This is a genomic window from Apibacter muscae, assembly GCF_007845595.1.
GTDB classification, from domain to species: domain Bacteria; phylum Bacteroidota; class Bacteroidia; order Flavobacteriales; family Weeksellaceae; genus Apibacter; species Apibacter muscae.
In genome coordinates, this window is the sequence record NZ_SELI01000015.1 from 1 (window position 1) to 115,343 (window position 115,343).

The window sequence follows — 115,343 nt, forward strand, 5'->3', positions numbered from 1 at the left end:
AATCTTAACAATGATTTTTCAAATGAAAACAAAAACCTAAACCCTAAAGACTTCTTAAAGTCTCTGGAAAACTTTCCATTTATAGAAAGCTACCAAGAGCTGGGTTTTACCCTTAAATCGCTCTGTAAAGTAACCCAAACGGCGCTTATCATGGATAACTCCTACCCCAACCTATCCGTGCATAATGCTTGGGATATTTATAACATTCTTAACCTTATCCATTCTCTTATCTCTGATAGCGAATGGGAAATGCTGGATGGGCTTAATAAAGAATAGTAAAAAGGCTACCCGATGAGTAGCCTTTTCTTTTCATATTAAAATATTCCTAAGTTTAAGTCTTGATATTATTAATACTGCACTCTAAACGATTATAAAACAATGAATTATATTTAAAATACATACAAAATTCTAGATATTTTTGAAAATTATTTAGTAGTTATTTTACTATACTATTGATTATCATTAGTATATAAAAATTAAATAAAGGTTTCCGCCATACCCCTTGCTTTTTCTACCTCCCCTACTTTTTTATTAATTCTTTTAAAATTTATAGAAATAGCTAATAGAAAAAGACTACTCTAATAAGTAGCCTTTTTCTATTAACTGATATTAAAAATTTAAATTAATAATCATTTAATATGAATCTCCTATAATAAAAATAATCAAAAGATAAAATATTAAAGTATTAAAAAAATAAACTAGATAAATAATTTTTTTATATACTAAAAGAAGTATTAATGAAATTAATGAAATTAATATAGACAATATAAATAATCCCATATAAATATATCCTTGTATAACATCAGGTATTAAAGGTATTTTATAGGCATCAAAATATAAACAAAATAATAAAATAAAATTAAGTAAAAGATATATTACTTGAATATAAAAAAACACTTTAAAAAAAAGATTGCTATTTTCTAATACTTTCATTTATATTATTTATAACATTATTCAAATACGCTTCATCTATATTACTGTGATTAATATTTTCTGCATTTCCTCCATTTTCATAAACTTTTTGCGATACATTATAGTTATGTATTATTGTATTATTTGAAGAACTACTTTTAGATGCAGGTCCTCCATGTGAAAAAGGTGGACGTTTACCATTTGTTTGATAATAATTAAAAACTTCAGCAACATTACCTGGGATAGTTCTATCTATTGAACTCGATCTAGGTCCATCTGCTGCATCAAGTAATATTAAAGCTTTCACAGGAATATTATATTTATCTAATTCTCTAGCTATTTTCATAACTTCAACCCCTCCCCTACTATAACCAGCTAATACAATATCTTTTGCCCCATAATCATACTCTAATTTTATACTATAGGCATAATATTCCGTTTTAAAATCATAAACATTCTCAGCTGCATAATTAAAATTATTTGAACTTATTGATGTTTTAGGGTTATTTTCGATTACACTATTAACTAATTTAACAGAAGTATCAGATAGTCCTGCTGACCCTGATGATAAATCAGCGCCCCCAACATAAAAAAACTGTGATGTATAACCCTTTGATGCATAACTTACTACTTGTTTCCCATTAGGATCAACATATTTAATCGGATTTTGATACGTATAACCATAAGTATTTAAATTCCCTGAGTTATAAACTCCTCCATTATGCTGTCCATCAATATAATGTTCTTTTTCAAATATCGGGTTATATCCAGATAGTGGATCGGTGGAGATCCACACAGACTCCCTAGGATTATAGTACCTAGCTCCGTAATAGTATAACCCCGTCTCTTCATCCAACTCTTTCCCGTTGAATAGGTATGGACTATTCCATTGGTTGTTTCGCTCTTCAAGGAACACTTCTCCAAACGGTACATATTCTATGTGTTGCACCACAGCACCGTCAAGATTGGTAATGTAGCTAGAACTTCCTAAATGGTCGGCATGGTAAAAGTATTGCATTCTTTCGTAATCTACATTTCCATTTCCTATACCGGCTTCTAAAGGACTAATTCCTACAGCACCGTTATCTGAACAGCAAAAACCTTGCCCATTTACATAATCGTCGTTGTCTTTTCCGTGGTAAGGGACTTCAAAATACGCATAGCTGTCTTTGATGTCCTGTATGGTTTGTTGGTATTTGCCTTTCCAGTCGATGGATATCCCGTCTAGGTTAGCTCCTGCATAAAGTATTCTCCTAGGATCGGCCCCGTAGCTTTGTAAATCTCCCAGTTTACTTACTACCCTTTGGCTTCCTATGTAATAGTGTTTGGTATATTTACCGGCTTGGTTTACGACTAGGTAAGGGTTTACGTAAGCGGAAAAGCTTCCAGTTTGGGTTCTTCCTCCTGCAAAAAGGGAGTTTACGTATACGTGTTCACTTTCCCCGGAGGTTTTTACTACGCGTTCTCCGGAAGCATCGTACCAATAGTTGCTGATGTATCCGTTATCGTCTAGGGCTACCAGTCGGTTTTCTTCGTCCCAACGAAGTTTACGTTCGTTGGTGTGAGTCGTTTCTCTACCGTCTTTCTTGGCTAAAGCGGTATTGATGTAAACCAAGTTACCGTTGGCGTCGTAGCTATACGCTTTTCTTTCGTTTCTTTTTTCTTCCGGTTTGTTTTCTTCTGTTCTATAGTTGATATCTTCAATTTCAGAAATCTGGTTTCTTTTGGTTTTGTCGTACGTATACGCCAAATCGTATCCTGCTTTTAAGCCACCGTTAAACATAATGTTTTTTTGGCTTAGGTGTTGTTTTTTAGTAACTATGTTGTGCAGGTTGTCGTAGCCCATTTCCAAGGTGTAGGAAGCTGTTTTTTGGTCGGCTCCTGTGTAGGTTCCTTGGGCTTGTACTAAACGATACAAACCGTCGTACGAGTATTCGTGTTTCATGGGTCCTCCGGCTAAGGATTGTCCGTTGGCTGGCAAAGGAGTGGCGTTGGTTACACTTAGTACATTGCTTACGGCATCGTACGTGTATTGGTTGTTCATGATTTGACGCTTTCCTCCTGAGGCTTGGGGTGATTTTGGATTGGACCAAACTTGTAAATTCGTCAATCTTCGTCTTTGCGGATCGTAGGTATAACTGGTTTCAGATCCGTTGCAATATTTCAGGTAATTGCGTTGCTCAAATTTATCGTAGCCTATTTTTTCTACGTAGTTGTAGCTATAAGCCTTGCTTCCTTTGAGTTGTACAAGTTGCCCGGCGGTATTGTATTTGTATTCTACCTTTTCTTGGTCCGGGTAAATAATATGTTCTATACGGTTCCAGCTGTCGTACTTGGTTTGGGTTACGTAGGTAGCTATGGCTTGGTTAGGAATGACTAGGGTTCTTCTAACCTCAGTAATTTCTCCTAGGCTTCCGTATTTAAATTCTTGCGCTCCGGTTGCATCTTCTTGCAATACTACCCTTCCTACTCGGTTTTCTTTCGCATTTTTATTGCCGTAGTGGTAGGTGACGTTGTTTTGTGGGTTTTGTGGGTAGTTGATATTTGTTAAGCGGGTATAAAAATATTTGTATTCTATTTTTTGCCCTGCTTCTGCCAGGTTAGAAGTTTGGCGAGTGGTTACATTGCCCAAGGCATCGTAGGTAAGGCTTACCGTTCCTGCGCTTGGATGGGTTACTTGCGTTCTTCTTCCGGCTAAATCGTATACCGAGGTAGTTTTTTGTCCATCGGTATCGGTTACTTCTAACAACTGGTTGATCCGGTCGTACCCAAATTGGGTAGAAATGGTTCCTGAAGGACCGGAAAGTTGATCGGTTTTTAGGGTTAAACCAGAACCGTTGGTGTAAGTGGTTTGTTTTCCGCCCATGGCATCGGTAACCGTGGTTACCAAGGTACGCGTAGAGGCATCTATACCGTAAGCGACGGAACTGCTGCTCTCGTCAGGTAAAAGGGTTTGCACCGCTCTATCCATGACATCGTAACGGGTACGGGTAGGGGTAACCTTGTCAAAATTTCGGTTGAAAATCAATTTTTGGGAAAGATCTTCGGTTACCGGGTAGTAACTGGCGGATACTCTTCCGTAAGGATCTAAAGAGTTTCTACCGCTTACAATCCAAACTTCTTTTTCTTTGGGGTTGCTACCGCTGGCATCCGTTTCGGTAATTACTCCTTCTTTTTTTACTTGTAAGGCACGCCCTACTCCGTCAACAAAACTAACCGTTTCTATGTCGTTGCCTTTGTGTTGCGGATCGTAGTGTTTGGTAATGGCGTATGCCGGGTTTTTAATTTCTCCGTTGGAATCTATCTCTGCGACCGGGTGATACTCAAACTTAATGGTGTACGGCAAGCCTAGTTCCATTTCGTTGGGCCCTGTAATGGTTTGCACTCTCCCTAAATTGTCTAGGGTGGTAGCCATATAGTAACCGTTGTAATCTTTGGTGCTTAGTGGCATTCCATAACGGTAGTCGTAATTTTCTAACTCACTGGTATAGCCGTAGGCATCGTCTATTCTTTCTAGGTACATGTGGTAATCTCTGTCGTAACGGTATTTGTACCACATACGTTCGCCGTTGGCGTTGGCCGGTAGAGTTTTCTGGGTGATATTCCCATATTTGTCGTAAACAATATCGGTAGTGGCTACCTCTCCTTCGTCGTTCAATTTTTGGCTGACTTGTGTAAGGTGGTTGGCGTAGTTAGTATCATAGGTTGCCTTTACCTCTCGGTACTGTTTGCCGTCGCTTCCTATCACTTGTACTTGTACAGGCAATCCGTAAATATTTTTAGCGGGGTTGGAGGTATAGGAAATTTTGGTTTGGTAGTTGTAACCACCGGTTCCGTTTTCTCCTAGGTTTCCTTGGTCGCTGTATTTATAGGCTAGGATTTCTCCGTATTGTTGAGTAATATCGTATTGATAGAAGGATTCACTGGTTACTATCCCTAGGTCTTGTCCTTCGTAAGCCATACTTTTGGTGTATTTTAACGGGGTATATGCCGATTGATTGTCTGAACATAGTTCGGTAGTGATAATCGCATAGGCATTGGCTCCGTTTTGTTTTACTTCGTAAGCGTAGTATACGTTAAGGGTTTCTGCGTATTTCTTCCCTTGGGCATCTTCTACCCAGCTTCTTAGGGTATTGCCAGCGGTGTAATAGTTGTTTACATCGTACTCTTGGATGCTTTTTCTATAAAGTGCATTGGAATTTTCGGTATCAACACTTAGGGTTTCCACTCTTCCAAATCCTAAGAACTCCCGTTCGTGTCGGTCTTGTTTTCCTTGGCTGTAACGGTATTCTACCCGGGTATTTGCCCCGTCATCGTTGATTCCGTCGTTAGTTTCCACCGCGGAAAGCACCCATTTACCTGCCGGATGGTCATAAGTAGCCTCGGAACGGTTATAATCTAAGGTGAAACTTCCTCCGATAGGGTTATATGCGGTTTTTAACTTGTTGGTCTTTCCTATGGTAGAGCGTTGTACGTGCAAACGGTCTTCCCGATCGGAGGTTACCACGTCTAAAAATCCATCTCCGTCAATGTCTTGTAAATCCTCTAAAGTACGACTCATACTTTGCCCTATATTAACTGAAGGATTCAAAGTTAATTTTAATGGAGGTAAGGTTGGCAAAGTCATTTTAAATGTTAATGCGCTGTTTATAGATTCGGATACAGAGGATGAATTATTGATTTCTGAAAGTCCTTCCCACAATATTTCATCTGCAAAGGAATTTCCTTTATTTAAAGAAACATGGATTTTAGAACCTTCTAATCGTACTTTATCTACTAGACCGTCTCCATTAATATCCATCAAGGAAAAATTGGTATGGGTTTTATTATTACTTAGTCCTATTCCTCCGGACCAACTTCCTTCATCAGTAGCAAAACCTAAACTCAAACTATTATTGCTTCCTTTCCCTGACCTTATTTCACTAATATCCCAATCCAAGGGTTCAGTAAATCCATAGCCTAAATTTAAACGAATTTGTTTATTTCTTAAAATTTTATCCGGCAACCCATCTCCATTTACATCCGTGAAACTATCAATTGCCTCATCTTCATTAAAATTCTTATCCCCTCCCGGTATTAAATAAGGGGTATTCTTAGCATTATTTAAAGATATTTCAGCATCATCAGCTTCTTTTACAGCTTTAACTAATGATGCAATTTTATCAAAGAGTGTTTTTCCTTTGAATGAACCTTTTATATTAGCAGTAGCTGATTCTAATCTAGCTGCTTTAGAAGCTATAGAACTTGCATGCGTAGGATTACCTCCTAAACCTACTGACGCAGATTTAGATTCACTATTATGAAAACCAGCATATCCATTCTTGGAAGTAACTATTTCTCCATCAAAACCTCCTTGGGTGTTGGTTAACTGTACTTGTCTTTTGGAAATAATATCCGGATATCCATCCCCATTCAAATCTTGAAAAGCCAATAAGGTTTGGTCGGCTCCCTCTGCTTTACTTAAAGTACCTTTTAACGAACCACCAGCTTCAATCATAACCGATTTACTTTCACTCTTCGATTCCTGCCTTACTCCTATTCCTCCACTACCGGTAATACAAGATCCTTCTAAATTTCCGGAACTTCCTAATCCAGACAATGGATTGTCCAGAATCACGTCTTTTTGTCCTAAACGGGAAGCCGTCATTATTTTTTGATGAATGCTTACTTCTGCATCATTCCCTTGCCAATAGGCTTTATTCATCGCATCTAAATGCATAGGGATAAAGACCATTTTTCTAGGATCTACATTCGGATCATTTTCTGATTGAGGTAGCACCAATAAATTTTCTTTGATGGGCTGGTTGGCTCTGCCTTCCATGGAATTGTAAGAAAAATGTCCCCATTGACGATGCAACGGTCCAAATCCTTGCAAATCCCAGTTTCTATACACGGAGGCTAAAGCATTGGTTTGTGCATTTAGGCTATCGGTAAGTATTACTTTTACCGTGGCTAAATTTTGCAAGCCTTCTCGGTTGGCATCGGCAGAATACAATTCTACCCAAACCGGACCTTGCGGTAAATCCAATTCTTGTTCAGCTCCTTCTCCTAAGCTTCCATTAGCCATTTGTAAGTTACCGGTGTAGAAAACACCCTTTTCATTTTTGGCTTTGACTTGAAAACTTCCGTTGATTTTATTTTTTATTTCAGGGGTAATTCCAACCTTGGGAGTAATTTCTATTTTTAGTTTTCCCTTCCCTTTAGTGGCTACGATTTGTACTGTACCGGGATGTACCAAACTTTCATACGTAGCATTTACTTTTACGGAAGCGGGCTGGGTTTGCTCTATGGTTTGGGATGTTCCTTCTGGGGTTTCTATAGTACGTGTAAAATAAACCACCGGTTGAAAGCTTATTGTTTCCCAAGCTAGGTAGGAAGGAGATTCCATCTCTATTTGCATTACATCCTTCAAACTTGGGTTGGAAATAGGTATGATCCATTCTCCTTGATGAGTTTCTGTGGCTTGAAAAGTTTTTTCATAAGCCAATGCCTTCTCCTCTCCCATAAACACTTTAAGGGTTACCACATCGGAAGTTACCGGTTTGGTAAAATCCCCCTTAATAGTTAGAGAGTCTACTCCGGGAACTACCGTATATCCATCATAGTAGTTCAAAGTTTCGGTAGCTGCCGTATAGATGGTTGGGTAGGCATTGGCATCTGTTCCTCCATTAATATTGTTATATTTTATAGTAGGGTTCCATTCCACGCGGTCAAAATCTCCGTTGGAATTTTCTTGTATTCCCGATTGTACCCTAAAATAGATTCGATCTCCGGCTTTTACGGAAAGATTGGCAGTAGCCATATCTTTCGGTGAGTGATCGTCTTTAGTGATTACGTAAGATTTTAGCTCACTCTGATTTTTTTGCATGGCTACACGAACCCCGTCTGCTTTAGCAAAAGATTCTGGATCATACCCTGCTTCCGGAGCTAATAGAGTGGCTGTACCGCTCACTGTTATATTACCGTCGTACGGAGCAAGCCATATGCGGACAGCGTCTTGCAAAGGATTGTTCGCTATTAGTTCGGCTTGTTCTTCGGGATCTACCTGTGTATCGGAATCATCAATCACTCCCCCACCTTTGATTGGGCTTGGGGTATCGGCACTGCTAAGGGTGAAGGTAGGAACCAAATTGCCCTGTGCATCTTTTTCTATATGGTTAAAATAGACTTTGCTTCCGACAACTAAATCTACCAACCCATCCCCATTGACATCGGTAAAATAACGACTTGTTTTAGATTTTGATTGTTGAAAATCTGTTCCGATAGTAGCTGTTTTTTCTTTGGGTTCACCTTCTGCCTGTCCTTTACCCACGATAGCCTTAGCACCAAAAGAAGTAGCATTGGAATATGAAGTTGAAAACTGACTGGCTCCTTGTATTCGAATTGGCTCCCCAAAGGTTCCATCTCGATGTCCGGGACGATAATGCATTCCTCCTACTAAATCATCCACAAATACCTTATCCGGAATTCCGTCTCCATTAATATCTATTAAAGTAGATACTCCTTTACTTTCGGAATAAGAATAATTTAAGCTAGCTCCTATTGTTCTAATTTTAGATGGCTTTCCATCTTCTAAACCTATTCCTACATATATTGAACCTGACTTATTTTTTGTTTTAGACCCCCCTAAAGCGGTTGGCTTATCAGAAAAATCTCCGGTGGTTTGTAATGCTGATAAAGGGTTAACAAAGCCCGCAGATAATCCGTCGTTTTGTGTATTCCAAGTTTCGCTGGGCTGATAATAACCGCCTTGTTCTTCTACAGTATTGTAATAATCGAATGTATTATAGGTAAATTGTGCTCCTTGGTCGTCTTTATGTACTACTTTGTTAAGTAAGTCGGTAAAGAAAGCACCTTCTTTATATTCAAAGCTATATTCTCTTAGTTTACGTCCTTCAAAATCTATTTCTACATTGGTTAGCAATTGATTTTGAGAGGTTAAATATCCGTAACGAGCATTGTTGGTTTGCTTTTGTTTGGTTTTTCCACGGGTTAATTTTACCACCGTATGGGCTTTTTCTCCTTTATTCCCGGCTTGTACTTCTCTTAAATACAAGGATTTAGAGGTTAAGCCGCCGCGTACGGGTTCTTCCACTTGGTCGTAGTAATATTCTATCCAATCTCCGTGTAGTTCTTCTACCCGAGACAATTTCCATTCAGAAATTACTTCTTGTTTTTCCCCCTTAATATTGGTAAATGTACCTTTTAAAACTCCGTTGTTTCCACCATAGATATATTTGGTCCCTTTTCTATCGGTAACCTCCCAAGTATAATTGGAGGGAGAATTTCCTTTTCTTTGAATTTTAGCAAAGCTACCTTCTTTTCTTGGAAAGAAAAAACGATCGGCTTGTCTGGCAATTTTTTCTCCTCGGTGTGCAACACTACTTTTTCCGTCTGGCCCTTGGGTAACTAGCTGACTTCCATCCATTACATAGGTTTCTGTCTCTAAATTTGCGTCGTACCTAGGAACCCCCCAACGGGTTTCTATAGATATAGAAGGGGTATTTAAATCCCATCCTTCACCTAACAGTCCGGATCCGCCGTCACTGTTGTATTGGATTCCTAAGGAAGGGCTCATTCCATTTCGTGCCGGTGGCATTTCAAAGCTATAGCCCATGCCCGCACTCCCTCGGTTGTTGGCTTGTGGGGGAGCTACTTGATTTACTTTTGCTAACGGATCTGCAACTTTAATATCGCTTAAGGTAGTAGGTGTAAAACCACTGGTTTCCGGGGATTCTGGTGCTTGAATCACTCCGTTGATCATATCTGTAAAATGCGTAGTTTTAGATATAATGACTTGGTTTTGTATATCTACGCTATCTCTTTCTAATGCAACCCAATGTTTGGTGTTTAGATCAAAATAATAGGTTTTTATGTCTTGTTCAGTATATCCGTTGGGAATCTTGGTTCGGTCGTACGGAAGTTTAACTACTGCTGGTTGAGAAAAATGTTCTCCGTGTGGCAAAAAACGAAAGGCTTCAGATTTAGCCGTTACATTTTGCATTCCCATATCTAGTGCTGGAATATCCGTATAACGTAGATTTTGTATACGAATTAATTGATTAGACCAAAGATCTTTTCCTGCAATGGTTAACGAGGCTCCTAAAAAGTTTATTTCATTGCTTTCTTTTTGTTTACTAAACCATTTTTGGGTTTGATTGGGCACAAAGGTTTCCTTATAAACAAATTTGGGCTTGCCTTTCAGTAAATTTGAAGTTTGGGTTTGTCTTTTCCCTTCTATAGATAATTCTACTTGAGGAAAATGCCCAGATAATACTGTTTCAAATTCTCCTTGAAAACTTTTTACCGACTGACCTTGGATTTGAATTTCTCGGTCTTTCCCATCTAAAAAGTATCCTTTTACATAGGTATCTCCATTTTCGTAAGCATAGCTATTCCAATGTAACTCTTCTAAGTAAGAAGTGGTATTTTCAACTTCTATTTTCAGGTTTTTAATTTTATAGCCGTAAGTAGCATTGTTGGGTACACTAAAGAAAATATGATTTACTCCCTCACGTAACCAATCGCTATTGATTTCTTCTTTTTGTTTAGTCCATTCGGTATTGGTTTTAACTAAATAGCCTCCGGTCGACAATCGATCATTGATGCTTTTAGTGACTGAATTTTTATCTTCAACTCCATACAATTCATAAACGATGTAGGCTTTTTGTCCTTTTTCTGGTTTATGATCTACGTATAAGGTGAATACATTGTCTTGAGGGTTGTCAAAATAATGATTAAAAAGAAAACCTATTTCTCCTTCGTTTAGATCGGAGCTATATAGCGTACTCCCTGCTTCTAGAGATTTGGATGGTTTAAAAAATGAATGTTCGTTTTTTAAATCCTCGGTCTCTTCTTTTACTTTTGCTTTACTAGTTTTTCCTTCTGACGAAAAGGTATTTTTTTCATCTGAATTTTCTTTTTTCTCTTTCACTACATGTGGCACATAAGGCGTAAAGCTTTGTATAGCCATAATGAAGAGTAAGAAATAAGATATGTATCGGGCTTTTTTTGCGCTCAATCTCATCATCACAGTAATTTTTATTATTCGTTAGTTTATCGTTATTTTTTTGCTAAATTCTCCTTGCTGAGAGAAAACTTTTAATATATACACTCCCTTATTTAACCCATTTATATCCACCGTGTGTTCCTTTTTACTTTCTGTAATGTCTTGACTATAAATCATATTTGCAGAAAAATCAAATATAGATAAAGTTATAGGGGATGGTTGATCAAGTTTAATATAAGCGGTAATTTCAGATTGATTTCTAAAGTCTTTATAATAGGTAGTTAAGTTTTCGTTTGAAGCTAATGCTATAGGTAAAACTTGAGATTCCTCTTCTTTTTTGTTACAATCTGCCATTAAACTAATCGAATGCTCAATAGAGGTTTCTGATAGTAATTTTGTTGCTGGTTGGGGTTGTATTCCTGAATAATTCCAGTTCAATGGAGTTGCTACATACCCCGGTTTACCATTTTTAACATTGTAAAACCCTCCTATTCTATCATTCAATTGAATCATAAAAAAGCAAAAAGATAAACTAACGGGTTGGGAATAAAAACTAATACCATTTATTCGATAGTATATCGTATATGGGTAACTATAAGTATTTTGTCTATATAGTTGTATTTTATCTCCTTCTTTTATTTTAATCCCAGGCATAGGAGTAACACTTTTAACTCTATTATTTATAAGATAAACCAAACCATCTTTTACTTCAAATCCATATTGTATATAAGTGGTTGGCATAATTCCTGAAATAGGGTTCATTCCCACTTGAAAACTTGGATTAAGATCTCTTACTGTAAATTCAAATAATCCCCCATCATTAGCACCTCTACTTATAATTTGATGTGCGTAAGCCTTGGGTTCTGCTTCTGTAGAATCGGATATAAAATTAAATCCACCTAGTTCTTTAAGTTTTAAAATATAATTGCCTTGGGAAAGAGAATCTATAGCAAATTTATTTTCATAAAAAACTCCTTCTTTTACTACTTGTTTATTTTCACTATTTACAAGTTGATATTCAAAACCAGGATCTCCTTGTTCTATTTGAATCTCAATTTTTCCATCTTGAGAAGAAATTTCTAAATTTGGATTACAACTAGGATTAGTTTTATTAATCTTTGCTATTATATTTGAAGGTCTGTAACCAAAAGTAAAAACATCTTCTTGATTTTTATCCGTATCAAAAAATATATTATTAAAAATTATTTTATTCCTAGTTAAATCATATTCATCTGATGGAAATAGTTCAATATCTTCCCTTTTAAAATTGCCTGTACCAGATCTATCAATAATTAGATAAGATTGTCCATTTGTAGCATAGTTTGCAAAATCTGAAGCTCTTGTATCTCTATAAGCTAATTCAATTCGGTTACCCATTTCCATAAAACCACCTACACGAAAATTCTTTATACTTGCATCTATATTATTTGCATCTAACCTTAAGGTGACATAAAAGTCTTTATCAATATCATTTTTAGCAATAAAAATTTGAGGCAAAGGTTGACCACTTTGCTGCTTAGGATTACCATCTAAGGAAATAATAATATATTCCTTAGTTTTATCAATCCTTATAATGGAATTAGGATATGCTTTTAAGCTCCAACGATTCGCCCATCTTGTTGAGCCTTCTATAATAGGATAAATATCTCCATTACCATTTATATATATTCCATAATCATGGGTTCCCGCTTGTTCAAAATTATTTTTAGTTCCGAATTTAACAATTGTTCCAGATGAGGGAGAATTTAATGTAAAAGTAACATGTCCTTCATAGCTAGGCAGTGGATTCTCACTAGATATATTTGCTTGTTCATAAGTATTTCTTTTTTTTATAAAAGAAATCTTATAATCATCCAGGACCATTTCTGTATTTGGAGATGCTTCCCATTTCATCCCCATAGGATCAGCATTTAAATTCCCCATATTAGTACTCACCTTCCATTTACGACTCATCGTATTAAATCCTAACAACTCCTCTATCTGCTCTGAAGCTTGCAAACTTTTATTATTATCACCCCAAATAAGATATTCTTTATCATTTAAATGACTAGCGGGAAATTTTTCAATTACTAATAATTTATTTCTATTAGATAAGTTATAGGTGTTTGCATTATCGTACGAATCGCCTTCGGGTAAATAACTAAAATATGGAGCCTCTTCATAAGAGGTTGAAGATATTCTTTGATTTAATCCGCTTTGATCATCTCTAAACAAACCAGCAACTCTGTGGTTATAATTTTTTTGTGAAATAACATCCCATAACAAATGTCCATCACTTCCTAAAAAGGAATTTTCAAGCATAAATCCATATTTAATAGCTAAATAACTTTCTGCTTTAACTCTTTCTAAAGGTGTAAGTATTCTATTATATATAAATAATTCAGGTATATAACCTGTAAATATATCATTAGGATTAAAAGTATTTAAATCAAATGTTGAATTGTTATATTTATTAAATGAATAAAATTTTTCACCAAAGGAAACTATAGCATTATTTTTCTCACCCCAAACGCTTGTTATAGGGCGACTGGTTCTATAATAGGTGAGAGATCTTAAGGTCCTCTCTTTATATTTAACTATATTTGACTCTGGACTTTTCCCTGGATGGAACATCAAATCATAACCATACTCATCTCCATAATCTAGTAATCCTCTCTTACTTTCTGTACTATTAACAATTTTATCTTTATCAATAATAAATCCTTTATCTTCAACTCCATTCATTGCTAAAATGAAACTTGGTTTTTGAAATGAATATTCATTTGCAAATTCATATTCTGCAAAAGTTCCAATAAGTGTAGAAGTAGATAAGTTTGAATTTACGATTTCAAATTCCTTACTTAACTGAGAATTTATAAATCTTAATGCAGGATTGAAGTTAAAAAATCTTGCAAACCAAGTTCTTGAAACTATATATTCTGAATCTTCATTATAATACTTTACTTTTGAGAAGTCTCCAGAAAAATCTTTCCATTGATAACCTGCATGAAGATCTGCATTCTGATCCCAAGGCACGGTTTTCATCCAAAGTACAGTTCCCTGCACTCCACCCGGAGCTATTGAATCTAATTTTTGTGAATTTAAATTTAAAAAAATAAACGAAATTATAGAGAATAAGTAAAATTTATTCATAGTCTACCTTTATAGTTAGTTTTTCACCTGCAATTTAAATCAAATATTGAAAACAAACAAGTTTTTATCCAATTAAAACTTTTTTATTAAAGTCTAACTATCATTTGACTTAAATGATAATATTTTATAATGATTTAAAAAAAATTACCACTTGTGGTAATTTTTTTAGTAATTAATTTTTTAGATGTATTTAACTAATTCATTTAGTGTTAATTCTGAATTAGTAAAATTAATTACCTTTGTGAAAAATGATTATATGGCTAACATTATAGCACTTGTAGGTAGACCAAATGTAGGAAAATCAACTTTTTTTAATCGATTATTGCAAAAGAGAGAGGCTATTGTAGATAGCGTTTCTGGGGTTACTAGAGACAGACATTATGGAAAAAGTGATTGGAATGGAGTTGACTTTTCAGTTATTGATACAGGAGGATATATTAAAGGATCTGACGATATTTTTGAAGATGAAATAAGAAAACAGGTAGAATTAGCAATAGATGAAGCTTCTGCCATAATTTTTCTTGTGGATGTTACAGAAGGAGTCGTAGATATGGATCAAGAAGTTGCACAGCTATTGCGCAAAACGAAAAAACCAGTGTTTTTAGTGGTTAACAAAGTTGACAATAGTATGCTAGAGACAAGTGCCATGGAATTTTATTCTCTTGGATTTGACAAATATTACACAATTTCTGGCATGACTGGTAGTGGTACTGGAGATTTGTTGGACGATGTGGTTGCTACTTTTGAAGAAGAAAATTATGCTGATCCTTTTGAAGGATTACCAAGAATAACAATTGTCGGTAGACCGAATGTAGGGAAATCAACTTTAACTAATGCTCTTTTGGAAGATAAGCGAAACATTGTTACTGATATAGCTGGAACAACTAGAGATAGTATCGAAACTCTTTACGATAAGTTTGGATATAAATTTGTATTAGTAGATACGGCTGGGATGAGAAAAAAGAGCAAAGTAACTGAAGATTTAGAATTTTACTCTGTAATGAGATCAATCCGTTCCATTGAAGATTCTGATGTTGTTATTTTAATGATAGATGCTACTATTGGTTGGGAAAAACAAGACATGAACATTCTATACTTAGCCCAGAAATCTCGTAAAGGAATTGTAATTGTTGTAAATAAATGGGATTTGATTGATAAAGAAAGTAATACTTTAAAACAATTTGAAAATTACATTAAAGATAAAATTGCACCATTTACGGATACTCCTATTGTATTCACTTCTTCTACAACCAAACAAAGGGTATTTAAAACTGTTGAAACATCTATGAAAGTTTACGAAAACAGAAATAGACGAGTAAAAACAAGTAAATTAAATGAAGTTATGCTTCCTATTATTGAAGCCACTCCTCCTCCAAGTATTAAAGGAAAATATATTAAAATCAAATATTGTACACAATTACCTACAAAAACACCTCAATTTGCATTTTTTGCTAACCTCCCTCAATACGTAAAGGAGCCTTATAAAAGATTTGTGGAGAACCAATTACGCAAAAATTTTGATTTCACGGGAGTACCTATTGAAGTTTATTTTAGACAAAAATAAAAAAAGGTCTGAAATCAGACCTTTTTTTATTTTTATACTTTAATTTATTATAAATTATTTAATCTATTTTTCACCTTTGAAGTAGGCAAGTATATTTGGAATCCTACGTTAAAGGACAAATCATGTTGATAACCTTCGTTACCTCCGCCCGTAAGTCCGTTGTATTTAACTAGCGCCTCCAATCCAATATTTGGAGTAATAAAATAGGAATATCCAGGTCCTAATCCAAATCCAAATCCGTTTGTCGTAGGCTCACCTTTTTGGTTAGCACCTTCTAAACCTGCATTTACTTCAAAAAAGAATCTTCCATTTTTTAAAAGATTATTTATATCTTCTTTATTAGCATAATAACGTCCAAAAGCTCCAACCCCATATCCTGTTCTGGTATTACTACCTTGTCCTTGTTTAGAGATATCCACATTTACATAACCACCTACAGCTAAATTATCTTTAATAAAATAACCCAATTTAGGAGTTATACCAATCCCCCAAGATTGACCTTTTTTTAAGCCAAAATCCATATCTGTGATAGATCCACCAACCATTAAATTGCCTTTTTGAATCTGTGCTTGAGCTAGATTTCCTAAACCAAAAGTCATTGCTAACATTGGAAGAAAAAGTTTAATTCTACGCATAATAATTCTTTTTATTTAATTCTGTTATCAGGTGATTAAATAGAAAATATCATGCCATACATATATATCTTATTATTAATTAATTTATATTTTTTTATAATAATAACATATAATGCGTATACTACAAATATAAAAAAACTGATAATTTGTCATTATCAGTTTTTTTTATATTTAGAAACTTAATTAAAATGGATATTCAAAAGTTTTACTTTCATGATAATATGGGTTTCCTTTCGCTTGTAAATTCAATTTACTTATGGATGTCATAACAGTAAATATAAATATACCTAACATAAACAAGAACGCACCAATTTCCAAGAATCCAAATCCCCAAAAGGCACCTACTGTACCTGGCATAATTATATTAAAGAAATCCATATAATGTCCAAATATCACTACACAAGCCATTAAAGGAACTATAGTATAATTTCTTTTGATTTTGCTACTTACTAAAACTAAAAAAGGTAATACTAAATTAGGAATTAGCATTGTAAAATAGGTTTGGCTGTATAATTTATACCTTCCAAAGAAATAATTAGTTTCTTCGGGAACATTTGCATACCAGTAAAGCATAAATTGAGCAAACCATAAATAAGACCATAACAAGCTAAACCCGAATAAAAATTTAGTTAAATCATGCATGTGGTTATCATTAAAATCAGGCAAAGAACCTTTTTTCTTCAAATAAATTGAAATTATTAACATTACAGCTACAGCAGAAACTAAACAGCTAATCATGGTATACCACATATAGAGGGTAGAATACCAGTGTGGATCTATAGACATTAACCAATCCCAAGCCCAACATGCAGATGCAAGTGCAAAAAAAACTATGAATCCTACATTCCAATTGTAAACTCTATTGTAATCACTGATAGCTTTTGTTTCATCTAACTTTCTGGTTAAAGATTTAATTTTATAGAGGAAAAATATGGAACCAATAATATAAATCACTGTTCTTACTACAAAGAAAGGACGATTTAAAAATGGTTGCTTAGATTTAATTAGCAAATCAAAATGTGAAGAATTTGGATCTGTTAATGAAGGATCCATCCAATGGTACAAATGATTTAATCCTCCTCCATTCAGACAGCCGTAAGATGACAGAATTATAAAAATAACGACCATTATACCCCCCACAGGAATAAACGATGCTATACCCTCCATCACTCTAATTACAACAATAGACCATCCAGCATTTCCAGCATGTTGTACTGCTGAGAAAAATAAAGATGTGGCTGCTATTCCAAAGAATAACATTAACGGTACCATAAAGGCAGCCCAAGGTCGGTTATGTATTTGAATTTCTGCATGCTCAATATGCTCCTTAGATAGAGGAACGTCATTTTTATATATAGAATTCATGGGTTGAGCATGAGCAATTTCTTCATTATGTTCCAGAATAGTTACTACCCTATCATGATCAACATGTGAGTTCTGATAATATCCTATTCCAAAAGAAATCAGTCCTATTATTATTAGTACAATAGATGTTAACTTAAGTCTTGATGAAAATATGTATCTCATAGTTGTATTATTGTTCAGAGGTTTCTGTTGTTGTTTTTATAGTTGCTACTTTTGATGAATTCTCAACTTCTGGCTTAAATTCATGGATCACATATTCTGCAACTCTCCACATATCTCCAGGTAATAATTGTCCAGCATATGAACCCATGGCATTTCTTCCATGTAGCATTACATAATAAACAGAACCAACCGTAATTTGTCTATCTTTATAATTTGGGACTCCTGAATAGGCTCCTGATTGTACAATATTTCCTTGACCATCGCCTGCGGTTCCATGACAAACTGCACATGTTCTATCAAACAACAATTTACCTCTAGCTAAATCTTTCTCTTTATTTTCAGGATTTAATGGTGAAACTACATTTTTAGAAGCTTCATACCCTTCAGGAGTTGCTGGTAAGTCCATAGGTAAAATTCCTTCAGGATTTTGAACGATTGAACCGGGAACAGGATCTAATGCCGTTCTTCCGTCGTGTTTTTTAAACAATGAAACAGTTGTTGTTTGCTCTCCATATGCTAAAACTGCCTCTTCGTAAGGATCATAGGCTACCGGATAATACATATCTGGAAAATAAACTAGGGCTGGCTTTTTTTTGCTACATGAGATTAAACTCAAAGCAACTGTACCAATTAGAATATATTTAGTTAATTTTTTCATCTTCTAATTTTTTTACGGTTATTTCTTCAACACCGGTAGCTATAAGAATTTCTTTCACATAATCAAAGTTTTGATTTGAAATTTCAATCAAAAATTTATCATCCGTCGTTCTAGGGTCAGGATTTTGAGCTTTTTGTCCTGGATAATGCTTATTAAGCGCTAAATAGGTGATTGACATTAAATGTGCAGCAAACAAAACTGTTAACTCAAACATTATAGGAACAAATGCAGGCATATTTTGCCCCCATGTAAAACTAGGCTTACCTCCTATATTTTGAGGCCAATCGTGATTCATGGTATACCATGTCAATAAACAAGCAACTGTTAAACCAATCGCTCCATATACGAAAGCAAATTCCGATAATCTTGATTCTTTCAATCCCATTGCTTTGTCAAGCCCATGAACTGGGAATGGTGTGTAAACTTCGTCAATTTGAATACCTTTTTCTCGAAGCTGTTTTACTCCATCTAATAAGAGATCATCATCTCCGTATAACCCGTATATTTTTGTTTTAGTGGTGCTCATGTTCTGAATGATGTTTTTTATGACCTTCACTTGAAGTTTTAACAATAGTTTTTAATTCTGCTTGCGCAATTACCGGAAAAGTTCTAGCATATAAAAGGTATAAGACAGAGAAGAATCCAATGGTTCCTGCAAAAATCCCTACATCTACAAAAGAAGGTTGGAACATTGTCCATGAACTTGGTAAATAATCTCTAGAGAGATTTATAACGATAATATCAAATCTTTCAAACCACATACCTATATTGATAACTATAGAAACAATAAATGTCCAAAGGAAATTTCTTCTCAATCTTCTTACCCATAGCGATGCTGGTATTAAAACATTACAAATAATCAGTAACCAAAATGCCCACCAGTATGGACCTGTAGCTGCTCCTATGGAGAAATAGGTAAAATCTTCATATCTACTACCGGAATACCACCCAATAAAGAATTCAGTAATATAAGCAACAGTTACCATTCCACCTGTTACAACGATTACTATATTCATATATTCTATATGCTTCAAAGTAATATAGTCTTCTAAATGGCAAACTTTTCTAACCACACTTAGTAGAGTTTGAACCATGGCAAATCCTGAAAAGATTGCTCCTGCTACAAAGTATGGTGGATAGACGGTTGAGTGCCAACCCTTTATAACTGAGGTAGCAAAGTCAAAAGATACAATTGTGTGAACTGAAAATACCAATGGAGTTGCTAAACCAGCTAAAACTAAGGAAACTTCTTCAAATCTTTGCCAATGTTTTGCTTTACCTCCCCAACCAAAACTTAAAATACTATATATTTTTTTTGTTACTGGTTTAACCGCACGATCTCTTACCATAGCAAAGTCTGGTATTAAACCTATATACCAGAAGACTACTGATACAGAAAAATAAGTACTAATTGCAAATACGTCCCAAAGCAAAGGAGAATTAAAGTTTGGCCATAAAGATCCGAATTGATTCGGAATTGGAAATACAAAATACATTAGCCAAGGTCTTCCCATGTGAATTACTGGAAAAAGTGCCGCTTGAACTACTGCAAAAATGGTCATCGCTTCTGCTGATCGGTTAATGGACATTCTCCACCTTTGACGAAAAAGTAGTAGAACTGCAGAAATTAATGTCCCTGCGTGACCAATACCTACCCACCATACGAAGTTTGTAATATCCCAACCCCAGTTGGTTGTTCTATTTAGCCCCCAAACACCAATTCCTGTACCTACTGTGTAAGCTATACAACCTACACCATAGATAAATGCTACTAATGCTATATAAAAAGCATACCACCATAATTTACCCGCCTTAGTTTCTATTGGCTTGGCAATATCTTCCGTTATTTGATGATAGGATTTATCTCCTAAAATTAACGGCTCCCGTATAGGTGCTTCGTAATGTCCTGACATAGTAAATTACTTAAAATATTTTTAATTCTATTTAGTTCTATTTCTTACTTTATATTGATAAAATACATTGGGTTTAGTACCAATGTCTTCTAATAAAACGTATTTACGCTCATTTTTAGATAGTTTTAGTATCTCTGATTCAGGATCATTTACATCTCCAAATTTAATTGCTCCTGTTGAACAAGCTTGTGAACAAGCCACTTGAAATTCGCCATCTTTAACTCTTCTTCCTTCTTTTTTAGCATTAAGAATCGTCGCCTGAGTCATTTGTATACATAAAGAGCATTTTTCCATTACTCCTCTAGAACGAACAACAACATCTGGATTTAACACCATACGTTCTACGTCATTATTCATATTGTAGTCAAACTTATCGTTTAATGCATAGTTGAACCAATTAAATCTTCGAACTTTGTATGGACAGTTATTTGCACAATATCTTGTACCTACACATCTATTGTAAGCCATTTGGTTTTGACCTTGCTTTCCGTGAGACGTAGCTGCAACTGGACAAACCGTTTCACACGGCGCATGGTTGCAATGCTGACACATAACTGGCTGGAAAATAACATCTGGATTAGTTGCATCTGGTTTTATAAGTTCTTTATACATAGGAACCTGATCCAGATTTTCTAAAATTTCTTCTCTTTGATCAATTTTTTTCTTCGCTGAATAATATCTATCTATTCGAAGCCAGAACATATCCCTAGACATTCTTACCTCTTCTTTCCCTACTACAGGTACGTTGTTTTCTGCTTGACAAGCAATGATACAAGCGCCACATCCGGTACAGCTATTTAAATCTACTGAAAGGTTAAAATGAGGTCCATCTTTGCTATCAAACTCTGTCCATAGACCAATTTCACCTATAGGCATTTCACCAACATAGGTTCCCATTTTTAAAGCAGGATTCCAAACCTCAGACTTTTCATTTAAATATGTTTCTAAAGGTATTTCTCTAGCTATTTCGTAACGCCCCATTAAGGTTCCTTGCATTTGCATAGAAGCAAATTCATGCATTTTACCAGTATCCTTAAGACTTATATTGTATTGGTTAAAATTAGAATTATTGTAAGCCGGATAAGCATTTACTCCTGTTTTACCTACTTTTCCTGTTTTTTGTCCATATCCTAAAGCTAAGCCTATAGATCCCTTCGCTTGGCCGGGTTGTATAAACACCGGCACATCTTTAATAGTTTTACCATTTACGGTTACATCCACTAAAGAGCCGTCCAACTGCATTCTACCATTAACCTCATTTCTAAGTTTTAATTTACTCGCATCTTCTTCCGAAATGGTAATATAATTATCCCAAGTTAATCTTGAGATTGGATCAGGCAGTTCTTGCAACCAAGGATTATTTGCTTGTGTTCCATCCCCTATAGATGTCTTTAAGTAAAGATTTAATTCTAAATCACCTTCTTTAATTGACTGAATGGAGTTTAGAGCTTTTGCAGAGTCTCCTCCTACCACAGTTAATACTGCAACCTCTTTACTTTCATTATATCCATTATAAAGTGCTTGATTAAAGCTATACCCTACTGTAGACGCTAATTGAGATTTCCAAAATTCTTTTAAAAAATTATAATAGCTATCAGTTTGCGGAGGTGTTGCTGTAGAATTTGTATACGTTGAATTAAATTCTGTAGTTTCAATCGAAGGCGATATTGAAGATTCATCAGCATTATTTGCCTCTTCTTCGTTTGAATTTGTATTTACCTTATTCTTGTTGCGTTTCCATACCAACAGGGAGTCTTGAAATTGACGTGTATCAAAAATTCTTTGAATTGTTGGTTGTACAAGAAGGTATACTCCTGTAGCTGGATTAATATCTCCCCAAGATTCTAGCCAATGCGGTACTGGTGCTAAAGCTTTAGAAACCAAAGCTGTTTCATTTTCATATTCTGTAAGCGATACTGAATAAGGAACTTTTTTAATAAGTGTAGCTAATTTAGCTCCTTCAGAGTATGAATGAACTGGGTTTGTGTTAAAATTTAACAATACTTCAACATTACCTGCATCTAACCAATGAATTAATTCAGAAAATTTGGAATCGTCAGATTCTTTCATTAAGACTACTCTTTGTGAATCTGCTACTTGAGAGCCTAATTTTTGATTGATTAGGTATGCTAAAACATAAGATGATTTGTCTCCATCAGCAAAAACTACTGCTTTAGGTCCCTTTTCTTTTAGTTCTTTTGCAATTTTAACAGCAACCTTATTAGCAGAATTGCCATCAAGTGCTTTGTATACTTCTGCAAGTAATTTTTGAACTGCAGATGGCTTTAATGGCATTCTTTCGTCTGCATTTGCACCCGACAAACTTAAGTTCGATTCTATTTGGATATGCTTAAGCATATTTTTTCCGGGAACTTTAGCTTTTGAATAAGACTCTTCTAAGTGCCCGCCATTCCAGTCGTTTAAAAAATCTGCTCCAAAAGAAACTAATAATTCTGCTTTTGATAAATCATATAAAGGCAAAATCCTTGATCCATAAACTTCTTGAGAAGCATCTAAGGCTGAAGAATAGGAAACCGAATCATATACTATGTGTTCTGTAGTTGGATAAGCCGTTTTAAAATCAGCAATGATTTTTTTAGTTGACGGTGATGGGAAAGAAGGGGTTAAAATTACCACTTTTTTTCCTGAAGTAAGCGTTGATTGCAAACCTTTGGATACAAAAGCATCCAAAGATTTCCAATCTGTATTTTGATTATTTAATTTAGGTCCTTTGGCTCGATTGTTATCGTATAATGAAAGAACTGATGCCTGACTTCTAGCTGTACTTCCAGAAAATAATTTGGCATTTTTGTTACTATCCACTTTTATAGGTCTACCTTCTCTTGTTTTTACTAAAACACTAGCCAAATCAAAACCATTGAATAATGTAGAGGCATAATAATCTGGAACACCAGGAACTATACCTTCGGGCTTAACAATGTATGGGACAGACTTTACTACGGGGGCTTCACAAGCTGCTAATGTTGCAGCTGCTGTTCCAAAACCTAAAAATTTAAGAAAATTTCTTCTTGTAGTTTTAGTGGAAAACATAGCTTTTTCATCCCCTAAAAATTCATCAATTGGAAGTTCTTCTGCAAACTCATTGCTTGCAATTTTTTCAGTTAAAGATGGGTCTTTTAACTCTTCTAAACTTCTAAATGTTATTTTATCTTTTGAAGCCATAATGATCTTCTGATGATTTTAATTTATTAATAATGACATTTACCACACTCAATTCCTCCTATAGCATCTACTGTAATGGTAGATTTATCTTGACCGTACTCTAATTTCAGTTTTTCATGCAACTTATCGAAATATGCTGCATTGTATCCGTTCGTCATATCTACTTCTGTTGTTCTATGACAATCGATACACCAACCCATAGTAAAGTCATTTGACATCCTAACCACATTCATAGTATCCACTGGACCGTGACATGCTTTACATACTACATCAATTTGTTGATTAGGATTTTTCTTGTTATACCCAGCAATTATTGTTTTTTCTCCAACTACGACATGTTGTGAGTGATTAAAGTAAACAAAATCAGGCATATTATGAATTCTTGTCCATTTAACTGGAGTTTGTTTACCTGTATATTTTTGGTTTTCTTCATCCCAACCAATATGTTTGTATATTTTTTTGATTTCTCCTGTATAAAATTCTTTGGATTTACCAGGCTCTATATATTTTCCATTATATTCACTTATATTTCTATGGCAATTCATACATACACTTAAAGAAGGTATTTCTGAAACTTTACCATATTTTGCTCCTGAGTGACATACTTGACAGTCAATTTTATTTTCTCCTGCATGAATTTTATGTGAGAAATAAATGGGTTGATCTGGCTCATACCCCTTGTCAACACCTATTCCCATTAACCAAGCCCAAACACCATATAGAGAAATGATTAAAAGTATGGATATAATAAAATAGCTAAAACCTTGGTATTTTCTATAGAACTCTGAAAGGTTTTTAATTTTATGGCTTTCTAAAGAGGATAATTCTGTACCTTTAGTACTTAGCTTAACTAACGTATTTATTTTAAACAGAGTAATAATAAGTATAATTCCTATTATTATAAATGAAACTAAAAGTAATTTAGAACTATCCGTATCGGTATTTTGTTTTACCGGCACCTCCACTTGAGCTTCTTCAACTTTTGGTTCCGGTGGGTTGTTTACATATGTTAAAATATCTTCAATGTCTTGATCAGACAATCTTCCTTCAAAAACATCCATGGCTGCTTCTGAATATTCTTTGTAGATATCATTGGCTCTTTTATCTCCACTTTTCCTTAAAGCTTCGTTGTTCATGATCCATTTCATGATCCATTCTTTACTAACTCCTTCTGAAGATAGTGTTGTATAGATCCCCTTTAGAGCAGGCCCAACTAATTTCTTGTCTAAAGCATGACAAGCGGTACAATTAGCTTTAAATAAGGTTTCTCCTTTTTTAGAATCACCAGAAAGATCCTGCCCAAAAACAGAAACTCCTGTAAAGAGAACCAGCATAATTACTGCTAAAATTTTATTCATAATAATTGATTTCAAACAAATGAAACTTATTTAATATTGGTGTAATTTTATCCAAAAAGCGATACTTGCAAAATTATAAATATGAAGTCTAACGCCAAATATTTTTTTAATATATATTTAACAGTGATACAATTTATAATGATTCTAAATAAATTATTTTTATAATTGATTGTATATGAATTAAATACAAAAAATTTCAAACTATATTTAATAAAACTTACTCTCGTTTTCTAGCTAAAAAACGTGTGAGTTTAACACCCATATCTAAAAATATAATTCTTGCATTTCCATTTCTTTCAATGTGATAGTAAGCTGAATTTATTTCTTCTAATATATCTTGAATATTATTTCCATGAACAAAAAAACTAAAACTTTTCCAATTGAAGTTGTTATAGCTTAATGAGGCATTCACTAATTTATTTGCTGAATAATTTTCAAGTAAAGCCTGTCTAAAGGTTTCGGAACAAAACTGCAAAAATCTTTTTTGTTTTTCTCTTCCCCATCCAGCAATGATTATTGACCATTCAACAATTTCTTTTAAAAATTCAACTTTTTTTGGAGCCATAACCGCTGCTCTATTCCATTGTATAAAGAATTTTTCAAATTCTTCGTTCACTTTAGAGCTATTCAGCAAATTTAAAGCTAAAGCCCAGTCTCCCTGCGATCTTTTAGCTATTATATTGGATTCATTATTTTCTAAGGAATATAAATTTTGTAGGCTTTGCTGAATACAAGTCTCTTCAATACGGGGTATTAAAATTTTTTGACATCGAGATAGTATTGTAGGCAAAATTTTCTTTTCGTCATCCGCTATCAATAAAAAAAGAGTTTTTGCAGGAGGCTCTTCTAAAATTTTCAACAGTTTATTTGCAGCTTCCGTTCTCATTACCTCTACCCCCCAAATTATTTGTACTTTATACCCCCCTTCAAAACTTTTTAGACTCAAATTATTTATGATATTCTCTATTTCCTTTACAGAAATAAATCCTTGCTTTTTTTCTTCATTTAAAAACTCATACCACTGATCTAATTCTTGATAAACACTTTTTTGTAAAAAGTTTCGAAACTGTGATACATAATCTGCACTTACAGCTTCTCTCTTCTCTGTAGAATTATTTATAGTTGGAAATGACAAATGCAAATCAGGATGTTGAAATTGATTTAATCTTTTGTAACAAGTTTCAGAATTTACACAGATTATTTCTGAAGCATATGCTAAGGCTAAAGCTAGGGCTCCATATCCAGACTTACCAACCAATAATTGTGCGTGGCTAATTCTATTTTCAATGATAGAATCTCGTAACTTATTCTTTAATGTTTCTTGTCCAATAATTTGATCCCATTTCATAGAACAAAGATAGCACATTATAAATCTCATCTTAATTATTATAAACCTTATATTAATTTTTACAGCCTAGGCACCACTAGCGTTGTTAGAAAATTATCCGTTAAAAAAGATTTTTATGATTACTTTTGAGGTTATTATGGAGCCATTAGATTATCAGAAAAAAAATTCAATTAAATCCAATAAAATTGTAACCTTAGAAAAAGGAAAACTTCCTCCTCAAGCCATTGATCTAGAGGAAGCTGTGCTAGGTGCTATGATGATAGATAAAAAAGGGCTGGATGAGGTTATAGATATTTTATCTCCGGAAGTTTTTTATAAAAAAGAGCATCAGTTTATTTATGAAGCTATTGAAGATTTATTTAAAGAGACGGAACCAATTGATATTTTAACTATTTCTAATAAACTGCGTTCACAAGGAAAACTTGATGCTGCTGGCGGCGATTTTTATTTGATACAATTATCCAACAAAGTTTCTTCTTCGGCTCACATTGAATATCACTCTCGCATAATTTTAGAGAAATTTATTTTAAGAAAGTTAATTGAAATTTCGTCTAATATGATTGAAAAATCTTACGATGAAACTTCAGATGTATTTGATCTATTGGATTATTCCGAAAGTCAATTGTACGAAATTACCAATGGAACTTTAAAAAGAACCTTTAATGAGGCTAAAAACCTAGTATCCAATGCTTTAAAAAAAATTAAATCTCTTGAATCTAAGCAAGGAATGAGCGGAATACCTTCTGGATTTAAAAATGTGGATAAAATTACTGCGGGTTGGCAACCTTCAGATTTAATTATTATTGCTGCTAGACCCGGAATGGGAAAAACAGCTTTCATTCTATCCATGGCTAGAAATATCGCCATAAATGCAGAAACACCTATTGGTATTTTTTCATTGGAAATGTCGGCAGAACAGCTAATGATGCGTATGATTTCAAGCGAAACAGGTTTAGAATCCGAAAAATTAAGAAAAGCCAATTTATCTGAATTGGAATGGCAGCAACTCTATTCTCGAGTTAATAAATTGGAAAAAGCCCCTATTTTTATCGATGATTCTCCCGGAATTTCTGTTTTTGATTTACGTGCTAAGGCACGTAGGCTTGTATCTCAGCATGGGGTTAGAATTATTATGATTGACTATCTTCAACTAATGACTGCTGGGGGGAAAGGTATAGGAAATCGGGAACAAGAAATTGCTACGATCTCTCGTTCCTTAAAAGCAATAGCCAAAGAGTTAGAAATACCTGTAATTGCATTATCACAGTTATCTCGTTCGGTTGAAACCAGAGGAGGGAGCAAAAAGCCTTTGCTTTCAGATTTAAGGGAATCCGGAGCTATTGAACAAGATGCAGATATAGTTACATTTATATATAGACCGGAATATTATAAATTAGACACATGGGAAGACGGTACTCCGTGTGCCGGTCAAGGGGAATTTATTATTGCGAAACACAGAAATGGGGCATTAGAGGATGTTCGCTTAAAGTTTACCAGCTCCCAAGCTAAGTTTTCTGACTTAGATGATTATTTCTACAATGATTCTAATTCAAATGATCTATCAACAACTTTTGAAAGTAAAATAAACGAGGTAGGGACATCTTTTGAAAGTTCATTAAATATTCCTACTATAAATCCAAGCGATTCTTTTGGAATTGATGAGAATATGGATGAAGAAGATTCTAATATGCCTTTCTAAACATATAAGGTTCTAAATAGAAAACTTAAATCAATTAAGATTTAAGTTTTCTATTTTTTCTACCTTTCCATATTAAAAAACCAGTTACTGGCATTGAAGCTATTAGTAAACTAACTACAAATGCTAATATTTTAGTAGGAAGCCCCCCTATTGACCCTACATGTATATCATAGTTAGCGGCAATTACTTTTTCACCCAAATTTTTATCTTCTGGATCGTAATTTTTTAGTAATTCTCCTGAGTTTTCATCAAAAATCAATAGGCTATTTTTATAATAAACACCGGGAAGGTGTTTAACATATATTTGAAAATTTGGATGCTCATGGTTATCTATATGAGGATGTCCTAAATCAAAACTAAAACTTTCCGCATTAGGGTATAAATTGTTAACCTTAGCAATAATTTTATCTAAAGTTTGATCGGTTCTTATCTCTATAGGTGCTTGGGTGGTAATATTTGAAAAGTTTGGAGCAGGATCGCTACCTAAAGTGAAAATTGCATATATAATTTGGCCAACTAAAAGATAAGAATAAAATAAACCAGTTATGGCGAATAATAACCCAAAGATGGATGTATAAAACCCAAATATGTTATGCAAATCGTAATTTTTTCTTTTCCAATTTTTAATTTTTTTCCATCTAAACCAAATTCTTTGCTTTCTTGCGGATTTATTTTTAGGCCACCACAGTACAATCCCTGAAATTAGCATAATTATATATATGAGCACCGGAATTCCTACAACGTATTTACCCCAATCCATTTTTAGCAAAAAACTCCAATGAATCATTTTAACTATATTGAAAAATCCATTCTTTTCATCGTATATTTTTAAAATTTGACCGTTATATGGATTTACATAAGCAAGTTTGTATACAGGAAATTCATCAAAATAATTCCATGCATGCGTGTTATGCTCATACCAGAAAAACTTATATGATTTTTTTTTATCTAAAGGAATCTCTACCCAATGTAATGGAAATTTTTCATTTACTTGATTATCAATTAATTTTTCAAGGCTCCGAATGGGTAACACTTCTTTATTTTCTACGTCTTGTTCCTGATGATAGATAAATTCTTTACGGTTGTAATTTTCTATTTCATCTTTAAACACGTACAGAGCACCGGTAAGGGATATGATAAGTATCAAAACACCTATGAATAATCCCAACCATAAATGCATTTTTTTAATCCATTTTTTTAGATTGAGAAAAAATTTATTATTAATTGATTTGCTCATTAATTTTTTGGATCTAATTAAAATTATTCATAATTATTTTAATTAAAATTTATATCCTACGGATAATCTCCAGTTTCTTGGAGCTTCTGCTTGGTAATAATAATAGGATGCAAAGCTTGAACCTGAATACAAGTATCTGTTAAATACGTTAAATACATTTAAATTTAATTTCATATTAGAATGTTCCCATGAGATACCTGCATCAAACTTTAAATAATCATTCATTGGGATTTGTCCTTCTCCTCCCCAGCTCCACGAGCTTCTATCTCCTAAATAAGTACCTCCAAACGTAAAACCAACTCCTTTCAAATATCCTTGGTTGATTGTATAATTCAACCAAGCATTGGCCGTATGTTTAGCATAACCGGCAATTCTTGAGCCTTTAGGATATTCCAGCGTATTTGATTCAATGACTTTATTTTCTGTGAATGCATAGTTAACAATTATATTAAATCCTTTAAAAATTTCTCCTTTTAAATCGAACTCTATACCTTCAGCTCTTGTTTTTCCTAATACAATTGAATATTTTTCGTTGGGATCACTTAACGGATCTGCAGTAAGCTCATCTTTCTTAATGATCTTATATAAGGACAATACAGTATTCCACTTTCCGTTGAACCAATCTTTTTTTAATCCTAGTTCCATATTATTTCCTGTGACAGGCTTAGGATGCTTACCCGATCTTAAAAATCCTGCTTGGGGTACAAAGGATTGGTCGTATAAAGCATATACTGACAAGTTTTCATTAATAGAATAACTTAAACCTAACCTTGGAGTAAACTTTTTTGCATTTTTTTCGACCCCATAATCGTTTTGTTTTACATCTGTATATCTGCCAGCGATAGTAAGTCTAAGATTATCATCAAAAAAACCTAATACATCTTGCAAATAGATTCCCGAATAATTTTGTTCAATTGTCCCAGCAGGATTTGCTCTGGTAACTAGGGGTACAGATGTATTAAAGACTGGATAACCGTTACTTGGATATTGATAGTTTAAAGAATTTGTATTAAAAGGATGTTCTTCGGTATCTAAATCGTGCCATTGGTTCCAATCTGCCATGTATTTTTTACTTCCTAAGTCCAAACCTGCAAGAATTTTATGTGAAATCACCCCTGTTTTCATATTTCCATTCAAGTACACTTGGCCAAATTTCATTACGTTACTAGATTGTGATAAGGTTACTCTTCGTATCATGTTTCCATCAGGATTAAAGGTTGATGGCCAGAGACTACTCCCCATGGTATATTCATTTAAATAAGTTAACTGAGCGGTCAATTTCCAATAAGGATTTATTATATGTTGTAAATTAATATTAAACAAATGACTATCTATATTGGTCGGTGCTAGCCCAGGGTCAGACAAGGTGTAATCTACAGGCTTTGTACCATAACCTTCATAGGAAAATACATAAGCTGAACCAATATTAGACATTTTTGCTTTTTGATATATATATTCTGCTGTTATAGTAGTTTGGTCTGTAAGATTTATTTTAATGGATGGATTGATAACATATCTATCGTTAAATTCATATTTTCTAAAACTATTCTTATTCTGCCCCATAAGATTTAAACGTATGGATATCTTATCGTTAATCTTAGAATCTAGATCTACTTCTGCCCTGTATAAATCAAAACTACCAAGTGTAAACCGTGCGTATCCATTAAGTTCTTTTCCGGTAGGTTTTTTTGTAATTATATTGTATATACCGCTAGGTTCACCATTAGACATTAAAAATCCTGCTGGACCTTTAACAAATTCAATTCGATCAACATAGCTCATATCTTCACTTAAAGGCCCCCAATTCGAGGTTATATTTGCACCATTTAAGAATGCTGAAGCTCGAGAGCCTCTCATGTTTACATGGGTATATTGATCTGCCCAATGTTCCAATCTCTGTGTACCGGCTACATTTCTTAAAACCCCATCACTCAGAGTTGTCACTTGTTGATCTTCTAAAGCTGCATTGGAAATTATATTTATATTTTGTGGAATATTAATTATCTCTTCGTCTAACCTAAGTGAGGAGGAGATATTTTTATTCAAATATTTTTTTTTAGCACTACCTATTACTATAACTCCCTGTAAACTATCCCTTGAATTATTGATTGATCCATGATTTAAGATCATGGTATCTTTGGGTATAGAATCTATTTCCATGGGTTGAGGTTGAATGGAATCTAATTTTTGTGATTGTGATAGTAAACTACCTAAAAAAAAAGGTAAAAAAAGTAATTTATGCGTCATTCTTTAAAAAGTTTGCGCAAATATAATTGATTATTTTTATTTATTCTAAATAAGAATAATTAATGTTACCATTTTTTTTATTTAGCTTAGGATTTAAAATAAAAAACACTCATGAATCATGAGTGCTTTAAGATAACGAATAATTAATTATTTATTTTTTTACTGAATCTACAATTGCTTTAAAAGCTGCTGGATGATTCATAGCTAAATCAGCCAAAACTTTTCTATTCAATTCTATGTTATTTTGTTTAAGTAAACCTATAAATTTAGAATAGGAAAGTCCATGCTCTCTTGTACCTGCATTAATCCTTTGTATCCATAATGCACGAAAATTTCTTTTCTTTTGTTTTCTACCTACATAGGCATATTGTAATGCTTTTTCAACTGCATTTTTGGCAACTGTCCAAACATTTTTTCTACGTCCAAAGTAACCTTTGGCTAGTTTAAGTACTCTTTTTCTTCTCGCTCTTGAAGCTACTGAATTTACTGATCTTGGCATATTTTTGTGTTTTTTTAAAATAGGCGGAAAAATTTCTCTTAGTGCTCTATTTTAGGGTTAAACTAATTTTAAATTAAACCAAATATTTAGCTTGTACTAAATATTTTATTTTAGCAATAATTGTCTTTTTACGCTTGGTTCATCAACACTAGCTACTAATGCTGTTTGGGTTAAATTACGCTTTTGTTTAGTAGCCTTTTTGGTTAATATATGACTTTTAAACGCATGCTTTCTTTTAATTTTACCGCTACCAGTAATTGAAAAACGCTTTTTTGCGCCTGACTTTGTTTTTAATTTTGGCATTTTTTTTTATTTATGTCGTTATCATTCTTATACTACAAAAGTATGTAATTTTTAAATTCTCTGCAACACCATAATTTTTATGGACGTATTATTTCCTTTATATTCTTTCTAATTCTATTTCTTTTAAAATAAAATTATTCTCTTTGGAATAAATGGTTATCTTCATTTTATTATTATCATTATTAATATCTACAATAAGCTTAGAATCTGGTTTTTCATTATTTATAGATTTTACTTTCCATTCTCCAGGTATTTTCTTACTTATAACAATTTCAGAACTATTAAACTTTGACATATATACCTTTAGATCTTCCTTAATATAAGCGTTATTTTTTTCATTACTAAAAAAGTATCCCGGTATTTTAATATTATCAACTGTTTCCTTAATCCCAGTTTTTTTACTATAAATATCCATGTACAGTATTATAGGTCTTTCTTCATTAGTCTTAACTATTACTTCTTTAAAATTTGTAATAAACCTATAATTTTCTGACAACAATCTACCTATATTAAACGTGGGTTTACTACCAACATTGAAAATTATAATATCTAAATTAGAATTCATGATATATTCAGGATCTCCTAACTCATGAGCTAGGAGTCCTGTTCCAAAATTTATAGGTGGATGGCGAGGTATATGATAATCATTCAAGCCTAACATATCTAAACAGGGAAATTTTGAGGCATAAGGTATACAACCTGCAGCTGTAACTCCTAACTTAGGGTTTTGATATTTAAAAATTCTATTCAAATCATTTCCAAGCTCTAATCCTATAAATTCCCATCTCTCTGTTTTCGCTCTATTATTTTCATTATTGAAGTATTGCATAACAATATATCCTAAAAAAACAATAATTAATGTTAGCCATATACTTCTTTTGTGCAAAAAATGAAAATCAAAATAATAAAGTCCTTCAAGTAAACCGATTACCAATAAAACAATAACTAAATCAAAATGTCTAAAGGCAGGAAAAATATCCCCTCCAACCATTGATATATAAAAAAGCCAACAGATTATTAACGCTAATAAGTATATAGTCTTTATATTTTTTTTCACTAAACTTAAATACCCAATAAAATAAATACTTATTAATGAAAATGGAAAAGTAGAAATAATTGCGTTTTTATTATAATGTATTCCTTCATAAACTCTTAATAGAGTTATTTTAGTTTTTACTAAAGCTGTATTTGGAAGCAATTCACCATAATAATGTAAACGAAATAGAAACTGTCCTAAGAAAAATATTATAGGAATTATAAATAATTTAATTATGAATAGAATCGCTATTTTAAAAGATTTTTTATTCCAAAAATAAAAAATAAAAAATACACCTGTAATTACAGAAAACAAAGCACCATCAGGCCTAGAAATAATTAGTCCTGATAGACTGAAAGATAAGCATAATAAATATTTATTATGCTTGCGTTTATCAGTATTATCTAATATTTTAAAAACAGATAAAACCATTGTTACTACTAACAAAACATAAATAGATTGTTCTAACCCTCCAATAGACCATACACTAAAACTGGGAGTTAATACCAAAAATAAAAGACCTATAGTTAAAGGAAGTATTTTATATTTCCGATAATAATATATTATAAAAAGTATTGTCATCAAACCAGATAAAATACCTGCAAATCTAACCGCTAAAATTAGATCCATCCCTAATTTTCCTAATAGAGATATTAATAATACCCATGATAAATTAGAATATCCCTCTACAGGTATTCCTTCCGTCCAGTTAAGACCTTTACCTTGAATGAATCTATCTACATATCTTAAAGAAATTAAACTATCATCTGATAAGAAAGGATAATAATATAAACATATCAATAAGTATATTAACACAATAAATATAAATAGCTTTATTTTCATAGTATAAAAAAAACACTTAAAAATAAGTGTTTGAAAAATTATTTAATAATTAAATTTTATTTTTTAGGAGCCATCATCATTATCATTCTTTTACCTTCTAATTTAGGCATTTGCTCAACTTTCCCCCATTCTTCCAACTCTTGAGCTAATTTTAATAACAATATTTGCCCTTGATCTTTAAATATAATGGATCTTCCTTTAAAGAAAACATACGCTTTTAACTTAGATCCTTCTTCTAAAAATTTTTGTGCATGCTTCTTTTTAAATTCATAATCATGCTCATCGGTTTGAGGTCCGAATCTTATTTCTTTTACAACCACCTTGGTTTGTTTAGACTTTAGTTCTTTTTGTTTCTTTTTTTGTTCATAAAGAAACTTTTTATAGTCTACTACTCTACAAACGGGTGGAGTTGCAGATTCAGTAATCATAACTAAATCTAACTCTAAATCTTCAGATATTCTAAGAGCTTCTTTTAAAGGATAAACCCCTTGCTCTATATTTTCTCCTACTAATCTAACTTCTGGAACTTCAATAAGCCTATTTATTTTGTGTTCCGGTTCCTGTTTCCTCGGGATATATTTCCCTCTCGAATTATTTCTTCTAAGTGCTATGGTATATAAAATTTTAAGGTTTACTCGTTTCTTTTTTCATGAATGATAAAGCTTCCTCAAGTGAAAAAGAACCTAAATCTTCTCCACCTCTTTTACGAATAGAAAGGGTATTAGATTCTGCCTCTTTGTCTCCTACAATAAACATGTAAGGAATTTTGTTCATTTCGGCATCTCGTATCTTTTTACCAGTCTTTTCGTTACGCTCATCAAGACGACCACAAATATCTGAATTTTCCATTAATTTCAAAACTTTTTTTGCATATTCTATATGTTTTTCACTAATGGGTAGAAGAATGAATGGCTCTGGGCTTAACCAAAGAGGTAAATCTCCTCCGGTGTGTTCTAGCAATATTGCGACGAATCTCTCCAAGGAACCAAATGGCGCTCTATGGATCATCACAGGTCTATGCTTTTCATTGTCAGAACCTATATAATGCAAATCAAACCTTTCCGGTAAATTGTAATCTACTTGTATCGTTCCCAATTGCCAACTTCTACCTAAAGCATCTTTTACCATAAAATCCAGTTTAGGTCCATAAAAGGCAGCCTCTCCATATTCAATAACCGTAGGAAGCCCCTTCTCCAGTGCTGCTTTTTTAATAGCACTTTCTGCTTTCTCCCAATTCTCATCAGAGCCTATGTATTTGCTATGATCGTCTTTATCTCTTAAAGATACTTGGGCAGTAAAATCACTAAAGCCCAAGGACTTAAATGTATACAATACCAAATCAATTACATTTTCAAATTCTCCGATTAGTTGATCCGGGGTACAAAATATATGAGCATCGTCTTGGGTGAAACCTCTTACACGAGTCAATCCGTGTAATTCTCCACTTTGTTCATATCTATAAACAGTTCCAAATTCAGCAAATCTCTTAGGTAAATCTTTGTATGACCAAGGTGCTGAACGGTAAATCTCACAATGGTGAGGACAATTCATAGGTTTTAATAAAAACTCTTCACCTTCGTTAGGGGTTTTTATCGGTTGAAAACTATCTGCTCCGTATTTTTCATAATGTCCACTTGTAACATATAAATCCTTATGTCCTATATGCGGAGTTGCTACTATTTCATAGCCTGCTTTTTGTTGCGCAGCACCTAAAAAATCAATGAGTTTTTGTCTCAACTTTGCTCCTTTTGGTAACCACAAAGGTAAGCCAGCTCCTACTCTCTCAGAAAAGGTAAATAATTGCAATTCTTTTCCTAACTTTCTATGATCTCTTTTTTTAGCTTCTTCTATTCTTTCTAAATATTCTATAAGCTCTTTCTGTTTAGGAAAGGTAATTCCATACACACGTACCAACTGTTTATTTTTTTCATTCCCTCTCCAGTATGCCCCTGCTGCATTTAGAATTTTTACTGCTTTTACAATTCCGGTAGATGGTATATGCCCTCCTCTACATAAATCTGTAAAGTTGTCATGTGTAACGAAAGTTATAGAACCATCTTCAAGATTAGCTATAAGTTCTTCTTTAAATTCATTCCCTTTGAATGTCTCCAACGCTTCCTTTTTAGATACAGGATATAGCCTAAAGGTTGAGTTTTTCTTAGCATTTTCTAGTATTTTCTTTTCAATTTTTTCAAAATCTTTTTCAGAAAATACTTGATCTCCAAAATCTACATCGTAGTAAAATCCACTTTCAATAGCAGGACCAATGGTTAATTTTGCATTGGGATAATATTCTAGGATTGCTTGTGCTAGTAAGTGAGCAGAAGAATGCCAAAAGGCTTTTTTTCCAAAATCGTCGTTCCACGTTAAAATTTGCACCGTAGAATCTTCTGTTATAGGGGTGGTAACTTCTACTTGTTTACCATTTACTAATGCAGAAATTGTATTACGTGCTAAACTTTCTGAAATACTTTTAGCTACGTCTAACGGTGTAATGGAACTTTGAAATTCCTTTACACTTCCATCAGGAAGAGTAATTTTTATCATTCTTCTTTTAAATTTAGTTTGTATAATACACAAAGGTACAATAAATTCCTTTTTTATTGAATTAATTGTAATTGGAATTATTTATCGCTGTTTTTTATCATTTAAATTTCACGATTTTAATGATCTGTTTACAAAAAAGTTAATGGCCTCGTCGTACCCTGCTAATCCTTTGCCTTTAATCTGTTGCAAACAAGCTTCTTGGATTACTGAAATCCTTCGAAAGGGTTCTCTATTTTCAATATCAGAAATGTGAACCTCTATGGCGGGGGTAGTTACAGATTTCAAGGCGTCGTAAATAGCATAAGAATAATGAGTAAAAGCCCCGGGATTGATTACAATCCCTTTATAATGAAATCCTACTTCATGAATTTTATCTATAATCGCTCCTTCGTGATTAGATTGAAAATATTCGAGTTCTACAGAGGTAAAAACAGTTTTTAGTTGTTGAAAATATTCTTCAAAAGTTTGAGCCCCATAGATCTCTGGTTCTCTTTTTCCTAATAAATTAAGATTAGGACCATTTATTATTAATATTTGCATTTTATTATTTTTTACTAATTTATAAAAAGATTAGTTGTATCTATTTTTTAAAGAAAAAATTTTTATATTTGCAACTTCTTACCCAGAAGCCCAGATGGCGGAATTGGTAGACGCGCTGGATTCAAAATCCAGTGATAGCAATATCGTGCGGGTTCGATTCCCGCTCTGGGTACTTTCAAAAAGACTTAAATAATTATTTAAGTCTTTTTCTTTTTATAGTGCGCCAACAATACGCCGAATATAATCTAAAAAATTATAGATTTCTACTATCTACATCATCTAAATTACAATACATTTTAATTTATACAATTAATAAATAATAAAAACGTCCTTATAAATCAAAGGACGTTTTATATACTTTACTCTTTTACTTGAAAACTTAATTTTAATAGAAATTAAATCTTATTTAAAAATACCAAATTTATTTAAGAAATTTTTCTAATAATGCGTTTTTTTCTTTTAACATTCTTTCATAGAGCGCTTCTTTTTCATTATAAAGCTCTATAATCTTCTCAATGGGATTGAATGCACAATCAGTATAAGTTGAGTACATAAAACCATGAGTATTATTAAAAGTATTAGAAATAAAACTAACAGTAGTTTCATCATTGAAGTTTTTAATTGCTTCTACAGGTAGATTCAAAAACTTAGCTATTTTTTCTAATGTTTCTTCCTCAATTATTTCTTTATTTTCTAATTTAGATACACCTGCTTGAGTAATATTTAAATCAATAGCTAGAGATTCTTGTTTAATTCCTAACATTTCACGAAGCCTTTTTATGTTTCTTCCTTGATGTACTTTTTTAGGTGCTGTATCCATATTTTATACTTTTACTCATTTACAAAGATATAAAATAACTAATTGAAAATAATTTATCCCTTTTTAATTATTATACATATCTATATGTTATTAATTATCAAATAGGTATTTACTTATTTAGCTCTCTTTAAAAAAGTAACTATGACTATTGAACAAATAAGAAAAAAATTAGAAGTTGGGGATTATATTTTAGCAAGTAAGATGTTAAAAATTACACCCGAGAATGCGAGAATCCGATTTGCGAGAAATAAAGAAGATGTAAAATCGGTTATATTACTTATCATAAATAATAGAGAAAAGTTAATTAAGAATTTTCACAAGTCTTTAAATTCTAAAAATTAATATCTGAATTACTTTAAAATACCTGTTTTTATTGCCTCTTGCAATTCTGCAATGCTTAAGTCTTTTAATTCCGTCTCTTGGATTGTCTTTTGTGAAAATAGGTTTTTAGCTTTATTGAATATAGCTTTGAATATTTCACTTAAGGTATATGCTTCTGGATAAAATCTTTCATCAAAAGTAAAGTCGTTACTTACAGAAATATTAAATTCTTTTATAAAATGTATTAAAAAATCATCTACATCATCTCCAACTAATCCAAAATCTTTGTGCAGTTTCATAGCAGGGGTAAAAATTATCCTCTTGTCCCATTTAGATAATAATTCTTTCTCTAAGAAAATTTGTAATTTGTTATCAATCATATATAAATATTTTATTACCAATAACCACTAGCACCTCCACCTCCAAAACCTTGAAAAGTTACTTTATTATTTTTCTTATCAATTTCATATATTTCAATTAGTAGTTCTATTGCATCAGTAGCTATTAATACCAAACCAACATAGGGAATAGATCTACCTAACCCTCTACCTAGAACTTTAGTTGAAACTAACTTGAAATTTACATTAATAGTATAGATTTTGAAAGGCATTTTATAAGGGAATGCTTTTGATAGATATTTAGATGCTATAGATGTTCCTGCAACAGTACCTTTTGTTACGAAACGTTTTTTTAAGATAGGCATTCCTGTAAAAATCATTCCAGTACTTAAAATTGATCTATTATAATTATGTTCAGCTAGCGTTTCTTTAATACTTATTTTACCTATATTAAAATGATATGGGTTTGAATTATTATTATAACTTGTAAAAATATTTGTCAGATTAGCCTTTAATGAATTATTTATCTGAACATTATTTTTATAACTAATGCCTAATTCGCTACTTTTTCTAGCATTTTCTATAATATTTAATATATCATAGTCTGATAGATCATTATGCCCCATAAAATATATTAACAATCAAGCAAATACGAGTTCAAATATATATAAAGTTAAATTTTATATCAAATAATAATTTCAACTAATATTTTAATTTTTAATAGCTTTCTGTTTTTTTTACAATTTTCCGCACTCATATAGTTTTGTACCGTTCTGTAACTACTATTTAATAATTTTGCAATCTTTTTGCTAATCAAGCCTAAAAAATAATATTTAAAGGCTTTTTAAATATCCAATTAAAGCTTATTGATATTAAAATACATTTTAAATAATAGTCAATTGCTGTTATTTTCAGGGTTGCAAATATTTCAGGTGAAGATTTTTAAGACACCTCTATTGGTTTTATTTTCAATTTTAATCTTATAGATAAAATTGTAAAACTCTATAACGAAAAGCAAGATCTTTATGAACGAATGTTTCAGGAGAAAAATACATTGATTAAGAAACTATTGAATAAATAAAACATATAGAATGAAGTTTGGTATTTAATCTATTTTTTTATTTTTCGAATAACTTATATTTCCACCAAGATTTTTTAGAATCTTTATAAGATGATGTAAGCATATATTCATCATAAATTAAGCTTTTTGTATCAATGTTATATTCAAAAGGAATCCATAAATCATCTGTTGGTGTTGGTTGATAAAAAAGACCTGAAACTACATTATCTGATGAAATTTTTATTTCATTCAAACCATCTAAGGAAATTCTTTCAGAATCCCAATAATTTCCTTTAGAATCTACAATTGTTAAATTTATATGATTATATAAAATAATTCTCCCATCATTAGTTTTAAGATAATTTAAATAATCCCCGCCAAATACTTCAATAGGCATTATATCGTCAGGATTCATTATAAAACATTCTCCTCCAGAAATAATCAATAACCTAGACATTTCTAATTCAAAAACTTCACTAAACTCGGTTTGTCCTAATTCAAAATTAGCCACCCAGCTATCTCCATCTGATTTATATAATCGTACTGGAAATCCTTCGTAATAAAAGGGTTTACCTTTCTTAGAAATAAAATGATACATTAGCCCATAGGCTGGCAATGAATTTAATATTTTATACTTTTTATCATTCATTTATATTATATAAATTTATCTTATATTGAAAGTATGAATTTATTAGGAAAAGTTTATAATTTAAATATTTGGTTAAGTTTTATTTAAATTTCTTAAATTCATATATGTGGGTGGGTCTAAGTTGTGAATTTTTGACAAACTCTAGATTATTTATTATCTATTTTTTCTTTTAATAATTTTATAGTTCCCTGAAGATTTTTAGTATAATCTTCCATTAAAGAATAATTATCTATAGTTCTATTATCCTTCTCCGTAAGTTTACCTTCTCCAAGAAAAATATAACTTCGGTTAAATTCCGGAAATTTTAGGGCAATAGCTCTTAGGTGCTTAATATTAACTTTCTTCCTTTCTAATTTAAGATCTCCCCATCCAGTATTAGTTTCTCCAATCATATTAGCAAATTCCTTCTGATTTTTAATTTCTTTATTATCATACAGATAGCTATATATCGTATTTAATATTTCAATATATTTCATTATCAAAGATTAATAAATTAATTAGAGAATTCTCACACTTTTTTTTACATAAAAGTCTAGTGCTATTTTTTTGCTTTTCTTTTGAAATGATATGAAATTCAATTCTGGACTCTCCATTCTTATTTGTATAAGCTCTGGGTACAAATCTGGTATTCATTAGAACAAAATTATTTTCTGTTCTAGAATCTGTGCTAAAAGAGTTAATTTTAATTATAGTTTTCATTAAGTTATATAATTCTAATTTATTGACTTAGAATAACATAACCTGTATTTCAAACTATCCTCTTTCTTTAAAGAAGCAATTTTGTGATCGCGAAAGGATTCGAACCTTTGACCGTCTGCTTAGAAGGCAGATGCTCTATCCAGCTGAGCTACGCGACCGAACTATAAAAAGTCGGGGTGACAGGACTCGAACCTGCGACCCTCTGGTCCCAAACCAGATGCGCTACCACCTGCGCTACACCCCGAAAAATCTTCCCAGCGGAGAGTGTGGGATTCGAACCCACGCGGCAGTTTCCCGCCGACAGTTTAGCAAACTGCTCCGTTAACCACTCCGGCAACTCTCCTTCAATAATAATCAATTCAAATATTGATTAAATGGAGTGCAAAAGTAATTGTAAGTTTTAAATTATGCAAATTTTTTTTAAGTTTTTTAATCAACCCCTTTAATCAAAGATTTTTTTATATTTTTGTTAGATAAAAATAAATACATGAAATTTATACTGAAGTTACTGATCTGCACCTTTGTGTTAACTCAAATTATAACCAGTTGTAGCACTCAAGAAAAAGTGATTGTTAAAACGAAAACAGTACACGACACTATATACGTAACTGATGTTGATCCTAAATATCACTTTGTTGAACAGGCAAACCTTAAAGATTACATTGTCTCTAAAAAAAATTTCCCTTCTGTTGCTTCTAACCATAGAGTGAAATTTATTGTACTGCATTACACAGTTTCTGATTATCCAACCTCAGTGAAAATTTTAGCAAAAAAAGGCAATGTTAGCTCTCATTATTTAGTGAATGATTTGCCTAATGATTCAATTGATTTATTAGTCAGCGAAAATCAAAGAGCTTGGCATGCAGGAATTAGTTCGTGGGGAAATGCGGTAAATTTAAATGATACCTCCATAGGTATTGAAATAGTAAATAGTGGATATAAAAAGATAGGAGATTCTATGGTTTTTCAACCTTTCCCTAACTACCAAATAAAAAAAGTGATTTCCCTTGTTAAAAATATTGCGGAACGTTACGATATAGATCCAGTTAATATTATTGGACATAGTGATATCGCTCCTTTACGTAAACAAGACCCGGGACCAGCTTTCCCATGGGAAAAACTGTATAAAGAACATCAATTAGGGGCTTGGTACGATGAAAAAGATAAGCTCTATTTCTTAAATATGTATGATCCTGATACTGCTCCTTATAATTCTGTTTTAGAATTTCAAAAAGCCCTTAAAAAATATGGGTATTCTGTGAATTTAACCGGAGTTTATGATAAAAACACAAAACTTATTACTAGAGCTTTCCAGTGGCATTTCAGACCGCAAAAAGGAGATGGCATTATTGACGCAGAGACTTGGGCTATTTTACAAGCCTTAAATAAAAAATATAGAACTAAATAAAATTTTATGGCCGAAGTACCTTTTAAATCTGGATTTGTAAACATTATAGGCAAACCGAATGTGGGTAAATCTACCTTAATAAATCTATTAATGGGAGAAAAATTATCCATTGTTACTTCCAAAGCACAAACCACCCGTCATAGAATTTTTGGCATTTGGAATGATGCCAATGTTCAAATTATTTTTTCTGACACCCCAGGTATTATTCAAAAGCCCGCCTACGAATTGCAGGAAAAGATGAATGAATTTGTTAAAGATTCCTTCCATGACGCTGATATTCTCCTATATTTAACTGAACTTGGGGATGAAAAAAATCCTTCTGAATATTTATTAAATAAAATAAACAGCTCTAAAGTTCCAATTCTGGTATTACTAAATAAAGTTGATAATTCTAAAGATTCAGAACAAATTTCCCAAGCGGTAGGAATTCTACATGAACAATTTCCTAATGCAGAAATTCTACCAATTTCCGCCTTACATGGTTTAAATACTGATTTAATTATACCGAAAATTATTAGTTTATTACCCGAATCTCCTCCTTATTACGATAAGGATCAATTTACAACTCTATCTGAAAGATTTTTTGTAAATGAATGTATCCGTGAAAAAATTCTTCTACATTATAAAAAAGAAATTCCTTATTCCGTAGAAGTTGTTACAGAAAGTTTTAAAGAAGAAGATAACATGATTCGTATAGAATCAGTAATATACGTTGAAAGAGAAACCCAAAAAGGAATATTGATTGGACATAAAGGAGAAAAAATTCAGAAAGTTGGTACAGAAGCTCGATTGGATTTAGAAAATTTTTTTGATTCTCGAATATTTTTAAACCTATTTGTAAAAGTTAAAAAAGACTGGAGATCTAATGATAAAGATTTAAAAGCTTTTGGGTATTCCAATTCATAATGGCAAGAATTTTTTCATCTTACTTTGCTATTCTTTTATTTCTTGTATTTAGTTGTAGAAGTAGTAATAATAATCCTAATACATCTGAAAAGAAAACTTTTCTTTTGCAGCAACAAATAATAAAACACAAAATCACTGAAGATATCCCTTATAGAATTGAAGTAGATTATAGCAAAGATTCCATCCTTATAAATAATATTTTCAACGACGAAAAAATTATTTCATATAAGTTACATTCTAGGAATAAAGAATATTATATTAATAATAGCTTTTCGAATGGTAAATCTTACTTATTTTTAAAAAATCAAGGACCAGATAGTTGTTATTCTCTAACTCTTGCTAAGGATGAAAAACTAAACTACGAATATTATTCTAAGTCCAATGAAATTGATTTATGCTTTTCTAATTTGAAACAAGGGAATTTTTCAACTACCATCCGTTTGAATCCCTATGGCTCAATTTCCCACAATGAAATATTTTTCTATAATAAACATTACAAGTTTTATAAAATAGCCCTCCGTTTAAATAATCAAATTTACTGGTATCTACCCTAACATTTATAGTAAACCTAAAGATATTTATAGTAAATCAATTTTATAGATTCCTTTTTTTGATCTATATTACTATCTTTGTGAAAAATTGAATTTCCGTATTGTCATGAATAAATATATTAAGTTAGTTATTGCAGTTGCTATCATTGGTCTAGGCATATATTTAATGTTTAACAGAAATATAGGTTTAGGAATCGTTATGATCCTTTTATCTGCAATTCCTATTTTATTATTTTTTAGAAATGAATATATTTTATTGGCTTTTTGGAAATTGCGAAAGCAAGATCTTGCTGGCGCTCGCTCTTGGTTAAATAAAATAACCAATACCAAAGGACAACTTGTTCGAAAACAATTGGGATATTATAATTATTTAATGGGTATTACAGAAGCTGAAAAAAACCCAGCTAAAGCAGAGGGTTTTATGAGAGCTGCCTTAGATTATGGTTTAAGTTTTAAGCACGACAGAGCTTTAGCTACTCTAAATATAGCTGCCGGTGCTATGATGCGCGGAAATAAATTGGAAGCTGAACGTTTATTAAATGAAGCAAAAAAATTGGACAGTTCTAATATGCTGGGAGATCAAATTAAAATGATGAAGGAACAAATGAAAAGGGTTAACGTTTCTAGAAGCAATATGATAAACCCAAATATGAGAAGCCGATCTAAATTTATGAGGTAATCTTTAATTTTTAATATTGTATCAAGCTTTAAAATAAAATTATTTATCAAGAATCATAAAAAGCTAAAATAATAATCAATGATTGCGTTAATTTTCAATTAAATAGAATTCAATCACTGATTATTGTTTTAATTCTTATTTTATCTATCGTTCAAAACTTAAAGCCTCTCCTCTAACCTGATTAATAGTCCCTTTATCAAATGCTAATTTTCCATTTAAAAAAGTCTTTTCAATAGAGGTTGTAAATGTTTTTCCTTCCAATGGCGACCATTTGCATTTAGATAAAATATTTTCTTGAGTTACTGTATAAGGTTTATTAGGATTCACTAATACTAAATCGGCATAATAACCTTTACGTATATAACCTCTTTTATAAATTTGAAATAGTTCTGCCGGTGCATGACACATTTTTTCAACTACTACTTCTTTTGTAATTTTATTTTGTTTAACTAGCTCCAACATAATTTGTAAAGAATGTTGAATTAGAGGTCCACCGGAAGCTGCTTGTAGACATCCTCCTTCTTTTTCATCCATTAAGTGAGGAGCATGATCCGTAGCAATAACATCTAATCTACCCTGTTTTACTGCTTCTAAGATAGCCTCTCGGTCTTGCTTGGTTTTTACTGCCGGATTCCATTTAATTTTAGAACTTAAGGTTTCATACTCCGCATCTGTAAACCAGAGGTGATGAACACAAGCCTCTCCGGTTACTTTTTTCTGAGATAAAGGTTTGTTTTCAAATAAACTTAATTCCTTTTCTGTTGATAAATGTAAAATATGAAGACGGGTTCCACATTTATGAGCTAATTCTACTGCTTCGGAAGAGGATGCATAACAGGCTTCTGCACTTCTTATCAGAGGATGGTAAGAAATAGGAATATTCTCTCCAAATTTTAATTTATATTTTTGGATATTAGATTTAATAATTTCTTCACTCTCACAATGAGTAGCTATCAACATTTCAATCTCTGAAAAAATAGTCTCAAGGGCTTTTTTATTATCTACCAACATATTCCCAGTGGAAGAACCCATAAAAATTTTAATACCACAAACTTCTTTAGGATTTACTTTTTTTAATTCCTTTATGTTATCATTGGTTGCTCCCATAAAGAAGGAATAATTGGCGTAAGATTTTTGTGAAGCTAATTCAAATTTATAATTAAGCGCATCAATTGTAATAGTTTGTGGGTTTGTATTAGGCATTTCCATAAATGAAGTTACCCCTCCTGCTATTGCAGCCTTGCTTTCACTTTCTATATTTCCTTTATGTACCAAGCCGGGCTCCCGAAAGTGTACTTGATCATCTATAACTCCAGGGAGAAGCCATAAACCTTCCGCATCAATGATTTGGGATTGATTGATTATTTGTTCAGGTATTTCTTCTGAAAAGTAAATAGCTGAAATAATATTATCTTTAAGTAGTACGGAACCTAATAAAGATTTGCCCTCATTGATTAGGGTTGCATTTTTGATTAGAATCATGGTTTAATTATTTTAATGCCCTGCAGTTTTAGAAAAAAGATTTATAATTACAACTCCTATAATTATAAAGAGAATTCCTATAATGGCTGGTGTATCCAACTTTTGTTTATACAATACAAATCCCGCACCGCTTATCAAAACGATCCCTATTCCCGCCCATATAGCATATGCAATACCAATAGGTATCGTTTTGATAGCTTTATTTAATGCAAACAGAGCGACAAAAAATAATAGGAAAAATATAATTGAAGGCTTCCATTTGGTAAAACCTTCCGTTTTAGGTAAAGTAGATGTTGCCGCTACTTCAAAACAAATTGCCATAAGCAAGTATAAATATGACTTCATACGGGTTAGAATAATTCTGATTGATCTCCTTTAAATTTAACTTTACCTAAATGTTTGTATGCCTTTTCTGTTACTTCTCTACCTCGAGGTGTTCTCATTAAATATCCTTCTTGAATAAGAAACGGCTCGTAAACCTCTTCTAAAGTTCCAGGATTTTCACCTACCGAAGTAGCTATCGTTGTTAATCCCACAGGCCCGCCTTTAAATTTTTCAATGATAGAACTTAAAATTTTATTATCCATTTCATCCAACCCATGTTTATCTACCTTTAAGGCTTCAAGCCCTATATCTGCTATTTTTAAATCAATTTTTCCATTGCCTTTAATTTGTGCAAAATCCCGAATTCTTCTTAATAGAGCATTGGCAATTCGGGGTGTACCTCTGCTTCTAGATGCAATTTCAATAGCGGCTTGCTGCTCAATCGGCATATTCATAATGCGTGAACTTCTTTCAACAATGGTACTTAATAATTCTGTATTGTAATATTCAAAACGGAAATTTATACCAAAACGAGCACGTAAAGGTGCAGTTAGTAATCCGGAACGCGTGGTGGCTCCTATTAAAGTAAACGGATTTAAATTAATTTGAACGGAACGTGCATTTGGACCACTTTCTATCATAATATCAATTCTGTAATCTTCCATAGCAGAATATAAATATTCTTCTACTACTGGAGATAATCTATGGATTTCATCAATAAAAAGCACATCATTTTCTTCTAAACCGGTAAGTAATCCGGCAAGATCTCCAGGTTTATCTAATACTGGGCCGGAGGTAATTTTAATACCTACCCCCAATTCATTCGCTATTATATTTGCTAAAGTAGTTTTTCCTAAACCCGGAGGCCCATGTAACAAAACGTGATCTAAAGATTCATTTCTAAGCTTTGCAGCTTTAACAAAAATCTCTAAATTATCCATAATATGGGTTTGCCCCGTAAATTCAAAAAAATTCTTGGGACGTACCTGCTCTTCCTGAGCCAATTCTTCTCCGGTATATTTATTTTTATCAGGATCTAATAAATCAGACATGATGTAAATTTAAAACATCTTTATAAAGAAAAAAATATTATTATTTAGTATTTTACAACTGTCTAGCATATATTATAATTAATAAAAAGACAACTACAAAAAAGCTTGGAATAATCAACACATAAATTATAAATAACTATTTATATTACATTTACAGAAATTGATTTGCTTGATATTATAAAAAAACTACCAATCCTATCTTCAATTGTTTTATTATTAGAAGCCTAAAAAATAAAAATTTTCTTACAAATTTTATTAATTAAAAGTTTTTAATGATTGGAAACTACTTTTAATCCTATGATAGAAGCAATAAGAGTAGTAACAAAAAAGATTCTCCAAAAAGTAGCCGGTTCTTTAAAAACTAGAATGCCCATTAAAACAGACCCTACCGCTCCAATTCCAGTCCAAACGGCATAGGCGGTACCTAAAGGTAAGGTTTGGGTAGCTTTCATAAGTAATCCCATACTTGCAAATAAGCAAATCACAAAAATAGTATACCATAAATAACTAGAATTTCCTTGAGACTCTCTTGCTTGTCCTAAACTATAGGTAAAACCCACCTCAAATAATCCTCCTACGATTAAAATTATCCAATTCATTATACAATTTTTAGAAGTGCAAATTTCCAAAAAATCCTAGAAAACATTTTTTACATTTGTTAAAAAATGAAGTTTATTAAAACTTTTTATAAGGAAAAATGCATTTATCCAACATAATAACTTCTATATACAATATCCCATATGCCTCGTTAGATAAGATTGTACAGCTATCTGAAGAGATAAAATATCCGAAAAAATATTTAATTAGCGAGGAAGGTACTATTAAGAATTCAACTTATTTTTTATCTAAAGGTTTAGTTCGAGCATTTAGCACGATCAATGGTAAAGAAACTACCTTCTGGATAGGTACTGAAGGTCATGTAATATGTTCCATGAGGAATTATGTGGAAAATAAGCCTAGTTACGAAAGCATTGAAACTCTTGAAAACTGCTTGCTGTATAAAATAAATAACCTATCTCTTGAAAAGTTATTTCTTGAAGATATTCATATTGCTAATTGGGGGAGAAAATTTATTGAAAAAGAAATTATAAAAACCGAAAATCAATTGATATTTCAACTGTTCCATTCAGGAAGGGAACGATATCAGTATTTGCTAAAAAATCATCCAGAACTTTTGCAAAGAGTACCTTTAGGAATTATTGCCTCTTACTTAGGCATGTCACAAGTTTCCTTAAGTAGAATAAGGGCAAATAAATAATTGTGTAATTCTTATTTAAAAACACACATAAATTCAAAACTAACTTTCATATTTTTAGTTTAGAAAATAAAAATTCACTAAAATTGTATTTAAATGAAGAAAATCTCATGAAAGTAGTTAAGTTTGGAGGAACATCAATGGAATCCAGTCAAAGCATCCGTAGGATAATAGATATTTTACAACACAAATACTCGCAAGGAGAAAAGTTTATCGTTGTTTCTTCTGCCATGAGTGGAGTTACAAACTTACTAACCCAACTTTCGGAACAAGCAGCTACTGGTATCAATTTTAAAGATGAACTTAAAGAGCTTGAAAAAAGGCATTTTACAGTTATTAAAGATTTAATTGAAGTTAAATACCAGAACCCTGTTCTAACTCAAATAAAAATTTATATCAATGAGCTTGAGGATCTCTTACAAGCGGTACTAAATCTTAAAGAATTAAGTTTACAGAGCAAAGACTTTATTTTAAGCTACGGTGAAAAGTGCTCCACTTTTTTACTTAGCCAAATTGCCAAACAATATTTTCCTAATAGCCTATTTGTTGACACTTCTACTTTAATAAAAACCGACGATTATTTTGGGAATGCAAAAGTAGAATTCCCGGAAACTGAAAAACTAATTCAAGAATTTCATACGAATAATAAAGATAAAATATTATTTGCAACTGGTTTTATTGCTTCCACCAAAGACAACAGAATTACAACTCTTGGGCGTGGAGGTAGCGATTATACAGCGGCAATTTTAGCTGCTTCTATTGATGCTGCAGAAATTGAGCTTTGGTCTGATGTTGATGGAATGCTTACAGCAGATCCTAAAATTGTAAAAAAAGCCTTTCCTCTTGCTGAGGTTTCATATACAGAAGCAATGGAATTGTCTTACTTTGGAGCTAAGGTCATTTATCCTCCAGCTATGATTCCTGCTATTAGCAAAAAAATTCCAATTACTCTTAAAAACACTTTTAATGTTGATTTTAAAGGTACCCAAATAAAAGAAACAGTTCAAAAAAATTCCTATCCTATTAAAGGAATTTCCTCTATAGATCATGTAAGTTTAGTAAACGTAACCGGTAGCGGCATGATTGGAAAGGTAGGATTTAGTGGTAAATTATTTTCACTTTTAGCAAGAGAAAATATAAATGTTATTCTTATCACTCAATCTTCATCCGAGCATAGTATAACTTTTGCCATTGAGCCTCAAGACATTTCAAAAGCTAAAGAAGTTTTCAATCGTGAATTTGAACTTGAAATTGAAACGCATAAACTAAATCCGCTTACTGTTGAAGAGAATCTTTCTATTTTGGCCATTGTAGGAGAAAACATGAAACAAACTCCAGGGATTTCAGGTAAATTTTTTCATGCATTAGGAAGGAATGGAATTAATATTCACGCCATCGCGCAGGGTTCATCGGAGTACAATATCTCTGTTATAATAAAAAACAAAAATATTTCTAAAGCTCTCAATGCTGTTCATGATATTTTCTTTATTGAATTAACTAAGACTCTGCATGTTTTTAATGTGGGTACGGGTAATATTGGTTCCACGTTATTTAAACAAATTGAAAAGCAAAGTAAATATCTTAGAGAAAATAATGATATTGAAGTAAAAATTGTAGGTATTTCCAACTCCCGCAAAATGTTTATTAACGAAGATGGAATAGATTTAGAAAATTGGAAGAATATTTTAGAGGAAAGTGGTGAAAAGGCAACTTTAGAAAAATTTACAGAAAAAATTAAACAATTAAATCTGTCCAATTGTGTGTTTATAGATAACACCGCCAGCCCTGAAACTAGTAAATTCTATCAACAATTGTTTCAATCTAATGTTTCTGTAGTTACATGTAATAAAATCGCCAATTCTTCTTCTTTCGATGAGTATAACTTACTAAGAAATACGGCAAGGAAACGGGGAGTAGATTTTTTCTATGAAACCAATGTCGGTGCCGGTCTTCCCATTATAAGAACGTTAAAGGATTTAATGACTAGCGGAGATCAAATCATAAAAATTGAAGCTATTTTAAGCGGAACCATTTCTTATATTTTTAATAATTTTAAGGGTGATGCAACTTTTCATGATGTTGTGAAGAAAGCACAGGAATTGGGTTTTACTGAACCTGATCCTAGGGATGATTTAAGTGGAAAGGATTTTATGAGAAAAATGATGATACTTTCTAGAGAGTTAGGCAACCCAACAGAAGAAAAAGACATCAAACTCGGGGAAATTCTTCCGGAAAGTTGTATAAAAGCTCCAACCGTTGAGGTTTTTTATGAAGAATTAAAGAAATCTGAGGATTATTTTAATCAAATAAAAAAACAAGCAGAAAATAATAATCAAGTTCTAAGATACATTGGTAAACTTGAAAATGGTGAAGCTACTGTTCGTTTAGAAATGGTTGATTGTAATCACCCATTCTACAACCTTACCGGCAGTGATAATATTATTTCATTTACCACTGAACGATATAAATCTAATCCTTTAGTAATTAAAGGTCCTGGTGCTGGTGCAGAGGTTACTGCGGCCGGGGTTTTTGCAGATTTAATTAATGTAGGAGCTAATTAATATTTTCAAAAATATTTTATTGATAAAAGGGTTTAAATAAAGCTTTAAACCCTTTATTTATTAAACATCAGTTTTTAATCTATTGTATAGTTCCATAGATTTACTATAACTTTGTAAAATACGTTTACCATTGTAAAATTCTAAATATCTTGAATGAAAGAAAAAGATAGTATCCATGTTTTTGCACCAGCAACTTCTGCCAATTTTATTTGTGGCTATGATATTTTAGGCTTAGCTCTCGAAGAACCTGGCGACGAAGTAAAACTAACTCGCGTAAATACTCCTGGAGTAGTTATAAAAAAAATAACTGGAGATGAAGGACTTCTACCTACCGATTCCAAAAAAAACACTGTGGGTGCATGTATAGAAATGGTTTTGCGACATCTTAACAGAGAAGATTTAGGTATAGAAATAGAACTAAACAAAAAAATGCCTATTGGAAGTGGTTTGGGATCTAGCGCTGCTAGTACAATTGCTGGATTGTTTGCTATCAATCAATTGCTTGGAGAACCATTAACCAGGCAAGAGCTTCTTCCTTTTGCCTTAAAAGGAGAAGAATTGGCTTGTGGTTATGGGCACGCAGATAATGTGGCTCCTTCATTATTGGGAGGTATTACACTTATCAAAAGTTATCATCCTTTGGAAGTCATTAATTTACCTACTCCTAAGGAACTATGTTGTTCTATTATTTTCCCACATGTTGAAGTACCTACGCGCGCAGCTAGACAAATATTAAGAACACAAATAGAATTAAAAAATGCGGTTCACCAATGGGGAAATATTGCAGGATTAATTTCAGGTTTATTTTTAGAAGATTATGGTCTTATTTCTAGGTCTTTAGAAGACAAATTGATTGAACCTATTCGGTCTATTTTAATTCCAGAATTTGACCAGATGAAAGAAATAGCTAAAGAACTTGGAGCTTTAGGTTTTGGCATTTCAGGCTCTGGCCCTTCTGTCGTAGCCTTCACTAAAGGATTAGATAAGGCTAAAGAAATTACCGAAGCTTTACAATTACATTTAAAACATAAACAAATAGGAAGTAACGGCTATTCCTCTAGGATAAATACCCATGGCGCTATCGTTATTAAATAAATTCCTTAAAAAACAGTTTAATATGAAGTTATACAGCACTAATAATAAAGATTTAAGAGTTTCTTTTAAAGAAGCTGTTTTCAACAGTTTCCCGATTGATAAAGGCTTGTATATGCCCGTTGAAATCCCTCAATTATCCTCTGATTTTATAAAAAATATAGATCGTTATAATTTCCAAGAAATAGCTTTTCTAGTCACTCAAGCATTTTTAGGAAATGAAATCCCGGAAGAAGATTTAAAAAAAATCATTGAAGAGGTTATAAATTTTGAAGCTCCGGTAGTACCGCTTTCAAACGAATTAGGAGTTTTAGAACTATTTCACGGACCTTCTTTAGCCTTTAAAGATTTTGGTGCAAGATTCATGAGCCGTATTATGGCTTATCTCTCAGATAAAAATGATAAAACCTTGGATATCTTAGTGGCTACTTCTGGAGATACTGGCGGAGCAGTTGCTCAAGGTTTTTTAGGGGTTAAAGGAACTAGAGTGACCATATTATTTCCCAAAGGAAAGGTAAGCGAAATACAAAAATTACAATTAACCACCAACGGACAAAATATAAGAGCCTTGGAAGTGGATGGTACTTTTGATGATTGTCAATCCATGGTTAAAGAGGCTTTTAATGATCCTGAACTTAATGAAAATTTCAATCTCACCTCAGCCAATTCTATAAATATATCTAGATTAATCCCTCAAACATTTTACTATTTTCATGCTTATGCGCAAGCATTAAGACAGAACAAAAAAAGTATAAACTTTGTGGTTCCTAGCGGAAATTTCGGCAATATTGGCGCTGGATTACTTGCATATAAAATGGGGTTACCGGTTCAACATTTTATAGCTGCTACAAATATTAACGATACAGTTCCTAGATATTTACAAAGTGGTGTTTTTACGCCAAAATCTTCGGTACAAACCTTATCAAACGCTATGGATGTTGGTAATCCTAGCAATTGGGTACGTATTATGCAATTATTCAATAATGATCTTCAAAAAATAAAAGAAATGGTATCCTCCACTTCCTTTACAGATGAAGAAACATTATCTGGAATACAAGAACTTTATCAGCAATACAACTACATTGCTTGCCCCCATACCGCAGTTGCTTATTTAGGAGCTAAAGAAATTTGCAACGCACAAGAATTTACTATATTTTTATCTACTGCCCATCCATGCAAATTCATAGATGTCTATTCCAATTACCTAAAAAATGAAATTCAAATTCCTACACAGGTAAAAGAATTAGAAAATAAAACAAGCCTAGCTCATCCTTTAAAAAATGAATTTATAGAACTTAAAAAATTTTTGTTAAATAATTAGCTTTAAATAAATAGAGGAATTTACAGAACAACCCTGAAAGCATAGTTGTTCTGTAAATCTCAATTGAATTTTTCTTCTATATATGTCTAATTTAAACCTTATTGCCTTTTAATTAAGATCACTAATAAAATAAAATTTGTCAAAGTTCCATCATTTCAATTTTCAACTATTCATTTATTATCTCCCTTACATATAGAATTTATAAAAAGGATAAAAAATCCCTCAAATAGTTTGAAATAAATAATTAAAATTCTATATTAGAACCCATTAAATCAATTTGTATATGGGGAATTTTGAATTAAATAGCTATTTTACCCTAATTATAGCTTCAATGGTATTGCTTATAGGGAATTTTATGACTAAAAAGATTAGCTTTTTAAAAAAGTTTAATATTCCCATACCTGTTGCCGGGGGATTATTAGTTGCATTTTTACTAACGGTACTGCATTATACGTCTAACGTTAGTATTACCATTGATACCTCTTTACAGGAAGGTTTAATGCTTATGTTTTTTGCTTCTATAGGTTTAGGCGCTGACTTTTCACGATTAAAAGAAGGAGGTAAACCGTTTTTAGTGTTAACCATTGTAGTTGCTGTATTTATACTTTTACAAGATTTGGTCGGGGTAAGTATTGCTTCATTGTTGGGGGTTGACCCAAGATTGGGTCTTGTTGCTGGATCCATAACCCTTACCGGTGGGCATGGAACTGCTGCCGGATGGGGTGCCACTTTAGAAAATTTAGGAGTTTCCGGTGCTACCACGCTAGGGATCGCTTGTGCTACTTTTGGCTTAGTCTTAGGTGGACTTATCGGTGGAGGTTTGGCGGAGAGACTTATAAAAACTAAAAAATTAATTCCTTTAAAAAAAGATCATATATCCGATGATGGTAAGGAAGCAATTACTGTAGATACTACCTTTGAACACCCGGAAACGCCTAGACTTATTACAGTAAATTCTACCTTAGAAGCTATTACAATGTTTGCTATCTGTATAGGATTTGCTTTTCTTATGAGTCAATTTATGATAAAAAATTACCCTGACTTTTTTATTAAGATCCCAAATTTTGTTTGGGCTTTAGGCTGTGGTGTGATTGTAAGAAATATTCTTTCTCATCTCTTTAAAGTTGATGTTTTTGATCGTTGCATTGATGTTATTGGAAATGTCTCTTTATCTTTATTCTTAGCCATGGCTTTGGTTTCACTGAAACTATGGGAGTTGATTGATCTTGCAATTCCTATCTTAATTATTTTAGGAGCACAAACCTTACTAATGATTACTTATGCTTATTTTGTAACATTTAGAGCTTTAGGAAAAGATTACGATGCGGCAGTTATAGCCGCAGGTCATTGTGGTTTTGGAATGGGTGCAACTCCAACAGCAGTGGCAAATATGCAAGCCATCACTTCTAAATACATGAATTCTCATAAAGCTTTCTTAATCGTTCCTTTAGTTGGTGCATTTTTCGTTGACCTAATCAATGCTTCGGTAATTTCCAGTTTTGTGTCTTTTTTATCCAGATAAAAGACTGGAAATTAAATTTTATTTTTTCTTTGTGATTTAGAAAATATACTATATATTTGCACTCCAGTAAATGCGGATGTGGTGGAACTGGTAGACACGCTAGACTTAGGATCTAGTGCCGTGAGGCGTGGGGGTTCGATTCCCTTCATCCGTACCAAGCAAATCGCTAATCAATCCAAATTGATTAGCGATTTTTTTATTCATTCTCAAAAATAAAATGAGTATAATTGCCTTTTAAAAAATTTAAAATTCTAATTCATTTTTTTTTAATCCCAAAGGAATTTTTATACATATATCGCCTCAACTACTTGATTTTCATATACTCCACTGCATAGAAATAAGCAAATAGAGTAATATACAATTGTTTTTTGTATATATATTTTTTTAGGTTATTATATGTTTTTTAACAAATATTTTCAATAACCCAAAGGTTTAACCTTGAAAATATCTTTCTATCATTGTTTTACAACTAATTGAATAGATACAAATTTTTGAGTGCTACACCCAATTTATTGATTCTCCATCCTTAAAATATTATGTTATTAGTCCTAATTTAATACCTTGAAGTATTTAGATTTTGGGCTAGTTAACTATTGTATATTTTCAAAACTACTGTTTATATTTGTTTTGGGTGTTACTTTTCCTCCTGTGGAACACATACAAAAAGAATCGGTGGTTAGTTCTTGTTTTCCGTCTATGGTAAAAACAGAGGTATTTTGCCATTTAATTAAGGCAGGTTGGCAGGGTAAGTAGCCTCCTGGAATGGGTTTTAGTTTGCATAGTCCAAAGGGAATAATATTGGTGTTAGCTTCTTTGTCTTTTTCTGTGGCTTGTAATTTTCCTGCCAAGCTTACAAAGTCTTGGCTGGTTACTTTTATGCGGGTTGGTTCTGTTCCCTCTGAACATTCTAACTGGGTGTCTTGGATAATTGGGTGGGGCATAGTTTTATTTCTAATTTAGAAATCTATATTATATTCTTTTCTTCCTAAAAATATTTTTTCTATTTCACTATGATAAAAATCTAATATTATAAAATTATTTTTATTATTGAAGTAAAAAAATCGATTTAATCCTTCTATATTAACATTATCACTTGAATAAATAACCCAATATTTTTTAATATTATCTTTTTTTGTTATTCTTTCCATTAATAAATACCTAACCACAAAAAGTTTACAACCCTCATTGTAATAAAATCCACAATCATCATATTTATCTCCACTTTTATAAATATTTAATATATAGTCATTGCATTCCTCTAGAGTGGCAACAAAATAGGGGGAATCCCATTTAAAAGGCATTCCAGAAAACATTTTTTTATATATATTTTTTATTTCTGTATCATCAAATTTTTTTAATTGATATGTATGTTTTTTATCAATTTTTAGTGAATTGTAGATTGAATCTTCCAGAATACTAAGATTATCATAAAGTCTTTGAGATAAAGAATCTTTTACTGAATCATAAAAGGGAGTTTCATCTATATGTGTATACCATTTCTTGGGATAATCAAAATACACTAATTTTTTAATAGAATCATTTAAGCTATTATTTTTATCTAATATAGAATTAAAGCTATTATGTTGACTATTTATTGGTTTTATACAGGATAATAATAATCCTAATAAAACTATTAGATATAATCTATTTTTCATTTTTAATTACCTTAACTTTTGATGTATTTATTACTCCAGCATGTAAATGGTCATTATGATCTCCCATATGTTTATGAGAAGGTAACCTAGCATACCAACCTGAAGTACCAGCTATAATATCTGTAAAAAAGAATTTTTAAAAGCTAGTACTTTCTTTTTTCATCTTCAAAATTAGATAAATACATAGTATCTACACTTCTTCCGTTATTATGACTAATACTAGGATAACTTGTTACATCTCCAAAACACATCCCTGTTGATTGAATATCTGTTCGATTTAATTCTCCTAATGCTCCTATAAATCCAGCATACCATTCAGGGCTACAATATCTTCTATCAGAATTATGGAAAGTATAATATATTTTTGTCTCTCCTTTTGAATAAGATAGAGAATCTTTCATTCTTACTATTATTATTTTTTTATTATAATTAATTTTTTGTATTTAAAATTAGTACTGTAATTTCCTTTTTCATCCCATATTGCATCTGTGATCTTTAAATAGATTGCATTATCATTCCAAACCAAATCCCAAGGAAACCATTTCTCAGTTACAAAATGATAAATATGCTTTATTTTATTCTTTTTAATCATATATAAATCTATATATGATTCTTGATTATATCCATCTATAAAATAAGTTGAAAAATATTTTTTTTCCTGATTTATATACGGTATGCCATATAATTTCACTACGATATGCTTATCATCTTGAATTATAATTTCGTTATCTTCGTAATAATTAACTTTGATAATATCCATATTTAAAGGTTTCCAATAACCATAGTAATTGTAAATTTCCATATTATCATTATCACTTAAATTACTTATATATAATTGATTATTAACTTTAAGGGAATCATAGTTTTTTATAAATCTTCTGTCGTTTTTTACTATTAAGGAATCATAATTTTTTTTTACAATATTGAATTCCTTAAATGAAATTTCTTCCTCTTTAAATGAGTAAACATTTAATTTCTCTTGATCTTTAATATTTATTTTATTTTCTTTATTTTCGGAATTACAAAAAAGGAAAAACAAAAAAATAAAATTAGAGAAAAGTATTACAATTTTTTTCATTTTTCTTTTATTTCTATATAATTAGAGTTATAACCCTGTTTATTTAAATGTAAGTGATGGTGGTGATCTGCATAATGACTACTATTTTTCAACATAAATGGTTTGTTATTAATTGTTATACTATAACTAAGAAAAGTTTTATACCCAAACTTTACTAAAGCATCTATAAGTTTTTCCTGTCTTTCAATATCTAATTGATTAGGGTTAGTATTAATATATAAAGGAGCGATTGTCTTATCTTTCCGTAGATATCTTAAATCTCCTACAATCCCATTAACATGAGAAACACTGGGAATTGCTGTACCATTTTTTGAAGTAAATCTATTCATTTTTACATCAGAATAATAGCATTCCTTTAGAGCTTTCTTTAAAAAGTGAAATACTCTTTTAATTTGAAATTGCCTGTATTTTTATTTATATTATAAACTTTTAAATTACTTACAGATATTCCTGTTTCTACATCTGTATCAAGCTCTAATATAAATATATTATCTTTATTAAAATAATAGATATTGTCAGTATCTCCCCACATAGAATTTTTATGCATATAAATATCAATAGAATCTACTTTTCTATTATTTTTAAATGTATATAAATACAGTTTTAAAATATTTATTTCAGAATTAGAATTAGTAAAATCATCAAAGTATTTTTCTTTTTGTTCAATTTTTTTTATATTCAAGTTAAATTCCCCAAACTTGCCATTTATATTTTCTACATTTTTTATTTTTTTATAATAATTATCTATTATCTTAGATATTGGACATTTTTTTTTCCATTTTTGAGATTGATTTAAATAAGGTTCTGAATAAAAACAATTTTTATTAATTGTTTCTATAAATAGATTATTTGATATAATAGAATCTCCACTATAAAACTGATTTTTAAAATTTATCTTGTCATATGATATTATATCTTTTTTATTTTTAAAGTTTTGGGAACATCCTAATAACAAAAAGATAGATATACAAAATATTATATTTTTTATTTTCATAAACTATTGATTTTTATCTATTACAAAGGATTCTAAAAACTCTGAATGCAAATGAGTATCATGTAGTGTACTGCTTCCATTCACAGGCATTTTTTCTCTTATTGCATGGGTAAATGCTTTTTTGTGAGCCCCTACTATTTGTTTTACTCTAAATCCATATTTATACATGGATGTAATAAATTTTTGTTCATTTACATCATCTAAATAGCGAGTATCTACACTTTTACCATTTACATGCTCAGCACTAGGAAAACAACTTCCCCAGTAAAAACAACTCCCTAAAGAGGTTATTTTAAATCCAGTTTCTGAAATAGCACCAATTAGTCCTGCAAAATGACCAGGAGAAGTATATCTTCTTTTTGTTCCTGAAAAAGAAAGACTCCCTTTTAATATAACTATATCGCCCATCTTAACTAATTCTACTTTTGATGCTCCAGAACATGTATATATTCTCCAAATATTCCCCTTTTTTGGATGTTTTCCATATTCTGCTACATCATCATTTTTAAAAACTATTCGTCTTCGAGTATCTCCATCTATGACATTATCATCTGATTTTACTCCTATTCTTGTACTTAAAATATCTATTTCTGATGTAGATTTAAATATTCCATTATTTTTAGGTTTTATTTCATGTTTATCCACTGTACAAATCTCATGTTCCTTCCCATCCTTATCATGATAAATATACCGATACTTATTTTCATAACCTTTAGTGATTTCTTTAGGGATATGTTTTTCTATTTTTCCTTCCGTTTCTGTATTCCAATAAATATGATAGGCAACACAATCTATCTTATCGCTTACTTTAATAGGAGATATAACATTACCTCCTTTAACCGTTAATTTAATTTCAACCCTAGGTTTCTCAGCAATTTGGATCTTATCATTTTTAGCTATTGTTTTCTCCTCTGGAATCTTAATCGTATATTTTTTTCCTCCTTCCTTTAATTCCTTTTTTATCCTTTCTTTTTTTTCTTCTTCAGTTTCTTTTTTATCTCCTCCTGGCATAAGGTTTAGTTTTTAAAGTTAATATAATTAATCCCAAAATCTTTTTCTTTTTTGTTTACTTTGGTAGTATTCCCACTGCTTTTGTTCAAAATCCTGCCACTGCTGGTAGGTATAGTCTTTTCCTTTGTAGGTTTTATAGCTATCCATTGATTCCTCCATTTCTTTTTGATATTCTTGAGGAGTTAATCCTTTTTGAGGACTGTCTTTTTTTTCTTTTTTAATTAAAACATAGTCTAAAATATGAGCTTCTCCATTTTTATCTACTTTTCCCGAAAGTGTCAATTTCTCTGGATCTTCTTCTCCTTCTTCATTAATTTGTCCCATTTCAATGGTAACGATTTCTCCCTTTTCATAGTTCCGTGTTTTTACTAAAAAATTAACTATATCTCCATAATGAACAACTTCTAAAGGATTTTCAAAATTTTCATCCATCCAAATAATCTCTGTAATTTCTTTCTCCTTCCCATATAGAAAGTTTTCAGGCTGCGCTGTTCTACCCATGTTAGGGGCTTTGTAATCTAAGGTACTTTTGGCTGAGTATAAAGCACTTGTTCCATGCACATGCATCTGCCCCAAAGCTCCCATTTCTGCATTTCCCTTCGTATAAGTAATTAGTTTTTGTTTTCCGTAGAGATCTAGATGGTTCATGGCTTCTACTTCCATATTCTGACTGCTATGCAATAGGGTTTTCTTTCCACTGTGTTGGTAGATCTCTTCTCCTGCGGTAGTTTTAATATCCTTTCCTGCTTTCGTATTTATACTCTCTTGTATATCGATCTCCATGTTCTTAGCCTTTATACGAATCGTTTCTAAGGCTTCCATCTCCAGATTATTTTCTTTCGTATTTAGATGAATATAATTATTGTTCTTATCCTTTATAGTAATCCCTATGCTTTCTTCTCTTTCATCAAATTCAAGGACGTGTCCATGTTTGGTATGTAGGGCTTTTAATTGGTTTTTGGAGTTGTAATAGTTGCTTTTTTGGTTTCCATTGTATAAGGTTCCTACGACAAATGGTTTTTCCATATTGTCATTTTCAAAGTCTATCATAACTTCTTCTTCTATTTCGGGCAGGAAATAGTGTCCTTTTCCTGCTCCGGCATAGGGAAAAACAATTCTGAGCCATGGGCTTTGTTGTTCGGGTTTCATCCAGTCAAAACGTACTCTTACTCTTCCTAAGCCTAGGCTGTCGTTGTTATCGGTTACTAGGGCTCTTTGCTTTTCTGCCTTTGGGTAGGCTTTTTCATTGTAGTACGAGGGTATAAACTGGTCACAGGGCATAGCTATAAATTCATTGGTATATCCGTTGCCCATTTCGTATTGATGGGTGATTTCCAGTATGGTATAGGTTTCTAGGGGGGAGATTCCGTTTTTAAATATTTTGCTGTCAGGGGTCCAAGCGGATAACTTTACTAGATCTCCTACTCTTAAATTGGGATTGTTGGTTTTGGCTTGGGCATAAAGCACGTTTTGCTGGGCTTGTCTTTTTCTTTCTAATGTGTCATACAGGTCATAATGGATATGGTTTAATAATGGATAATTATAAAATAGCTGTGGCTTTTGTGTAAAGAGCTTTTCTGAAGTTTCTAGGGCGAATTCTTGATAATGGTTGATTATCCTTTTTTTCTGTAGCTGATCGCTATCTAGTTGATGAAATATATCGTATTCGGATTGATAGGCGTATAGGTTTAACTTCTGGGGTTGGGCTTTCATTTGTAATTGGAGGTACTGGGCGTCTTCTCCTTCTTGTATGGGAATTTTTCTTCCTCCGTATCCTCCAAAAACGAGCTGCTCTCCATTCCAGTATAAGAGTTCTCCGTATCGTTTGGCTAGTCTTTGTAAGTATTGAAAGTTGGTTTCTTGGTATTGTACGTTGTAGGGTATCTTATTTTTATACTTGGGTTTTACTTTTAGTTCAAATATGTCTCTGGGTAAACCTTCGCAGGTTTGGGTGACTATTTGTTCGAGCGTTTGGTTTTCATAGCTTTTGCAGAGTTCTCCTTGTTCTAAGAGTATTGTGGGTGATGTTCCTATAAGTTCTAATTGGGGATTGTTGTGTTCTATTTTCCAATTGAGCTGGGTTATGATTCCTTGAAAGATAAAGGTAGTTTCTCCAAATTGTTTAAAAGATATGTATATTTTTTTGCCGAATAGGTTTTTGCTGTTGGTGAGGGGAAAGTCTCGGGAGGTTTCAAAGGTATCGGCGGGGCAAAGCAGTCGGAAGGTGGAATGTTCGCACATGCTTTGTTTCATCTCCAAATGGTAGCTTCCGCTTTGGTGGAGTACTTCTTTGCCGTCTATTTTTATGGTACAGGCTATAATGCTTCCTTTTCCATCAGGCACGGAACTGTATGTTCTTGACATCATAAATAATTGATAATAATTTACTTTTATCTCGTAAAGATACAATAAAATTAAAATATGGTTTACTTTTTTTGATGAATTAAATATAAAATACTAATTTTTTATTTTTTTAATTTAAATATAAAGTTTAAAACAAGGTTTTCTATGAATTTTACATGTACTTCCTTATTTTTAAAATTATGGGGTATATTGCAAAAAGTTTTGCTCTTCTTTCGCAAAAAAGAATCCCCATTCCAATGAATAATCACTTGTGAATTATTTATACTATAGTTATTGATAAATTGCGATGACTTAAAATTTACCCTGCATTCACTTTAAAACTTATTTTTTCAAGAAAAAAATAGAGCAGTTCAAATAAACTAAGTTTTAAAATCCTTACATCTTTAAGTAAGTAACTTTTATTACAGTTGTTATAAGCAAATAAAAAGCCCCATTATGGGGCTTTTAAAATGAATCTATATTTTCTGAATACAATTTAAATTTTTGGCTACTTTTTTTTCAAAGCCTGATCTTTGAAGCCAATGCCTTCCCAACCATATTTCATAAAATTTCGAATATTGACATGATCGGTTCCTTCTGGATTTTTAAGTACATCTTCTCTATAAAATTTCCCGAAAAGAAAAAGTGTTTTCTCTTTGGAGACTTGATGTAACTTTGCAAAACTAAATACTTTGCAGGATCCGTTATTTTGTCCAAATTCATTGTTTACATCACCATTTTTAAATGAGGTTGGTGTAAAATCGTAGTGATTATCAATATATGCTATTACCTCATTAAATTCTATACTTTCGGGTGCATTTTCTAATTGTTCTAATATCATAAAGCTTTTATTATTTAATTTCTGTTGATTATTTATTGATCGGATGAAACAACGAAAGTTAATCAATTCATTATTCCTATATAAACCTTTTAAATATAGAGGTTTAAAATATTAAGCATTATTTAAACTTCTTTTTAATTTATTTATTGAACGTTTCATTAACAATGATATTATCCAGGCAATTATAAACATTGCTGAAAATACTTGTAAAGTAATGGTTAAAGATCCTGTAGTTTCTTTTACGTAATCATAGATGGATGGTCCTGCAACTCCTGCCAACGCCCATGAGGTTAAAACCATCCCGTGAATGGCTCCTAATTGCTTTGTGCCAAATAGATCCCCTAAAAAAGCAGGTAAGGTAGCAAAACCGCCTCCATACATGGTTATTACAGTAAATAATATTACTAAAAATACTATTTCAATGGTAATCTGTGGTAAAAAGTAATAGGCTAGGATTTGAAAGGAGAAAAATAATATAAAGGTGTTTGATCTCCCTAAATAATCTGAAAGGCTGGACCACATGATTCTACCCAAACCATTAAACACCCCAATAACTCCTACCAAAGCAGCTGCCTGCAAAGGAGTATAGCCTAATTTTTCTTGTGTCATAGGGCTGGCGGCTGCAATTAAAGCAATTCCACAAGTAATATTAATAAACATCATAATCCAGATATAATAAAACCGAGCGGTTTTTAATGCGGCTTTTGCATCAATATTAGACAAATCTTTTTTAAGGGTAACCCCTTCTCCGGGATTAAACCCATGGGGTAAATAGTTTTCTGGAGGTCTTTCTATATAACTTGCCGCTAATAGAATCATTGCCAAGTAAACCACTCCTAAAATAAAAAAGGTGTAGGTTACTCCTACTTTTTCAAATAGTATTTGCATTAAGGGACCAAAGATTAAAGCTGAAAAACCAAATCCCATGATTGCCATGCCGGTAGCCAATCCTCTTTTGTCTGGAAACCATTTTACTAAGGTGCTAACAGGTGTTATATAAGCAATTCCTAAGCCTATGCCTCCTATAACCCCATAGCAAAAAAGAAAAAGTGGTAGGGAATGAAGGTAAATGGCTAAACCTGAACCTATAATTCCAACTCCGTAAAAAATTCCAGCGACTATTCCACTTTTTTTTGGGCCTACCTTTTCTACCCATCTCCCCATAAAAGCGGCAGAAAAACCAAGTAGCAAGATTGCTAATTTAAAAGCCCAATTGATTACACTGCCATTAACATTAAAAATTTCACTAACGGGTTTTACCATCACAGAATATGCGTATACTGAACCTATGGAAAGGTGCATACTTACTGCTGAAACCACCATTAGCCAGCGGTTTTTTAATTTTTTATTTCTCATAAAATATTAAGTTTCTATCGTTGTAATTTATATTTTTTTGTAAATATATCTATTTATCCTAAAGCTTATGTATAATTTATTTATTGCCTTTGCTTTTTGCTATATATTTTTTAATTATTTCTTAGTTTCAATTCTTCTAATTGAATTTCTTCATTGGGACTTTTTAAAACTACTAGTATTCCTAAATTTTATTTCAATGAAATGAGTATTTTTATCCCAATAAATGTTTTAAATTAAATTCACTTGAAAATTTTTTATTCTTTTATCCCTGATCAATCTTTAGAAAATACTTTGCTGTCTTATCTTAAGATTTTGCCTATCGGCATTCAATCCAAAATATATGGTTTTAAAAACTCAGAAGATGCATTACGATCATTACTTGGATATGCCCTTCTCATTAATGGTGCTAAATATTTCGGTTATTCTTCTAGTTTTGTTGTTCAAAATATGGTATACAATCCATACAAGAAGCCATACCTAAAAAATAATCCTATTTTTTTTAATATTAGTCATTCTAAAGAATTAGCGGTTTGCATTATTAATTCTACGAATGAGGTTGGCATTGATGTTGAAGCCATTGTTCCAATTGAAATAGAGGATTATCAAGAATGTTTTACCTCATCAGAATGGCATCAAATATTCCAAAACAACAATTCTTTAAAACATTTTTATGAGCTTTGGACTGAAAAAGAAGCTTTACTAAAAGCGGAAAGTTCAGGTTTAAATATAAATTTAAATTCCTTTGAGATTATAAATCAAAATTGTTTTATAGATGGAAATAATTACTCCATACATATGGTTGACATACATGAAGATTACGTATGTAAGTTTGCCGTAAAAAATCCTTCTAAACCCATGAATTATCAGGCTTTACATATACATTTTAGATAAAAAACTTACCTTTTCATTATCTGAAAAGGCAAGTTATATTATAGATCTAAATTCTAACCAATCATATTATTCATGATTTCAAATTCTTTATCAAGAATAGAAAAATGATCGGTTTCTAATTTTACTGTTCGTAGTTGATCAAAATTTTTAACTGAGGTTTCAATATTATTGTATGGACAAATTACCATACGATCATCCTCTAGCCCTTCTATGGGTTCTAATGCTTTAAACAGAATTACTTTTGTATGTTGCAATAGACCAGACAATGGTTGACTTTGAATGATGTTATCGACCTCCATTAGTTCTAGAATTTTTTCTCGTTCCATACTATCTTTTCCAAATCTGGATATAAACCTATCAACAGCGTGATCAAGTCCATGCCTTAGTTTAAAATTGATCCATGTATCAAGCAAATAGACTTTAATATCTTTAACCCCTCTTCTTTCAAGTTGTACAGCTATTTCTAAAGCTATTTGCCCTCCCAAAGACCAACCCAAAAGATTATAAGATGTTTTAGTTTCTTGAATTTCATCCATGGATAGCAGATAATATTCTGCCAATTTTGACAATTCTAGAATTTTATTTACGTTGTATAAGTTAAACGAATCAACACCATAACAATGATAATAAGGATTTAGTTTTGTGGCTAGGGATTCGTATACTTCACAACCTCCCACTCCTGGATGGATCATAAACAAGGGCTTATTCTGGTTAATGTTCAATTCTACAATCGGGCAGTATAGTTTATTATCTTGAAGTAGTAAGGCTAATTCCCGTATAGAAGGGACTTTTAATAAATCTATTAATTTAATTTTAGATCCAAATAAATTATTTATTTTGTGAGTGAGTTGGATAGCTTTTATGCTACTTCCTCCTAATCTATAAAAGCTATCTTCAACGCTTATTTCTTTAATGTCTATCTTTAAAATCTCCGCAAAAAGTGCACATAATTTATTTTCTTCCTCTGTTTTAGGTGCAATATACGTTTTATCCCCTGTAAATTTGGGACTAGGCAATTGTTTTCGATCTAGCTTTCCACTTGTAGATAAAGGAAATTCAAGCATATGAATAAAAATACTTGGAACCATATAATCTGGCAAATTGTTAAGCAGATGCTTTGATAATTCACTTTGTTCGATAGGCATCTCAGAAACATAGTAACCGGCTAGGTACTTTTCTCCTGAATCATGTTCTTTAGCAACAACTACTGCTTGGCTTATCTGCGGATGTGTTAACATACTTGCTTCAATCTCACCCAATTCAATTCTAAAACCTCTAATTTTAACTTGAAAGTCATTGCGCCCTAGGTATTCCAGATTTCCATCTTTATGATATTTTACTAAATCTCCAGATTTATAAATTCGTTTATTTTCATAGTGTTCAGTGATCTGAAAATTATGAAATGGATTATTTAAAAATTTTTCTTTGGTTAATTCTTCTTGGTTTAAATATCCCCTAGTTACATTTACCCCTCCTATGCATAACTCTCCTATTGCCCCTACCGGCAAAGGTCTTAAATATTTATCTAAGACATAAACTGAGGTATTGGCTATGGGTTTTCCTATTAAAACTTTAGAGAGGTTTCTTGAATTACATTCGTAATGTAAAACTTCAATTGTTGTTTCTGTGGGCCCGTATAAATTGTAAATATTGCATTGGGGAACTAGCTTTTGGAATTGTTTTACCTCCTCTAATCCCAATGCTTCTCCACTACAATATAAGGTTTGAAGTGTGGATATATGGCTCTGTTTATCTGGATAGTTGTTTAATGTTTCTACGAATGAGGCTAACATGGATGGAACAAAATGAATCATCGTAATTTTTTCTTTTCTTATAAGTTCAATGAGATATAAATTATCTTTATATTCTTCTGAATCTGCAAGAATTAAGGTTGCCCCATACCAATTGGCTCCAAATAGCTCCCAAACAGATACATCAAAAGTATAGTTCGTTTTTTGAAGAACTATATCAGACGGTAAAATTGGATGATAATTTTGCATCCATTCCATCCGATTAATAACTCCTTTATGTTCTACCATTACCCCCTTGGGATTTCCAGTTGTACCACTTGTATAAATGACATAAGCTAAATGCTTAGAGGTTATTTCAACTTCTGGATTTAAAACAGAATAGGTGGATTTCAATTGATAGATAAATTCGAAGTTTAGAGTTATAATATCTAAGGATGTGATCTGAATTTTTTCTATTTTGGTTCCATCATCGGTTACAACTAATTTAGGTTTAGTATCATTCAATATGTAGGATATTCGATCTTGTGGAGCCTTTGGATCAATGGGAACATAAGCTGCTCCTGATTTTAAAATCCCTAGCAATGCAACCATTAAATTTGTTGATCGACTCATACATATAGGGATCAGCTCGTCTGGTTTAATCTTATAAGTGGTAATTAAAAATTGTGCGAATGCATTGGCTTTTTCATTTAACTCTTTATAACTTAGCTCCTCATTATTATACTTTACCGCACATTGATCGGGCGTTCGGGTTACTTGTTCTTCAAACTTCTGATGCATGTTTTTTTCTAATGGAAAATCTGCGTAGGTTTGATTCCATTCACAAATAATTTTATACTTTTCTTCATCATTTATATAAGAGAGCTGGTTAAACTTTTTAGATTCTATTGAAACTGTTGCTATTTGCTCTAAAATTTTAAGATAAACATGAATATAGTTTTGTATTGTATCTTTATCAAACAAACTAACCGCATAGTTAAATATCCCTGATATTTTTTCTTCGGAATCGTCTAACATGGTAGTAAGATCAAACTTTGCCGGTGTATAATCCAAACCTTCTAAATCTTCGTAAAGGGTAAAAATATTTTCGTATTCTTCTCTTTGATCTTTTCCAAATGATTGTACTCCAAACATGACTTGAAAAATAGGATTTCTAGAGGAATCTTTCTCAAGTTTTAATTCGTCAACTAACTTTTCAAATGGCAAATCTTGATGCATTAATGCGTTATTCACGTTTTCACCCACCTCACTTATAAAACAAGCTATACTTTGGCTGGCATTTATTTTTTGCCTAAGAACTAATGTATTTACAAAGAGACCTATTAAATCTTTTATTCCTTCATAATGCCTGCCGGCTACAGGGGTTCCTACTACTATATCTTCTTGATTACTAAAGGCAGATAGCATTAAATAATATCCGCTTAAAAGTAAACTATATAGACTCACCTTTAGTTCTTTAGCTTTTAAACGTAAAGAATTACTTAGTTCTGCTTCTAAACTGAAATTTACATAAGCGCCTTTATAGTCAATTAGAGATGGTCTGATTCTATCGGTTGGTAAATTTAATGTCTCATAGTTTTCTAAATACTTTTTCCAATAATCCAACTGCTTTTTAAGTTCATCTCCTTGTAAAAATTGTCTTTGCCATAATGCATAATCTTTATATTGCACCAAGTTTTCTTGGTTTGTCATCGGTTTATCATTCTTTAATTCTAAAGAATTTTGATTTTTTTCTTCAAATAAATAATTGTTCATCAAGTCTCTCATAAAGACATCTAGTGACCACCCGTCTGAAGCTATATGATGAACTACCAAAGAAAGATATAACTCATTGTCTAATGTATATAAGCCAACTGTAAATGGAAATTCCTTTTCTAAATTAAATTTTTTATGAATATCGGTTTGTATTAACTTATGCAATTCCATTTTAGAATCAACCGTTGCCTTTTTAATAATAAAAGGTTGAGGTAAGTCTTTGATCACTTGTTGATAAGCAATACCCTCATGAGTCGTCTTAATCAATGTTCGTAATACTTCATGTCTATATAACAGCCGTATAAATGCTTTTTCTACAATTTTATAATTGACTTCATTTTTGAATTTTAAAATTAAGGGTATATTATAAGCATCACTTCCTCCGGCATAAGATTCTATAAACCATAAACGTTCTTGAGCAAATGATAATAATTGATCTTCGGGACGATCTACCTTAATCTTTTTTACTTGGGTAAAATTACTTTGTCCTGCATTAATCTTTTTAGCTAATTTTTTTATGGTTCTATTGGTAAAAATAGATGCAACATCAATACTTACATTAAATTCTTTTTTAATTGCATTCATTACTTTAATTGCCAATATGCTACTCCCTCCAAGACTAAAAAAGTCATCCTCTATACTAATTTCTCTACTATTTAAATTTAATATTTCACTATAAATTTTTATTAGTTTTATTTCATTGTCTGTATGGGGTTCGTTACATACGGGTTGAGTAATTTTTTTTACCTCTGGCAAAGCTTTTCTATCAAGCTTACCATTGGCATTAGTGGGAAATGCTGATAAATGTATAAAATGATTAGGAATCATATAATCTGGAAGAGATTTGCTTAAAAAATCTTTTAATTCATCTTCCTTCACTTCTTTATCGGCTTCATAATATGCAACTAAGCTTTTAATTTCCGAGGAAGTTTGGTTCACTAATGCTGTTGCCTTTTTGATCTTTAGATATTTACATATGGTATTTTCAATTTCGCCTAACTCAATGCGATAACCTCTAATTTTAACTTGGAAATCATTTCTACCTATATACTCTATCTGTCCATCCTGTAAATATTTTGCTAAATCTCCGGTTTTATAAATAATTTGATTATAATTTTCTTTTTTTTCTTCTTCTGTCTGAAAGGGATTGTTTAAAAATTTTTCTTTTGTAAGGTTTAAATTGTTTAAATATCCATCACTAACCCCATCACCCCCAATATATAATTCTCCGATAGAACCTAATGGTAAAGGTTTTAAATTTTTATTTAAAATGTAAATGGTATAATTATTTAACGGTTTTCCAATAGAAACAGAAGGGGTATTATCTTCTAAAAGGTTATCCATAGTATTTATAGTTGCGAATGTTGTCGTCTCTGTTGGTCCGTATCCATTAATTAGCTTAATTTTTGGAAAAGATTTTTGCATCCTTGATATATGAGTATAAGAGGCAGATTCACCTCCAAAAACTATGCATTTCACAGAATCTAAATTTTTAATTCCCACATCTACTAGGACGTTGAACAAGGATGTCGTTACAAAAATATTAGTTATTGTATATTTAGCAATTAATTCATCTAATTTTTCAAGATTTAAGAATATTTCTTTGGATGTTAGAACTACTGTAGCACCGGATAAAAGTGTTAAAAAATAATCGTAAATAGAAGCATCAAACTGATAACTGGATAGGCTTAAAACTATATCAGTTTCATTCATCGATAGTAATTTAGCATTGCTTACTAAATTATTGGTGTTTTTGTGTTTTATTTTTACTCCTTTTGGATTTCCAGTTGTTCCACTTGTATATATGATATAGGCAATGTCTTCAGATGAAATATTCAAATCTAAATTTTGGACTGGGTAATTTTTATTTATTTCATGTTCATAGGAATGATCGTCAATAGCAAGAATTGTTTGAGCAGGATTACTTATTAATTTTTCTAAGTCGCTTTTATAAGTCTTTTCGGTAATAACTAATTTTGCTTTTGTAATATCGATTATGTAGCTCAATCGTTCCTCAGCCATCACTGGTTCTATAGGAACATATGCAGACCCAGTTTTTAGGATCCCAAGGATTGTGTAAATTTGCTTTTCGGACTTATTTAAATACATAGAGATTCTATCGCCTATCTTTATTTTATATTTACTTATTAAAAAATTAGCGAATTGATTGGCTTTTTGATTTATCTCTGTATAGGTAAAATTCTTATTTTCAAATATAATAGCAACTTTGTCTGGATTCTTTAGTACTTGTTCTTCAAACAATTGAACAAGGGTTTTATTAGAATCGTAAATCTGCTTGGTATGATTAAATGTGTAGATGATTTTATCAAATTGTGTTTTATTTAGGTATTTAATATTCTCAATTTTTTTATTTTTAATCTCTTGCAAACTTAAATCCGCAAATTGTTTTAAGATAGTTATATATGTTGATATATAATTTTCTATGGTTGCCTTGTTAAAAAGGCTAGTTGCGTAATTAAAAACCCCTTTAATGGATTCTCCTGAATCATCCAACATAGTCATAATATCAAATTTGGCTATGTTAAAATTTCGCGAAAAACTTCCTTGGTAAAATTCTAAGATATTTTTTTCCTTATCCTCAAATTCTTTAGCAAAGGCCTGAACGCCAAATACCACTTGAACCATTGGATTCCTAGATCGATCTTTTTCTCCTCCAAATGCATCCACCAAATGATCAAACGGTAAATCTTGATTATTCTGTGCTTCTGTTGAGTTTCTGGATACTTCTAAAATAAAATTATAGAGGGTTTGTTGATCATTAATGATTTGTCTTAAAACAAGTAAATTGACAAAGAAACCAATATTATCTACAATCTGTGAATGATTTCTACCTGCAACCGGGGAGCCTATTAGAATATCGTCTTGATTGCTGTAAGCCGATAGTAATAAATAATATCCACTTAACAGTAAATTGTATAAACTAATATTCATTTCTTTGGCAAGATTAACTAATCTCTTGCTTGTAAATTCATCCAGATGAAATTCTATATCTTCTCCTTTATAATCTATCGTTAATGGGCGTTTATGATCTGTTGATAAATTCAACCTCTCGTAGTCTTGCAATTGTTTTTTCCAAAAAGCATATTGTTTATTATAGAGTTCTTGTTTTAAATAGTTTCTTTGAAAGATTGCGTAATCTTTGTATTGAACTTTAAGATCTGGTAACAAATACTTTTCTGCATGAATTGGATTTTCAGATTTTATTAATTTTAAATATTCATAGTTGTATATCAATTCTTTTATAAATATGTCTGTAGACCAACCATCGAATGCTATATGATGTACTACTACGCTTAAATAAAGATCCCTTTCATTTTGAAAAATATGTACTTTAATTGGATATTCTTCTTCTAATTTAAATATATGCCAAACATCCTTAGACATTAATTTATCTAGTTCTTCTTTACTTTTGAAATTTGTTGTATTAATTATTAGGGGTTGATCTTTTAAATCTTTGACATATTGATAGCCATTGCCCCATTGATCTGTTTTAATTAAACTCCGCAAGACTTCATGTCTATCTATAATTTTAGTAATGGACTGTTTAAGTAAGTCTATATTTACCTGTTCTTTTAATTTAAACAAGAGGGGAATATTGTATGCATAGGTTCCTTCTTCGAAATAATCTATGAACCATAAACGTTGTTGCGCAAATGACAAACATTGATCTTCTACATTTTTAAAATAATATTTTTGGATATTAATATCTTTATATCCTTTATATTTGTATAAATAATTTGCTAATTTCTTAATTGTTAAGTGGTCAAATAATTCGGATACTGGAACTTTTATTTGAAAGTTATTATTTATTTGCGCAGATAGTTTAATGATCTGTATACTATTACCTCCTAATTTATAAAACTCATCATTCACACCTATGTTGGAAGAATCTATATTTAAAATACTCGAAAATATTCCCAAAATTTTATTCTCAACCTCATTTTCAGGAGCTTCATAATTTTGTTTAATCGTAAATGTAGGTTCTTGTAATTGATTTCTGTCTATTTTCCCATTCACGGTTAAAGCAAAACCTTTTAATGGAACTATGACAGAAGGAATCATGTAATCCGGTAGTTTATTACCTAAATCGTTTCTTAATAAATTTTCACCCATTTCATGGCTAGAAGAATAGTAACAAACAATATACTTTGCTCCTTCACCGTTGTCCTTCACTAAAGCAATAGAATTTTTTATGCCTTCTATAGAATTAAACGCCGATTCTATCTCGCCTAATTCAATGCGCAATCCTCTTATTTTTACTTGAAAGTCATTTCTTCCTATATATTCAATGTTACCATCTGGAAGATATCTTACTAAATCTCCAGTCTTATAAATGGTAGAATTGTAATTTAATTCTTTTTCTTTCTCAGTTTGAAAGGGATTAATAATAAATCGTTCTGATGTTAATGGTAAATTATTCAAATATCCTTTAGACACTCCATCACCTCCAATATAAAGCTCCCCTACAACTCCCACTGGAACAGGATTTCTTTCTTTATCTAAAATATAATTAGTAACATTAGGTATGGGTTTCCCAATGGGAATAATATTGTATATTTTTTGAGGATTGATCAAAAAACAAGTAGAAAAAGTAGTGGTCTCTGTAGGTCCATAGGCATTAATTAGTGTAACATTCTGATACTTTTTTACAAATTTAGAAACATGAACTACAGAGGCTGCTTCTCCTCCAATAAGAATATATTTTAAATTTCTAAAACCAGACAAATCTTCATCAACTAGCATATTGAATAAAGCTGTAGTTATTAGAACATTGGTAATTTTATACTTTTTAATTTTTTTATTTAAAAGTGCTGAATTTATTAAATCTTCTTTATCTGCTAATACTAAAGGAATACCATGCAATAAAGCAGTGAAAAAATCATATACAGATCCATCAAATTGATAATTTGACAAACTTAGTATTCTATCTGTATTATCAATTGATACATAATCCGCATTGAAAACTAAATTGGTTACATTTTTATGCATAACCATAACTCCTTTTGGATTACCCGTAGTTCCACTTGTGTAAATGATGTAAGCGATGTCTTCTGGATTCGTTAAATTCACTAAGTTATCACTTGAATAATGAATTAATGTTTTATCCCATAACTCTTCTTTATCAATAATTTCAACTTCGGATATAATTTTAAAAATTCTTTCAAAATAATTTTTATTTGTAATAATTAGCTTTGAATGTGTATCCTTAACTACATATTCAATTCTTGAATCAGGCAAGAGTGGATCTAAAGGCACATAAATTGCACCCAATTTTAACATAGATAAAATAATAGTTATAATATGTTCATTACGATCAAGAACAAGTACTATTATATCTCCTTTTCTAATTTGATATTTTTCCTTTAAATACTTTGCATATTTATTTGCTCTTTCATTTAATTCACTATAAGTATATTCTACATCTTGAAAAATAAGTGCTTTGTTGAGAGGATTCTGCTTTACTTTTTTTTCAAATATTTCATGAATTGTAGGAGCAGTATTTTTATGAACATACGTTTGGTTCCATTTATTTACTATTTTAAAATATTCTGGTTCTTTTTCGTTTAGTAATTTGTAAGTAGTGATTTCTCTATTTTTATTCTCACTAATTAAATCGTTTAATATTTCTAAAAACAACTTTTGATATAGTTGAATAAAATTTTTTACTAAATTTTCATCTAATAAATCTTTATCATACTTTACTCTATAATTAATATTTTTATTGTGTAATTCTTGTTCAAATAACAATTGATTAACTAGATCAATTTGGTATTCATGGTTTATTTCTTCAAACGTAATTCCATCTAAATTTGGCTCAAAATCTCGTAAAAATGTTTGAGCAAAACCTATATCTAGTATATTTGAATTTTCTGCATATTGAACGATTTGTGAGGTTGGTAAATATTTTGCTTTTGAAGTTTTTAGATCTTTAAAAAATTGTAATACATTCTGGATGGTTTCTTCTAAAGTTGTTTTTTCATGAAACCTGTAATCTACAATCATAGTATTTACATGAGCCCCGTAAATAAAATCAGTCCCTTCTAGAATAGCAATGGGGTAACTAATAGGGATATTATCTGCTCCTGATACTTTATGCAATAAAATTGCTAAAACTAGTTGTCCAAACACATATGGGGTTATCTTATAAAGATGCTTTAAACTGTTTAATTGATTATATATAGTTCCATCATAGGTAAATACAATTTCACTAACTAAACGTTTGGGGCTTTTTTGACTTGAAAGATTATTTTTTAAAAAATTTAAATCAATTCCGGTAAGGTTCTCTAAATGTTTTTTCCAAAACCCATGGATTTCCTCTTTATTTTTAATTAAAATTGAATCAAAATATTCGTTTAATTGATTGTGCATTTCCATTTGTTTTTCAAATGAAAAGGTTGTATATCCTATACCGTTGTAAATGGCTGCCCATTTTTCATAAATCTGGTTGGTTGTAATACCATCAATAACTAAATGGGATATTACTAAAAGTATCCTGTATTTACTTTTTTCTAGCTTTACAATACCTAATCGAAGTTGCAGATCTTTTTCAAGATTAAAAGGTTTAGAAATATAATTGTAGATTTCATCTTCCGTTAATTTAGCAGGAAAATAATCTATTACTTTTTTAGCTTTGTTTCTTAACTTCCAATAAAAAGTTCCTTCATAAACCCTAGGATTATGAAAAAAAACAAAGTGCTCATTCACTAATTTTAAAAATGCAGCTTCGCACTTTTTAACGCATAGATCACCGTTTACAAAACTATCCATTACCATATTATAATCGTTCCGCAATGGATTCTTTAGCCATTCATAGTAGAATAGACTTTGAAAAGGAGTTAGTTTTACTCTTGATTTTTCTGTCATAAGTAATTATTAAAAGGTTATTAATTGTGCATACCAAATCCTGAACATATATATCTTTATCATAAAGCATAATATGAGTGCTTGATATTACTTTAATCTATAGTAAGATGGTTGGGATTTAATAAGTATAAATACTTATATATTAGAATAATTAATTATAATTAGTTTTTTTTGATGAGCAAATTTAAATAAAATTATATAATAATGATATAAATATATTATTTATTCATTTATTTTTTTATAGATTGCTTTCTTAATAAAAAAAATATTACTCTAGTAAATTACTATTATATAATTTCTCTAAATTTAATTTTATCTATTAACTTAATAAATTAATTTTTAGCTTCTTATTCTATTGAAACTAAGATTAAAAAAAATAAAAACCCGATTCAATTATTAATGAATCGGGTTTTAGTTTGACTTAGCTTTATATAAATCTATTATTTTTTTTATAAATCTAGATTTAATATTTATCTTTTAATAATTTTAAACTTATGAAACTACACCTCAATTCTATCATAAATTTTAGGATCGTGTTTTTTAATTTTAATTTTCACGTATTTAGATGCTGGCATATTACTTCCTCTAACAATATTATCAATAGGCACTAATACATTCGTTTCAGGAAAATAAGTCATAGTATTCTTTTTAGGAATATTATAAGAAACTACTATAAACAGTGGAGCAATTCTTTCTACATTATTATCGTAATTAAATAAATCAACTTTATCCCCATTCTTTAACCCTGCTTTTTGTATGTCATCTTCATTCATAAAGATCACTCTACGCTCATTATGCACCCCTCTGTACCGATCATTCATTCCATATATCGTTGTGTTAAATTGATCGTGTGTTCGTGTTGTCCCCATTAAATATTCATCATCTTCCAATCTATTTTCCGGCACGTCAGAAATAGTAAAGGGTGCTTTATAGTTATAGCTTGAAGAAAATTGCTGTTTGTCTCTTGCTCCATTAGGCAGATAAAAACCTCCCTTCACTCGCACTCTCTCATTGTAATTTTCAAAACCTGGTATACACTTAGCAATATCATCTCTAACAGCATCATAACTATCATGAAAACGCTTCCAATTAACTTTACTTTTTTCTCCAAAGGTTGCTAAAGCCATCCTACAAACAATTTGCATTTCATTAATCAGATTATTGGAAACTGGCTTTAATACCCCTTTGGAGGCTTGAACTACTCCCATGGAGTTTTCGGTACTTATAATCTGAACCTCATCGTCCATAATATCCATATCTGAACGTGAATACGTAGGTAGAATAATTGCTTCTTTACCGTGAACTAAATGTCCTCTGTTTAATTTGGTAGAAACTGTAACTAAAAGGTTTAATTTCTTTATCGCATTTGAGGTAAAGTTTGTATCGGGAGCTGCTGATAAAAGATTTCCTCCCATGCAGAATAAAACTTTAACCTTTTCTTCGTGCATGGCTTTGATAGTATGAACTACATCATAACCATGACTTCTTGGCATTTTAAATCCGTATACTTCTTCCAACGTATCTAGTTGTTCATCTGTAGGTTTATGATTCACTAACATTGTCCTATTCCCTTGCACATTACTATGTCCACGCACTGGACAAACACCGGCTCCCTTCTTTCCTATACTCCCTTTCATCAAGAGAATATTAAGCATTTCTTTCACCATATCTACACCGTTGGGTTGCTGAGTTATACCCATTCCCCAACAGATAATTATTCGATTTTTAAAGGCTAACATTTCTGCAACTTCACGCAATTGTTGTACGGAAATACCACATTCTACGGACAGATCTTCTAATTTATATTTAGAAAATTGTTTAGAAAATTCCTCAAAGCCTACGGTTTTTTCTTGAATAAATGATTTATCTAGAACTTTACCTGGGGATTGTTTTTCAAATTCAAATAATAGGATCTCTAAAGCTTTTAATAAAGCCATATCCCCATTTATTTTAACCGGTAAATAAACATCCGTTAACTTAACTCCTCCACCAAGCATACCTTTAATTTCTTGTGGATTTTTAAATCCAAATAAACCTGCTTCAGGCAAAGGGTTTATTGAAATAATTTTACCTCCATTACTTTTACATTTTTCTAAAGCGCTTAACATTCTTGGAGCATTAGTGCCTGGGTTATGTCCGATGCTAATGATAATCTCAGCTTCGTACAGATCTTCCAATTTAACCGTTCCTTTACCTATACCTATGGTTGGAGACAATGCTGTACCTGAAGTTTCATGACACATATTTGAACAGTCTGGCATATTATTGGTTCCAAACTCTTTGCAAAATAACTGATATACAAATGAAGCTTCATTGCTGGTTCTACCAGAGGTATAAAATGCTGCTTGATCGGGTGAATCTAATTCATTAAGATGATTTGCTATTTTATTAAATGCATCCTGCCACTCAATGGCTTGATAATGGGTTCCTCCCGGAGGTAAATATAATGGGTGAGTTAATCTACCTAATTTTCCAATTTTTAAATCATCAAGTTTTGAAAGCTCATAGACAGAGTTTTCCTGAAAAAATTCTGGATCAAGTTTTTTACTAGTAGCTTCTGCTGCCAAAGCTTTTGCACCATTCTCGCAGTATTCACCTAGAGAAGATCGTTCATCATCTGGATCTGGCCATGCACAACTGGGACAATCAAACCCTGTGAATTGATTCATGCTAAATAATGCCTTTCCTCCTCTTAATAAAGTTTTTTCATCAATCAGGTTTTCTAACGAAACCTTTACTGCTGTAAAACCAGCTGCCTTTTTTTCTGGATCACTTACTTTTAATTTTCCTGTTAAATTATATGGATTTTCATCTTTTGGATCCTTTGATTCTAAATTTTCTGTATTATTATCTTTAGCCATAACTATTCTCTGTTTAGTAGTATACTTATAATCTATGTTTATATTATTACGAATATTGATTTAAATATTCTAAATACTTTTTAGTAAAAAGAATGCTTTAATGATTTGTGATAAATATTCATACTATCTTTCTTTAAAAACCCAATCAATGTCATATCAAATTCTTTTGCTATACTTACTGCTAAACTTGACGGAGCTCCTATGGAAGCTATTAATGAAACCCCTGCCATTGATGCTTTTTGAATAAGTTCGAAACTTGCTCTTCCACTTAATAAAAGTATTTTATCATTTAGTGGCAAATGATTATTGATTAAAAAATACCCGATTAATTTATCTAGTGCATTATGCCTACCAACATCTTCTCTCATAGCATTTAAATTCCCTTCTAAATCAAAAATTGCTGATGCATGAATACCCCCTGTAATTTCAAAATTTGATTGGGTTTTCTTTAATACCTCGGCTAGAGCATAAAAAATTTCTGTATTTATCTTTAATGATTTTTTTTTAATATTTTGATACTTATTCACTGTTTTTATAGCCTGTATGGAGCTTTTACCACAGACACCACAACTAGATGTTGTATAAAAATTCCGATCAGAATTCCCTATCTCCGGATTATAGCCGTCTGACAACTCTACTATAACTCTATTTTCTTGCAATAAAGGAGTACCTTCTTCGGTACTTTTCACAGTCTTTATTTCTTTATAGGAATTAATTATTCCTTCTGTAAATAAAAAACCTATTGCCAGTTCCACATCATTCCCTGGAGTTCTCATGGTAATGGAAATATTTTTTTCCGTTTTATTTCCAGTCGATCCAAACAAAATTCTAATCTCGAGAGGCTCTTCCACAGATACAGAATCAGTAAAATTTACAAATCTCCCCTGCTTTACTTTAACTGTATCTAATTGATTAATAGATTTTTTATTTAATAAACTGTTTATCATTATTTATATTAAATTAATACGATAAATATATAAAATTTAACGATAACAATTTAGTGTGAAAATAAATTATTAGAATTTTATAAACAACAATTAAATATTGAGTATTATTTAGCTAAATAAGCTAAAAATTAAAAAACTTATGTTTTGTTAATAAGATTGTTTAGTAAATATTATTGTTTTAAAATTAAATGACAAAAATTTTAGTTAAAAAATATTTAATAATATATTAACTACTAATTTTTTCTTTATCCATTTCTTTTTGTAATTCATCGAGAACTGGTTTAATCGTATCACTAGGAATGTCACTTATTCTTATATACATTAATCCATCAATAGCATCATTAAATTTAGGATCTACATTAAATGCTATTACTCTAGCGTTTTGTTTGAAGTATTTTTTTATAAGTACAGGTAATCTTAAAGAGGGTTCTAATTCGTCTATTAATTTGTCAAATTTATTCAAATCATTTTCAGCCGCGCCAAAAAAAAGATCTTTTTCAGTATCATTTAATTTTACTTTAAATTCATTTTTTGGATGTACAAATTGCGCCACGTAAGCATCGTAATAATGCGAGCGCATAAACTCTACCATTATAGATTTTGAAAAATTTGAAAATTGATTGCTAATGCTTACTCCTCCAATCAAATATTTATAATAAGGATTTCTTAAACATACATGAACAATTCCTTTCCATAGTAAAAATAACGGCATTGGTTTTTGCTGAAATTCATTCATTATGAATGCACGTCCCATTTCAATACTTTTTCTAAAAAAAGGTTGTATTTCTTGGTCATATTCAAACAATGAAGCTGTATAAAAACCTTTAATTCCATGTTTTTTGTAGATCTCCTCTCCCATTCCCATTCTATAGGAACCAACTATGGCTTGTTTTCCACTATCCCAAAGAAAAAGATGTCGATAAAACTGATCGAACTCATCTAAATCAAAAGCTTCATTGGTTCCCTCACCTACTTCCCTGAAGGTTATTTCTCTCAACCTGCCAATCTCTCTTAAGATATTAGGGATTTTTTCGGGTTTTGCAAAAAAAACTTCGTATTGATAATTGGTAAACAAATCACAATTAAATTCTCTAAGTAATTCTATTTCTTTTAAGATGCATTCTTTTGGAGTTTCATCTATGATAGGTTTCTGTTTGGCAGAATTCGCCGATTTCATCATTGTTGCGACTGAAAGAAATCTTAAATTTTTAAATGGATCTTTATTAACAGTGTAAAAAGATTTTAGCATATACACTTTACTCCTTATAAAGTTTCCATATTCTTTAATTGTAGGATAATCATTTTGCTGTTTAACGGAAATGGATTTCCCTATTCGTATTTGTATCGGTTTCTTTCTTTTCCTAACCATTTCAACCGGAAGCATTGCCGTTTGTAGATCCGGGTGAATGTCATACATTTTATAAAAAAAATTGCTGTTTTTTGCGTGAAAATAAATAGGAATAATGGGCACTTTTGCCATTTTCATTAATTTCAAACTACCTTCTAGCCATTCCCTATCTTCATATTTTTTTGTTTTTCTATTGTAATGCGAAACTTCTCCTGCAGGAAACATTGCTATGCAATGATCTTGCTTTAAATATCGTAAAGCTTCCATAATTGGCGTTTTGTTATCAAAAACATCTTTACGTGTTTCAAATGGGTTAACGGGTATAATTATATCTTTTAAAGGTTCTATTTTTTTTAGTAAAAAATTAGACATAATCTTAAAATCCGATCTTCGTTCAGAAATAATTTTCATAAGTATTATTCCGTCTAATGCCCCTAAAGGATGATTTGAAACTATGATAAATGGTCCGCTTTCGGGAATTCTTTTTAAATCTTCTTCATGTATTTTATAGGTTACTTTTAGTTCGTCTAAAATTCTCTGATATGCTTCTTGAGCTGTTAAATTTTTTACTTTATCATATATATTATTGACTTTATTAAGTCTTAGAATATGCATTAATACCCAAGCCAAACTTTCCCCTAAAAAGCCAAATTTATTTAGTTTTAAAACATATTGTAAATCTTTAATAGATATTAAGCTCATTGTTTATTAATTTTATATTCTATCTCCATCGTTTCTAAACTTTTTTCTTACTAATTGTATCATTAATTAAACATCTAAGCAAGATTTTTTTAAAAACGCTACTGATTCATAGGAATATGAACAAATATATAACAATTCTATTTATAACTAAATAACTACTTAAAATTTGAATATATTTGAAAAATTCATAATTGAATTAAAATGATAAATACTAAAACTAAAAACCCACAAACCTTAGGTGAATTTATTATTGAGAAACAAGCCGATTTCCAATATTCATCTGGAGAACTTTCTAGACTCTTAAGCTCCATAAAACTAGCAGCTAAAGTAGTTAACCAACAAGTTAATAAAGCTGGTTTGGTTGATATTGTTGGTGCTATGGGGAATCATAATATCCAAGGCGAAGAACAGCAAAAACTAGACGTTTTTGCTAATGAAACTTTTATAGCTGCGCTCAATAATCGAGAAGTGGTATGCGGAATTGCTTCCGAAGAGAATGAGGACTATATTAAAGTTCATGCTAAAAATAATATTAGTTTAAGCAAATATGTGGTTCTTATTGATCCTTTAGATGGATCTTCAAACATTGATGTAAATGTTAACGTAGGCACCATATTTTCTATTTATAGAAGAACATCTTTAGAAGGTTCCGTTCAGGCAGAGGATTTTTTACAACCTGGAAAAAACCAAGTTGCTGCTGGATATATCGTTTATGGTTCTTCTACCATGCTTGTTTATACGACAGGAAATGGGGTTAATGGTTTTACTTTAGATCCTTCCTTAGGTACTTTTTATCTTTCACATCCTAACATTCAAATACCTAAAAATGGAAAAATTTATTCTATCAATGAAGGGAATTACATAAAATTCCCACAAGGCATTAAAAACTATATAAAATATTGTCAAGAAGAAAATGAAGATCGCCCTTATACCTCTCGATATATTGGATCGTTAGTGGCGGATTTTCATAGAAATCTATTAAAAGGTGGAATATATATTTATCCTTCGTATTCTAATGCGCCTAAAGGTAAATTACGTTTGTTGTATGAATGCAACCCCATCGCTTTATTAACAGAACAGGCCGGTGGCAAAGCTAGCGATGGATTTAATCGTATATTAGATATAACTCCGTCTGAATTACATGAACGCACGCCTTTTATTTGTGGTTCTAAAGAAATGGTTGAAAAAGTTGAATATTTTATAAAAAATGCAAAATAAATCTGAGGAAATATCTCTAAAAATTAAAAGATTTAATGAATTGTCAATAACTGAGCTTTATCATTTATTAAAACTTAGAAGTGAAGTTTTCATTATTGAACAAAACTCTATATATCAGGATTTAGATGACAAAGATTTAAAAGCTTATCATATGTTAATATATATAAAAAATGAATTGGGTGCATATTCTAGAATTCTACCTAAGAATATTTCCTTTACTGAAGCTTCTATTGGAAGAGTTGTTGTAAAAAACAAATTTCGTTCCATTGGTTTAGGTAAAATACTTATGAATAAATCAATTGAAAATTTATACAATCTTCTAGGTAAACAGCCTATTAAAATAAGTGCTCAATTTTACGCCACTAATTTTTATAAAAAATTAGGTTTTGAAGAAATTGGAAAAATATATTTAGAAGATGGAATTGAACATATAAAAATGCTAAAAAAATAATTTTAAAAAAGGTCGGCTATAAATAAGCCGACCTTTTAAATTTTAAGGATTTAAGGGGGTTGGAATTAGTTGATTACTTTCCTTAGTCTTATCGGTTTCAATTTCCGTATTTTCTTTTTTCATATTTTTAAGTTTTCCAAAATTATACGATAATTTTATATAGTATAATTGATTTTGATTCCTTTGATAAAAATTGGTTAATAAATTCGGATTAGTAATCTGTGCTTTTAATTTAGTTGGGCTAAATACATTATTCATCCCTAAAGAAACTTTTAAATTCTTATTATAGAAAGATCTTGATAATTCTATATTAGAATAATTTATCGGCTGTTGTGATTTATATATTTGGAAATAGCCATCCTTGGAACTGAATAAGTAAAATCCAGTTAATTTAATTTCTTTAGGAAGAACAATTTGAGTATATAAAGCATAAAACCACATAGGTTTCACTTTATCCATATAAGGATAGTCATCAATCTTATAGTAATTATACATTGTATAAAAATAAAAGAAACTCATTTTATTTACATTCATGGGTTCATCGAAAAACTTTTTCCCTTTAGTAATTAACTCAAACGGAACTGGAACTCCTAAGGATATATTATAACTATTAACTCCGTTATAAGTTTTAGTTGTTTGATTTACCACTAACGAATTTGGTGCGTTCTCATAACTCATAAGGTTAATGCTTTTTGAATGAGTATATTGAAAACCGAGTCTTAAATAATTGAATGCGCTTATAGAAGCTTCATAATTATCATAATAATTGGGTTCTAAAAATAAATTACCCGTAGTGGTATTGTATTCATCATAATACCCAGTAATATTTGGATCTAAGCTAGTATAAGAAGGAAGCGAAATACTTTTCCTATAGGAAGCATTAAAATTGATGGTTGAATTAAGCCTATACAATAAGCTAAATGATGGGTAAAATTTTTCTAATGAATGTTTTGATTTTTGTAAGCTTTCTTTTATTTTACTAGTATATTCTAAGTTTTCATATCTTAAACCAGCGGTTATACTTAACTTATTAAAGTTTTTGCTTAACTCCGTATATAATGCATATTGATTTTCATCATATTTAAAATCCATAAAAGTATTGTAATTTGGATTATCAAATATTAATGGTGAGCTATTTAATAAATTATATTTCCCTTTGCTTGAAGAGCTATTTAATGAAAATTTTCCACCCGCATTTATTGTTAAATCTAATTCATGGATAGGTATTTCAATATTTGACTTAAGATAAAAGTTATCTGACTTTGAATCGATTTCATTTATTGAATAATCATATATACCTAAATTATTTTGTATACCTCTATTTTGCAAATTTTTATTGAAATTAGAGTAATAAGCAGTAATATCAAATACTTTCCCTAAACTATCAATTTCTGTTCTGTACTTTGCAATTATTTCATGGTTCGTATTATCATTTTTAGAATTGAAGTTATTTATAAGATTTAAATTCCCTGAATTATCCATACCTGATAATACGCCCAAATTGGAGTTATTATCATGGCTATAATTAAAATTATAGTTTATAAGAATATTACTTCTATCATTTAAACGAATATTTGCGGAAGGTCTAAAATAGTAGAAACGATTGTAACTGCTATTATTATTATTTTGATTCATTAAAACAGAGGGTGAAAAAGAGGTAAACTCTCTATTATAAGAAGTTAAAGTTTCATTTTCTCTATAACTAAAGCCTGAGTTTAGCTGTAAACCTACAGATCCTTTACGGGTATTTAAACTGATAGATGGACTAACAATGTTTTGTTTATTAAAACGATAGTTCACTGTTGCCGTACCATTTAATCCAAGTGATGCTCTTCCATTGGTAACTATATTAATAATCCCTCCCCCAGTATTAGCTTCATAAGAAGCTCCAGGATTAGAAATTATTTCTATTTTTTCAATCGAACTTGCAGGCATTCCTTGCAATAATCCTTCCAAATCAGAACCTGACAAACCGGTAGGTGAATTATCTATATATATAGCCATACTTTTACCATTAACGGTTAATTCTCCCCCATAACCTTTAATAACACCTGGGATTTTAGTTAATGCTTCTTCTGCATTACCCCCTGAAAGTAACTCATTATCTTTCACTGAATATGTGGTTTTATTCGCTTCCACTTTTATCATTTCTTTTTTTCCACCTACTACAACCACTCCTTCCATATTTGTTATTTCGCTATTGCTTAGAGTATCCGGAACTTCCCCTATATTTCCAATATTATTCATGTAAACATTACCTATAAGTAAGGTATCAGGAAGACTTTCTACAACATCAAAGTCTATACTTTGAGTTTGATGGCCTATAGCAGATACTAAAATTCTAAATTTTCCTGGTATTTTAGAAATCGTATAACTATTATAACACTTAGCTGTGTTAAATGTTTTTACATCCTTGTATAAGGAATCATATTTGTATTGAAATTTAATTTCTTTATTTAAATCATCTGTTAAACAAGCATTTGTTTTACTATCAACTATTTTAAATATGAGATTTAGAGTTGATTCGTTGTTTATATGAACATTAGATTCTAATGGCTTTTCCTCACTCTCATGATTTTTTATAGAATTATCAATAGGAGTGTAAACATTTGACGTTTCATTTTTATTTAAAATAGGAAAACTTGACAAAGGTTTATATTTATTGCTATGGTTATCTACATTCCACTTCGTGTTAGGATTTGAGGAAAGTAATTTATCTTTATCATATAAATAAATATTGTCATCATTATTGTTAAATGGAGTGGGTTTTAAAGTACTCGACTTTAAACTTGGAAGAGTAGATATACTATCTTCACCTATGCTTTTAGTATATTGTATTCCTACAGTAGAATCCTTATCTCCTATCTTATCTTGATTTTGTTTGGGAATCTCTTTAGGTTTTAGATATTCCTTTTTACCACTCACGACAATCCCTTGGTTCTTATTGAACTTGTTTTTCTTCAACATTTGTTGATTATTGGGAAGGTTAACATAAACTTTGCCTAGATATAGCGGACCTAATGTTTTTTCTTTAACATCAAAAATAATTTCTTGAGTTTGATATCCTGATACTGAAATTAATATTTTAAATCTACCTGTTTTTTTAGAAATCGTATAACTATTAAAACATTTATTTGTAGTAAATGTTTTAATATCCTTAAATAAGGAATCATATTTATACTGGAATGTAATTTCTTTATTTAAATCGTTACTTAAACATTTTTTAGTTTTAGCATCAACGATTTGAAAGATTACGTTAATTTTAGATTGACTTTTTCCAGCAAAAGGTAATAAAAATAATAAAAAGAAGATAAAATATTTTTTCATACTCGAATTTCTATATAGTATTCATATAAATTAAGCCATTTTCGATACAATATTAATCATTCATAAGCGAATAATCAAATTATAATTCTAAATTTGTAAATTGATGGTATATTCGTACTATGAATAATAATAATAATTTAGATAAATATTTTAAATTAGTTTGTTATGCTGAAGGATTTAGTTGCTTTCTGCTTTTTCTTGTTGCTATGCCTTTAAAATATATGTTTAATACTCCTATTATTATGATTCCATCGGGAATTATTCATGGATTTTTTTTTACGGCGTACTTAATATTAGCTGTTTATGCACGCAAATTGTATAAGTGGGACGATGAAGATTTTGTATTTGCTTTAATGTCAGCCTTCTTTCCTTTTGCAACTATTTGGGTTGAAAAAAAATTAACTAAACTGAACTAGCATTATAATAAATTCAACCGTTTTTTTACATTTTAATTTTATATTTACATCAAATTTAAATACACAATGGTTGATAAAATAAGCAAAAAAACTATACATCAAGTTCTATTTATTGTTATATTATTGCTACTATTTACCTTAATATTCAGCCAACTGGTAATATTTCTACCAAGTTTATTAGGCGCTATTACTTTATATACCCTATCTAGAGATTTATTTTTAAAACTGACTGAAGAAAATAAATGGAATAAATGGTTAACGGTTTTTTTAATCTTTGTATTAGCTTTTATACTTATTTCAGCTCCTGTTTATCTTATTATAGAACTAACTTATTCCAAAGTATCAACAGCTATTGCATATTCCAAAAACTTAAATGATTCTATTCTCAAAATTATGCACGATTTACAAACGAAGTATAATTTTGATCTCTTAAGTAAAGAAAATCTTTTAAAAGTTAGCAGTTGGGCTGGAAAATTTATCCCCCAAATACTCAATTCCACTATAAATATAGGTGTAGTTTTTGTATTTTCTATTTTAATTTTCTTTTTTATGATTATGAATATTCGTAAACTAGAGAGTACTTTAACCCAATGGTCTCCTTTAAAATTAGAAAATACTTTAAAATTAGGAAATCGTTTAAAAAGAATGATATTAGCCAATTCCATTGGTATACCAGCCGTAGCATTAATTCAAGGTATTATAGCAACTATTGGTTATATAATGATTGGTTTAGATAACTTATGGTTTTGGTTTGCTGTAACCACATTTGCTGCAATGATCCCCTTAGTTGGGGCAGCCTTAGCCTATCTACCCATAGGAATTATATTATTTACTTCTGGCCAAACCTGGCAACCTATATTTATTGTTTTATATGGATTTATTATCGTTGGGTCTTCTGATAATATAGCTAGATTTACCTTATTAAAAAAGTTAGACAACGTACATCCATTAATTACAATTTTCGGAGTAATTTTTGGAATGAAAATATTTGGTTTTTTAGGTTTAATCTTTGGACCTATATTATTATCAACCTTTTTTCTTTTATTGAATGTTTATAATGATGAATTTACTAACCGTTAAATCCAAACAGTTATTAATTTACAAACATTCCTAAAAATCTCTTGAATAAATAAGAACTATAACTTATTTATTCATAGTAAGTAAAAATTCTTCGTTAGAGATTGATTTAGATAATCTATTTTTTAAAAATTCCATAGCCTCTAAAGAATTCATATCAGCTAAATGATTTCTTAGAATCCACATCCTTTGTTGGGTAACTGGATCTAGTAAAATATCATCCCTTCTCGTGGATGACGAAACTAGATCTATAGCAGGATAAATTCTTTTATTTGCAATTTTTCTATCTAACTGCAACTCCATATTTCCTGTTCCTTTAAATTCTTCAAAGATAACTTCATCCATCTTAGAACCCGTATCAATAAGAGCCGTCGCTATAATAGTAAGAGATCCTCCTCCTTCTATATTTCTAGCTGCACCAAAAAATCTTTTTGGTTTATGTAAAGCATTGGCATCTACACCTCCTGATAGTACTTTTCCAGACGCTGGAGATACGGTATTGTATGCCCTGGCTAGTCTTGTGATTGAATCTAATAATATTACAACGTCATGCCCACATTCAACCATTCTCTGCGCTTTTGAAAGAACAATATTAGCTACTTTAACATGTTTTTCTGCAGATTCATCAAAAGTAGAAGCAATAACTTCTCCTTTTACACTTCTTCGCATATCTGTCACCTCTTCCGGTCGCTCATCTATAAGAAGTACAATCATATATACCTCTGGATGATTCATAGATATTACATTTGCAATATCTTTCAATAAAAGAGTTTTTCCTGTCTTGGGTTGAGCCACTATCATTCCTCTTTGTCCCTTTCCTATTGGAGAAAACAAGTCTACTACGCGAGTGGAAAGCGTTGCTCCTACACCTGCTAATTTAAACTTTTCTTCTGGAAATAATGGAGTCAAATGTTCAAAAGAAACCCTATCTCTAACATAAGAAGGCTCTCTTCCATTTATTTCAATAATTTTAACTAAAGGAAAGAATTTTTCTCCTTCTTTAGGCGGACGAACTTCACCTGTAACTGTATCTCCAGTTTTTAATCCAAAGAGTTTAATTTGAGATAGTGATACGTAAACATCGTCTGGAGAGGATAGATAATTAAAATCCGATGAGCGTAAGAAACCGTAACCGTCTTGGGTAATTTCAAGCACCCCTTCCGCTGTTATTATGCCTTCAAATTCATACTCTGAAGATCTATATTTATTGGAATGATTATTATTGGGTTTATTGTAGTCGTTGGGCTTTCTTTTCTTTTGAAAATTATTTTTTTCTACATCATCTGTAGTTTTTCTTTCTTCTTTCTCTACTGTTGGTTTTTGAAAATGAGTGCTACCAGAATTCTTTTTTAAAATAACTTGAGAACGTCTTGCCTGCTGACTTTCTACAATAGTTTCCTCAGGAAATCTATCTTTTTTTTCTTCAATAGAAGAACTTTTAATATTATCTTCTACATTTATATTTACTTGTTTGGGATTTGAAGGCTTATCTTGAGACTGTTTAGATACAATTCTTTTTCTTTGAGATTTATCTTCTTCAAGGACTTTATCATGATTGGTAGATTCTTCTGAAGTAAAATTATGAGATTCTGAATTATCTATATTTTCCTCATTTTTTTGTTTAGATAAAATAGATTCTATTAAATCTGCTTTTTTTGACCCTGAAGTTTTGATACCTAATTTATTTACAATCTCTTGCAATTCAGCAACCTTCATTGCTTTTAGCTTCTGTTCCTCAAACATATATATGTTAAATAAAATGATTTAAATGTTGTTATTATCGTAAAAAATAAACTTGATTAATTTGTTTTTTGTTCAAGACAAAGTAGTGACTTTCTAATTTATAGAATATACTGTACTAATCTTTAGTAGTTTGTAAGGCAATATTACAAAATATTTTATTAAAACACGAATTTTTTTTATATTTGTAGCTTTAAAACTATAAATCTTGATTCAGAGAATTCAGAGTATTTTTTTAACGATTACTGGAATATTAAGTCTTGTTGCTGGATTTATTACTGACCTTATTCCTGATGATTGGATAGATATGTGTCTATTATTTTTGATTGGTTTATTGTCTTTCTTTTCTCTATTTAGTTTTAAAAAGAGAAAAATACAAATGAAAATTAATTATCTAAATATAATTATCAACGTAATGTTAATTAGTTATATGGTTTACCATCTACTAAGCTCTCCTGGAGGAGTTCTTTCTCCTATGAAAGGTGTTGAATTTTTTGTTCCGGTTCTGCTGATTATTCTGCTTGCCATGGCAAATAAATATATCAATAAGGACGAAAAACTTATAAAATCTGTAGATAGATTCCGTTAAAACTCATAACAACTTTTTAATGAGTGCTAAAAGCCGTCATAAAAATTATGACGGCTTTTTACTTATTTAAATATATATAAGAGGAGAAGTGGAAAGCTTGAACAGGCTTCAACCCAAAAACGCGTATATAGATACGCTTGTTTACAATTCGTAAAATAAACCATAACCATTGCTATCAGGCAACTAATTCCCCAACTAATTTTATAAGCAGTGTATATATATGAATTGAGGCTATAAATTAAAATTATACATGAAACTACTAAGCTAAAGTAAGATATGCATTTACTCTTCTTAATACCTATCCATTTGGGAATCGTGAGTATTTTATCTTCTCTTATATCATAAACATCAAAGGGTATAGTTATTCCAAATACAAATAAATACACAGATATAAATAATCCAATGGAAAAATCTATTGCGTTACCCATCCAAAATATGGCATAGGTCCACACAAATGATATTATAAATATTTTGAGTAAAGAGATAGACCTAAAATGTAGCTTTAATATTCTTGAATTGTACATTAAAACTAATACTGATAAAATTATAGTATGAGCTATAAGCCTGTATAAGTTATTTTGTTTAAAAAATAAATATACAACTGTCCCTATACTTAAAATGAAGATATATAAAGATCTATGATTTAAAGTTTTAGTTTTCCATATTTCATAAAAGCATATGAAATTATAGGCTGCCAATGAAGAAAAAAAAAGTATTAGTTGTTTATTTAAATCTATTTGATGATTAGCTAACCCTAAAAATACGGATAAGGCGGTAATCATTAATGATACCCATATTTTAGTATTTACAAGAAATTCCTGTATAACTTTTATCACTTACTTACCTTCTTTGGATTATTTTTTACAAAGGCTTCCCAACCGGTATAACTTTTTTTATTTGCTAATGAAGAAGTACCACTATTTAAAAAATGACATACGGCAAGCGCCAGACCATCTGAAGCATCCAGATATTTTGTCGGAAATTCTTTTAAATTTAATAGGGTTTTAAGCATTCCTGCCACCTGTTCTTTGGAAGCATTCCCATTACCGGTAATTGCCATTTTAACTTTTTTTGGCAAATATTCTGTAATTGGAACTTCTCTTAAAAGTCCAGCCGACATAGCTACCCCTTGCGCTCGTCCTAGTTTTAACATGGATTGCACATTCTTCGCATAAAAAGGTTCCTCAATCGCTAGTTCATCCGGATGATAGGTATCGATTAAAGCGAGTGTTTTATCAAAAATTTTTTTAAGTTTTAAAGCGTGAGAGTCAATTTTATTTAAAATTAATTCATCAATACAAACTAAATCCATTTTTTTGTTAAGAACACGAATCACCCCATAGCCCATTACATTCGTCCCAGGATCAATGCCAATAATTATTTTTTCCACTAATAATATTATAATTAAAGCGTTGCCTCATAAAATCTCCAGCCTTCCTCTCTATATTTTTGGGCTTCCTCAACCGGATTAGCAGATTTATAAATCCCTCTACCTACTATTATGAAATCTGTGTAATATTCTCTAAATACCTTTTCTGGGGTATTAAATTGCTGGCCTTTTGAATCGCCTTTTGAATCTAGATTTACTCCTGGAGTAAACAACAATAAGGAATCTGGCAAAGAGGATTGTGCGACACAACCAATGACTTTAGAGTTTTTTTCTGATATTTGTATCGCTTTTTGTTTATAAGTAACATCGGTCAAAGTTCCTTTGGATGACATCTCAGCTATAGTAACAACCCCTATATTTTCACTAAATACATTTAAACTATTCTCTCCAGCAATTACATGAGAAGTAATTAAATCTGCCCAATCTGATATTTTATAGATCCCTAGTTCAAATTGCAATTGTTGTGTATTTCCTATATCCCCAAATTTCCTATCTTCAAACAATAAAAAATTCTTTTCTTGGGCTATAGATTTTAATTCATTTATATAATCTACAGAAAAATCAGTAAGGATATCTGTATGCAACTTTATTGCTACTACATAATCTCCAATTTTTTTTGCTAAATCTAAAATTTCAGAGGTGTGCGTTACATCCAACGATGCAATTAAGTTTGACTTCTTTTCAATTGCAATACTTAAAAGTTTTTTTGCTACCGGATGTTCTTGCAATTCTTTTTTCTCCTCATATTTTAATCTTGGCTTTTTAGAAATAGCTAAAGAATTACCATTTAAAAAATCTTTAATCTTTAAAACTTCTTTCTCTTTTAACAAGTTATTTTTATATAAAATATCTATTACGTTTTGGATGCTAAATAGTTTATGTACTTTATATCCTTTTTCATTCAATAGTTCAATTCCTCCCTGTTCTCTATCTAAAACTACTACTATATCTTTTACTTTTAATCCTTCTCTTTCAACCTCTTCAATAGTTTCAAATAAGCTTTTACCACTAGTTATTACATCTTCTACAAGCAAACAAGTTTGTCCTACCGTAAAAATACCTTCGAGCATTTTTTTGGTACCATATCCTTTATTTTCTTTTCTTTTGATAATTAATGGAATCTCAGATTCTAAAGACATGGCTGTCGCCATAGGCAAGGCTGCATAAGGAACACCACAAATGAGTTGATAATTAGGTTCTTGTATTTCTTCTAATAAAAGTTCTGATAATTCTTTAAGCAAACTTGGACTTGAGGCTAAAGGTCTCAAATCTATATAAAAGGGAGATTGTATCCCGCTTTTTAAAGTAAATTCTCCAAATTTTATAATCCCTAATTCATACGATTTTAACAAAAATTTTTCTTTATCAATCATTTTTACTTGTTTATTTTATATAAAATGAATTTTTTTAATTTCTAATCTTGGAAAATAACTTTATATATTTTTGACCAAAGCTTCCCGGTTATTAAAAAATGGTTTTCCTCTACATGTGCTATTCCATTTAATACAGCATCAGCATTGGTTTGGTTTTTTTTAGCTAAATCAGAAAAATCTGCTTTTGCTACTACAACCCCTGTTTTTGGATCTATGGCTAATATAATAGGTTGTTCAAACACATTGGCATATATAAGCCCATTGGCATATTCCAGTTCATTGAGATTAGAATATATTTGATTGTATCCTATGGCAGAAATTGTTCGTTTAAGATTAAAATTTTGATCGTAAAATTTTAACTTTGAAGAACCATCCGATACCACAATGTCATCTCCAATTGTGGTAGCCCCCCATCCTTCTGATAGATTATTGGGATAAGGTTGTTGCTTTTCCAATTCAAAGGTTGCTTGGTTATATATTAATAAAGTTTTTTCTCTCCAAGTTAACAAATAAAGTTTATTGTTTAAAACAGCAAAACCTTCTGCAAAAAATTGCGGCGCAAGGGAAATGCTTTGTTTAAATGTTGTCTCCCCTAAATGGTAACGCACCAATTTAGATTTTTCATACAAACCTGAACTTTCAGTTATAACACCATTTTTGTAGGTAAATCCTTGTGTAAACAATTCTGGATTGTGTGGATATTCTTGGATAATTGAATAATTAAATTCTTTTTCTTTTACGTTTGAATAAATGTTAAAAACAGTCTCAATCTCTTTTTTATGATTCCCGTTATAGTTAACATTTACCACTAGAGTATTCGCTCCTAAAGTTGAGTTTGTAGAATCTAATATGATGTTATTACTCTCATAGTCTTTACCATTTAATTTTACTGTATACGAATCTATGGTACCATCTTCAGAACTTATTTCTAAAGGGAGCTTATCTCCCATGTGTAACCCTTTATCACTTAACTGATCAAAATTTGTACTTATACTTATTTTGTTAGAATCTTTACATCCTATAGCTACCATAAGTAATATAGTGCCTATGATTAATTTATTAACAAATGCTTTCATGATATATTATTTAGAACTATAAATACGATTTTTTGAAGTGAGTAGTATATAAATGCCTACCAATATAAAAGGAATACTTAACCATTGACCTGTATTTAAACCAAACCAATTGATATATTCCTCCCCTTGTGGTTCTTTAAAAAATTCAACTATAAAACGGATACCGAAAAGCACAATTAAAAAGTAACCAAATATCCAGCCTAAAAATTTTTTCTTATTGGTTTTAAAATATATAAATACAAGAGAGAAGAACAAAATTAAATACCCAAAGGCTTCGTACAACTGAGCCGGATGTCTTGAAACTCTTTCTCCATACTCATGAACATCTTGTTGCATAAATAATACTGACCAAGGCAGATCTGAAGGCTTCCCTAAAATTTCTGAATTAAAAAAATTACCTAAACGTACAAACATACCTCCGATAGCCACAGGAATTACAATCCTATCTAAAATCCAAAGTAAATTTCTTTTTAAATATTTTTTATTGTAAAAGTATAAGGAAATTACTATACCAATGGCGGCACCATGGCTTGCCAATCCAGAAAATCCTGTAAATTGAAATTCAGGCTTAGTTCTGAAAGGTAAAAAAACTGCCAATGGATCTTCTATAAATAGTTCTTTTTGATAAAATAATACATGTCCTAAACGAGCTCCGATAATAACGGCTAAAAACATATATATAAACAAGGGATCTAATAACTTTTGATCTTCATTGTCTTTTTTAAAAATTTTACTCATAAGATAGAAACCCATGCTAAATGCAATCACGTACATTAGACTATAATATCTTAAAGTAAAGCTTCCTATTTGAATTCCAATACTAGGATCCCAAATAATGTGTAATAATTGATTCATTTACTTTTTTTATTTTTTTTTAAAGGTACTGGATCATAACCTTTTCCGCCCCAGGGATGACAGCTAAATATTCTTTTTAAACCTAACCAAAACCCGCAAACCAATCCATGCAATTTTAATGCCTCTAGCATATATTGAGAGCAAGTGGGGGTAAATCTACAATTGGATCCTAACCATGGCGATATAGCTAACTGATAAAATCTTATGAATAGAATGAATGGAAATATGGTTATTTTCTTAATCATGCCCAATTTCTCGTACAAATATAATTCTAAAATTAGGTTTATATTTATTTTAAATTAACTTTATTTAAAATATAGCTCTTAAAATATGAATTAAAATTTTAAATCTATATTATAAAAAAACTCTTTTTAAAGTTTAAAAAGAGTTTTTTTATGTTATTATGTAAGGTTTTAATTTCTTGGGTTAGAATTTAAAATATCGGCTCTATAATCATCAATTTTTGCTTCTTGATATAGAGTTTGTAAAAGTAAGTTTGGCATTTGTTGAGAGTAAATGTTCATCAATTGCTCTTTAAATGTTTTCTTATCTCCACTATCTCCTTTAGTAATAGACTTTGTTATTATAACATATACCCCAGCTTTTCCTTCAATAGCCTTAGATTTCTCATTGGGTTTAATACCAAAAGCTGCTCCCCCTACTTTAGGTTCAAAAGAACCTCCTATGGAAGGATTGTCAAAAGTAATGTTTGCTTGTTCTTTTGTCGTTTGAAAATCTTTGGCTAACTGGTCTAAAGATTGGTTAGAAGAATTAATTTTATCAGCTATAATTTTCCCTAACAACTCATTTCTTACAGTTGTTTCAATTTGCTTTCTAACTATTGAAGGATCAGCTAAACCTCCGCTAAATAATGAAGATACTCTAGCAACTATATATCCTTGATCTCCGGTGATAAATAATTCTGTGTCTCCTAAATTTCTTTTAGAATTAAAAGCCCAAGCAATTATATCAGAATCTTTGTCAGTACCCAGTCCTTCCAACATAGTACCAAAACGTAATATTCCTCTTTGCTGTTTAGCATTGAATTTTTGAGCTTTAGCTACGTTATGAAATTCTTGTGAAGATTTTCCGTTGATATTTTGAATAAATGTATTGGCTTGTTTTCTAACTAAATCTACAGTTGCTTCAGAAGGTTCAATATTCTTAGCTATGTCAGCAAGTTTATATACAGTTCCGACTGGTTTTCTATCTGTGATTGCAATCACAAAGTATCCTTCAGGAATTTCAACCACTTCATATTTACCTAGAGGCGAACTTTCAAGCACCCTTTGTAAGCCTTTATATTCCCCTTTAAAATCTTGGGCAGTTGTTAACTTTATTACACCACCATTGCTTGACACTCCAGGATCGTCTGAATACTGAACTACTAATTTAGAAAAATCATTAGGGTTAGCATTTAATTGTTGAACTAACTGATCGGCTTGCGCTTTGGCTTGTTCTTTTGTTCTAGGTGTCTTAGGTTTTAGTTGTGAGCCTGAATCCGTGAAAGATATTAATATATTTTTACCTTGAATAGAATCTACATTTTTCTTTCCTATTAATTTAGAGTAAACATAAGCCCCACCATCTTCATAAACTGATGAGACTTGCCCTATGGCTGCCGTTTTTACCCAATTTTTAATTGCTTGTGCCAACTGTTGTTCAGTTCTATATATTGGATTGAAATCATTATCAATCAATTGATCTGAGCTTAGCTTAGATATATACAAGGAGTCATTTTTAACAGCTCCAAAAGCTTGTATCGTATCACCATCAATAATTGTATGAGTTAACAACTTATTCAATTGATCTAAAATTTGTTTTTTATCCGAGGAAGAGGCAGTTCCTGGAAAATATACATAATCCAAAGTTCTATTTTCATCTATTTTAAATAGAGTTTTATGTGCATTAATATAATTTTGCAAATCTTGATCCGTAACTTTTACAGGATGTTTGCTTTGGTATGCATTATAATCAACTTTTACATATTCTATGTTTGCAGAATTCACTCTATTTCCTAACAAAATATCTACTTCATTAGCATTGGTTAATAACCCTGCTCCATAAGAACCAAAATATTGTCTATACATGGCTTGTACACTCAAATTATTTTTAAGTTCTAGAAATTGCTGATACATCTGGCTTAACTCGGAATTGGCATTTTGGTTCTGCTCAAGTTGTTCAAATTGTTGTTTTATAAGTTGAACATTTATATTGCCATTTTTATCTTTATATTGAGGAGAATTAAATATGTTTGAGTTTCTTGCTGCATTCCAAATCATATCGTCTGTTAATATAAACCCTGAACTATTAAATTTTTGTTTAATTAATGAGTTTCGAACCAGAGTGTTCCATACCTGTCCCTCTAAAAAATTTAATGGTACTTGACCTTGATATTGATTTTGAATAAAGTTTAGTTGATTATTATATTCTTGTCTAGTTATCACCTGATTGTTTACCTTCCCGATAACATTAGGATCTTTACCTCCCAATCTGCTCCAATCGATTCCTCCCAATAAAAATAATAGCAGTGCCACTGCTACAAATCCTATTAATAACCCGTTTCTTTTTCTTATTTGTCCAAGAATAGCCATTTAATCTTATGTTTATTATTTTTTTAATTTACGAAAATACAATTTCAATATGAATTACAAAAATATTATTTCAAATGAAATAGTATTTTAAATAAAAATCCCTTAAAGAATTTTTACTTTAAGGGATTTTTATTTTACTTTCTATGAATTATTTATCAATAGAACCTAAAACTCTTTTCATAAAAGCGTTTAAAGCTTCTTTTTGATCCATTCCTTCTTGTACCATTTTATGAACCTCTATAGCTCCGTACATATTAGAAATTAATTCTCCAATTACATCAATTTCTTCATCTTTCAACCCTGGTGATTCAGTAAGATCTTCCAAAGTTTCAATCGTTTCATTCACATAATCTTCATCATTTTTCTCAATAAATTGAGTTAAATGTTTAATTACCGGTAACTTCATTGACTAACTCTTGTAAAGGTTCTATTTTGTTTGTTTGTATTTGATTTACTAATTTACCATCTTTAAAAGCTGCAAATGTAGGTAAGTTGGTAACATTTGCCAGTTTTCTAGATTCCGGAAATTTTTCAGCATCTGCGATCACGAATGGAATGTTCTCATTTTCAGCAGCTATTTTTTTAAATTTAGGCTTCATAATCTTACAATTCCCGCACCATGTGGCAGCATATTGAACTAAAACAATGGGTGAATTTTGTACAATTTCTTGAAGGTTATCTTGATCTAATTCTTGTACCATAATAAGTTTTGTTTTAAAATTAATTAATGAGAAGATAAATAATCAGCTACACCTTTTCTATCTGCATGCATTGCTTCTTTACCTTCTTCCCAGTTTGCCGGACATACTTCTCCGTATTTTTGTACGTGAGCGTAAGCATCTATCAATCTTAAATACTCTTGAACATTTCTACCTAAAGGCATATCGTTAACACTCTCGTGAAATACTTTTCCTTCTTCATCTATCAAAAAAGTTGCTCTATAAGTAACGTTGGATCCTTCTATAATTACTGTATCATGATCTTCGTCATAAGAAGACGATTGAATATCAAGAATACCTAAAATATTGGATAAGTTTCTTGTAGTATCTGCTAAAATCGGATACGTCACTCCTTCAATACCCCCATTGTCTTTAGGTGTATTTAACCATGCAAAATGTACTTCATTGGTATCACAAGATGCTCCAACAACTAAAGTATTTCTTTTTTCAAATTCTGATAACGCTTCTTGAAAAGCATGCAATTCTGTAGGGCAAACAAAAGTAAAATCTTTTGGATACCAGAACAACAACACTTTTTTATTTTTTTTTGTAGCTTCTTCAAACACATTAATCTTTAGATCATCTCCCATATGATCCATAGCATCTACTGAAATATTTGGAAATTTTTTACCTACTAGTGACATAAGATAATTTTTTTTATTCTTTTTACTTATCGTAAAGGTACAAATTAATTGACTATTTAATTCTCAATCGATGATTAATCTTTTTTATACAAGAATAAAAAAGTTTTATAAGAATAGGTTTAACAATTTAATAAAATATAACAATCCACTATACAAGTATAGATTTATTCTATTTCAAATGTTTAAATAGATTTATTCCCTACTATTTTTTTAAGAGTTAAGGTATGTTTAAATATTTATGAGTTTGTAAAGAAATTTTCCATTTTGGATTTTTCATTACATAATCTATAATTTTAGGAGTCATTTTTTCTCTATTGCTCCATTCCGGTTGTAAATACAAAAGAGCTTCATTATTTACTTTTTCAGCTTGCTCCTCTGCAAAAATAAAATCATGTTGATTATAGATAATCATTTTCAACTCATGTGTTTTTTCATAAATCTCCTTTAGTGGTAAGGAGTTTTTTTTAGGTGAAAGGCAAATCCAGTCTATCGTTCCGCTCATAGGATAAGCTCCAGAAGTTTCGATGTGTATCGTGCATCCCAATTCCTTTAATATTGAAGTAAGTGGGCTCAAATTCCACATCAATGGTTCTCCTCCAGTTAAAACAATAGTTTTGGAATGTTTTACTGCCATTTTAGCTATTTCTTCTGCTGAACTTACTGGGTGTAAATCAGGGTTCCAACTTTCTTTCACATCACACCAATGACAACCAACATCACAACCTCCAATACGAATAAAGTAAGCACTTGTCCCCGTATGTCTTCCCTCTCCTTGTATGGTATAAAAATGCTCCATAATAGGAAGTGATAATCCTAGGTCTAAGTCCGATTGCTCATTCATTGATTTCATAATTCAAACAGTTAAAATAGTTAGTAAAGGTACAAAAAGAATGATTATTTATATAGATTGCTTCCATCGATATACTTATATACTTCTGGTGGCAATAATGGTCGGATATTTTTTTTGTTTTTTATGTATTCTCTGATTAATGTTGATGATATTTCAATTTTAGGTGCTGCAATTTTCGACATCTTAGGATGTTCTAAAGGAATGGTAGTATATTCATGACTTCTTGGATAGACGTAGACTTCGTAACGTTTTAATATTTCTTCGTAGTTCTTCCACTTAGGAAAGTGTATCCAATTATCTTCCCCCATAAGCAATACAAATTTTTTATTTGGATGGGTTTCTTGTAACGCTACAAGAGTATCTATGGTGTAAGAAGGTTTAGGCAATGAAAATTCCACGTTGGAAGATTCAAACTTAGAGTACTTTTCGATTGCTAAATTTACCATTTCTAGCCTATGGTGATCCTCCAACAAAGTAGATTTATTTTTAAAAGGATTGTGAGGGGTAACTACAAACCAAACTTTGTCTAAATCTGTATTTTCTACAATGCTATTGGCTAAAATTAAATGTCCAATATGAACAGGATTAAAGGAACCAAAAAATAAACCTATCTTCTTCATTTGTATGCTTAATGAAATTATTCTTCTTTAAATAATACATCTTTAATTTGCAATTGATAGAATGTTTTTCCTTGCCAAAAATTTTCATACAGAGAAAAAACCATATCAAAGGGATATTTTTCAAATTTATGGATTAAATGTCCCATTTTAAAGGCTATTACTTCAAAAGAGTTTTTAAGATTATCTTGAAAAACTGTCATTTTTAAATGCTCTTTTTCTCTTCCCATAAGAGTAAAATATCCTCCAAAAGATACATTTTTAGCAAGGAAAACGGGTCTTAAATTTCCTGGTCCAAAAGGTTCAAAGTAATGAATTAGTTTAAAGAACCGCTTGTTTATTGATTTTAATGAAATTTCTTCATCGATTTCTATGACCGGTGTTCTTTGATTTTCTTTGATAGTTTCTTTAACTACTGTCTCAAATTTTTCTTTAAAAGGAATAAAATTTTCTTTTTTTAAAGTAAGTCCTGCAGCATACATATGACCTCCAAATTGTTCTAAATACTCAGAAGTACGTTCCAAAGCACTATAAATATCAAAACCAACTACACTTCTGGCAGAAGCTACCAAATCATCATTTTTACCCTCTGTAAATACTAAGGTGGGCCGATAGTATTCCTCGATCAATCGAGATGCTACAATCCCAATTACTCCTTTGTGCCAATTTTTGTTGTAGACAACCGTAGAATAGCTTTCTGTCTGCCCAGTTTTTTTTATTTCGAGTATAGCTTCCGTGGTTATATTGGCATCTAACTCTCTTCTCTCATTGTTTAACTCATTGATTTGTGAATAAATCCTGCGAGCTTCTATCTCATTTTTAGAAATTAACAATTCTACCGCATTATGCGCATGGCTAATTCTACCGGCAGCATTAATTTTTGGAGCTATTCCAAACACAATATTACTAACCGAAAAAGTTTCTCTAACTTCTTTTGGTAGAAAAAATTTCAATCCTACTCTAGGTTTTTCAATCAACTGTCTCAAACCAAAATAGGTTAGTATTCTATTTTCCTCTACCAACGGAACAATATCCGCCGCTATACTTATAGCTACCAAATCTAAGTAGGAATATATATCAGGGGAAGAAATATTTTTTTTTTGTGACAGTGCCTGCATTAATTTAAACCCTACTCCACATCCACTCAAATGTTTGCAAGGATATTCACAATCAGGTCTTTGGGGATCTAAGTTTGCGACTGCTGGCGGTAGAATTTCCCCCGGCAAATGATGATCACAAACGATAAAGTCTATTTGATTTTCTTTTGCATATAAAACTTTCTCCACTTCCTTTATCCCACAATCTAAAGTTATTATAAGAGAAAAATTATTTTCTATGGCATAATCCACTCCTTGGTAAGACACTCCATAACCTTCCTGATACCTGTCTGGAATATAATATTCTACCTTTTCGTAAAAAGAATGTAGAAACATATAAAACATAGCTACGGAAGTAGTTCCATCTACATCGTAATCACCATAAATGAGTATTTTTTCTTTTTTTTCAATCGCAAGCAAAATTCTTTCTGTTGCAATTTCCATATCCTTCATCAAAAAAGGATCGTGTAACTCATCTAAAGAAGGTTTAAAAAATGATTTTGTTTTATCAAAGGTATCAATCTTTCTTTGTAACAAAAGACAAGCAATTTCAACAGGAAAGTTTAACTCTTCTGCAAGCGTATTGATTTGATCTTTGTCAGATTTAGATCGTAGAACCCATCGATTTTGCATAGCTCACAAAGATACTCATTTTCAATGAGTCTGATAAATGAGTAGTAGAATATTTTAAAATAGAAGGTCAATGATAACAGGTTTAAAACTTATCCATCGTAATCGTTAGGGAATCTTTTTTTTACTTTTTCAACCGCTTGAAGAACTTTAATTTCATTTACTTTTCTGAATTGTTCTAACTTTTTTGTAATTTCTTCTGAAAAAGGAGAAAGCATTCGGGCGGCTAAAATACCTGCATTTTTTGCAGCATTTAAAGCTACAGTTGCCACGGGTATACCATTGGGCATTTGTAGAATAGATAAAATTGAATCCCATCCATCAATTGAATTTGAGGATTTTATAGGTACACCTATCACGGGCAATGTGGTTTGCGAAGCTACCATCCCTGGAAGGTGAGCCGCTCCTCCGGCTCCAGCTATTATTACTTTTAATCCTCTTGCATACGCAGATTTTGAATATTCAACCATTCGATCTGGAGTTCTATGTGCAGATACAATGGTTAATTCGTAAGGGATTTCCATCTCGTTTAAGATTTCTACGGCTTGTTCCATGACAGGTAAATCACTGTCGCTTCCCATTATAATTCCTATTAAGGCTGCGCTCATTGGGCTATAACTTTAAATTTTGATTTTATAAAATTAATTTTTTCAACTATTTCTTCCTTATTCTTCCCTAGTACGGTTACATGCCCCATCTTTCTTCCAGGCTTAGTGATGCGTTTACCATACAAATGCAAATACGTTTGGGGCAAAGAAATTAAATCTTCTATACCTACATACTCTGCTTCCCCTTCTTGTTTGGGATCACCGAGTACATTGACCATGGCAGAGCACTCTCTAATACAAACATCACCCAGGGGTAAATTTGCCAATACTCGAAGCATTTGATCGTATTGGGAAGAATTATTGGCTTCTATGGTAGTATGTCCACTATTGTGTACCCTTGGAGCTATTTCATTAATAATTACCGAATCATCTTCCAACAAAAACAATTCTACACAAAAAATTCCGGGTGTATTTAAAGCTTCTATGGCTTGTACACTTATATCTTTAGCAACTTCTTTTATTTTATCCTCAATTTCTGCTGGGGATAAAAGATAATCCACAAGGTTTAAAGTCTCATCAAAAACCATTTCTACCACGTCAAAAACGCAAGATTGCCCATTTTCATTTTTGGAAATTATAACGGACAATTCTTTTTTTATTGGAACAACATTTTCAATAACCGAAGGCTCATCCCAAACCTGTTGCAAATCCTCCGCATTTTTTATAATTTGTACTCCCTTTCCATCGTAGCCTCCCACCCGTAATTTTTGTACAAAAGGGTATTTTAATTGAGGATGATTCAAAAGTTCGTTACGATTCTGAACCGTATAAAAGTCTGAACTAGGCAGATGATTCTCTTTGTAAAATTCTTTTTGTAACCCTTTATCTTTAATTAATTCCAAGCATTCTGGACTTGGTATAATTTTTTTTCCTTGATTTCTCAATTCTTTTAAAGCCTCTACATTCACATTCTCAATCTCTATACTAATAACATCTTTATCTTTTCCAAAATTTAGTACAGATGTGTAGTCTTTAAAGTCTCCAACGATAAAAGAATTTTTAAAAATTGAACATGAAGCTTCGGCATCTGGCTCTAAAAAACCGATGGTATATGGATAATTTATAGCATTCTGCATGAACATTCTTCCCAATTGTCCTCCACCTAAAATTCCTATTTTCATTACTCTTTATTATTTACACACAAATATAAATAGTTTCCTACTTGCCTACCCACTATTCTTACGGATAATTTACAGCTTTATTTTAAAAGTTGAAAGTTTGACTAACCCCTAGGGTACAGAGGGAGGAATTTTTTCAGTTTTTGGTTTCTGTGATTGTTTTGCTTTTTCTTCTAGTTCTTTTTTAGTAAAGTAATTCAGTAATTCTTTCGCTTTTTTCCCTTCTTCTTTCCCTTCAAAAGCTATGGAAATTCTTTCTAAACTTTCTAAAAAAGCTTGTTTATTTCCCAATTTGGCATCGCTAAATGCAGCTAGTAAGGAAAATTTACCAATCATAACGTCAGACGGAAACTTTTGTAAAGCTTCATTTGCCAATGCTTTTACTTCCTTGTATTTGCCTTCTTCGTATTTTTTGTAAACTTCTTCGTAAAAAGCAGTAGCCTCTGTAGAATTTAATTTGAAAATGTCTATTGAAGGGTTTAAAATGCTTTCTGCATACTTAGTATTTGGAAATTCGGCAATCACTCGGTCGGAATATCTACTTGCCAATTGTGGATTCTTTTCTTTATTGATACGGTAAAGGTTATACAAAGCCTTCACTTTCACTTCATCCTCCTTAGGAGGGGTGGAAACTAAATGATCCAAGGCAAACACCGCAGAAGATACATCATTAAATCTATCGTAGTACATCAACCCTAAAGACAACTCTGCTGTGTCTCTTTGTTGTTTTAAAGCCTCTAAATCTTCTTTGTTTTTGGGTAACTTTTCTAGGTAATAGTCGATTTCAAATCTTCGGGAGTTTTTAGCATCTTTTTTTCCTAGCAATTGTTCTTTCACCTCATCTAAATTCACTGAAGATTTTCTATACATTCTCCAATTGTCCATCAAGGATCTGTCCCCCCAATTTTTTTTAAAATCAGAGATTCCGTTTTGCTTTAAACTATTATTATAAAAATACCACTTATTCCCTGTCGTTGGAGTAGCTGTTACCACTTGGGTAGTTCCCGCTCCCATAAATTCAGTTTCAAAAACCGTAGTATTTTCACTCTCTAATTCCTTTTCCAAAGCGATTCGGTTTTTTTCTTCCTCTTCTTTTAAACGGTCAATGTGTTTTTGAAAGTAATTTCTTTGCTCATCCGGATTCATATTTGCTACAGATAGTATGCTATCGTTTTTCTTTATCAAATAATACTTTTGAATTACCTCTTTTAAAGTTTTATTTTTCACCATTAATTTTCGTTTCATCTCCGGATCCATAATCTTTGCAACGGCACTGTCGTAATAAGCCCCTGCATATACATAGTCGGGTTTTGAAAAATATAAATCTCCCAAAGAGCGATATACCAACCCCCGTATTTGTGGATCACTTTCTTTTTCTTTTAAAGACTGAATATAAAATTCCTTAGCTTCCTCGTCTCGCTTTTGTTTATGGGCAGCAACCGCCATGGCATAGTACAGCTCGTTTTTTCTAGATTGGTACAATCCCTGGCGGGTTAGTTTTTTTAAAAACTTTATTCTTTGCTGGTAATCTGTTGAATCCCCTTTCAATAAACCGGACAAAGCGATCTGTGATTTGATTTCTAATTCAGGAGAAGGTTTTTTCTTGTAAGCCATCTGATAATAGTTGATAGCATCTTCCTCCTTGTTTAATTTTTCTGATAGTTGCCCTTGTATAAAACTATATCTTCCTCTTGGATATTTTCCTTTATTGTACTTTTTCGCTGTTTCTAAGGAGGTAATGGCTTCCGGGTAACGTTCCTGATTAAGCAAGTACTGTGCGTAGGAATTATACAAAAGCTTTCGGTCTTGCTTTTTAAGCTTCTCTTTTAACAATTGTGTATATACCTCGTCTGCCTCAAAGGTATTTCCTGCTTGTTCTTGGGTTAAGGCTAAATATATTTTTGCTTCTTTTTCTTGTCTATTTTTCACTAAGGAACCATTCATAATATTTAAATAATTCAAAGCTTCAAAAGGTTCCTGTTTATAATAATAGGCTCTTGCCAGTAATAAATAAGCCTCTCCCAACATGGAATTGTATTCTTTTCCTTTAATAAGCATAGAATGATTTTCAATGGCATTTTTCCCCTTTTCTATTACTCGGTTTAGTCCTTGGGTTTTGGGGCTTTCTGTAGTATTGTTACTACCTACTCCTAAAATAGAATTAAAGTTTGAGAGTGTATTGTTTTGTTTGGGAGTAGAATACATCGTCATTTCTTCTTCCAAAGAACTTTCTTCAAAAGGATCTATGGGTTCTACTTTTATAATTTCTGAAAAATTATCTCTGTAAGCTTCTCTTTTAGACTTTAAATTTTCTTCCAAAGTAACATTCCCATTAAAAATGGTGTTGTACCAAGAGGTTATTCTATGATAGGTACGGCTCGTTACTCCTGTTTTTTTGGTAGAACATGAAGTTACTACCGAAGCCATGAAAAGCAAGCAAAAAATTTTTTTCATTTCTATTTAAACTAAAACAAAACTACTTAAAAAAACGAAAATATTCTATATTTGTTGCACATATCCACCAAGGTATTGCTTATCCTTCATATAAGCATATCTTAACTTAAAGATAGCCATGCAGAAATTTATTGTATCCCCAAAATATAAGAACTTCCAAAAAAATTTTAAACAAATGGTGGAAAATTTTGATTCTTATTCGGAGATTTTGGGAAATCCAGAAAGAAATGTGATTAAAAAAATTCCATTTCAGGAGGGATATATCGCTATCAAAAGTTTTAAAAAACCACACTGGGTAAATAAAATTGCGTATAAATACCTGCGAAAATCTAAGGCTAGACGTTCTTACGAACACGGATTGCAATTATTGCAATTAGGAATTTTAAATCCTGAGCCTATGGCTTATATTGAAAATTCTGATTTCTTTGGAATCACTTCCAGCTACTACATTTGCCAATACACTCCTTACGATTTTACGATCCGTGAAATCTACGATCAACCCGATGCTTTTTTAGCCGTACAAGCCTACGCTAGATTTTCTGCTTATGTACATAGCAAAGGGGTATACATCAAGGACAACACCCCGGGGAATACTCTTGTTCAAAGAAATAACCAAGAATATAATATGTACTTGGTGGATTTAAACCGTATGGAATTTCATGAGAATTTATCTTTTGAAGTAAAGATGAAAAGCCTATCCAACAATATTAAAGAACAACCTTTTTTAGATATTTTTATGGAAGAATATTCCAAAGTATCCGGCTATCCTTTGTCTGAAGTTCGTGAAAGGATGTTCCATTACCAGCAAATATTCAATCGTAAAATTGAGTCTAAAGCTCGTTTAAAAAAGAGATTAAAGAAACTGATGGGAAAAAAAATATAAATCCTTCTTCAACTTATTTTTTCTGAAATTCATTCTTATATAAAGAGGTTTAGGCCATTAAATTCTCTCTTATGGTTAAAATGCACTTTTTTTCTAATAAGGATATTGAACCGTAACGAATTCCCTTTCTTTAGAATATATCCCTGATCACTAGTTCATAACTATATAAGTATTGAATAACATTTAGAATGCCGATATTACCTTACTAATTTTAATTCCCTTGTTCTTACTTTTGAAAGAATGGTTTAATTTTTATTTTTAAATCTTTCTTATTTTTTATTACATTTATTTATAATTCATCTTAAATATTTAATTAAAAAATATAATAATGAGCATACTTGACCCCAATTTAAACAAAGGTGCCAATTTATCTAAACCTAACCTTTCTTCCAAAAATATAGTTGAAAGCGCCGCAGATTTAAGTGGACTCAACAATAAATTATCTAATTTAGAAGATCAACTTGCCGATAAACTCACCGCTCCTGCGCAAGAAACCATAGATAAAGCTAAAAAAGCCACAGAAACAGCAAAAGAAATCGCCCATCAAGCCCAAGAAATAAAAAAAATCATTCCAGGAGATTTAACCAGCCTGCCCAACGGACTCATTACTCCGGAGCAGTTTGCTGAGTTTAAAGGAGTAAATTCACTGATAGCCACTTACGGCGGAGACCCCGAAACCAACCTAGCTAATTCCCATATTGTTTACAGCAAAATAACCATAGGTGGAGAACGCGTACTTGCCGACAGCCACTTTGTGGTTGAAATTGAACAAAAGGCTACCGAGCATGATACCTTTACCATTAAATGCTCTGCCGAAGCCATTGACGGCCCCAATGCCTATCCCTTAGAAAAAGCTCGCAGTTTTCTTGGTAAAAGAACTACTATACAATTTATCCAGTACGGAGCTCCTGCACAAGTATACACGGGCATAATTACTCATATAAAAAACAAACGAGAGAACGGAGAATCCCAACTCATCCTTACCGGAAAATCCCCTACTATATTGCTGGAAAATGGATTGGACAGCCAAAGCTTTGAAAACGCAGACCTGGAAAACATCATACGAAAAGCCACGGCTGAATACCCTCAAGACCTAGTCCAATGGAAGATCCAACCTCTACAGAAAGAAAAAATACCTTACACCGTACAATACCGAGAATCCGACTGGAACTTTATCAAACGCTTAGCCACTCGCTACGGAGAATGGCTGTACTACGACGGGCAACAAATCGTCTTCGGTCCTTACGCGGGAAAAACCTGGGAGCTTGTAGAAGAGCAAGACGTTTACGACTGTAGCCTGAAAATGGAACTAGTCCCCCAAAAATTCAACTATATCTCCTACGACCCTAAACAAGCCCAAGCGCATAACGTAGACTCAGAATCAGTTTCCCTTAGCAGACGTCTGGTTAACCCTTTCCAACAATACGCCATACAAGCCTCAGAAACCATCTATTCCAAAGTACCTACCTCCTTGTATAACCACAGCCTGATGGAAGGAGGCGAATACGAACTTAAACAAGCCGTAAAAAGACAAAAACAAAAAAGACAAAATGTCTTTTTTATGGAAGCCAAAACCAATAATCCTAACCTAAAAGTTGGGGACAATGTAAAACTTAAAGCTTGGATGCCGGGACATCCTATCTTTAAAAATGGAGAAGTTCCTTTAGAAACCTACCGCATTATAGAAATCTATCACTTCCAAGACGTAACCGAGGCTTATTACAACCAAATCGTAGCTATCCCCAAAGACAACGAAGTTCCTCCTTATATGGATGAAGATGCTTTCCCTGAATGTGAAGAACATTCGGCTACTGTTATCGACAACAACGACCCTGAGGGCATGAGTCGTATACGAGTGCAGTTTCCTTGGCAAAAAGCCTTTGGAGGACAAAGCCCTTGGATCCGATCCATCACCCCCTATGCAGGAGAGGGCAAAGGGATGCATGTAATACCCGAAATCGGCGAAGAAGTGATTGTAAGCTTTGAAAATGGCAATGCAGAAAAGCCGGTAAGCTTAGGAGCTATGTTTAACGGAAAAGGAAAATCCGGACACGGGGGTGCCGGGAATTTTATCAAAGGTTTACAAACTGCTAGCGGGAATAAATTATTAATGAACGATCAGGCAGGTTCAGTATTATTAGAAGATCATGGACAAACCAGTATGAATTTTGATGGGGCCGGAAATTCTTCCTTAGGTACTTCTGCCAGCCATACGATTACGGTAGGGGCTACCAAAGAATCTCCGGATGGGCAGGCGAAATTTTCCATGACTAACACAGGAGAAATAACTTTAAACGGAACCAAGAGTTTAAAAATAAATGTAGGTGCTAGTACTTTTGAAATGTTCTCAGATGGCACTATTCATATAAATGGTAATAAAATAACAGCCACGGGGGTAGAAACCAAAGTCATAGGATCTGAATTAACTGAAGTAGGAAAACCAGGGGCAGATCCAGGAATTAAAATTGATAAAAATGTAAATATCCAAGGGGAAGAAGTTGATATAAATTAGATACAATGAGCGAAGAATATAAACTTCATTGGGTAGAAGGCGAGGAAAAGCTTTCTGCTATTGCCCAAAAATACAATATAAGCATTGAGGAATTAAAGAAAACCAATCCTGAAATGCGAACTTTCTACAGCGGTTTCTTTGGAGGAGCAGAATATGCTTCGGCGATGCAAAAAATAAGGATTCCCGTTGTAGAGGAAATAGTTATAAAACCTACAGTACCTACAATGCCATCCTACCATTTTGAACCTCTGGTTAGGTATAGGTGCGAACAGCTAAACATTTCAAGAATAAAACAAGAAATTATAACCTTTTCTGCCCATATAAATACAGAATATCTTTTTTCTGCAGACAAAGAAGACAAAAAAATTTTACAAATTCTTCTTGAAGATTATCAGCTATCCGTAGAACCCATCCATTTTAAAGGAGCTTTTGAATTTGCAAAGAAAATTGAAGAGCTAAAGAAAAAAATTTCTTTTTCCCAGAACAATAAAGGAGAAATAAGAGAAATCTTAAACTTAGGGGAATTAAGACAAGAATGGGACAACTTTAAAAATAAGGTTTTGCCTACTGAAGCTCTTTATCAAAGTTTAAAAGAACAAACCCCGAAACAGGCACAAGATGTAATAGATACGGGAAATAAAGAATTTTCATCCTCCCAGCTTTTAGGTAGCACATTAGGGAAAAATTTATTTTTCCATATTTTACTCCGTGCCAATGTAGGAGATGAATTGAAGGATTATACTCTTAAACAGTTTTCTCAGCTCTTTCCTAATTTAGAACTTACTATCCCTGTTGTAAAATCTAAAGTAAAAGAAGATAATTTTACAACTACCTACCGTTTGGTAGGTACCTTGGATCGTACCCATATATTGGAAGAAGAACTGGAAAAAATGTACAACGAATGGTACAAACCTCTTATTAAATATAGTTACACGGAGTTTTCTTATGTATACCGAATCACTTATACTATTGAAAATAAAAATAACCTTTTGCTAGAGGCAAAAGTGGCTTTATGTGAAAAAATAAAAAATAATTTTGAAGCTATGACTGAATTTACAATTAAACAGGTAGAATTATGAAAAAAGTAATTATAAAAGCGGTAAAATTAAAAGTTGTTTTTCTTTGGCTTATACTAATTCTCCCGATAACCTATGGTATATATATTATAGCTGGATGGTTGAAACAAACGGTAAATCAAACCTATTTTATAATTTTTTCTTTAACTACATTTTTAATTCTCGCTTATTCATTGTTAAGAAAACAAATGATAGAAGTTACTTTTTCTTTTAAAGATAAGGAAATTGAAATTATAGAAGAAAAAATGATCACAAAAAATAAGAGAACATATAGCATCTATTACCCTACCATAAAAAATTATAATTTATATCATTTAATTTTAAAAAAAATGGGATATATAGTAAGAATAGAAGCTGATAAAAATTATTTATACGTTGTCGATTGGATTAGTTGGAATAAAGATCATATAATAAAACAAGATGATTATTTAAAGCTAACTAATAATTTTAATAAGAAAAATATTAATAGAGGTAAAATATTAATAGATTATTTTATATTATTTTTATTTTATGTGCCTTTAATTATTATATTTTTATCTGTAATTGTAGTAGTTATTTCTTTATATCTGTATAATAAATAATTAAATTTTATCTTAAATTATTATTATTTTTATTATTTACACCACTTTAAGGCTAATAAAGCTTAAAATTTTGATTAATATTTATAATTAAAAACAGATATTTTGAACAAAAAAATACAATTAAGAACTATAAACAGCAAAGTGTTTTTTATCGGTTTCATATTTGTAGCTATGGTTTTTGGGATATTTTCATATTTAATATCTGAATATATTCATAATACCACATATATAACTGGTGCTGTAATAGGTTTATGTTATTTGGTGGGTGGTATTTATGCTATTATCGTAGAGAAAAGCACAAAACTAATAACCTTTGAATTTACTGAAAATTCTTTAAATATTTATAAAGAAGATAAGCAAAAGCTATCTTTCCCCTATTCCAATATAAAAAATTACAACTTATATTATGTAAGCTTAAAAAAAAGAGAGTATTTAATTAGATTTCAAGCAGATAAGAATTATTTCTATTGGGTTTGTCCTAAAAATTTCTTTAAGAAACAGACCACTGATGATGATGATCATATAAAAATATACAAATTTTTGAATCTTACACCTTTAAATAAAAAGAAAAATTTTTGGGATAAGATAATATTACTTTGGAAACCTTTATTTTGGAGTTTACTGATATCATCACTTTTATGCTTATTAACTTTTTTTATTTGGCTTATTTTATTTCTTTAAAAATTTAACATGATGAACAAAAAAATACAATTGCGTGTACTTGATAATAAGGTATATTTAATATCTATACCTATAATTTTTTTAGCTATTATTCTAATGGCTAAATTAGCTGAAAATATCCAAAATACATCTAATCAAACCATGTTCATTATATGTTTTGGATCTATAATTACTGGGACTGGTTATTTTTGGATAAAAAGAACGGCAAAACTATTTACCTTCACTTTTTCCTCGGACTCGTTAATTATAAATAGTGAAGAAGATAAAGTTTACTATATCCCTTACAATCAAATAAAGAATTATAATATTTACTATTTGGTTATAAAGAAAATGGGATTTATGATAAGAATCAAATCTAATAAAAATCATTATTATTGGATATGTCCTAAAAATTTTGATAATAGACAAAATTCAGATGATCAAGACTTTATCAAGATATATAAATATTTTAATATGTTACTTCTCAATAAAAAAGAAACTTATCAAGATACATTTTTTAAAATTTTAGGCTATTTCCCTTGGATCATTGCCATCCTTTCGATTTTAATACTTCTCGGCATTTTTATCTGGTTAATTTTCTTTCTTTAAAAATTTAATATGATGAACAAAAAAATACAATTAAGAACTATAAATTTTAAAGTATTTATTATATCTATAGTATTGTTAGTTTTTTTACTTATACTAGTGATAAATATCTCCAGCAGATTCAATTATGATCGAATATATTTTATTATATTTTCACTTATTGCCATAGTGGGATCTCTAATTGCACTTGAACAGAAATCAACTAAGTATTTTAATTTAATTTTTAAAAAAAATCAATTATTAATTGAAGGTAAAGAAAACAAAATTATTTTATATTCAGAAATTTTAAATTTTAATCTGTTTTCCCTATTTCCTAAGAAAAAGTTAGGTTTTGTACTGCGTATAAATCTTAAAAAAGATAATTTTTATTTTTGGATTACTACAAATAATAAAACTATGAAATGGAGTGGGGATGATTACTCTAACATTGCACTTCTTAAAAATTCCTTCATACAAAAAGTTACAAAAAAACAAATATTCTTAGATTATATTATTTATAGTATAGCTTTAATTCCTTTTCTACTAATATTATCTGCTTTTTTGTTTGTCCTTATAATTTTATTTTCATTATTAACGGGAAATACAGGTTGGTTTCAATATTTAGAATTTACAAATAAATACTTAAATTATTAGAATATGGGCACTTCTTATTTATCCAAAGATGAGGTTTTTGCGGTTTGCACTTACCAACTAGGGGCTGATCCTAAAAAATTCTCGCATTCGCGTGATAAACCCAGTGTTTTTCACGGTAAAAGCAGTGGAGAAAAAGTCCTTTTAACCATTCAAGATCGAAATTTAAATGAGGCTTTTACCTGTAAATCTCCGTGGAATATTGCAGCTTCTATTTTAGCTTTTGGTGCAGGAATAATTGTTGGAGCTTTAGTATTTTCCAATCCTGTAGGTTGGATAATAGGGGGAGCTTTATTATGTGCATACGGTGTATCAAAGATTATAGAAGCATCTAACCATAAATGCACAGATCCTTTAGGGGGTGGAAAATGGTTTTTGGTACACGGAAGCGTACGTTTTAACGGCTATACGGCTGTTACCCGTTCTTCCATTTTAAAATGTGGAAACGGTGGGGTTCTAACCCCTTTCTTTAGCGAAGCCACTGCTAAAAAAGCCGCAGAAGCTATTGCTTCCAACAACCGCTGGGAACTGGGGTTGAATACCGCAGCCTCCTTTGGTGCCGGGTTTTTCTTTCCCTCAGCCTTTGCCTCCGTAGGCTCTGCAACCACCCTGGGTGGGAAAGTTATGGCAGGAAGTATGATTACAGGGAAATTTGCAGCCGGTTTTGTTGCCTTTAGTGCTATTTTTTATGCAGAAAGAGCAGGTATAAGAACATGGAATGAAAACATTGGCGATTTAAAAGACAATGCTACCTACGATGCCATGAACAATTACAAAGAAACCCAAGTAGTGAACGGAAAAGAACAGGAGACAAATATCGATAAAAATACTTTTTGGCCCTCCGTTGAAAAACCGGACGATGTAACACAAGATATTTCGGACATAGCTAAGGTGGGCGTAGATGCAAACGGAAAATACAACATTATTTATTTAGAAAATTTAATTCAAGGAACCAAAAATTTACCTCACACCTTCAAAGACGCTGAACTAAACAGAAAATTGGCTAAGCTCAAAGGAAAGTCCAGACCGGTGTTGAATAGAGACCCGGAAGCACAAAAATTATTGGAAGAACTGAATAATGGCAAATATTCCAAACAAGTAAGTGACATGGAAAATTATAATCCACGAAGAATAAATCCTACTATGGTAAAAGATGGAGCAGAAGCAACCAAAGCTCGTTTAACAACAACTGCCCAAGGAGTTTTATTTGTAATGCCCTTTATTTCCACGCTATTTTCCGAAGCCTCTCGTTCTGATTTGGCAAGAGCAGCCGCAAAAGATTTAAAAGTTGCCGGAACCCATATTGTTGCCAATACGCCCATTGATTAATTCTTTTAATCATTGAAATATTTATATGAAATACAAAAATATAACTACACTTTTCATTTCATGAAATAGTAAAAGTATGGATAAAGTAAATACAGCCAATATAACTTGGTATCTATAAGGGAGAAAATAAAATTTAGATCAACTAAATACTAGTTGGAAACTATTGGTTATTCATTCGTAATCTTCGATGAAAGAATTTAAAAATTTAGGAGTGGGTTTATGAAATGCATGAACAATCAATAATAGACAGATTTGCTTTTTTTGCTAAAATTTGTACACAATACAGGTTGTTTTCTACTACCAAAAACTCAGCCTAAGTTTACAAACTTAGGCTGTTCCCGTTTCTTTAAATTGGTAGAAAGAAGAAAAGGTTAATTCTTCTTCTTGGCTTTCTTTTTATCCTTTTTCATATCTTTTGAAGCAGTCTTAACCTTGGTTTTGTCGTCCTTTTTATCTTCTTTCTTCTTTTCTTCCTCTTGGAGTAAAAGCTTTGCTTTTTCTAAATTCTCTTTATCTTCCTGGGTTAAAGTAGGATATTGTACGTTTAATTCTCTCATTTTATCGCAAATAATCTG

At 31.4% G+C, this 115,343-nt stretch carries 86 protein-coding genes and 5 tRNA genes (1 of these 91 running past the window's edge); 28 read left to right on the plus strand and 63 right to left on the minus strand.

The features are described from left to right. A partial coding sequence (locus tag ETU10_RS11120; protein ID WP_185145034.1) for a hypothetical protein occupies positions 1–276 on the plus strand: 276 nt, incomplete at its 5' end. 637 nt (positions 277–913) lie between these two features. On the opposite strand, the gene ETU10_RS01205 is transcribed toward ETU10_RS11120, so the two are convergent. Both ETU10_RS01205 and ETU10_RS01210 read right to left on the minus strand, forming a co-directional pair. Continuing rightward, positions 914–10,942 carry a SpvB/TcaC N-terminal domain-containing protein gene (locus tag ETU10_RS01205; RefSeq protein WP_146309410.1) on the minus strand — a complete coding sequence of 3,343 codons (10,029 nt, stop codon included), beginning with the start codon at positions 10,940–10,942 and terminating at the stop codon, positions 914–916. 21 nt (positions 10,943–10,963) lie between these two features. Further along, complete coding sequence (locus tag ETU10_RS01210; RefSeq protein ID WP_146309411.1) at positions 10,964–14,053, minus strand: T9SS type A sorting domain-containing protein; 3,090 nt, start codon at positions 14,051–14,053, stop codon at positions 10,964–10,966. A 256-nt stretch (positions 14,054–14,309) separates the two neighbouring features. Here ETU10_RS01210 and der point away from each other — a divergent pair, with 256 nt between their 5' ends. Continuing rightward, complete coding sequence (gene der / locus ETU10_RS01215) at positions 14,310–15,617, plus strand: ribosome biogenesis GTPase Der (RefSeq protein ID WP_146309412.1); 1,308 nt, start codon at positions 14,310–14,312, stop codon at positions 15,615–15,617. A 47-nt stretch (positions 15,618–15,664) separates the two neighbouring features. On the opposite strand, the gene ETU10_RS01220 is transcribed toward der, so the two are convergent. From ETU10_RS01220 to ETU10_RS01255, 8 genes are all read right to left on the minus strand, one after another. Beyond that, on the minus strand, positions 15,665–16,252 hold the full coding sequence (locus ETU10_RS01220; protein ID WP_246118403.1) for a porin family protein: 588 nt from the start codon (positions 16,250–16,252) through the stop codon (positions 15,665–15,667). 183 nt (positions 16,253–16,435) lie between these two features. Further along, positions 16,436–17,779 (minus strand): quinol:cytochrome C oxidoreductase, encoded by a 1,344-nt coding sequence (locus tag ETU10_RS01225; RefSeq protein WP_146261081.1) that lies wholly within the window; start codon positions 17,777–17,779, stop codon positions 16,436–16,438. A gap of 7 nt (positions 17,780–17,786) precedes the next feature. Then, complete coding sequence (locus ETU10_RS01230; RefSeq protein WP_146309413.1) at positions 17,787–18,437, minus strand: c-type cytochrome; 651 nt, start codon at positions 18,435–18,437, stop codon at positions 17,787–17,789. Then, positions 18,421–18,963, minus strand: coding sequence for a DUF3341 domain-containing protein (locus ETU10_RS01235; protein ID WP_146309414.1), 543 nt, complete (start codon positions 18,961–18,963; stop codon positions 18,421–18,423). Before ETU10_RS01235 ends, ETU10_RS01230 begins: the two co-directional genes overlap by 17 nt. Beyond that, positions 18,950–20,350, minus strand: a complete 1,401-nt coding sequence (gene nrfD / locus ETU10_RS01240) for an NrfD/PsrC family molybdoenzyme membrane anchor subunit (protein WP_146309415.1) — start codon at positions 20,348–20,350, stop codon at positions 18,950–18,952. The genes ETU10_RS01235 and nrfD overlap by 14 nt, the downstream gene beginning before the upstream one ends. Before the next feature lie 27 nt (positions 20,351–20,377). Then, positions 20,378–23,533: a TAT-variant-translocated molybdopterin oxidoreductase gene (locus ETU10_RS01245; protein ID WP_146309416.1), complete on the minus strand. Its 3,156-nt coding sequence runs from the start codon at positions 23,531–23,533 to the stop codon at positions 20,378–20,380. Between the two features lie 26 nt (positions 23,534–23,559). Then, positions 23,560–24,891, minus strand: coding sequence for a c-type cytochrome (locus ETU10_RS01250; RefSeq protein WP_146309417.1), 1,332 nt, complete (start codon positions 24,889–24,891; stop codon positions 23,560–23,562). A gap of 217 nt (positions 24,892–25,108) precedes the next feature. Beyond that, the gene (locus ETU10_RS01255) at positions 25,109–26,239 is read right to left on the minus strand and encodes a DNA polymerase III subunit (protein ID WP_185145035.1); all 1,131 of its coding nucleotides are present in this window, start codon (positions 26,237–26,239) and stop codon (positions 25,109–25,111) included. 136 nt (positions 26,240–26,375) lie between these two features. Here ETU10_RS01255 and dnaB point away from each other — a divergent pair, with 136 nt between their 5' ends. Next, positions 26,376–27,938 carry a replicative DNA helicase gene (dnaB, locus tag ETU10_RS01260; protein ID WP_146261106.1) on the plus strand — a complete coding sequence of 521 codons (1,563 nt, stop codon included), beginning with the start codon at positions 26,376–26,378 and terminating at the stop codon, positions 27,936–27,938. A gap of 34 nt (positions 27,939–27,972) precedes the next feature. On the opposite strand, the gene ETU10_RS01265 is transcribed toward dnaB, so the two are convergent. The 8 genes from ETU10_RS01265 to aroQ all read right to left on the minus strand — a co-directional run bounded on the left by ETU10_RS01265 (position 27,973) and on the right by aroQ (position 37,190). Further along, the gene (locus ETU10_RS01265; RefSeq protein WP_246118404.1) at positions 27,973–29,118 is read right to left on the minus strand and encodes a PepSY-associated TM helix domain-containing protein; all 1,146 of its coding nucleotides are present in this window, start codon (positions 29,116–29,118) and stop codon (positions 27,973–27,975) included. 99 nt (positions 29,119–29,217) lie between these two features. Further along, complete coding sequence (locus ETU10_RS01270) at positions 29,218–31,422, minus strand: TonB-dependent siderophore receptor (RefSeq protein ID WP_146309420.1); 2,205 nt, start codon at positions 31,420–31,422, stop codon at positions 29,218–29,220. A gap of 151 nt (positions 31,423–31,573) precedes the next feature. Then, positions 31,574–31,921 (minus strand): 50S ribosomal protein L20, encoded by a 348-nt coding sequence (rplT, locus tag ETU10_RS01275; RefSeq protein WP_146261090.1) that lies wholly within the window; start codon positions 31,919–31,921, stop codon positions 31,574–31,576. A 105-nt stretch (positions 31,922–32,026) separates the two neighbouring features. Further along, positions 32,027–32,224 carry a 50S ribosomal protein L35 gene (rpmI, locus tag ETU10_RS01280; RefSeq protein ID WP_146261091.1) on the minus strand — a complete coding sequence of 66 codons (198 nt, stop codon included), beginning with the start codon at positions 32,222–32,224 and terminating at the stop codon, positions 32,027–32,029. Positions 32,225–32,321: 97 nt separating this feature from the next. Continuing rightward, on the minus strand, positions 32,322–34,103 hold the full coding sequence (locus ETU10_RS01285; protein ID WP_146309421.1) for a hypothetical protein: 1,782 nt from the start codon (positions 34,101–34,103) through the stop codon (positions 32,322–32,324). Positions 34,104–34,159: 56 nt separating this feature from the next. Beyond that, positions 34,160–34,678, minus strand: a complete 519-nt coding sequence (gene infC, locus ETU10_RS01290) for a translation initiation factor IF-3 (RefSeq protein WP_260390868.1) — start codon at positions 34,676–34,678, stop codon at positions 34,160–34,162. 49 nt (positions 34,679–34,727) lie between these two features. Then, a complete protein-coding gene (thrS, locus tag ETU10_RS01295) occupies positions 34,728–36,650 on the minus strand; it encodes a threonine--tRNA ligase (RefSeq protein ID WP_146309422.1) in 1,923 nt (640 codons plus the stop codon). Positions 36,651–36,758: 108 nt separating this feature from the next. Beyond that, positions 36,759–37,190, minus strand: coding sequence for a type II 3-dehydroquinate dehydratase (gene aroQ / locus ETU10_RS01300; protein WP_146309423.1), 432 nt, complete (start codon positions 37,188–37,190; stop codon positions 36,759–36,761). Between the two features lie 88 nt (positions 37,191–37,278). On the opposite strand from aroQ, the gene ETU10_RS01305 reads away from it, so the two are divergent. Continuing rightward, positions 37,279–37,362 (plus strand) — tRNA-Leu (locus ETU10_RS01305). A 249-nt stretch (positions 37,363–37,611) separates the two neighbouring features. On the opposite strand, the gene ETU10_RS01310 is transcribed toward ETU10_RS01305, so the two are convergent. Next, on the minus strand, positions 37,612–38,010 hold the full coding sequence (locus ETU10_RS01310; protein ID WP_146261095.1) for a helix-turn-helix domain-containing protein: 399 nt from the start codon (positions 38,008–38,010) through the stop codon (positions 37,612–37,614). Between the two features lie 141 nt (positions 38,011–38,151). Here ETU10_RS01310 and ETU10_RS01315 point away from each other — a divergent pair, with 141 nt between their 5' ends. Next, positions 38,152–38,352, plus strand: coding sequence for a hypothetical protein (locus ETU10_RS01315; protein ID WP_146309424.1), 201 nt, complete (start codon positions 38,152–38,154; stop codon positions 38,350–38,352). A gap of 8 nt (positions 38,353–38,360) precedes the next feature. On the opposite strand, the gene ETU10_RS01320 is transcribed toward ETU10_RS01315, so the two are convergent. The 7 genes from ETU10_RS01320 to ETU10_RS01350 all read right to left on the minus strand — a co-directional run bounded on the left by ETU10_RS01320 (position 38,361) and on the right by ETU10_RS01350 (position 41,420). Next, the gene (locus ETU10_RS01320) at positions 38,361–38,711 is read right to left on the minus strand and encodes a DUF1493 family protein (RefSeq protein WP_146309425.1); all 351 of its coding nucleotides are present in this window, start codon (positions 38,709–38,711) and stop codon (positions 38,361–38,363) included. Between the two features lie 14 nt (positions 38,712–38,725). Then, on the minus strand, positions 38,726–39,295 hold the full coding sequence (locus ETU10_RS01325; protein WP_146309426.1) for a hypothetical protein: 570 nt from the start codon (positions 39,293–39,295) through the stop codon (positions 38,726–38,728). A gap of 492 nt (positions 39,296–39,787) precedes the next feature. Next, positions 39,788–40,378: a hypothetical protein gene (locus ETU10_RS01330; protein WP_146309427.1), complete on the minus strand. Its 591-nt coding sequence runs from the start codon at positions 40,376–40,378 to the stop codon at positions 39,788–39,790. A gap of 146 nt (positions 40,379–40,524) precedes the next feature. After that, positions 40,525–40,854 carry a hypothetical protein gene (locus ETU10_RS01335; protein WP_146309428.1) on the minus strand — a complete coding sequence of 110 codons (330 nt, stop codon included), beginning with the start codon at positions 40,852–40,854 and terminating at the stop codon, positions 40,525–40,527. 307 nt (positions 40,855–41,161) lie between these two features. Continuing rightward, positions 41,162–41,235 (minus strand) — tRNA-Arg (locus ETU10_RS01340). Between the two features lie 13 nt (positions 41,236–41,248). Further along, positions 41,249–41,321, minus strand: a tRNA-Pro gene (locus tag ETU10_RS01345). A 14-nt stretch (positions 41,322–41,335) separates the two neighbouring features. Continuing rightward, positions 41,336–41,420, minus strand: a tRNA-Ser gene (locus ETU10_RS01350). A 144-nt stretch (positions 41,421–41,564) separates the two neighbouring features. Here ETU10_RS01350 and ETU10_RS01355 point away from each other — a divergent pair. From ETU10_RS01355 to ETU10_RS01370, 4 genes are all read left to right on the plus strand, one after another. Continuing rightward, positions 41,565–42,485 (plus strand): N-acetylmuramoyl-L-alanine amidase, encoded by a 921-nt coding sequence (locus ETU10_RS01355; protein ID WP_146309429.1) that lies wholly within the window; start codon positions 41,565–41,567, stop codon positions 42,483–42,485. 6 nt (positions 42,486–42,491) lie between these two features. After that, positions 42,492–43,391 (plus strand): GTPase Era, encoded by a 900-nt coding sequence (era, locus tag ETU10_RS01360; RefSeq protein ID WP_146309430.1) that lies wholly within the window; start codon positions 42,492–42,494, stop codon positions 43,389–43,391. Then, positions 43,391–43,945, plus strand: coding sequence for a hypothetical protein (locus ETU10_RS01365; RefSeq protein WP_146309431.1), 555 nt, complete (start codon positions 43,391–43,393; stop codon positions 43,943–43,945). The genes era and ETU10_RS01365 overlap by 1 nt, the downstream gene beginning before the upstream one ends. A gap of 103 nt (positions 43,946–44,048) precedes the next feature. Further along, complete coding sequence (locus ETU10_RS01370) at positions 44,049–44,621, plus strand: DUF2892 domain-containing protein (protein WP_146261380.1); 573 nt, start codon at positions 44,049–44,051, stop codon at positions 44,619–44,621. A gap of 144 nt (positions 44,622–44,765) precedes the next feature. On the opposite strand, the gene ETU10_RS01375 is transcribed toward ETU10_RS01370, so the two are convergent. The 4 genes from ETU10_RS01375 to ETU10_RS01390 form a co-directional block, all read right to left on the minus strand. Beyond that, positions 44,766–46,103, minus strand: coding sequence for a dihydroorotase (locus ETU10_RS01375; protein ID WP_146309432.1), 1,338 nt, complete (start codon positions 46,101–46,103; stop codon positions 44,766–44,768). A 12-nt stretch (positions 46,104–46,115) separates the two neighbouring features. Continuing rightward, positions 46,116–46,448, minus strand: coding sequence for a DMT family transporter (locus ETU10_RS01380; RefSeq protein ID WP_146261382.1), 333 nt, complete (start codon positions 46,446–46,448; stop codon positions 46,116–46,118). Between the two features lie 5 nt (positions 46,449–46,453). Further along, positions 46,454–47,479: a Holliday junction branch migration DNA helicase RuvB gene (gene ruvB, locus ETU10_RS01385; RefSeq protein WP_146309433.1), complete on the minus strand. Its 1,026-nt coding sequence runs from the start codon at positions 47,477–47,479 to the stop codon at positions 46,454–46,456. Between the two features lie 269 nt (positions 47,480–47,748). Beyond that, positions 47,749–48,078, minus strand: coding sequence for a DMT family transporter (locus ETU10_RS01390; protein ID WP_146261384.1), 330 nt, complete (start codon positions 48,076–48,078; stop codon positions 47,749–47,751). A gap of 98 nt (positions 48,079–48,176) precedes the next feature. On the opposite strand from ETU10_RS01390, the gene ETU10_RS01395 reads away from it, so the two are divergent. From ETU10_RS01395 to ETU10_RS01420, 6 genes are all read left to right on the plus strand, one after another. Further along, the gene (locus ETU10_RS01395; protein WP_146309434.1) at positions 48,177–48,737 is read left to right on the plus strand and encodes a Crp/Fnr family transcriptional regulator; all 561 of its coding nucleotides are present in this window, start codon (positions 48,177–48,179) and stop codon (positions 48,735–48,737) included. A 107-nt stretch (positions 48,738–48,844) separates the two neighbouring features. Then, a complete protein-coding gene (gene thrA, locus ETU10_RS01400; protein ID WP_146309435.1) occupies positions 48,845–51,295 on the plus strand; it encodes a bifunctional aspartate kinase/homoserine dehydrogenase I in 2,451 nt (816 codons plus the stop codon). Between the two features lie 153 nt (positions 51,296–51,448). After that, positions 51,449–52,390, plus strand: a complete 942-nt coding sequence (locus tag ETU10_RS01405; protein ID WP_146291445.1) for a homoserine kinase — start codon at positions 51,449–51,451, stop codon at positions 52,388–52,390. A gap of 22 nt (positions 52,391–52,412) precedes the next feature. Next, positions 52,413–53,708, plus strand: a complete 1,296-nt coding sequence (gene thrC / locus ETU10_RS01410) for a threonine synthase (RefSeq protein WP_146309436.1) — start codon at positions 52,413–52,415, stop codon at positions 53,706–53,708. Between the two features lie 283 nt (positions 53,709–53,991). After that, positions 53,992–55,230: a sodium/glutamate symporter gene (gene gltS, locus ETU10_RS01415; RefSeq protein WP_146291449.1), complete on the plus strand. Its 1,239-nt coding sequence runs from the start codon at positions 53,992–53,994 to the stop codon at positions 55,228–55,230. 72 nt (positions 55,231–55,302) lie between these two features. Next, positions 55,303–55,387: transfer RNA gene (locus tag ETU10_RS01420), tRNA-Leu, on the plus strand. Between the two features lie 433 nt (positions 55,388–55,820). Here ETU10_RS01420 and ETU10_RS01425 read toward each other — a convergent pair. The 10 genes from ETU10_RS01425 to ETU10_RS01470 all read right to left on the minus strand — a co-directional run bounded on the left by ETU10_RS01425 (position 55,821) and on the right by ETU10_RS01470 (position 64,508). Further along, a complete protein-coding gene (locus tag ETU10_RS01425; protein ID WP_146309437.1) occupies positions 55,821–56,171 on the minus strand; it encodes a DUF4280 domain-containing protein in 351 nt (116 codons plus the stop codon). Positions 56,172–56,186: 15 nt separating this feature from the next. Next, on the minus strand, positions 56,187–56,885 hold the full coding sequence (locus ETU10_RS01430; RefSeq protein ID WP_146309438.1) for a hypothetical protein: 699 nt from the start codon (positions 56,883–56,885) through the stop codon (positions 56,187–56,189). A gap of 143 nt (positions 56,886–57,028) precedes the next feature. Next, complete coding sequence (locus tag ETU10_RS01435; RefSeq protein WP_146309439.1) at positions 57,029–57,286, minus strand: hypothetical protein; 258 nt, start codon at positions 57,284–57,286, stop codon at positions 57,029–57,031. Positions 57,287–57,297: 11 nt separating this feature from the next. After that, complete coding sequence (locus ETU10_RS01440; RefSeq protein ID WP_146309440.1) at positions 57,298–57,963, minus strand: hypothetical protein; 666 nt, start codon at positions 57,961–57,963, stop codon at positions 57,298–57,300. Continuing rightward, the gene (locus tag ETU10_RS01445) at positions 57,960–58,292 is read right to left on the minus strand and encodes a hypothetical protein (protein ID WP_146309441.1); all 333 of its coding nucleotides are present in this window, start codon (positions 58,290–58,292) and stop codon (positions 57,960–57,962) included. Before ETU10_RS01445 ends, ETU10_RS01440 begins: the two co-directional genes overlap by 4 nt. 38 nt (positions 58,293–58,330) lie before the next feature. Beyond that, positions 58,331–58,957, minus strand: a complete 627-nt coding sequence (locus ETU10_RS01450; RefSeq protein WP_146309442.1) for a hypothetical protein — start codon at positions 58,955–58,957, stop codon at positions 58,331–58,333. Positions 58,958–58,960: 3 nt separating this feature from the next. After that, the gene (locus ETU10_RS01455) at positions 58,961–59,968 is read right to left on the minus strand and encodes a hypothetical protein (protein ID WP_146309443.1); all 1,008 of its coding nucleotides are present in this window, start codon (positions 59,966–59,968) and stop codon (positions 58,961–58,963) included. 27 nt (positions 59,969–59,995) lie between these two features. Then, a complete protein-coding gene (locus ETU10_RS01460) occupies positions 59,996–62,335 on the minus strand; it encodes a type VI secretion system Vgr family protein (RefSeq protein ID WP_146309444.1) in 2,340 nt (779 codons plus the stop codon). Positions 62,336–62,819: 484 nt separating this feature from the next. Then, positions 62,820–63,152, minus strand: a complete 333-nt coding sequence (locus ETU10_RS01465) for a HopJ type III effector protein (protein WP_146309445.1) — start codon at positions 63,150–63,152, stop codon at positions 62,820–62,822. Positions 63,153–63,263: 111 nt separating this feature from the next. Then, positions 63,264–64,508 carry an L-lactate MFS transporter gene (locus ETU10_RS01470; RefSeq protein WP_146309446.1) on the minus strand — a complete coding sequence of 415 codons (1,245 nt, stop codon included), beginning with the start codon at positions 64,506–64,508 and terminating at the stop codon, positions 63,264–63,266. A gap of 243 nt (positions 64,509–64,751) precedes the next feature. Here ETU10_RS01470 and ETU10_RS01475 point away from each other — a divergent pair, with 243 nt between their 5' ends. Continuing rightward, complete coding sequence (locus ETU10_RS01475; protein ID WP_146309447.1) at positions 64,752–65,399, plus strand: 4'-phosphopantetheinyl transferase family protein; 648 nt, start codon at positions 64,752–64,754, stop codon at positions 65,397–65,399. A 53-nt stretch (positions 65,400–65,452) separates the two neighbouring features. On the opposite strand, the gene ETU10_RS01480 is transcribed toward ETU10_RS01475, so the two are convergent. The 4 genes from ETU10_RS01480 to ETU10_RS01495 all read right to left on the minus strand — a co-directional run bounded on the left by ETU10_RS01480 (position 65,453) and on the right by ETU10_RS01495 (position 81,648). Next, a complete protein-coding gene (locus ETU10_RS01480; RefSeq protein WP_146309448.1) occupies positions 65,453–75,790 on the minus strand; it encodes a non-ribosomal peptide synthetase in 10,338 nt (3,445 codons plus the stop codon). A 500-nt stretch (positions 75,791–76,290) separates the two neighbouring features. Then, positions 76,291–78,651 (minus strand): FdhF/YdeP family oxidoreductase, encoded by a 2,361-nt coding sequence (locus tag ETU10_RS01485; RefSeq protein WP_146291468.1) that lies wholly within the window; start codon positions 78,649–78,651, stop codon positions 76,291–76,293. Between the two features lie 80 nt (positions 78,652–78,731). Beyond that, the gene (fdhD, locus tag ETU10_RS01490) at positions 78,732–79,598 is read right to left on the minus strand and encodes a formate dehydrogenase accessory sulfurtransferase FdhD (RefSeq protein ID WP_146261400.1); all 867 of its coding nucleotides are present in this window, start codon (positions 79,596–79,598) and stop codon (positions 78,732–78,734) included. A 226-nt stretch (positions 79,599–79,824) separates the two neighbouring features. After that, on the minus strand, positions 79,825–81,648 hold the full coding sequence (locus ETU10_RS01495) for a lysophospholipid acyltransferase family protein (RefSeq protein ID WP_146309449.1): 1,824 nt from the start codon (positions 81,646–81,648) through the stop codon (positions 79,825–79,827). A 201-nt stretch (positions 81,649–81,849) separates the two neighbouring features. Here ETU10_RS01495 and fbp point away from each other — a divergent pair, with 201 nt between their 5' ends. After that, on the plus strand, positions 81,850–82,866 hold the full coding sequence (gene fbp / locus ETU10_RS01500; RefSeq protein WP_146309450.1) for a class 1 fructose-bisphosphatase: 1,017 nt from the start codon (positions 81,850–81,852) through the stop codon (positions 82,864–82,866). Next, a complete protein-coding gene (locus tag ETU10_RS01505) occupies positions 82,856–83,317 on the plus strand; it encodes a GNAT family N-acetyltransferase (protein WP_146309451.1) in 462 nt (153 codons plus the stop codon). Before fbp ends, ETU10_RS01505 begins: the two co-directional genes overlap by 11 nt. Positions 83,318–83,359: 42 nt before the next feature. Here ETU10_RS01505 and ETU10_RS01510 read toward each other — a convergent pair whose 3' ends face one another. After that, complete coding sequence (locus ETU10_RS01510; protein WP_146309452.1) at positions 83,360–86,644, minus strand: TonB-dependent receptor domain-containing protein; 3,285 nt, start codon at positions 86,642–86,644, stop codon at positions 83,360–83,362. 119 nt (positions 86,645–86,763) lie between these two features. On the opposite strand from ETU10_RS01510, the gene ETU10_RS01515 reads away from it, so the two are divergent. Together ETU10_RS01515 and ETU10_RS01520 are read left to right on the plus strand one after the other, a co-directional pair. Beyond that, positions 86,764–87,060: a DUF3817 domain-containing protein gene (locus ETU10_RS01515; RefSeq protein WP_146309453.1), complete on the plus strand. Its 297-nt coding sequence runs from the start codon at positions 86,764–86,766 to the stop codon at positions 87,058–87,060. 66 nt (positions 87,061–87,126) lie between these two features. Then, entirely contained in the window at positions 87,127–88,140 is a 1,014-nt protein-coding gene (locus tag ETU10_RS01520; protein WP_146309454.1) for an AI-2E family transporter, read from the plus strand. Between the two features lie 63 nt (positions 88,141–88,203). Here ETU10_RS01520 and rho read toward each other — a convergent pair whose 3' ends face one another. After that, positions 88,204–89,880, minus strand: coding sequence for a transcription termination factor Rho (gene rho / locus ETU10_RS01525; protein ID WP_146309455.1), 1,677 nt, complete (start codon positions 89,878–89,880; stop codon positions 88,204–88,206). 205 nt (positions 89,881–90,085) lie between these two features. Here rho and ETU10_RS01530 point away from each other — a divergent pair, with 205 nt between their 5' ends. Next, a complete protein-coding gene (locus tag ETU10_RS01530; RefSeq protein ID WP_146309456.1) occupies positions 90,086–90,466 on the plus strand; it encodes a DUF4293 family protein in 381 nt (126 codons plus the stop codon). 62 nt (positions 90,467–90,528) lie between these two features. On the opposite strand, the gene ETU10_RS01535 is transcribed toward ETU10_RS01530, so the two are convergent. The 16 genes from ETU10_RS01535 to porW form a co-directional block, all read right to left on the minus strand. Next, complete coding sequence (locus ETU10_RS01535; RefSeq protein WP_146309457.1) at positions 90,529–91,302, minus strand: UbiA prenyltransferase family protein; 774 nt, start codon at positions 91,300–91,302, stop codon at positions 90,529–90,531. Then, positions 91,299–91,865 (minus strand): crossover junction endodeoxyribonuclease RuvC, encoded by a 567-nt coding sequence (gene ruvC / locus ETU10_RS01540; protein ID WP_260391882.1) that lies wholly within the window; start codon positions 91,863–91,865, stop codon positions 91,299–91,301. The genes ETU10_RS01535 and ruvC overlap by 4 nt, the downstream gene beginning before the upstream one ends. Before the next feature lie 5 nt (positions 91,866–91,870). Further along, the gene (gene pyrF / locus ETU10_RS01545; RefSeq protein ID WP_146309458.1) at positions 91,871–93,229 is read right to left on the minus strand and encodes an orotidine-5'-phosphate decarboxylase; all 1,359 of its coding nucleotides are present in this window, start codon (positions 93,227–93,229) and stop codon (positions 91,871–91,873) included. A 41-nt stretch (positions 93,230–93,270) separates the two neighbouring features. After that, positions 93,271–94,305, minus strand: coding sequence for a glutaminyl-peptide cyclotransferase (locus ETU10_RS01550; RefSeq protein ID WP_146309459.1), 1,035 nt, complete (start codon positions 94,303–94,305; stop codon positions 93,271–93,273). Positions 94,306–94,311: 6 nt separating this feature from the next. After that, positions 94,312–95,160: a prolipoprotein diacylglyceryl transferase gene (gene lgt / locus ETU10_RS01555; RefSeq protein WP_146309460.1), complete on the minus strand. Its 849-nt coding sequence runs from the start codon at positions 95,158–95,160 to the stop codon at positions 94,312–94,314. Then, positions 95,157–95,405 (minus strand): membrane protein insertion efficiency factor YidD, encoded by a 249-nt coding sequence (gene yidD, locus ETU10_RS01560; RefSeq protein ID WP_146309461.1) that lies wholly within the window; start codon positions 95,403–95,405, stop codon positions 95,157–95,159. Before yidD ends, lgt begins: the two co-directional genes overlap by 4 nt. A 168-nt stretch (positions 95,406–95,573) precedes the next feature. Continuing rightward, a complete protein-coding gene (locus ETU10_RS01565; RefSeq protein ID WP_146309462.1) occupies positions 95,574–97,754 on the minus strand; it encodes a peptidylprolyl isomerase in 2,181 nt (726 codons plus the stop codon). A gap of 148 nt (positions 97,755–97,902) precedes the next feature. Beyond that, the gene (locus ETU10_RS01570; RefSeq protein WP_146261416.1) at positions 97,903–98,160 is read right to left on the minus strand and encodes a DUF6952 family protein; all 258 of its coding nucleotides are present in this window, start codon (positions 98,158–98,160) and stop codon (positions 97,903–97,905) included. After that, the gene (locus tag ETU10_RS01575) at positions 98,141–98,455 is read right to left on the minus strand and encodes a thioredoxin family protein (protein ID WP_146309463.1); all 315 of its coding nucleotides are present in this window, start codon (positions 98,453–98,455) and stop codon (positions 98,141–98,143) included. The genes ETU10_RS01570 and ETU10_RS01575 overlap by 20 nt, the downstream gene beginning before the upstream one ends. 23 nt (positions 98,456–98,478) lie before the next feature. Beyond that, a complete protein-coding gene (locus ETU10_RS01580; protein WP_146261418.1) occupies positions 98,479–99,117 on the minus strand; it encodes a peroxiredoxin in 639 nt (212 codons plus the stop codon). Positions 99,118–99,334: 217 nt separating this feature from the next. After that, complete coding sequence (locus ETU10_RS01585) at positions 99,335–99,958, minus strand: 7-carboxy-7-deazaguanine synthase QueE (RefSeq protein WP_146261690.1); 624 nt, start codon at positions 99,956–99,958, stop codon at positions 99,335–99,337. 53 nt (positions 99,959–100,011) lie between these two features. Next, the gene (gene nadD / locus ETU10_RS01590; protein WP_146309464.1) at positions 100,012–100,587 is read right to left on the minus strand and encodes a nicotinate (nicotinamide) nucleotide adenylyltransferase; all 576 of its coding nucleotides are present in this window, start codon (positions 100,585–100,587) and stop codon (positions 100,012–100,014) included. 17 nt (positions 100,588–100,604) lie between these two features. Next, positions 100,605–102,314, minus strand: coding sequence for a single-stranded-DNA-specific exonuclease RecJ (recJ, locus tag ETU10_RS01595; protein ID WP_146309465.1), 1,710 nt, complete (start codon positions 102,312–102,314; stop codon positions 100,605–100,607). An 89-nt stretch (positions 102,315–102,403) separates the two neighbouring features. Next, complete coding sequence (purE, locus tag ETU10_RS01600) at positions 102,404–102,919, minus strand: 5-(carboxyamino)imidazole ribonucleotide mutase (protein WP_146309466.1); 516 nt, start codon at positions 102,917–102,919, stop codon at positions 102,404–102,406. Beyond that, on the minus strand, positions 102,916–104,040 hold the full coding sequence (locus ETU10_RS01605; RefSeq protein WP_146309467.1) for a 5-(carboxyamino)imidazole ribonucleotide synthase: 1,125 nt from the start codon (positions 104,038–104,040) through the stop codon (positions 102,916–102,918). Before ETU10_RS01605 ends, purE begins: the two co-directional genes overlap by 4 nt. A gap of 108 nt (positions 104,041–104,148) precedes the next feature. After that, on the minus strand, positions 104,149–106,491 hold the full coding sequence (gene porW, locus ETU10_RS01610; RefSeq protein ID WP_146309468.1) for a type IX secretion system periplasmic lipoprotein PorW/SprE: 2,343 nt from the start codon (positions 106,489–106,491) through the stop codon (positions 104,149–104,151). 118 nt (positions 106,492–106,609) lie between these two features. On the opposite strand from porW, the gene ETU10_RS01615 reads away from it, so the two are divergent. From ETU10_RS01615 to ETU10_RS01645, 7 genes are all read left to right on the plus strand, one after another. Next, positions 106,610–107,374 carry a Kdo domain containing protein gene (locus ETU10_RS01615; RefSeq protein WP_146309469.1) on the plus strand — a complete coding sequence of 255 codons (765 nt, stop codon included), beginning with the start codon at positions 106,610–106,612 and terminating at the stop codon, positions 107,372–107,374. Positions 107,375–107,702: 328 nt separating this feature from the next. Continuing rightward, entirely contained in the window at positions 107,703–109,886 is a 2,184-nt protein-coding gene (locus tag ETU10_RS01620) for a type VI secretion system Vgr family protein (RefSeq protein ID WP_146309470.1), read from the plus strand. Positions 109,887–109,891: 5 nt separating this feature from the next. Continuing rightward, complete coding sequence (locus ETU10_RS01625; protein ID WP_146309471.1) at positions 109,892–110,965, plus strand: LysM peptidoglycan-binding domain-containing protein; 1,074 nt, start codon at positions 109,892–109,894, stop codon at positions 110,963–110,965. Next, a complete protein-coding gene (locus tag ETU10_RS01630) occupies positions 110,962–111,543 on the plus strand; it encodes a hypothetical protein (RefSeq protein WP_146309472.1) in 582 nt (193 codons plus the stop codon). Before ETU10_RS01625 ends, ETU10_RS01630 begins: the two co-directional genes overlap by 4 nt. Before the next feature lie 102 nt (positions 111,544–111,645). Further along, complete coding sequence (locus ETU10_RS01635; protein ID WP_146309473.1) at positions 111,646–112,224, plus strand: DUF3119 family protein; 579 nt, start codon at positions 111,646–111,648, stop codon at positions 112,222–112,224. Between the two features lie 9 nt (positions 112,225–112,233). Beyond that, positions 112,234–112,812 carry a hypothetical protein gene (locus tag ETU10_RS01640; protein ID WP_146309474.1) on the plus strand — a complete coding sequence of 193 codons (579 nt, stop codon included), beginning with the start codon at positions 112,234–112,236 and terminating at the stop codon, positions 112,810–112,812. A gap of 633 nt (positions 112,813–113,445) precedes the next feature. Then, positions 113,446–114,768, plus strand: coding sequence for a hypothetical protein (locus ETU10_RS01645; RefSeq protein WP_146309475.1), 1,323 nt, complete (start codon positions 113,446–113,448; stop codon positions 114,766–114,768). A 371-nt stretch (positions 114,769–115,139) separates the two neighbouring features. On the opposite strand, the gene ETU10_RS01650 is transcribed toward ETU10_RS01645, so the two are convergent. Next, on the minus strand, positions 115,140–115,343 hold the final stretch of the coding sequence (locus ETU10_RS01650) for a polyphosphate kinase 2 family protein (protein ID WP_146309476.1). Its footprint extends 774 nt past the window's final position; the window shows 204 of its 978 coding nt (coding positions 775–978); its start codon lies off the right edge, out of view — the gene reads right to left on this strand; its stop codon occupies positions 115,140–115,142.

What these genes read in the sequence shown, in the direction of transcription:
- ETU10_RS01255 (WP_185145035.1), bottom strand. Translation starts at nt 26,239, where the DNA reads ATGAAATGGGATCAAATTATTGGACAAGAAACATTAAAGAATAAGTTA.
- ETU10_RS01405 (WP_146291445.1), top strand. Translation starts at nt 51,449, where the DNA reads ATGAAAGAAAAAGATAGTATCCATGTTTTTGCACCAGCAACTTCTGCC.
- ETU10_RS01470 (WP_146309446.1), bottom strand. Translation starts at nt 64,508, where the DNA reads ATGAGAAATAAAAAATTAAAAAACCGCTGGCTAATGGTGGTTTCAGCA.
- ETU10_RS01430 (WP_146309438.1), bottom strand. Translation starts at nt 56,885, where the DNA reads ATGAAAAATAGATTATATCTAATAGTTTTATTAGGATTATTATTATCC.
- ETU10_RS01220 (WP_246118403.1), bottom strand. Translation starts at nt 16,252, where the DNA reads ATGCGTAGAATTAAACTTTTTCTTCCAATGTTAGCAATGACTTTTGGT.
- ETU10_RS01250 (WP_146309417.1), bottom strand. Translation starts at nt 24,891, where the DNA reads ATGAATAAAATTTTAGCAGTAATTATGCTGGTTCTCTTTACAGGAGTT.
- ETU10_RS01330 (WP_146309427.1), bottom strand. Translation starts at nt 40,378, where the DNA reads ATGAATGATAAAAAGTATAAAATATTAAATTCATTGCCAGCCTATGGG.
- ETU10_RS01450 (WP_146309442.1), bottom strand. Translation starts at nt 58,957, where the DNA reads ATGAAAATAAAAAATATAATATTTTGTATATCTATCTTTTTGTTATTA.
- ETU10_RS01325 (WP_146309426.1), bottom strand. Translation starts at nt 39,295, where the DNA reads ATGGGGCATAATGATCTATCAGACTATGATATATTAAATATTATAGAA.
- ETU10_RS01575 (WP_146309463.1), bottom strand. Translation starts at nt 98,455, where the DNA reads ATGGTACAAGAATTAGATCAAGATAACCTTCAAGAAATTGTACAAAAT.
- ETU10_RS01440 (WP_146309440.1), bottom strand. Translation starts at nt 57,963, where the DNA reads ATGAAAAAAATTGTAATACTTTTCTCTAATTTTATTTTTTTGTTTTTC.
- thrC (WP_146309436.1), top strand. Translation starts at nt 52,413, where the DNA reads ATGAAGTTATACAGCACTAATAATAAAGATTTAAGAGTTTCTTTTAAA.
- nadD (WP_146309464.1), bottom strand. Translation starts at nt 100,587, where the DNA reads ATGAAGAAGATAGGTTTATTTTTTGGTTCCTTTAATCCTGTTCATATT.
- era (WP_146309430.1), top strand. Translation starts at nt 42,492, where the DNA reads ATGGCCGAAGTACCTTTTAAATCTGGATTTGTAAACATTATAGGCAAA.
- recJ (WP_146309465.1), bottom strand. Translation starts at nt 102,314, where the DNA reads ATGCAAAATCGATGGGTTCTACGATCTAAATCTGACAAAGATCAAATC.
- ETU10_RS01455 (WP_146309443.1), bottom strand. Translation starts at nt 59,968, where the DNA reads ATGCCAGGAGGAGATAAAAAAGAAACTGAAGAAGAAAAAAAAGAAAGG.
- ETU10_RS01365 (WP_146309431.1), top strand. Translation starts at nt 43,391, where the DNA reads ATGGCAAGAATTTTTTCATCTTACTTTGCTATTCTTTTATTTCTTGTA.
- ETU10_RS01580 (WP_146261418.1), bottom strand. Translation starts at nt 99,117, where the DNA reads ATGTCACTAGTAGGTAAAAAATTTCCAAATATTTCAGTAGATGCTATG.
- rplT (WP_146261090.1), bottom strand. Translation starts at nt 31,921, where the DNA reads ATGCCAAGATCAGTAAATTCAGTAGCTTCAAGAGCGAGAAGAAAAAGA.
- lgt (WP_146309460.1), bottom strand. Translation starts at nt 95,160, where the DNA reads ATGAATCAATTATTACACATTATTTGGGATCCTAGTATTGGAATTCAA.
- ETU10_RS01245 (WP_146309416.1), bottom strand. Translation starts at nt 23,533, where the DNA reads ATGGCTTCAAAAGATAAAATAACATTTAGAAGTTTAGAAGAGTTAAAA.
- dnaB (WP_146261106.1), top strand. Translation starts at nt 26,376, where the DNA reads ATGGAGCCATTAGATTATCAGAAAAAAAATTCAATTAAATCCAATAAA.
- ETU10_RS01265 (WP_246118404.1), bottom strand. Translation starts at nt 29,118, where the DNA reads ATGCATTTATGGTTGGGATTATTCATAGGTGTTTTGATACTTATCATA.
- ETU10_RS01485 (WP_146291468.1), bottom strand. Translation starts at nt 78,651, where the DNA reads ATGGCTAAAGATAATAATACAGAAAATTTAGAATCAAAGGATCCAAAA.
- ruvB (WP_146309433.1), bottom strand. Translation starts at nt 47,479, where the DNA reads ATGTCTGATTTATTAGATCCTGATAAAAATAAATATACCGGAGAAGAA.
- ETU10_RS01615 (WP_146309469.1), top strand. Translation starts at nt 106,610, where the DNA reads ATGCAGAAATTTATTGTATCCCCAAAATATAAGAACTTCCAAAAAAAT.
- ETU10_RS01445 (WP_146309441.1), bottom strand. Translation starts at nt 58,292, where the DNA reads ATGAATAGATTTACTTCAAAAAATGGTACAGCAATTCCCAGTGTTTCT.
- ETU10_RS01425 (WP_146309437.1), bottom strand. Translation starts at nt 56,171, where the DNA reads ATGCCCCACCCAATTATCCAAGACACCCAGTTAGAATGTTCAGAGGGA.
- ETU10_RS01315 (WP_146309424.1), top strand. Translation starts at nt 38,152, where the DNA reads ATGACTATTGAACAAATAAGAAAAAAATTAGAAGTTGGGGATTATATT.
- ETU10_RS01645 (WP_146309475.1), top strand. Translation starts at nt 113,446, where the DNA reads ATGGGCACTTCTTATTTATCCAAAGATGAGGTTTTTGCGGTTTGCACT.
- ETU10_RS01460 (WP_146309444.1), bottom strand. Translation starts at nt 62,335, where the DNA reads ATGATGTCAAGAACATACAGTTCCGTGCCTGATGGAAAAGGAAGCATT.
- ETU10_RS01395 (WP_146309434.1), top strand. Translation starts at nt 48,177, where the DNA reads ATGCATTTATCCAACATAATAACTTCTATATACAATATCCCATATGCC.
- ETU10_RS01640 (WP_146309474.1), top strand. Translation starts at nt 112,234, where the DNA reads ATGATGAACAAAAAAATACAATTGCGTGTACTTGATAATAAGGTATAT.
- ETU10_RS01480 (WP_146309448.1), bottom strand. Translation starts at nt 75,790, where the DNA reads ATGACAGAAAAATCAAGAGTAAAACTAACTCCTTTTCAAAGTCTATTC.
- ETU10_RS01235 (WP_146309414.1), bottom strand. Translation starts at nt 18,963, where the DNA reads ATGAGCACCACTAAAACAAAAATATACGGGTTATACGGAGATGATGAT.
- ETU10_RS01585 (WP_146261690.1), bottom strand. Translation starts at nt 99,958, where the DNA reads ATGAATGAGCAATCGGACTTAGACCTAGGATTATCACTTCCTATTATG.
- ETU10_RS01505 (WP_146309451.1), top strand. Translation starts at nt 82,856, where the DNA reads ATGCAAAATAAATCTGAGGAAATATCTCTAAAAATTAAAAGATTTAAT.
- rho (WP_146309455.1), bottom strand. Translation starts at nt 89,880, where the DNA reads ATGTTTGAGGAACAGAAGCTAAAAGCAATGAAGGTTGCTGAATTGCAA.
- ETU10_RS01380 (WP_146261382.1), bottom strand. Translation starts at nt 46,448, where the DNA reads ATGAAGTCATATTTATACTTGCTTATGGCAATTTGTTTTGAAGTAGCG.
- ETU10_RS01630 (WP_146309472.1), top strand. Translation starts at nt 110,962, where the DNA reads ATGAAAAAAGTAATTATAAAAGCGGTAAAATTAAAAGTTGTTTTTCTT.
- ETU10_RS01510 (WP_146309452.1), bottom strand. Translation starts at nt 86,644, where the DNA reads ATGAAAAAATATTTTATCTTCTTTTTATTATTTTTATTACCTTTTGCT.
- nrfD (WP_146309415.1), bottom strand. Translation starts at nt 20,350, where the DNA reads ATGTCAGGACATTACGAAGCACCTATACGGGAGCCGTTAATTTTAGGA.
- ETU10_RS01495 (WP_146309449.1), bottom strand. Translation starts at nt 81,648, where the DNA reads ATGAGCTTAATATCTATTAAAGATTTACAATATGTTTTAAAACTAAAT.
- ETU10_RS01230 (WP_146309413.1), bottom strand. Translation starts at nt 18,437, where the DNA reads ATGAAAAAATTAACTAAATATATTCTAATTGGTACAGTTGCTTTGAGT.
- ETU10_RS01570 (WP_146261416.1), bottom strand. Translation starts at nt 98,160, where the DNA reads ATGAAGTTACCGGTAATTAAACATTTAACTCAATTTATTGAGAAAAAT.
- ETU10_RS01605 (WP_146309467.1), bottom strand. Translation starts at nt 104,040, where the DNA reads ATGAAAATAGGAATTTTAGGTGGAGGACAATTGGGAAGAATGTTCATG.
- purE (WP_146309466.1), bottom strand. Translation starts at nt 102,919, where the DNA reads ATGAGCGCAGCCTTAATAGGAATTATAATGGGAAGCGACAGTGATTTA.
- thrA (WP_146309435.1), top strand. Translation starts at nt 48,845, where the DNA reads ATGAAAGTAGTTAAGTTTGGAGGAACATCAATGGAATCCAGTCAAAGC.
- ETU10_RS01390 (WP_146261384.1), bottom strand. Translation starts at nt 48,078, where the DNA reads ATGAATTGGATAATTTTAATCGTAGGAGGATTATTTGAGGTGGGTTTT.
- ETU10_RS01550 (WP_146309459.1), bottom strand. Translation starts at nt 94,305, where the DNA reads ATGAAAGCATTTGTTAATAAATTAATCATAGGCACTATATTACTTATG.
- ETU10_RS01320 (WP_146309425.1), bottom strand. Translation starts at nt 38,711, where the DNA reads ATGATTGATAACAAATTACAAATTTTCTTAGAGAAAGAATTATTATCT.
- ETU10_RS01375 (WP_146309432.1), bottom strand. Translation starts at nt 46,103, where the DNA reads ATGATTCTAATCAAAAATGCAACCCTAATCAATGAGGGCAAATCTTTA.
- fbp (WP_146309450.1), top strand. Translation starts at nt 81,850, where the DNA reads ATGATAAATACTAAAACTAAAAACCCACAAACCTTAGGTGAATTTATT.
- ETU10_RS01210 (WP_146309411.1), bottom strand. Translation starts at nt 14,053, where the DNA reads ATGAATAAATTTTACTTATTCTCTATAATTTCGTTTATTTTTTTAAAT.
- yidD (WP_146309461.1), bottom strand. Translation starts at nt 95,405, where the DNA reads ATGATTAAGAAAATAACCATATTTCCATTCATTCTATTCATAAGATTT.
- ETU10_RS01370 (WP_146261380.1), top strand. Translation starts at nt 44,049, where the DNA reads ATGAATAAATATATTAAGTTAGTTATTGCAGTTGCTATCATTGGTCTA.
- porW (WP_146309468.1), bottom strand. Translation starts at nt 106,491, where the DNA reads ATGAAAAAAATTTTTTGCTTGCTTTTCATGGCTTCGGTAGTAACTTCA.
- aroQ (WP_146309423.1), bottom strand. Translation starts at nt 37,190, where the DNA reads ATGCAAATATTAATAATAAATGGTCCTAATCTTAATTTATTAGGAAAA.
- gltS (WP_146291449.1), top strand. Translation starts at nt 53,992, where the DNA reads ATGGGGAATTTTGAATTAAATAGCTATTTTACCCTAATTATAGCTTCA.
- ETU10_RS01285 (WP_146309421.1), bottom strand. Translation starts at nt 34,103, where the DNA reads ATGAAAATAAAGCTATTTATATTTATTGTGTTAATATACTTATTGATA.
- pyrF (WP_146309458.1), bottom strand. Translation starts at nt 93,229, where the DNA reads ATGATTGATAAAGAAAAATTTTTGTTAAAATCGTATGAATTAGGGATT.
- ETU10_RS01625 (WP_146309471.1), top strand. Translation starts at nt 109,892, where the DNA reads ATGAGCGAAGAATATAAACTTCATTGGGTAGAAGGCGAGGAAAAGCTT.
- ETU10_RS01435 (WP_146309439.1), bottom strand. Translation starts at nt 57,286, where the DNA reads ATGAAAGATTCTCTATCTTATTCAAAAGGAGAGACAAAAATATATTAT.
- ETU10_RS01225 (WP_146261081.1), bottom strand. Translation starts at nt 17,779, where the DNA reads ATGAGATACATATTTTCATCAAGACTTAAGTTAACATCTATTGTACTA.
- rpmI (WP_146261091.1), bottom strand. Translation starts at nt 32,224, where the DNA reads ATGCCAAAATTAAAAACAAAGTCAGGCGCAAAAAAGCGTTTTTCAATT.
- ETU10_RS01620 (WP_146309470.1), top strand. Translation starts at nt 107,703, where the DNA reads ATGAGCATACTTGACCCCAATTTAAACAAAGGTGCCAATTTATCTAAA.
- ETU10_RS01205 (WP_146309410.1), bottom strand. Translation starts at nt 10,942, where the DNA reads ATGATGAGATTGAGCGCAAAAAAAGCCCGATACATATCTTATTTCTTA.
- ETU10_RS01465 (WP_146309445.1), bottom strand. Translation starts at nt 63,152, where the DNA reads ATGATATTAGAACAATTAGAAAATGCACCCGAAAGTATAGAATTTAAT.
- ETU10_RS01335 (WP_146309428.1), bottom strand. Translation starts at nt 40,854, where the DNA reads ATGAAATATATTGAAATATTAAATACGATATATAGCTATCTGTATGAT.
- der (WP_146309412.1), top strand. Translation starts at nt 14,310, where the DNA reads ATGGCTAACATTATAGCACTTGTAGGTAGACCAAATGTAGGAAAATCA.
- fdhD (WP_146261400.1), bottom strand. Translation starts at nt 79,598, where the DNA reads ATGATAAACAGTTTATTAAATAAAAAATCTATTAATCAATTAGATACA.
- ETU10_RS01515 (WP_146309453.1), top strand. Translation starts at nt 86,764, where the DNA reads ATGAATAATAATAATAATTTAGATAAATATTTTAAATTAGTTTGTTAT.
- ETU10_RS01565 (WP_146309462.1), bottom strand. Translation starts at nt 97,754, where the DNA reads ATGGCTATTCTTGGACAAATAAGAAAAAGAAACGGGTTATTAATAGGA.
- ETU10_RS01355 (WP_146309429.1), top strand. Translation starts at nt 41,565, where the DNA reads ATGAAATTTATACTGAAGTTACTGATCTGCACCTTTGTGTTAACTCAA.
- ETU10_RS01270 (WP_146309420.1), bottom strand. Translation starts at nt 31,422, where the DNA reads ATGACGCATAAATTACTTTTTTTACCTTTTTTTTTAGGTAGTTTACTA.
- ETU10_RS01520 (WP_146309454.1), top strand. Translation starts at nt 87,127, where the DNA reads ATGGTTGATAAAATAAGCAAAAAAACTATACATCAAGTTCTATTTATT.
- thrS (WP_146309422.1), bottom strand. Translation starts at nt 36,650, where the DNA reads ATGATAAAAATTACTCTTCCTGATGGAAGTGTAAAGGAATTTCAAAGT.
- ETU10_RS01310 (WP_146261095.1), bottom strand. Translation starts at nt 38,010, where the DNA reads ATGGATACAGCACCTAAAAAAGTACATCAAGGAAGAAACATAAAAAGG.